This window comes from Pseudonocardia sp. NPDC049635 (assembly GCF_040659795.1).
GTDB lineage: Bacteria > Actinomycetota > Actinomycetes > Mycobacteriales > Pseudonocardiaceae > Pseudonocardia.
The window spans coordinates 1-111,413 of sequence record NZ_JBFAON010000017.1; the positions used below are offsets into that span (position 1 = coordinate 1).

General features: G+C 72.9%; 119 protein-coding genes and 2 pseudogenes (1 of these 121 running past the window's edge). 33 read left to right on the forward strand and 88 right to left on the reverse strand.

Translation table 11 applies throughout. From position 1 onward, the window contains the following. On the forward strand, window positions 1-1,827 hold a 1,827-nt coding region (locus AB0J24_RS19530; RefSeq protein ID WP_358683254.1), incomplete at its 5' end, for an LCP family protein. A 37-nt stretch (window positions 1,828-1,864) separates the two neighbouring features. On the opposite strand, the gene AB0J24_RS19535 is transcribed toward AB0J24_RS19530, so the two are convergent. Further along, window positions 1,865-3,478 (reverse strand): asparagine synthase-related protein, encoded by a 1,614-nt coding sequence (locus tag AB0J24_RS19535; protein WP_358683256.1) that lies wholly within the window; start codon window positions 3,476-3,478, stop codon window positions 1,865-1,867. Window positions 3,479-3,753: 275 nt separating this feature from the next. Between AB0J24_RS19535 and AB0J24_RS19540 the strand changes: the two genes are divergently transcribed. From AB0J24_RS19540 to AB0J24_RS19555, 4 genes are all read left to right on the forward strand, one after another. After that, the gene (locus AB0J24_RS19540) at window positions 3,754-5,190 is read left to right on the forward strand and encodes an NAD(P)/FAD-dependent oxidoreductase (RefSeq protein WP_358683258.1); all 1,437 of its coding nucleotides are present in this window, start codon (window positions 3,754-3,756) and stop codon (window positions 5,188-5,190) included. Between the two features lie 72 nt (window positions 5,191-5,262). Continuing rightward, window positions 5,263-5,733: a hypothetical protein gene (locus AB0J24_RS19545; RefSeq protein WP_358683260.1), complete on the forward strand. Its 471-nt coding sequence runs from the start codon at window positions 5,263-5,265 to the stop codon at window positions 5,731-5,733. A gap of 197 nt (window positions 5,734-5,930) precedes the next feature. After that, window positions 5,931-6,242: an integration host factor, actinobacterial type gene (gene mihF, locus AB0J24_RS19550; RefSeq protein ID WP_085916071.1), complete on the forward strand. Its 312-nt coding sequence runs from the start codon at window positions 5,931-5,933 to the stop codon at window positions 6,240-6,242. A 120-nt stretch (window positions 6,243-6,362) separates the two neighbouring features. Further along, entirely contained in the window at window positions 6,363-7,274 is a 912-nt protein-coding gene (locus tag AB0J24_RS19555; RefSeq protein ID WP_358683262.1) for an alpha/beta hydrolase, read from the forward strand. Here the strand turns inward: AB0J24_RS19555 and AB0J24_RS19560 are convergent. After that, window positions 7,256-7,930 (reverse strand): response regulator, encoded by a 675-nt coding sequence (locus AB0J24_RS19560; RefSeq protein WP_358683264.1) that lies wholly within the window; start codon window positions 7,928-7,930, stop codon window positions 7,256-7,258. The genes AB0J24_RS19555 and AB0J24_RS19560 overlap by 19 nt on opposite strands. Then, on the reverse strand, window positions 7,927-9,540 hold the full coding sequence (locus AB0J24_RS19565; protein WP_358683266.1) for a sensor histidine kinase: 1,614 nt from the start codon (window positions 9,538-9,540) through the stop codon (window positions 7,927-7,929). Before AB0J24_RS19565 ends, AB0J24_RS19560 begins: the two co-directional genes overlap by 4 nt. A gap of 195 nt (window positions 9,541-9,735) precedes the next feature. On the opposite strand from AB0J24_RS19565, the gene AB0J24_RS19570 reads away from it, so the two are divergent. Further along, window positions 9,736-10,707, forward strand: a complete 972-nt coding sequence (locus tag AB0J24_RS19570) for a tripartite tricarboxylate transporter substrate-binding protein (RefSeq protein WP_358683509.1) — start codon at window positions 9,736-9,738, stop codon at window positions 10,705-10,707. 55 nt (window positions 10,708-10,762) lie between these two features. Here the strand turns inward: AB0J24_RS19570 and AB0J24_RS19575 are convergent, their stop codons facing one another. Beyond that, on the reverse strand, window positions 10,763-11,758 hold the full coding sequence (locus tag AB0J24_RS19575; RefSeq protein WP_358683268.1) for a TAXI family TRAP transporter solute-binding subunit: 996 nt from the start codon (window positions 11,756-11,758) through the stop codon (window positions 10,763-10,765). Then, window positions 11,755-13,836 (reverse strand): TRAP transporter fused permease subunit, encoded by a 2,082-nt coding sequence (locus AB0J24_RS19580; RefSeq protein ID WP_358683270.1) that lies wholly within the window; start codon window positions 13,834-13,836, stop codon window positions 11,755-11,757. Before AB0J24_RS19580 ends, AB0J24_RS19575 begins: the two co-directional genes overlap by 4 nt. A 105-nt stretch (window positions 13,837-13,941) precedes the next feature. On the opposite strand from AB0J24_RS19580, the gene AB0J24_RS19585 reads away from it, so the two are divergent. Beyond that, entirely contained in the window at window positions 13,942-14,664 is a 723-nt protein-coding gene (locus AB0J24_RS19585) for a response regulator transcription factor (RefSeq protein WP_358683272.1), read from the forward strand. 38 nt (window positions 14,665-14,702) lie between these two features. Here the strand turns inward: AB0J24_RS19585 and AB0J24_RS19590 are convergent, their stop codons facing one another. The 7 genes from AB0J24_RS19590 to AB0J24_RS19620 form a co-directional block, all read right to left on the reverse strand. Continuing rightward, a complete protein-coding gene (locus AB0J24_RS19590; RefSeq protein WP_358683274.1) occupies window positions 14,703-16,535 on the reverse strand; it encodes an acyclic terpene utilization AtuA family protein in 1,833 nt (610 codons plus the stop codon). Continuing rightward, a complete protein-coding gene (locus tag AB0J24_RS19595) occupies window positions 16,532-17,326 on the reverse strand; it encodes a TIGR03084 family metal-binding protein (protein WP_358683276.1) in 795 nt (264 codons plus the stop codon). The genes AB0J24_RS19590 and AB0J24_RS19595 overlap by 4 nt, the downstream gene beginning before the upstream one ends. Further along, on the reverse strand, window positions 17,326-18,087 hold the full coding sequence (locus AB0J24_RS19600) for an enoyl-CoA hydratase-related protein (protein ID WP_358683511.1): 762 nt from the start codon (window positions 18,085-18,087) through the stop codon (window positions 17,326-17,328). The genes AB0J24_RS19595 and AB0J24_RS19600 overlap by 1 nt, the downstream gene beginning before the upstream one ends. A 2-nt stretch (window positions 18,088-18,089) precedes the next feature. Next, window positions 18,090-19,580 (reverse strand): class I adenylate-forming enzyme family protein, encoded by a 1,491-nt coding sequence (locus AB0J24_RS19605; protein WP_358683278.1) that lies wholly within the window; start codon window positions 19,578-19,580, stop codon window positions 18,090-18,092. A gap of 64 nt (window positions 19,581-19,644) precedes the next feature. After that, window positions 19,645-21,606 (reverse strand): biotin carboxylase N-terminal domain-containing protein, encoded by a 1,962-nt coding sequence (locus AB0J24_RS19610; RefSeq protein ID WP_358683513.1) that lies wholly within the window; start codon window positions 21,604-21,606, stop codon window positions 19,645-19,647. 8 nt (window positions 21,607-21,614) lie between these two features. Next, window positions 21,615-23,213: a carboxyl transferase domain-containing protein gene (locus AB0J24_RS19615; protein WP_358683280.1), complete on the reverse strand. Its 1,599-nt coding sequence runs from the start codon at window positions 23,211-23,213 to the stop codon at window positions 21,615-21,617. Window positions 23,214-23,249: 36 nt separating this feature from the next. Next, the gene (locus AB0J24_RS19620; RefSeq protein ID WP_358683282.1) at window positions 23,250-24,401 is read right to left on the reverse strand and encodes an acyl-CoA dehydrogenase family protein; all 1,152 of its coding nucleotides are present in this window, start codon (window positions 24,399-24,401) and stop codon (window positions 23,250-23,252) included. Between the two features lie 90 nt (window positions 24,402-24,491). On the opposite strand from AB0J24_RS19620, the gene AB0J24_RS19625 reads away from it, so the two are divergent. The 5 genes and pseudogenes from AB0J24_RS19625 to AB0J24_RS19645 all read left to right on the forward strand — a co-directional run. Beyond that, on the forward strand, window positions 24,492-25,136 hold the full coding sequence (locus AB0J24_RS19625; RefSeq protein ID WP_358683284.1) for a helix-turn-helix domain-containing protein: 645 nt from the start codon (window positions 24,492-24,494) through the stop codon (window positions 25,134-25,136). 70 nt (window positions 25,137-25,206) lie between these two features. Next, complete coding sequence (locus AB0J24_RS19630; RefSeq protein ID WP_358683286.1) at window positions 25,207-26,871, forward strand: AMP-binding protein; 1,665 nt, start codon at window positions 25,207-25,209, stop codon at window positions 26,869-26,871. Window positions 26,872-27,208: 337 nt separating this feature from the next. Next, entirely contained in the window at window positions 27,209-28,378 is a 1,170-nt protein-coding gene (gene sfnG, locus AB0J24_RS19635) for a dimethylsulfone monooxygenase SfnG (RefSeq protein WP_358683288.1), read from the forward strand. A 182-nt stretch (window positions 28,379-28,560) separates the two neighbouring features. Then, complete coding sequence (locus AB0J24_RS19640) at window positions 28,561-28,632, forward strand: putative leader peptide (RefSeq protein WP_358683515.1); 72 nt, start codon at window positions 28,561-28,563, stop codon at window positions 28,630-28,632. 359 nt (window positions 28,633-28,991) lie between these two features. Then, window positions 28,992-29,534: pseudogene (locus tag AB0J24_RS19645) on the forward strand (acyl-CoA dehydrogenase family protein); the annotation flags it as partial. A 192-nt stretch (window positions 29,535-29,726) separates the two neighbouring features. On the opposite strand, the gene AB0J24_RS19650 reads toward AB0J24_RS19645, so the two are convergent. The 28 genes from AB0J24_RS19650 to AB0J24_RS19785 all read right to left on the reverse strand — a co-directional run bounded on the left by AB0J24_RS19650 (window position 29,727) and on the right by AB0J24_RS19785 (window position 56,697). Continuing rightward, complete coding sequence (locus AB0J24_RS19650; protein WP_358683290.1) at window positions 29,727-31,112, reverse strand: hypothetical protein; 1,386 nt, start codon at window positions 31,110-31,112, stop codon at window positions 29,727-29,729. A gap of 4 nt (window positions 31,113-31,116) precedes the next feature. After that, a complete protein-coding gene (locus AB0J24_RS19655) occupies window positions 31,117-32,679 on the reverse strand; it encodes a glycosyl hydrolase family 28-related protein (RefSeq protein ID WP_358683292.1) in 1,563 nt (520 codons plus the stop codon). Window position 32,680: 1 nt separating this feature from the next. Then, window positions 32,681-33,277: a hypothetical protein gene (locus AB0J24_RS19660; RefSeq protein WP_358683294.1), complete on the reverse strand. Its 597-nt coding sequence runs from the start codon at window positions 33,275-33,277 to the stop codon at window positions 32,681-32,683. Continuing rightward, window positions 33,277-33,831, reverse strand: coding sequence for a hypothetical protein (locus AB0J24_RS19665; protein ID WP_358683296.1), 555 nt, complete (start codon window positions 33,829-33,831; stop codon window positions 33,277-33,279). The genes AB0J24_RS19660 and AB0J24_RS19665 overlap by 1 nt, the downstream gene beginning before the upstream one ends. 18 nt (window positions 33,832-33,849) lie before the next feature. Then, on the reverse strand, window positions 33,850-34,107 hold the full coding sequence (locus tag AB0J24_RS19670; RefSeq protein WP_358683298.1) for a holin: 258 nt from the start codon (window positions 34,105-34,107) through the stop codon (window positions 33,850-33,852). A gap of 16 nt (window positions 34,108-34,123) precedes the next feature. After that, window positions 34,124-34,273: a hypothetical protein gene (locus AB0J24_RS19675; protein ID WP_358683300.1), complete on the reverse strand. Its 150-nt coding sequence runs from the start codon at window positions 34,271-34,273 to the stop codon at window positions 34,124-34,126. After that, on the reverse strand, window positions 34,270-34,902 hold the full coding sequence (locus AB0J24_RS19680; protein ID WP_358683302.1) for a CHAP domain-containing protein: 633 nt from the start codon (window positions 34,900-34,902) through the stop codon (window positions 34,270-34,272). The genes AB0J24_RS19675 and AB0J24_RS19680 overlap by 4 nt, the downstream gene beginning before the upstream one ends. A gap of 47 nt (window positions 34,903-34,949) precedes the next feature. After that, complete coding sequence (locus AB0J24_RS19685) at window positions 34,950-35,339, reverse strand: hypothetical protein (RefSeq protein ID WP_358683304.1); 390 nt, start codon at window positions 35,337-35,339, stop codon at window positions 34,950-34,952. Window positions 35,340-35,389: 50 nt separating this feature from the next. Beyond that, on the reverse strand, window positions 35,390-36,007 hold the full coding sequence (locus tag AB0J24_RS19690) for a hypothetical protein (protein WP_358683306.1): 618 nt from the start codon (window positions 36,005-36,007) through the stop codon (window positions 35,390-35,392). Between the two features lie 92 nt (window positions 36,008-36,099). After that, on the reverse strand, window positions 36,100-36,555 hold the full coding sequence (locus tag AB0J24_RS19695; RefSeq protein ID WP_358683308.1) for a hypothetical protein: 456 nt from the start codon (window positions 36,553-36,555) through the stop codon (window positions 36,100-36,102). 99 nt (window positions 36,556-36,654) lie between these two features. Further along, window positions 36,655-39,978, reverse strand: coding sequence for a hypothetical protein (locus AB0J24_RS19700; protein ID WP_358683310.1), 3,324 nt, complete (start codon window positions 39,976-39,978; stop codon window positions 36,655-36,657). Window positions 39,979-39,981: 3 nt separating this feature from the next. Continuing rightward, the gene (locus tag AB0J24_RS19705; RefSeq protein ID WP_358683312.1) at window positions 39,982-40,455 is read right to left on the reverse strand and encodes a hypothetical protein; all 474 of its coding nucleotides are present in this window, start codon (window positions 40,453-40,455) and stop codon (window positions 39,982-39,984) included. Between the two features lie 15 nt (window positions 40,456-40,470). Then, window positions 40,471-41,412, reverse strand: coding sequence for a hypothetical protein (locus AB0J24_RS19710; RefSeq protein WP_358683314.1), 942 nt, complete (start codon window positions 41,410-41,412; stop codon window positions 40,471-40,473). Between the two features lie 3 nt (window positions 41,413-41,415). Beyond that, window positions 41,416-44,790 carry a hypothetical protein gene (locus AB0J24_RS19715; protein ID WP_358683316.1) on the reverse strand — a complete coding sequence of 1,125 codons (3,375 nt, stop codon included), beginning with the start codon at window positions 44,788-44,790 and terminating at the stop codon, window positions 41,416-41,418. A 4-nt stretch (window positions 44,791-44,794) separates the two neighbouring features. Then, on the reverse strand, window positions 44,795-45,070 hold the full coding sequence (locus tag AB0J24_RS19720) for a hypothetical protein (RefSeq protein WP_358683318.1): 276 nt from the start codon (window positions 45,068-45,070) through the stop codon (window positions 44,795-44,797). A gap of 8 nt (window positions 45,071-45,078) precedes the next feature. Beyond that, on the reverse strand, window positions 45,079-45,672 hold the full coding sequence (locus tag AB0J24_RS19725; RefSeq protein ID WP_358683320.1) for a hypothetical protein: 594 nt from the start codon (window positions 45,670-45,672) through the stop codon (window positions 45,079-45,081). Between the two features lie 76 nt (window positions 45,673-45,748). Beyond that, window positions 45,749-46,183 carry a hypothetical protein gene (locus AB0J24_RS19730; protein WP_358683322.1) on the reverse strand — a complete coding sequence of 145 codons (435 nt, stop codon included), beginning with the start codon at window positions 46,181-46,183 and terminating at the stop codon, window positions 45,749-45,751. Between the two features lie 11 nt (window positions 46,184-46,194). Beyond that, window positions 46,195-46,683, reverse strand: a complete 489-nt coding sequence (locus AB0J24_RS19735; RefSeq protein WP_358683324.1) for a hypothetical protein — start codon at window positions 46,681-46,683, stop codon at window positions 46,195-46,197. Then, a complete protein-coding gene (locus AB0J24_RS19740) occupies window positions 46,684-47,007 on the reverse strand; it encodes a hypothetical protein (protein ID WP_358683326.1) in 324 nt (107 codons plus the stop codon). Next, window positions 47,004-47,750, reverse strand: a complete 747-nt coding sequence (locus AB0J24_RS19745; protein WP_358683328.1) for a hypothetical protein — start codon at window positions 47,748-47,750, stop codon at window positions 47,004-47,006. The genes AB0J24_RS19740 and AB0J24_RS19745 overlap by 4 nt, the downstream gene beginning before the upstream one ends. Further along, entirely contained in the window at window positions 47,750-48,430 is a 681-nt protein-coding gene (locus AB0J24_RS19750; protein WP_358683330.1) for a hypothetical protein, read from the reverse strand. The genes AB0J24_RS19745 and AB0J24_RS19750 overlap by 1 nt, the downstream gene beginning before the upstream one ends. Before the next feature lie 8 nt (window positions 48,431-48,438). After that, a complete protein-coding gene (locus AB0J24_RS19755) occupies window positions 48,439-49,161 on the reverse strand; it encodes a hypothetical protein (protein ID WP_358683332.1) in 723 nt (240 codons plus the stop codon). Between the two features lie 142 nt (window positions 49,162-49,303). Beyond that, window positions 49,304-51,076 carry a major capsid protein gene (locus AB0J24_RS19760; RefSeq protein WP_358683334.1) on the reverse strand — a complete coding sequence of 591 codons (1,773 nt, stop codon included), beginning with the start codon at window positions 51,074-51,076 and terminating at the stop codon, window positions 49,304-49,306. A 187-nt stretch (window positions 51,077-51,263) separates the two neighbouring features. Beyond that, window positions 51,264-53,045 (reverse strand): hypothetical protein, encoded by a 1,782-nt coding sequence (locus AB0J24_RS19765; protein ID WP_358683336.1) that lies wholly within the window; start codon window positions 53,043-53,045, stop codon window positions 51,264-51,266. Further along, a complete protein-coding gene (locus tag AB0J24_RS19770; protein WP_358683338.1) occupies window positions 53,042-53,332 on the reverse strand; it encodes a hypothetical protein in 291 nt (96 codons plus the stop codon). Before AB0J24_RS19770 ends, AB0J24_RS19765 begins: the two co-directional genes overlap by 4 nt. Next, complete coding sequence (locus AB0J24_RS19775; RefSeq protein WP_358683340.1) at window positions 53,329-56,073, reverse strand: hypothetical protein; 2,745 nt, start codon at window positions 56,071-56,073, stop codon at window positions 53,329-53,331. Before AB0J24_RS19775 ends, AB0J24_RS19770 begins: the two co-directional genes overlap by 4 nt. 3 nt (window positions 56,074-56,076) lie before the next feature. Continuing rightward, window positions 56,077-56,436, reverse strand: a complete 360-nt coding sequence (locus AB0J24_RS19780; protein WP_358683342.1) for a DUF1360 domain-containing protein — start codon at window positions 56,434-56,436, stop codon at window positions 56,077-56,079. A gap of 51 nt (window positions 56,437-56,487) precedes the next feature. Further along, window positions 56,488-56,697: a helix-turn-helix domain-containing protein gene (locus AB0J24_RS19785; protein ID WP_358683344.1), complete on the reverse strand. Its 210-nt coding sequence runs from the start codon at window positions 56,695-56,697 to the stop codon at window positions 56,488-56,490. A 139-nt stretch (window positions 56,698-56,836) separates the two neighbouring features. On the opposite strand from AB0J24_RS19785, the gene AB0J24_RS19790 reads away from it, so the two are divergent. From AB0J24_RS19790 to AB0J24_RS19820, 7 genes are all read left to right on the forward strand, one after another. Continuing rightward, window positions 56,837-57,493, forward strand: coding sequence for a hypothetical protein (locus AB0J24_RS19790; RefSeq protein ID WP_358683346.1), 657 nt, complete (start codon window positions 56,837-56,839; stop codon window positions 57,491-57,493). Continuing rightward, window positions 57,493-58,662, forward strand: coding sequence for a hypothetical protein (locus AB0J24_RS19795; protein ID WP_358683348.1), 1,170 nt, complete (start codon window positions 57,493-57,495; stop codon window positions 58,660-58,662). Before AB0J24_RS19790 ends, AB0J24_RS19795 begins: the two co-directional genes overlap by 1 nt. 28 nt (window positions 58,663-58,690) lie before the next feature. Beyond that, window positions 58,691-60,631, forward strand: coding sequence for a hypothetical protein (locus tag AB0J24_RS19800; RefSeq protein ID WP_358683350.1), 1,941 nt, complete (start codon window positions 58,691-58,693; stop codon window positions 60,629-60,631). 305 nt (window positions 60,632-60,936) lie between these two features. Further along, entirely contained in the window at window positions 60,937-61,926 is a 990-nt protein-coding gene (locus AB0J24_RS19805) for a DUF932 domain-containing protein (protein ID WP_358683352.1), read from the forward strand. A 98-nt stretch (window positions 61,927-62,024) separates the two neighbouring features. Next, a complete protein-coding gene (locus tag AB0J24_RS19810; protein WP_358683354.1) occupies window positions 62,025-62,258 on the forward strand; it encodes a hypothetical protein in 234 nt (77 codons plus the stop codon). Then, window positions 62,255-62,455 carry a hypothetical protein gene (locus AB0J24_RS19815; RefSeq protein ID WP_358683356.1) on the forward strand — a complete coding sequence of 67 codons (201 nt, stop codon included), beginning with the start codon at window positions 62,255-62,257 and terminating at the stop codon, window positions 62,453-62,455. Before AB0J24_RS19810 ends, AB0J24_RS19815 begins: the two co-directional genes overlap by 4 nt. A gap of 26 nt (window positions 62,456-62,481) precedes the next feature. Continuing rightward, window positions 62,482-62,769, forward strand: coding sequence for a hypothetical protein (locus tag AB0J24_RS19820; RefSeq protein WP_358683358.1), 288 nt, complete (start codon window positions 62,482-62,484; stop codon window positions 62,767-62,769). 186 nt (window positions 62,770-62,955) lie between these two features. On the opposite strand, the gene AB0J24_RS19825 is transcribed toward AB0J24_RS19820, so the two are convergent. Beyond that, window positions 62,956-63,558 (reverse strand): hypothetical protein, encoded by a 603-nt coding sequence (locus tag AB0J24_RS19825; RefSeq protein WP_358683360.1) that lies wholly within the window; start codon window positions 63,556-63,558, stop codon window positions 62,956-62,958. Between the two features lie 244 nt (window positions 63,559-63,802). On the opposite strand from AB0J24_RS19825, the gene AB0J24_RS19830 reads away from it, so the two are divergent. From AB0J24_RS19830 to AB0J24_RS19840, 3 genes are all read left to right on the forward strand, one after another. Next, on the forward strand, window positions 63,803-64,117 hold the full coding sequence (locus AB0J24_RS19830) for a hypothetical protein (RefSeq protein ID WP_358683362.1): 315 nt from the start codon (window positions 63,803-63,805) through the stop codon (window positions 64,115-64,117). 163 nt (window positions 64,118-64,280) lie between these two features. Continuing rightward, window positions 64,281-64,475, forward strand: coding sequence for a hypothetical protein (locus AB0J24_RS19835; protein WP_358683364.1), 195 nt, complete (start codon window positions 64,281-64,283; stop codon window positions 64,473-64,475). A 94-nt stretch (window positions 64,476-64,569) separates the two neighbouring features. Continuing rightward, window positions 64,570-64,707: a hypothetical protein gene (locus tag AB0J24_RS19840; protein ID WP_358683366.1), complete on the forward strand. Its 138-nt coding sequence runs from the start codon at window positions 64,570-64,572 to the stop codon at window positions 64,705-64,707. A gap of 202 nt (window positions 64,708-64,909) precedes the next feature. Here AB0J24_RS19840 and AB0J24_RS19845 read toward each other — a convergent pair whose 3' ends face one another. The 39 genes from AB0J24_RS19845 to AB0J24_RS20035 all read right to left on the reverse strand — a co-directional run bounded on the left by AB0J24_RS19845 (window position 64,910) and on the right by AB0J24_RS20035 (window position 86,818). Next, window positions 64,910-65,644, reverse strand: coding sequence for a DUF3800 domain-containing protein (locus AB0J24_RS19845; RefSeq protein WP_358683368.1), 735 nt, complete (start codon window positions 65,642-65,644; stop codon window positions 64,910-64,912). A 261-nt stretch (window positions 65,645-65,905) separates the two neighbouring features. Beyond that, the gene (locus AB0J24_RS19850) at window positions 65,906-66,076 is read right to left on the reverse strand and encodes a hypothetical protein (protein ID WP_358683370.1); all 171 of its coding nucleotides are present in this window, start codon (window positions 66,074-66,076) and stop codon (window positions 65,906-65,908) included. Next, window positions 66,073-66,294, reverse strand: a complete 222-nt coding sequence (locus tag AB0J24_RS19855) for a hypothetical protein (RefSeq protein WP_358683372.1) — start codon at window positions 66,292-66,294, stop codon at window positions 66,073-66,075. Before AB0J24_RS19855 ends, AB0J24_RS19850 begins: the two co-directional genes overlap by 4 nt. Beyond that, entirely contained in the window at window positions 66,294-66,611 is a 318-nt protein-coding gene (locus AB0J24_RS19860) for a hypothetical protein (RefSeq protein ID WP_358683374.1), read from the reverse strand. The genes AB0J24_RS19855 and AB0J24_RS19860 overlap by 1 nt, the downstream gene beginning before the upstream one ends. After that, entirely contained in the window at window positions 66,608-66,790 is a 183-nt protein-coding gene (locus AB0J24_RS19865) for a hypothetical protein (protein WP_358683376.1), read from the reverse strand. The genes AB0J24_RS19860 and AB0J24_RS19865 overlap by 4 nt, the downstream gene beginning before the upstream one ends. Then, on the reverse strand, window positions 66,787-67,134 hold the full coding sequence (locus tag AB0J24_RS19870) for a hypothetical protein (protein ID WP_358683378.1): 348 nt from the start codon (window positions 67,132-67,134) through the stop codon (window positions 66,787-66,789). Before AB0J24_RS19870 ends, AB0J24_RS19865 begins: the two co-directional genes overlap by 4 nt. Then, window positions 67,131-67,679 carry a hypothetical protein gene (locus AB0J24_RS19875; protein WP_358683380.1) on the reverse strand — a complete coding sequence of 183 codons (549 nt, stop codon included), beginning with the start codon at window positions 67,677-67,679 and terminating at the stop codon, window positions 67,131-67,133. Before AB0J24_RS19875 ends, AB0J24_RS19870 begins: the two co-directional genes overlap by 4 nt. 101 nt (window positions 67,680-67,780) lie before the next feature. Beyond that, window positions 67,781-69,433 (reverse strand): terminase family protein, encoded by a 1,653-nt coding sequence (locus AB0J24_RS19880; RefSeq protein ID WP_358683382.1) that lies wholly within the window; start codon window positions 69,431-69,433, stop codon window positions 67,781-67,783. Beyond that, window positions 69,430-69,972, reverse strand: a complete 543-nt coding sequence (locus tag AB0J24_RS19885; RefSeq protein WP_358683384.1) for a hypothetical protein — start codon at window positions 69,970-69,972, stop codon at window positions 69,430-69,432. The genes AB0J24_RS19880 and AB0J24_RS19885 overlap by 4 nt, the downstream gene beginning before the upstream one ends. Further along, entirely contained in the window at window positions 69,969-70,937 is a 969-nt protein-coding gene (locus AB0J24_RS19890; RefSeq protein ID WP_358683386.1) for a hypothetical protein, read from the reverse strand. Before AB0J24_RS19890 ends, AB0J24_RS19885 begins: the two co-directional genes overlap by 4 nt. A 16-nt stretch (window positions 70,938-70,953) precedes the next feature. Further along, complete coding sequence (locus AB0J24_RS19895; RefSeq protein WP_358683388.1) at window positions 70,954-71,562, reverse strand: ParB N-terminal domain-containing protein; 609 nt, start codon at window positions 71,560-71,562, stop codon at window positions 70,954-70,956. Between the two features lie 105 nt (window positions 71,563-71,667). Then, window positions 71,668-72,522: a hypothetical protein gene (locus tag AB0J24_RS19900; protein WP_358683390.1), complete on the reverse strand. Its 855-nt coding sequence runs from the start codon at window positions 72,520-72,522 to the stop codon at window positions 71,668-71,670. Next, complete coding sequence (locus AB0J24_RS19905) at window positions 72,519-72,974, reverse strand: hypothetical protein (RefSeq protein WP_358683392.1); 456 nt, start codon at window positions 72,972-72,974, stop codon at window positions 72,519-72,521. The genes AB0J24_RS19900 and AB0J24_RS19905 overlap by 4 nt, the downstream gene beginning before the upstream one ends. After that, on the reverse strand, window positions 72,971-73,105 hold the full coding sequence (locus tag AB0J24_RS19910) for a hypothetical protein (protein ID WP_358683394.1): 135 nt from the start codon (window positions 73,103-73,105) through the stop codon (window positions 72,971-72,973). Before AB0J24_RS19910 ends, AB0J24_RS19905 begins: the two co-directional genes overlap by 4 nt. Continuing rightward, a complete protein-coding gene (locus tag AB0J24_RS19915; RefSeq protein WP_358683396.1) occupies window positions 73,102-73,779 on the reverse strand; it encodes a hypothetical protein in 678 nt (225 codons plus the stop codon). Before AB0J24_RS19915 ends, AB0J24_RS19910 begins: the two co-directional genes overlap by 4 nt. Beyond that, window positions 73,776-74,312 carry a thermonuclease family protein gene (locus AB0J24_RS19920; protein WP_358683398.1) on the reverse strand — a complete coding sequence of 179 codons (537 nt, stop codon included), beginning with the start codon at window positions 74,310-74,312 and terminating at the stop codon, window positions 73,776-73,778. The genes AB0J24_RS19915 and AB0J24_RS19920 overlap by 4 nt, the downstream gene beginning before the upstream one ends. Further along, complete coding sequence (locus AB0J24_RS19925) at window positions 74,309-74,497, reverse strand: hypothetical protein (RefSeq protein ID WP_358683400.1); 189 nt, start codon at window positions 74,495-74,497, stop codon at window positions 74,309-74,311. Before AB0J24_RS19925 ends, AB0J24_RS19920 begins: the two co-directional genes overlap by 4 nt. Next, on the reverse strand, window positions 74,494-75,081 hold the full coding sequence (locus AB0J24_RS19930) for a hypothetical protein (RefSeq protein WP_358683402.1): 588 nt from the start codon (window positions 75,079-75,081) through the stop codon (window positions 74,494-74,496). Before AB0J24_RS19930 ends, AB0J24_RS19925 begins: the two co-directional genes overlap by 4 nt. Then, on the reverse strand, window positions 75,078-75,482 hold the full coding sequence (locus AB0J24_RS19935) for a hypothetical protein (RefSeq protein WP_358683404.1): 405 nt from the start codon (window positions 75,480-75,482) through the stop codon (window positions 75,078-75,080). The genes AB0J24_RS19930 and AB0J24_RS19935 overlap by 4 nt, the downstream gene beginning before the upstream one ends. Continuing rightward, a complete protein-coding gene (locus tag AB0J24_RS19940; RefSeq protein WP_358683406.1) occupies window positions 75,479-75,754 on the reverse strand; it encodes a hypothetical protein in 276 nt (91 codons plus the stop codon). Before AB0J24_RS19940 ends, AB0J24_RS19935 begins: the two co-directional genes overlap by 4 nt. A 43-nt stretch (window positions 75,755-75,797) precedes the next feature. Beyond that, entirely contained in the window at window positions 75,798-75,998 is a 201-nt protein-coding gene (locus AB0J24_RS19945) for a hypothetical protein (RefSeq protein WP_358683408.1), read from the reverse strand. Further along, window positions 75,991-76,623, reverse strand: a complete 633-nt coding sequence (locus tag AB0J24_RS19950) for a hypothetical protein (RefSeq protein WP_358683410.1) — start codon at window positions 76,621-76,623, stop codon at window positions 75,991-75,993. The genes AB0J24_RS19945 and AB0J24_RS19950 overlap by 8 nt, the downstream gene beginning before the upstream one ends. Next, entirely contained in the window at window positions 76,620-77,912 is a 1,293-nt protein-coding gene (locus tag AB0J24_RS19955) for an AAA family ATPase (protein ID WP_358683412.1), read from the reverse strand. Before AB0J24_RS19955 ends, AB0J24_RS19950 begins: the two co-directional genes overlap by 4 nt. 10 nt (window positions 77,913-77,922) lie before the next feature. After that, complete coding sequence (locus AB0J24_RS19960) at window positions 77,923-78,942, reverse strand: hypothetical protein (protein WP_358683414.1); 1,020 nt, start codon at window positions 78,940-78,942, stop codon at window positions 77,923-77,925. 301 nt (window positions 78,943-79,243) lie between these two features. After that, window positions 79,244-79,771 (reverse strand): single-stranded DNA-binding protein, encoded by a 528-nt coding sequence (locus tag AB0J24_RS19965; protein ID WP_358683416.1) that lies wholly within the window; start codon window positions 79,769-79,771, stop codon window positions 79,244-79,246. Further along, a complete protein-coding gene (locus AB0J24_RS19970; protein ID WP_358683418.1) occupies window positions 79,771-80,118 on the reverse strand; it encodes an HNH endonuclease signature motif containing protein in 348 nt (115 codons plus the stop codon). The genes AB0J24_RS19965 and AB0J24_RS19970 overlap by 1 nt, the downstream gene beginning before the upstream one ends. After that, the gene (locus AB0J24_RS19975) at window positions 80,115-81,080 is read right to left on the reverse strand and encodes a DNA cytosine methyltransferase (RefSeq protein ID WP_358683420.1); all 966 of its coding nucleotides are present in this window, start codon (window positions 81,078-81,080) and stop codon (window positions 80,115-80,117) included. The genes AB0J24_RS19970 and AB0J24_RS19975 overlap by 4 nt, the downstream gene beginning before the upstream one ends. After that, window positions 81,077-81,766 (reverse strand): hypothetical protein, encoded by a 690-nt coding sequence (locus tag AB0J24_RS19980; protein WP_358683422.1) that lies wholly within the window; start codon window positions 81,764-81,766, stop codon window positions 81,077-81,079. The genes AB0J24_RS19975 and AB0J24_RS19980 overlap by 4 nt, the downstream gene beginning before the upstream one ends. Continuing rightward, window positions 81,763-82,665 carry an AAA family ATPase gene (locus AB0J24_RS19985; RefSeq protein WP_358683424.1) on the reverse strand — a complete coding sequence of 301 codons (903 nt, stop codon included), beginning with the start codon at window positions 82,663-82,665 and terminating at the stop codon, window positions 81,763-81,765. Before AB0J24_RS19985 ends, AB0J24_RS19980 begins: the two co-directional genes overlap by 4 nt. Beyond that, the gene (locus tag AB0J24_RS19990) at window positions 82,662-82,883 is read right to left on the reverse strand and encodes a hypothetical protein (protein WP_358683426.1); all 222 of its coding nucleotides are present in this window, start codon (window positions 82,881-82,883) and stop codon (window positions 82,662-82,664) included. Before AB0J24_RS19990 ends, AB0J24_RS19985 begins: the two co-directional genes overlap by 4 nt. Further along, entirely contained in the window at window positions 82,880-83,446 is a 567-nt protein-coding gene (locus AB0J24_RS19995; protein ID WP_358683428.1) for a hypothetical protein, read from the reverse strand. Before AB0J24_RS19995 ends, AB0J24_RS19990 begins: the two co-directional genes overlap by 4 nt. Further along, a complete protein-coding gene (locus tag AB0J24_RS20000; RefSeq protein WP_358683430.1) occupies window positions 83,443-84,054 on the reverse strand; it encodes a hypothetical protein in 612 nt (203 codons plus the stop codon). The genes AB0J24_RS19995 and AB0J24_RS20000 overlap by 4 nt, the downstream gene beginning before the upstream one ends. 97 nt (window positions 84,055-84,151) lie before the next feature. Continuing rightward, entirely contained in the window at window positions 84,152-84,397 is a 246-nt protein-coding gene (locus AB0J24_RS20005) for a hypothetical protein (RefSeq protein WP_358683432.1), read from the reverse strand. Between the two features lie 169 nt (window positions 84,398-84,566). Next, window positions 84,567-85,463 (reverse strand): DUF2303 family protein, encoded by an 897-nt coding sequence (locus tag AB0J24_RS20010; protein WP_358683434.1) that lies wholly within the window; start codon window positions 85,461-85,463, stop codon window positions 84,567-84,569. Continuing rightward, window positions 85,460-85,819: a hypothetical protein gene (locus AB0J24_RS20015; protein WP_358683436.1), complete on the reverse strand. Its 360-nt coding sequence runs from the start codon at window positions 85,817-85,819 to the stop codon at window positions 85,460-85,462. The genes AB0J24_RS20010 and AB0J24_RS20015 overlap by 4 nt, the downstream gene beginning before the upstream one ends. Window positions 85,820-85,834: 15 nt before the next feature. Continuing rightward, a complete protein-coding gene (locus AB0J24_RS20020; protein WP_358683438.1) occupies window positions 85,835-86,005 on the reverse strand; it encodes a hypothetical protein in 171 nt (56 codons plus the stop codon). Beyond that, a complete protein-coding gene (locus AB0J24_RS20025; protein ID WP_358683440.1) occupies window positions 86,002-86,157 on the reverse strand; it encodes a hypothetical protein in 156 nt (51 codons plus the stop codon). Before AB0J24_RS20025 ends, AB0J24_RS20020 begins: the two co-directional genes overlap by 4 nt. Continuing rightward, complete coding sequence (locus tag AB0J24_RS20030; protein ID WP_358683442.1) at window positions 86,154-86,582, reverse strand: hypothetical protein; 429 nt, start codon at window positions 86,580-86,582, stop codon at window positions 86,154-86,156. The genes AB0J24_RS20025 and AB0J24_RS20030 overlap by 4 nt, the downstream gene beginning before the upstream one ends. Continuing rightward, window positions 86,579-86,818 (reverse strand): helix-turn-helix transcriptional regulator, encoded by a 240-nt coding sequence (locus AB0J24_RS20035; protein WP_358683444.1) that lies wholly within the window; start codon window positions 86,816-86,818, stop codon window positions 86,579-86,581. The genes AB0J24_RS20030 and AB0J24_RS20035 overlap by 4 nt, the downstream gene beginning before the upstream one ends. 118 nt (window positions 86,819-86,936) lie before the next feature. On the opposite strand from AB0J24_RS20035, the gene AB0J24_RS20040 reads away from it, so the two are divergent. From AB0J24_RS20040 to AB0J24_RS20055, 4 genes and pseudogenes are all read left to right on the forward strand, one after another. Further along, the gene (locus tag AB0J24_RS20040) at window positions 86,937-87,335 is read left to right on the forward strand and encodes a helix-turn-helix transcriptional regulator (protein ID WP_358683446.1); all 399 of its coding nucleotides are present in this window, start codon (window positions 86,937-86,939) and stop codon (window positions 87,333-87,335) included. Window positions 87,336-87,366: 31 nt separating this feature from the next. After that, entirely contained in the window at window positions 87,367-87,624 is a 258-nt protein-coding gene (locus tag AB0J24_RS20045) for a hypothetical protein (protein WP_358683448.1), read from the forward strand. Window positions 87,625-87,652: 28 nt separating this feature from the next. Continuing rightward, window positions 87,653-88,903 carry a site-specific integrase gene (locus AB0J24_RS20050; protein WP_358683450.1) on the forward strand — a complete coding sequence of 417 codons (1,251 nt, stop codon included), beginning with the start codon at window positions 87,653-87,655 and terminating at the stop codon, window positions 88,901-88,903. Window positions 88,904-88,940: 37 nt separating this feature from the next. Then, window positions 88,941-89,582, forward strand: a pseudogene (locus AB0J24_RS20055) (acyl-CoA dehydrogenase family protein); the annotation flags it as partial. A 46-nt stretch (window positions 89,583-89,628) separates the two neighbouring features. Here AB0J24_RS20055 and AB0J24_RS20060 read toward each other — a convergent pair. Together AB0J24_RS20060 and AB0J24_RS20065 are read right to left on the reverse strand one after the other, a co-directional pair. After that, complete coding sequence (locus tag AB0J24_RS20060; RefSeq protein WP_358683452.1) at window positions 89,629-90,459, reverse strand: NAD(P)H-binding protein; 831 nt, start codon at window positions 90,457-90,459, stop codon at window positions 89,629-89,631. 76 nt (window positions 90,460-90,535) lie between these two features. Then, the gene (locus AB0J24_RS20065) at window positions 90,536-91,891 is read right to left on the reverse strand and encodes a TMEM165/GDT1 family protein (protein ID WP_358683454.1); all 1,356 of its coding nucleotides are present in this window, start codon (window positions 91,889-91,891) and stop codon (window positions 90,536-90,538) included. Between the two features lie 312 nt (window positions 91,892-92,203). Here AB0J24_RS20065 and AB0J24_RS20070 point away from each other — a divergent pair, with 312 nt between their 5' ends. Together AB0J24_RS20070 and AB0J24_RS20075 are read left to right on the forward strand one after the other, a co-directional pair. After that, complete coding sequence (locus tag AB0J24_RS20070; protein ID WP_358683456.1) at window positions 92,204-93,370, forward strand: thiolase family protein; 1,167 nt, start codon at window positions 92,204-92,206, stop codon at window positions 93,368-93,370. A 234-nt stretch (window positions 93,371-93,604) separates the two neighbouring features. Next, window positions 93,605-94,912 (forward strand): trypsin-like peptidase domain-containing protein, encoded by a 1,308-nt coding sequence (locus AB0J24_RS20075; RefSeq protein ID WP_358683458.1) that lies wholly within the window; start codon window positions 93,605-93,607, stop codon window positions 94,910-94,912. 124 nt (window positions 94,913-95,036) lie between these two features. Here the strand turns inward: AB0J24_RS20075 and AB0J24_RS20080 are convergent, their stop codons facing one another. From AB0J24_RS20080 to AB0J24_RS20095, 4 genes are read right to left on the reverse strand one after another with little or no spacing between them, the layout of a single operon-like run. Then, window positions 95,037-95,744, reverse strand: a complete 708-nt coding sequence (locus tag AB0J24_RS20080; RefSeq protein ID WP_358683460.1) for a VTT domain-containing protein — start codon at window positions 95,742-95,744, stop codon at window positions 95,037-95,039. Then, entirely contained in the window at window positions 95,741-96,541 is an 801-nt protein-coding gene (locus tag AB0J24_RS20085) for an MBL fold metallo-hydrolase (RefSeq protein ID WP_358683462.1), read from the reverse strand. Before AB0J24_RS20085 ends, AB0J24_RS20080 begins: the two co-directional genes overlap by 4 nt. A 35-nt stretch (window positions 96,542-96,576) precedes the next feature. After that, entirely contained in the window at window positions 96,577-96,987 is a 411-nt protein-coding gene (locus AB0J24_RS20090; RefSeq protein WP_358683464.1) for a TIGR03618 family F420-dependent PPOX class oxidoreductase, read from the reverse strand. Between the two features lie 55 nt (window positions 96,988-97,042). Next, window positions 97,043-97,480 (reverse strand): VOC family protein, encoded by a 438-nt coding sequence (locus AB0J24_RS20095; RefSeq protein WP_358683466.1) that lies wholly within the window; start codon window positions 97,478-97,480, stop codon window positions 97,043-97,045. A gap of 152 nt (window positions 97,481-97,632) precedes the next feature. Between AB0J24_RS20095 and AB0J24_RS20100 the strand changes: the two genes are divergently transcribed. The 4 genes from AB0J24_RS20100 (at window position 97,633) to AB0J24_RS20115 (ending at window position 108,097) form a co-directional block, all read left to right on the forward strand. After that, complete coding sequence (locus AB0J24_RS20100; protein ID WP_358683468.1) at window positions 97,633-99,138, forward strand: MFS transporter; 1,506 nt, start codon at window positions 97,633-97,635, stop codon at window positions 99,136-99,138. 416 nt (window positions 99,139-99,554) lie between these two features. After that, window positions 99,555-101,510: a 3-oxoacyl-[acyl-carrier-protein] synthase III C-terminal domain-containing protein gene (locus tag AB0J24_RS20105; protein ID WP_358683470.1), complete on the forward strand. Its 1,956-nt coding sequence runs from the start codon at window positions 99,555-99,557 to the stop codon at window positions 101,508-101,510. 111 nt (window positions 101,511-101,621) lie between these two features. Next, window positions 101,622-107,333: a biotin carboxylase N-terminal domain-containing protein gene (locus tag AB0J24_RS20110; protein WP_358683472.1), complete on the forward strand. Its 5,712-nt coding sequence runs from the start codon at window positions 101,622-101,624 to the stop codon at window positions 107,331-107,333. Then, the gene (locus AB0J24_RS20115; protein WP_358683474.1) at window positions 107,330-108,097 is read left to right on the forward strand and encodes a beta-ketoacyl-ACP reductase; all 768 of its coding nucleotides are present in this window, start codon (window positions 107,330-107,332) and stop codon (window positions 108,095-108,097) included. Before AB0J24_RS20110 ends, AB0J24_RS20115 begins: the two co-directional genes overlap by 4 nt. 135 nt (window positions 108,098-108,232) lie before the next feature. On the opposite strand, the gene AB0J24_RS20120 is transcribed toward AB0J24_RS20115, so the two are convergent. Further along, the gene (locus AB0J24_RS20120) at window positions 108,233-109,444 is read right to left on the reverse strand and encodes a glycoside hydrolase family 3 N-terminal domain-containing protein (protein ID WP_358683476.1); all 1,212 of its coding nucleotides are present in this window, start codon (window positions 109,442-109,444) and stop codon (window positions 108,233-108,235) included. A gap of 76 nt (window positions 109,445-109,520) precedes the next feature. Then, entirely contained in the window at window positions 109,521-110,510 is a 990-nt protein-coding gene (locus tag AB0J24_RS20125; protein WP_358683478.1) for a glutathione S-transferase C-terminal domain-containing protein, read from the reverse strand. A gap of 536 nt (window positions 110,511-111,046) precedes the next feature. On the opposite strand from AB0J24_RS20125, the gene AB0J24_RS20130 reads away from it, so the two are divergent. Next, a protein-coding gene (locus tag AB0J24_RS20130) for a class I SAM-dependent methyltransferase (RefSeq protein WP_358683480.1) crosses the window boundary here: on the forward strand, window positions 111,047-111,413 show its 5' end (the start). 521 nt of this gene lie beyond the right edge of the window; 367 of the gene's 888 nt are visible here — the first part of the coding sequence; its start codon is at window positions 111,047-111,049; its stop codon lies beyond the right edge, outside the window.

Genomic DNA, 111,413 nt, shown 5'->3' on the forward strand with positions numbered 1-111,413 from the left:
CGCGACCGGCGCCCCCCGGCCCGTCCGCCGCGGTCACCGGGCCCCTCCGCCGGCTCCCCGGCAGCCGGGGCGTCCGGCCCGGCCGCCGACGGCACGGCTGCCGCAGCGGGGGCCGCCGCCGGTGGCACCGCGGCCTCCGTCCGCCGCAGGTGGGGTCCGGCCCGGCCCGGAGCCGAACCGCCCGGTGCCACCGGACCGGCCGGTCGCGGTACCGGGGCCCGGCCCGGCGGGGCCCGGCGCCCCGGCGACGCTCCCGCCGACCGCGCGGACGCAGGGGGCCGCAGCCGTCCGCTGGACACCGCACGGGCGACCCTGGGCGCCGCGCTCGGCCTCACCGCGGCCTCCGCGGTGCTGCCCGGATCCGGCCACCTCGCACTGCACCGCCGGCGCACCGGCGGCCTGATCCTCGGCACCCTCGTCGCGGTGGTCGTCGGGCTCGCCCTGCTGGTGCTGCTCGCGCGCCGCTCCACGCTCCTGCAGAACCTGCTGTCCACCACCACGCTCACCGTCATCGCCGGGGTGCTGGTCCTCGGCGGGGTCGGTTGGATCGCGCAGGTCGCCCGCACCTATGCCCTGGCCCGTCCGCGGGAGATGCCGCCGGGCCAGAAGGTGCTCGGTACGGCGACCGCCGCGCTGATGTGTCTCACCGTCGCCGTCCCCTTCGGGTACGGCGTCGAACTGCTCAACTCCCAGCGCGGCCTGCTGAACTCGCTGTTCCAGGGGGGCGGCACCTCCGCCGCCGAGGCGCTGGGGAAGCCACGGCTGAACATCCTGCTGCTCGGCAGCGACGCCGGTGACGACCGCGCGGGTACCCGCACCGACACGATGATGCTCGCCAGCATCGACACCCGGTCCGGGCGGACCACCCTGTTCAGCCTGCCCCGCAACATCGAGCGGGCCGAGTTCCCGCCGGGGACCCCGGCCGCCGAACAGTTCCCGGACGGCTTCGACGACCCGTCCGAACCGGCCGGGAACTACCTGCTCAACGCCGTCTACGCCTACGGCGAGCAGAACCCGCAGATCGCGCCACCGGGCCCGACCCGCTTCCCCGGCATCAACCTGCTGCAGTCGACGATCTCGTACATGACCGGCCTGCCGATCGACTACTACCTCGAGGTCAACATGGCCGGGTTCTCCGCCATGATCGACGCGGTCGGCGGGGTCACCGTGAACGTCGGCCCGGAGCCGGTCCCGGTCGGCGGGGTCACCGCGTTCGGCCGCTACACCACCCCGGACCGCTACATCCAGCCCGGCGTGCAGACCCTGAACGGCGAGGACGCGCTGTGGTTCGCCCGTTCCCGCCGGGACGGCACCGACTACCAGCGGATGGGGCGGCAGCGCTGCCTGATCCAGGCGGTGATCGCCGAGACCAGCGCGACCGAGCTGATCGGCCGGTTCCAGAGCATCGCGGCGGTCACCCGGGACAACGTCGCCACCGACATGCCCCAGCAGGTGCTGCCGGCGCTCGCCGTGCTCGCCGACGAGGGGTTCCGGCTGGAGAGCGTCGCGTTCGACCCGTCACTGCCGGACCCGAACTCCTCGACCGGCTTCTTCGTCACCGCCGACCCGGACATCGACTACATGCGCGAGGTCGTCCGCAACGCGATTGCGGACCCGCCGCTCGCCCCGGACCCGGCGCTCGCCGCCCCGGCCACGGAGCCGAGCACCGAACCGAGCCCCACCGAGAGCCCGACCTCCGGGTCGACGCCGGCCGCGGGCCCCGACGCTGAGGAGCCGCCGTCGGCGGCACCCCAGTCGGTCGAGGACGCGTGTGCCGCGGTCGGCGCCGCGGACGTCCCGGCCGGCGAGGAGGAGTACCCGGGCTGACCGGTGCCCGCCGGGCCGGCGGGCACCTCGCCCGCGATCAGGCGGTGGCGAAGGCCCCCAGGACCCGGTCCGGGCGGATCCCGGCGAAGTGCGACTGCCAGATCTCGTAGTAGAGGAACTCCTCCTCGCTGCGCAGCGGCCAGGAGTGCTCGGGGTGCTCGGGCACGCTGCGGATCTCTCCCGACAACCGGGCCGCCTCGGCCTTGCGGGCGGCCAGCTCGGCGAGCACGGTGCCCGCGCCGGAGCCGTCGCCGAACTGCTCCTTGCCCCGCCACAGCAGGTCCTCGGGGAGCCAGCCCTCGAACGCCTCGCGCAGGATCGCCTTCTCGGGGCGCCCGTCCGGGCACTGCTTCCACTCCGGCGGCAGCGCCAGCGCCGTGCGCACCAGGCCGGAGTCGAGGAACGGCTCGCGGGCCTCCAGACCGAAGTACATCGTGGTGCGGTCGCAGCGCTGCAGGTTCAGATGGTGCAGCTGCTCCAGGGAGCGCACGAGCTCGGCCTGCAGGGTGTCCGGGTCGGCGTACTCCGGGCCGTGGGTGTAGGCGTACCCGGCGAACAGCTCGTCGGCGCCCTCCCCGGTCAGCACGACCTTGACCTTCTTCGCCGCCTCGCGGGCCAGGATCAGGTTCGGCACCGCGCTGCGCACCAGCGCCGGGTCGTAGTGCTCGATGACCTCGACCGCGTGGTCGAGCGCCTCGCCGATGTCCTGCGGGGTCACCACGATCTCGTGGTGGTCCGACCCGATGTGCGCGGCGACCTTGCGGGCCGCGATGAGGTCGCCGGAGTCCTCGGTGCCGACGGCGAACGTCGGCAGCTGCTCGCCGCGGGCCCGGGACTCCTGCGCGGCGATCGCCGCGACCAGCGCCGAGTCCAGGCCGCCGGAGAGGAACACGCCCACCCCGACGTCGGACATCATCCGGCGGCGCACCGCGGAGATGACGGCCTCGCGGACCTGGGAGAGGTCGGCGTCGTCCCAGCCGGGCCGGATGGCACGCCGGGCCGGGCGGACCTCGACCGGCACCGCGTCGGCGAACCGGACGAGCCCGGACGACGGGCTCCACAGGCAGCCGGGCGGGAACGACTCGACGTAGGGCCGGTCGGACTCGTCGAAGGCCCGCAGCTCACTGGCGAACAGCACGGTCGCGTGCGGGTCCGGGCCGGTGTAGGGAATCGTGTCGCCCGCGCCCGCGGCGAGCTGGGCCGGCGGCACCCAGTAGAGCGGCTTCACCCCGAACGGGTCCCTGGCGACGAGCGCCGAGCCGTCGTTGCGGCCCATCGCCACGGCGAACATGCCGTTCAGCGAGGCCACGGCGACCTGCCCGTCCCACATCACCGCGTGCAGCGCCGCCTCGGTGTCGGACTTGGTGCGCACCGTCCCGTCCGGGAAGGCCTTGCTGATCCGCTCGTGGTTGTAGATCTCGCCGTTGCCGACGATCCAGGCCGTCTCGGCGGCATCGGACATCGGCTGGTGTCCGCCGCTGACGTCCATGATCGACAGTCGCTGGTGGCCGAGCCAGGAGTTCCCCACCACCTGGATCCCGGTGTCGTCGGGGCCGCGGTGCGCCACCCTGGCGAGCATCCGCTCGTACTTCTCGGTGTCCTTCGGTCGTCCCACTGCTGTGCCGCCGAACGCGGCGACGATCCCGCACATGCACTTCATGGTCCCACGCCCGGTTGATACCGCATGTCGCTTGCGCGTGATCGATGTGTGAGTTCGGACTCTGGGGTGCGTTTCCGGGTCGTTTCGAATTGCTCAGTCGCGCGGGTGTTCGTACGGTCGGGGACTGGCCGGACGGCCCCTCGTCGTTGTCGACCGTCGTCGACTCACCAGGACCGCCCACGCTCGGGACGGGAGGAGCCACACCCGGCCGTGGAGCACGGCGCGGACACCCCGCGCACCGGAGCGACCTACGAGGGGCGGACCCAGTGAGCAGGCCAGTGCACGACGGACGACAGGACCGGCACAAGGTCGTGATCGTCGGCGGCGGGTTCGGCGGTGTGCAGGCCGCCAAGGCACTCAAGGGCGCCGACGTCGACATCACCATCGTCGACCGCACCAACCACCATCTCTTCCAGCCGCTGCTCTACCAGGTCGCGACCGGGATCCTGTCCCCCGGCCTGATCGCCCCGGCGCTGCGCCGGGTGCTGAAGAAGCAGCCCAACGTCCGGACGCTGCTCGCCGAGGTCGGTGACATCGACCTGGACGCCAAGATCGTGCGCGCGGCCGCCCCCGACGGCAGGCACATCGACCTGCCCTACGACACCCTGGTGGTTGCCGCCGGCGCCACGCACGCCTACTTCGGGCACCCGGAGTGGGCCGAGTACGCCCCCGGCATGAAGACCATCGAGGACGCCCGGCTGCTGCGTTCGCGCATCCTCGGCGCCTACGAGCTCGCCGAGGTGGCCGACGACCCGGCCGAGCAGCAGGCCTGGATGACCTTCGTGGTCGTCGGTGCCGGCCCGACCGGTGTCGAGCTGGCCGGCCAGCTGTCCGAGCTGGCGCGGTACGTGCTGCCCCGCGAGTACCGGGCCATCGACACCCGTCGGGCGCGGATCATCCTGCTCGACGCGGCCCCGGCCGTGCTGCCGCCGTTCGCGAAGAAGCTGCAGCGCTACACGAAGAAGACCCTCGAGGCGAAGGGCATCGAGGTCCGCCTGAACACGATGGCGACCGACATGGACGCCGACTCCATCACCGTGAAGGGCCCGAACGGCGAGGAGCGCATCACCGCGCGGACCAAGGTGTGGGCGGCCGGTGTGCAGGCGTCCCCGCTGGCCGAGCTGCTCGCCAAGGCCTCCGGCACCGAGGTGGACCGGGCCGGGCGGCTGCCGGTCGACCCGGACTGCAGCCTGCCCGGGCGCAACGACGTCTTCGCCGTCGGCGACATGGTCTCGACCATCGACCGGCTGCCCGGCGTCGCCCAGGTCGCGATGCAGCAGGGCACCTACGTCGGCAAGCTCATCGCCGCCCGGGCCAAGGGCGACGACACCACCCCGGCCCCGTTCCGCTACTTCGACAAGGGATCGATGGCCACCATCGGTGCCCGGGAGGCCGTCGCCGACGTCCGCGGCGTCAAGATCACCGGCTGGCTCGGTTACCTGATGTGGTGCTACGTGCACGTCGCGTTCCTCATCGGCTGGGGGAACCGGCTCGGCACCCTGTTCAACTGGGTCCGGTCGCTGCGCTACGCACGCCACCGCGGGCACCGGCTGATCAGCGTCACCGCGTCCTACGAGCGGTCGCTGGACTCCCGGGCGGGCGCGGTCGACTCCGCCCACCCGCACGAGAACGTCGAGCACCGGCCCGAGATCGACCCGAACACCACGTCCGGGTCCGTGCCGCGACCGGCGGCCTCCGCCTGACCCGGCCGGGCGCCCGGACGACCTGCGCGTCCGGGCGTTCCCGGCCGCGGCGCGCCGTGGCACCGTGGCCGGGTGACCCCGGCCATGCAGACACTGATGCGTGACGTCGCCCGGACCTGGGACGAGGTCGTCACCGCGCTCCACGAGCGGCGCGACACCGGTCCCGCTGCCGCGGCGCTCGCCGACGCCGTCGTCTGGACCGAGCTCCCGACCGGGGCGGGCGGGACGGGCCGCGACGCCGCCCTCGCCCATCTCGACGCGATGGCGGCCGGCCTCCCGCACCGGTGGGCGTGGACCCGGCTGTCCCGCACGCTGGACGTGCGCCGGATCGCCGACGAGACACGGTTCTCCTTCGTGCACGACCGGGAGCTGCCCTGGCTGCTGCCCGGCGTCGCCCCCACCCACCGGCCCGCCGAGGTGACCGCGGTGGCGCTGGTACGGGTGCGGCAGGGCCGGATCGACGAGGTGCGGACGCTCTGGGACGTCGCCGGGCTGTGCCGCGCACTCGGGCTCCCGGGGCCGGGCCCGCCTTCATGCCGCTGACCTGCGACAACAGAGTTCACCGTTCCGGGGCGGCGGGCGGTCGGCCGGCTGCGGCGAGCAGCCCCCGACCAGGCCCGACACGCCCCGCGGAGGGGGTTCTGGCAGGTCGTGAGGGTGTCTCTGCCAGTCTGTACCGCGATCCGCGATACCAATCCGCCCCGGAACGGGGCGCGTGGAACCGAGAGGAGGCGTCAGCGATGGCCCTGCCCACACTGACCCCGGAACAGCGCGCCGAAGCCCTCAAGAAGGCGGCCGCCGCGCGCACCGCCCGCAAGGAGCTCCGCGACAAGATCGCCAGCGGTGAGGAGACGATCCCCGCGGTGCTGGGTCGCGCGAAGACCGACCAGATCGTCGGCAAGACCAAGGTCGCCGACCTGCTCAAGAGCGTCCCGGGCTGGGGCCCGGCGAAGGTCTCGAAGGTGATGGAGGAGGCCGGCATCGACGCCTCGCGCCGGGCCGCCGGTCTCGGCGAGCGTCAGCGCGCCGCACTGATCGAGAAGGTCGGCTGAGCCGCCTGACCCGTTCGCCCACGACGGCCCGGACCTGCAACAGGTGGTCCGGGCCGTCGCACGTCCGGGGCCGGTGACCCGCCCGCACGGGGCATCGACGACGTTTGGCAGGCTTCGGCCGTGCAGCGCGAGGTCGAGGTCGAGCCCGGCGTGACCGTGTGGGTGGAGGATCTCCCGGCGGTTCAGGGGGCTCCGGCCGCAGCGCCGGTGCTGCTCGTGGCGGGCGGTGACGAGACCGGTCCGGGCCGGTGGCCGGATCCGCTGGTCGACCGGCTGCGCACCCGGCACCGGGTGATCCGCTACGACCACCGCGACACCGGGCGCTCGGCGCGCCTGTTCGACGAGCACCCGTACCGGCTCGCCGATCTCGCCGGTGACGCGCTGCGGGTGCTCGACGCCTGCGGGATCGACCGGGCGCACGCCGTCGGCGCGGCACTGGGCGGGCAGCTGGTGCAGCTGCTCGCGCTCGACGCCCCGGACCGGCTGGCGAGCGCCGCGCTGCTGTGCACGGCCCCCCTCGGTACGCCCGGCGCGCCCGCCTCCGGCGACGACGAGCTGCCCGGGCCGTCGCGCGACGTGCTGCGGATGCGGCAGGAGGTGCACGACCCGCGCGACGAGCGCGGTGAGCTGGCCTGGCGGGTCGAGTTCCGGCGCCGGCTGTGCGGCACCGTCCTGCCGTTCGACCGGGCCGAGCACGCCGCCCTGGAACGGGAGGTGATCGCGCACTCCGGCCGGATCGAGCCGTCGACCGCCCACGCCACCGAGGCCGATCCGGCCGGTCTCGACCGCGGCGACGAGCTGAGCCGGATCGCGGTGCCGACCCTGGTCGTCGAGGGCCCCGAGGACCCGGTCCATCCGCCGCCGCACGCACGGCTGCTGGCCGCGCGGATCGGCGCGGCCGCGCGGCTGGCCACGGTCGAGGGGATGGGGCACCTGCTGCCCGCCGTCGTGCACGAGCCGGTGGCCGCGCTGCTGCTGGACCACGCGGCCCGGGCCGGTGCCCCGGAGCGTCCTCAGCCCACCCAGCGGTAGCGGCGCTCCGGGCGGCCGGTGCCGCCGTAGCGCAGCCGCACCGTCACCACACCGGTCGAGACGAAGTGCTCCAGGTAGCGTCGGGCGCTGACCCGGGACAGCTGGGCGGCCTCCGCGCACTCCGACGCCGACTGGTCGGCGCCGTGTTCACGCAGGGTGCGCGCCACCAGCTCGGCGGTCGGTGTGGTGAGCCCCTTCGGCATGCGCTCCCGGCCACCGGTCTGGGCCGTCCCGCCGCCGCCGAAGATCCGGTCGATGTCGGCCTGGTCGCGGACCCGGTCCAGGTCCCGCCGGATCTGCGACGCCCGGTGCACCTGGGCGGCCAGCGCCGCCGAGTCGAAGGGCTTCACCAGGTAGTGCAGCGCCCCGCCGTGCAACGCGGCCGCGACCGTGGCCGGATCGTCCGACGCCGTCACGACCAGTACGAACGGGTCGTCCGGCATCCCGGTGCGGAGCCGCGACAGCACCCCGAGTCCGGACATGTCGGGCAGGTGGACGTCCAGCAGCACCAGATCCGGCCGCAGCTGCGTCGCCAGCTCCACGGCTTCCTCGCCGCGGTGGGCGACCGCGACCACCGTGCAGCCCTCGATGCGCTCCACGTACCCCGAGTGGACCTTGGCGACCATGAAGTCGTCGTCGACGACCAGGACCCTCACGTCCGTACCTCCATCGGCATCAGCGGCAACGTCGCCTCGAACACCGCACCCGACCAGCCCGGTGCCGCGTCCCGGACCGCGATCGTGCCACCCCTGCGCAAGCAGGCCTGGCGGGCCAGCGCAAGGCCGAGGCCGCGACCACCGATCTCCGCGGCCTTGGTGCTGAACCCGGCCCGGAACACCTCCTCGGCCAGCTCGGAGGCCACTCCCGGGCCGGAGTCACGGACCACGACCCGTATCCCGTTCTCACCGCCCCCGTCCAGCCCGACCTCCACCCGGCTCCGCCCGCCGGCACCGGCGGTCGCGTCGATCGCGTTGTCGATCAGGTTCCCCAGCACCGTGACCAGGTCCCCGGACAGGCCCGGGTCCCGCTCCGCGGTGGTCGGGGCCAGCCGGCAGCCCGGCGACAGCACGAGTTCCACCCCGCGTTCGGTGGCCTGGCTGTTCTTCGCGACCAGCAGCGCCGCCGCCGCCGGGTCGCCGACCCGGGCCGACACCTCCCGGCGCCAGCCCTCGGTGGCGGCGACGATCCCGGAGACGAACCGGCGCACCTCCTCGTGCTCGCCCAGTTCGGTCAGCCCGGCGATGGTGTGCAGCCGGTTCGAGAACTCGTGGGCCTGTGCCCGCAGCGTGTCGGTGACGGTGTGCGAGGTGTCGAGGCGCTGCTGCAGCGTGGTCAGCTCGGTCCGGTCCCGCAGCGTGACGACGGCGCCGACCTTCCTGCCGTCGAGGCGGACCGGCATCCGGTTGAGCACCAGCGCCCGGGTGCCGCGCAGCACGAGCTGGTCCTCACCGTCCGCGGTCCCGGTCAGGACCTCGCGCAGCCGCTCGTCGAGCCCGAGATCGGCGACGTGGTCACCGGGCCGGGCGGTCGGCAGCTCCAGCAGCTCGCGCGCGACCGGGTTGAGCAGCGTGATGCGGTCCCCGTTGTCCAGTCCGACCACGCCCTCCTTGATCCCGAGCAGCATCGCCTCGCGGCGCTGCACGAGCTCCACGATCTCGGCCGGCTCCAATCCGAGGGTCTGGCGCCGCACCCGCCGGGCGAGCAGCAGCGATCCGGCGACCCCGACCCCGAGCGCCAGACCGAGCAGTGCCACCGACTCGGCGCGCGACCCGGCCAGGTACGACCACAGCGCCGGCGCCCGGATGCCGGCCGAGACCAGCCCGACGACGGTGCCCTCGTCACCGATCACCGGCACCTGGGCGACGACGGTGCGACCGTCCGGGTTACCCACCCACGCCCGCCCGGCCCGGGCCGTGCCCTCCCCCGGGTCGAACCGGTGGCGGACCCGTGCCGGATCCGGGGAGGTGCGCACGATCAGGCCGGCATCGACGATCTCGATCCCGTCGGCACCGGACAGGTTCTCCGCGCTGCGGGCGAATGCCGGGAGCAGGTCGTAGCGGGCGTCCTGCAGGGCGGCCCGCACGGTCGGCACGGACGCGACGTCCTCGGCGACCGAGAGCATCCGCCGGCCCTGGGTCTCCCGGAACGACTCGGCGGACTGCACCGCAGCCAGCACGGCGACCGCGCCGAGCAGCACCACGACCACCACCAGCTGCCACACCAGGAACTGGCGCGCCAACGGCCCCTGGCTCCCGCGTCGTTGCACCCGCCCAGACTAGTGCGACACGCCCGGCCCGGACCCACCGTCGCGCCGGGCTGGCGCGGGTCGGCCGGGGCGCACAGACTGCGGCCACCGGCAGTGACGACGGGGGTACCGATGGACCGGACGGCGACGGTCGAGCGTCCCGTCGCCGACCGCGCGACGCGGCAGCGGCGGCTGCGCCCGCTGCTGGTGACGGTGCTGTTGGCTGCCGCCGCGCTGGTCGCCGTCCCGGCGGTCCCCACTCTCACCACGGCGTTCGACCCGGCGGGCGCCCCGCTGCACGGGTTGCGGATCCTGGTGCCGAACACGCCCGGCGGTGGATTCGACGTCACCGCCCGCAGCACGGCGAAGGCGCTGGAGGACAGCGGGATCGCCGGGCCGGTGGAGGTGTTCAACCTGCCCGGCAACGGCGGGGTCGCCGGACTGGGGCGGACGATCAGCGAGGCCGGCAACGAGCGGCTGGTGATGAGCGCCGGCCTGGGTGTGGTCGGAGCGGCCGCCTCCCGGGGCGCCCCGGTCACGCTCGGCGACACCACGCCGATCGCCCGGCTCGTCGAGGAGAGCGAGATCGTCGTCGTGCCGGGGGACTCGCCCATCGGTGACGTGCACGCCCTGCTCGACGCCTGGCGGGCCGATCCGTCCGCGGTCCGGTTCGGCGGTGGCTCCACCCCGGGTGGCCCGGACCACCTGGCGACGATGGCGCTCGCACGCGGCGCCGGGGTCGATCCGGCACGGGTCGACTACCTGACCCACGACGGCGGAGGGGACCTGCTCGCCGCCCTGCTCGGCGGTGAGGTCGAGGTCGCCGTGTCCGGCCTCGGCGAGTTCGCCGACCAGATCGACGCCGGTGACCTGCGGGTGCTCGCGGTCACCGACGGCGACCGCGTCCCCGGGGTCGACGCCCCCACGCTGCGCGAGGCAGGGGTGGACGTCGAGTTCGCGAACTGGCGCGGGGTGGTCGCCCCACCCGGGTTGTCCGCCGAGGCACGGAGCCGCCTGGAGCAGGTCTTCGCCCGGCTGCGCGACACCCCCGAGTGGCGGGCCACGCTGCGGACCAACGGGTGGCGGGACGCGTGGCTGCCCGGCGCGGAGTTCGACCGGTTCCTGGCCGCCGAGGGGCAGCGGGTCGCGGGACTGCTCCACGAACTCGGGCCGGTCCCGCCGAGCTGACTGGCCGGTGCGCCCGGGAGCGTGGTGCGCGTCGTCCGACGCGGCGCGGGCCCGGTCAGCGCAGGCTCTCCACCGCACGCCGGGAACCGGGGGCGAGCGGCACCTCACCGGTGTCGGCGATCGTCTCGATCGTGATCTCGGCGGCCGCCCGGTTCACCGCGGCCAGCTCGTCGAGGTTCTCCAGCAGCGTCCTCGTGACGACGCAGGAGAGCGCCGGGTCGATGTCGGACCGGGCCAGCAACACGTTCCCCACCGCGATGCTCGGTGTGGACGACCCCGTGCCGTACACCTCCGCCGGGACACCGCCCGGTTCGTAGGCACCGTTGAGGCGTCGCATCGCCGGCAGCGTCGCGGAGATGTCGAGCATCGACACCTGGTCGCCGGCCGAGGAGAACAGGTCGATCAGCGCCGGTGTCGGCAGGCCGCCGACCCAGATCAGCGCGTCCAGCGAACCGTCCCGGAGGCCGTCGACGCTGGTGCCCAGATCGAGCCGCTGGGCGTGCGCGGTCACGTTCGCCGTCTCCAACAGGCGGTTGGCCACCACCTCGGTGCCCGACCGGGGGGAACCGGTGGAGACTCGCTTGCCGGCCAGGTCGGCGAGCGATCCGATGGCCCGGTCGTTGCGGACCACGACCTGGACGGTGCTGGTGTAGAGCCGGGCGAGCGCGACGACGTCGCGCCGGTCCGGTGCGAAGCTGCCGGTGCCGGTGACCGCGTCGACGGCGGTGTCGGCGGTGGAGAAGGCGACCTGGTAGTCACCGGTGCCGAGCTGTTCGATGTTCTGCACCGAGGCACCGGTCTCGGCGGCGTTCGCCCGGACCGTGCCGCCGGTGGACCGGCCGAGCGCCTCGGCCATCCCGCCGCCGAGTGCGTAGAACACGCCGCTGGCGTTGCCGGTGGCGATGGAGATGCGGGTCGGCCGGGTGACCTCGCAGGAACCCGGGTCCGCGGCGAGTTCGGTGGACACGGTGTTCTGCTGACCACCGCACGCGGCGATCAGCACGAGCACCGACACAGTGGCGGCGAGGCCCCACACGCGGTTGGGCTTCATACGGTCGGCTCCTTCGGGGTTCGGGTACGTCGGACGAGATGGACCCCGACGGCGAGGACGGCGAAACCGGCCCCGATCGCCGCGGTCAGCGGGTGCAGGTAGAGCGGGAGAAGTGCGGCGGGGGTGAGCAGCAGTCGTTCCGGGCCGGTGGCGGGCCCGACGATCCAGCCGCCGGTGACCCCGGCGAGTGCCGCCACCGCGCACGCGCACGCCGCGAACGCGCCGAGGATCGTGAGCAGGTCGCCCTGCAGCAGGACGCCCTGCCCGGCCGGGGTGGCGACGATCGCGATCGGCACCAGGAAGGCGGGCAGGGTCACGCGCAACGTCTGCCACATGGTGCCGATGGCGTTGCCGCCGGTGATCGCGGCGGCGGCGACGGCGGCGAGCGCGGTCGGCGGGGTCACCTCGGACAGCACGGCGAAGTAGAAGATGAACATCGCCGCCTGCGGTGCGCCGACCCCGAGCTCGATCAGTGCCGGGCCGATGACGACCCAGCTGATGATGAACGAGGCGGTGACGGGGACCGCCAGACCGAGCAGCGACACGGCCAGCGCCGCGAACAGCACGGTCAGCAGCAGCACCGCGACCGGGTTGCCGGCGCCGAGCTGCTCCGCCCCGCGGACGAGCAGCGACGCGGTCTGCAGACCGAGACCGGTCCTGGTGACGGTCGCGGTGATGATCCCGGCCGCTGCGCACACCGCGACGACCGGGAGCACCGCCCGGGCACCGCCGGCGAGGGCCCGGTAGATCCCGGACGGACTCATCGCCCTGCTGCGGTCCAGGAAGGAGAGCAGGAAGGCGGTGAGCGTCGCCAGCAGGACCGCGCGGGGCGCGGACACGTGCATCACCAGCGCGCCCACCATGACCGCCGGCGACACCAGGTGGTAGCCGTAGCGGAGCAGGGTGCGGCCGGCCGGGGGCACACCGGCGTCGACGGCCCGGGTGCGCAGCCGGCGCGCCCCGATCTCCACGGCGAGCACGATGCCGAGGTAGTACAGCACGCTGGGGATCACCGCCCAGACCAGGACCTGCAGGTAGGGCACCGCCAGGTACTCGGCGATGATGAACGCCGCCGCGCCGAGCGTCGGCGGGGACAGGATCGCGCCGATCCCGGCGGCGGCCAGCAGCCCGCCGCCCACCTCGCGCGGGTACCCGGCACGGCGCAGCACCGGCCAGGCGACCGAGCCCAGGGTCACGGTGGTGGCCGCACCGGAGCCGGAGACCGTGCCCAGCAGGAAGCCCGACATCGTCACCGCCCGGCCGGGCCCACCGCTCGACCGGCCGGTCAGGCCCAGCGACAGGTCCACGAAGAACCGGCCGGCGCCGGAGAACTCCAGGACCACCCCGTAGAGGGTGAACAGCACGATGTACGACGCGGCGACCGCCAGCGGTGTGCCGTAGAACCCGGAGGCGTCGTTGTAGAGGGCGTTGACGATCTGGGAGAAGTCGAGGCCGCGGTGGGCGATCTCCCAGCCCTGCGGTAGCAGCCCGCCGTAGTAGCCGTATCCGAGGAACACCAGGCAGATCGCCGGGAGGATCCAGCCCGTAGTGCGTCGGCACGCCTCCAGCACCAGCAGGGTCAGCAGGCCACCGGCGATCACGTCCACGGGCAGGAGCAGGCCCTGGCGGTCCAGGAAGGCGTCGAAACCGCCGCCGCCGCCGAGGACCGGGAACGGCAGCATCGGGTAGGTCGCGACCAGCAGCGCCACGACGGCGAGCGTCCGGTCGAGCGCACCGGGCGACTCGCCGTCGAGCCACGCCCCGAGCCTGCGGTGGCCGCGCAGCCGGGCGGGCAGACCGGCGCGGTAGGTCAGGAACACCAGCGGTAGCGTCGCCGCCAGGAAGATCATCAGATAGAACTGGATGCCGCGGGTGAGCGGATCGAGGACCTGCACGATCGCGAACACCGACACCGCGGCACAGACGAGACCGACCAGCAGGCTCACCGGGCCGCGCAGGACCCTGCCCGGCCGCTCGTCGTCGAGCTCGGCGGTCGGCACCTCGTCCCGGGCCCCACGGGCGTCGCCGGCGTCACCGTGGTCGTCCTCGCCGGTGTGCCGCGCCCCTGCCTGCACCATGGCGGCGGACGCTAGGGCCTGCGTCACACTGGGCAGGGCACTGCACGGCAAGAACTTGCGTTGGCCTAACACTCGCCGGGGGGCGAAGGGATGAGACCCAGCCGGGTGCTCCTCGTCGAGGACGACGAGGGGGTCGCGGCGGCGATGGCCGACGCCCTGCGGCTCAACGGGTTCCGGGTCGACCGGGCGCGGACGGTGGCCGACGCCTACGACGCGTTCCGCCGGGAGCCGCCCGATCTGGTCCTGCTGGACCGGACGCTGCCCGACGGTGACGGCGCCGCCCTCATCCGCTCGATCCGCAGGCACTCCGACACCCCGGTCATCCTGGTCACCGCCCGGGCCGATGCCGCGTTGCGGGTGCAGGGCCTGGAGGCGGGCGCCGACGACTACGTCGTCAAACCGTTCGGCATGCGCGAACTACTGGCTCGGGTGCGGGCCGTGCTGCGCCGCACCGGCCACCGGGACGGGCCGCCGGGGGCCGTCTACCTGTATCCCGAGGACGGGACCGACCCGCCGCGCACCGCGGCGGTGCTGCACCTGCAGCTGCGCCGGGTCGTCCCCTCGGTCCCGCACGGACAGGCCGATCCCGCGCCCGAGCAGTTGTCGGGCAAGGAGTTCGACCTGCTGGTGCTGCTGGTGCGGGCCACCGGGCGGGTGGTGTCCCGGGAGGTCATCGCCGAGCAGGTGTGGGGCAGCAGCTGGGTCGCCGACTCACGCACCCTCGACGTCCACGTCTCCGCGGTGCGCGGCAAGCTGGGGCACCGCTCGATGGTCCGCAGCGTCCGCGGCGTCGGATACCGGCTCGCCGCCCGGGTGGAGGGCAGGTGAGGACGCGGCTCGTCCGGTGACCGCGCCGCCGAGCCGCCTCACTCCGCCAACAGGTGCTCCGGCACGTCCACCACCCGGCTGCGCAGGTACTCGCCGAGCCCCTTGGCCTGCGGGTCCGGACGGGTGGACGAGGCCACACCGTCCCCGAGCAGGCCGTGCACGACGACGTTGACCGCGTGCAGGTTGGGCAGGTCGAACACCGTGACGTCGAGGTCGGCGGCCTCCGGGCCGAGCAGCTCGCGGACCCGCCGTGGGGTGAGCAGCGCCGCCAGCCACTCGTGGCCGGGGCGGTCGCGGGCCCAGACCCCGATGTTCGCGTCACCGCCCTTGTCCCCCGAGCGCGCCCCCGCGACCGCGCCGAGCGGCACCCGCCGCGTGCGCCCCCCGCCCGGCTCGCCCGCGCGCTGCGCGGCCGGGGCGGCTCCCGCACCGCTCTGCTCGTCCCCGCGCGGCGCCGCCGGGGCATCTCCCGCACCGCGCGGCGGGACCGGGACAGCTCCCGCACCGCTCGGCGCACCACCGCGCAGCGGGGCGACGGGCGGAGCAGGTCGCCGTACCGGTGGGTCGGCGACCCTCCGGCGGGTCCCGTCGGGCAGCACGACGGTGTGCGCCACCGCGTCGCGGGACACCGCGGCGGGCCGGTAGATCCCGAACGCGGTCGCGTCGGTCGGTGGGGTGGTGGTGTGGAAACCGGCGTAGCCACCGAGCGCGAGCTGCATGGTCGCGTTCGAGAAGGTGCGTCCGACCAGTCGCCGGTCGGCGCCCTTCACGGTAATCCGCAGGTGTGCGGTCGCCTCCGGGTTGGACCCGGCGTCGGGGTGGTCGAAGCGCAGCAGACGGACGTCGACGTCGTCGAAGGCGTCCCGGTCCAGGATCCCGAACAGCAGTTCCTTCGCCCACGCCGCCTTGGCCTCCACCTCCAGCCCGGTCAGCACCAGGGTCATCGTGTTGCGGTAGCCGCCGACGTCGTTGAGCGCGACCTTCAGGGTCTCCGGCGGTGGGCTGCCGCGCACCCCGTCGATCGCGACCCGGTGCTCCCCGGCCTGCTCCAGCCGGATCGTGTCGAAGTGCGCGGTGACGTCCGGCCCGAGGTAGGCGGGCGGGCCGATCTCGTAGAGCAGCTGGGCGGTGACGGTGCCGACGGACACCAGACCACCGGTGCCCTCCGGCTTGGTGATCACCGAGCTGCCGTCGGCCGCGACCTCGGCGATCGGGAAGCCCGGGTAACGGCGGTCGGTGATCTCGTCCAGGAACGGGTAGTTGCCGCCGGTCGCCTGCGGGCCGCACTCGATCACGTGCCCGGCGACGACGGCGCCGGCCAGCGCGTCCCAGTCCTCGCGCGCCCAGCCGTGCCACCAGGCCGCGGGCCCGACGACCAGCGAGGCGTCGGTGACCCGCCCGGTGACCACCACGTCGGCACCTGCCGCGAGCGCCTCGGCGATTCCCCACGCACCGAGGTAGGCGTTCGCCGAGACCGGTGTCCCCTCGACCGCCGGGACGATCGCGGACAGGTCCCCGCGCAGGTCGTCGCCCTCGACGTGGGCGACCCGCACCGTGACGCCCTGCGCCGCGGCGACCGCCCGGACCGCTCCGGCCAGCCCGGCCGGGTCGAGCCCGCCGGCGTTGGCGACGATCCGGATGCCGCGCTCGGCGCATCCGGCGAGGATCTGCTCGACCTGGGTGAGGAACGTCCGCGCGTAGCCGACGCCGCCGTCGCGGGCCTGCGCCTTCGCCAGGATCAGCATGGTCAGCTCGGCGAGGTAGTCGCCGCAGACGACGTCGACGTCGCCCGCATCGACCATCTCCCGCGCGGCGTCGATCCGGTCGCCGTAGAACCCGGACACGTTGCCGATCCGCACTGCTCTGCTCACCTGTACGCACCCCGCTCGCGTCCGGTGCCGGGCGCCCCGGCGAAGGCCTGCGCGATCTCCATCCAGGCCGTCGCGGCCGGGCCGGTGACCGTGAGATCGACGTCGTCGCGGTGCCGGCGCTGGGTGACGACCAGGCAGAAGTCGAGCGCCGGGCCGGTGACGCGGTCGGCGGCCTCGTCCGGGCCCCAGGTCCAGACCTCGCCTGCCGGGCCGGTGAGCTCCACCCGGACCGGCTCCTCGGGGACCGGGCGGCCGTGCACCGCGAAGCTGAACACCCGCGCGCCGACGCCGATGTGCGCGACGTGCCGCAACCGGCCGGTGGGCTCGCGGACGACGCCGAGCGTGTCGGCGACGTCCTGGCCGTGCGCCCAGGTCTCCATGATCCGAGCGGTCAGCGAGGACGCCGCGCTCATCGGCGGCCCGAACCACGGCACCCGCAGGCCCGGGTCGAACCCGCGGAACACCACCAGCAGGCGTCCGCGGGCGTCGTCGAACCAGGCCAGCAGGGCCGCACCGGACAGCTCCCGGTACGACGCGGCGATCGCGTCCGGGTCGATCCCGCCGCCGGCGACGATCCGGTCCCGCTCCGCGGTGAACCCGTCCGGGTCGACGGCCGAGCGGACCGCGACGTCGTCGAAGTGTGCGAGGTGCGAGACCTGGTCGGCGATCGTCCAGCCGGCGGCCGGGGTGTCCCGGCGCCAGTCCGGATCGGGCAGTGGCGCGAGCAGCTCCCGCAGCACCGCGGACTCGGCCGCGAGATCGTCGGCGAGTGCCTCCATCGAGATCGGCATCAGGCTCCCTTCCAGACCGGGGTGCGGCGGTCGCGGAACGCGGCGGGCCCTTCCTGAGCGTCGGACGACGCGTACACCGGCGCCCAGATCTCCTCGGCCCGCGCGTACGCCTCGTCCCGCGGGTGCGACGCCGACAGGTACGCGGTGCGTTTCGCCGCCCGCACCGACAGCGGCGCGTTGGCCGCGATCCGGCTCGCCAGCTCCTGGACCCGTGCCCGCAGCCCCGCGGCCGGGACGACGTCGTTGACCAGGCCGACCTGCAGCGCCCGGGGCGCGTCGACCGGGTCACCGGTCAGCAGGATCTCCATCGCCACACGGGGCGGGACCAGCCAGGACAGCGGAGCCGCCCACGGTGCACCGCGGCCGACCTTCACCTCGGTCACGGCGAACCGGGCGTGCTCGGCGGCGACGACGAGATCGCACTGCTGGGCGAGCAGGAACCCGCCGGCGTAGGCGACGCCGTTGACCGCAGCGATCGTCGGCTTCGGCACGTCGATGTTGCGCCCGAACTGGGGCAGGAAGTCCGGCGGTGGCACCTCGAGCCGCTCCGCGGCCATCTCCTTGAGGTCGCCGCCCGCGCAGAACGCCCGCTCCCCCGCACCGGTCAGCACCAGCACCGCCGCCGACCCGTCGTCGACGAACCGGCGCACCCCGGCCCACAACCCGGCGCGGACCGCGGCGGACAGCGCGTTGCGGGCATCCGGGTGGTCGATGGTCAGCCAGGCGACGCGGTCGACGACCTCGTAACGCACACCGGGCACGCTCACCGGAACCGCTCCCGCAGCGTCGGCCGGTCGAGCTTGCCGCTGCCGGTGCGCGGCAGCTCCTCGACCACCTCGATCCGCCGGGGCCGGGCGATGCCGCGCAGGTCCGGGTGGGTGGCGCACCAGGCTGCGATCTCCTCGGCGGTGACCCCGGGCCGGTTGGCGACGACGACGGCGGTGACCTGCTCGACCCACCGCTCGTGGGCGGTGCCGATCACCGCGACCTCGGCGAGATCGGGATGCGCGGCCAGGTGCTCCTCGACCATCTGCGGGAACACGTTCTCCCCGCCGGAGACGATCATGTCGTCGATCCGGTCGACGTAGTACAGGTAACCGTCGTCGTCGTGCGACATCAGGTCACCGGTGCGGAACCAGCCGTCGTTCCAGCGCTGCGCGGTCAGCTCCGGCAGGTTGCGGTAACCGGGGGTGACGGCGTCGCCGCGCACCCAGAGCTCGCCGACCTCACCCGGACCGGTGACGTCGCCACCGGTGGCCGGGGACACCAGCCGGGTCCGCACGACCTGCTCGAGCGGGCGGCCCATGGACCCGGGCCGGCGCGGTTCACCGGGCGCGTAGGAGACGACCAGCCCGCTCTGCTCGGTCTGCCCGTAGATCTCGGTGCCCTCGATGCCGGTGCCCTCGCGCAACCGGTCGATCGCCGCGGTCGGGGTGCGCGAGCCGCCGAACATGCAGATCCGGAACGAGTCGAGCACGACCGGTGCGTCGACCGTCCGGTTCCCGACGTCGATCATCATCGTCGAGATCAGCCCGCCGTAGGTGGGTCGCAGTCGCTGCGCGAGGTCCAGCCAGACCGTGGCGTCCCAGCGCGGCATGAAGGTGATCCGGCCGCCGCGGGCCAGCACCGGCAGGCTCGCCAGCTGCAGACCACCGACGTGGAACAGCGGCATGCAGTTCAGCACGTGGTCCTCGGCGGTGATCCCGTAGAGGTCGATGACACCCTCGACCTGCGCGAGCGTGTTGCGGTGGGTCTGCCGGACGCCCTTGGGGACGCCCGTCGACCCCGAGGTGTACATGACCAGGGCGTCGTCGCCGTCGAGGCGGGGCGTCACACCGGGCGCGGGCCCTGCGGCGCCGACCGCGGCGTCGAACGCCGGTCCCAGGGTGAGCAGGTCGACGCCGGGTACGAGGCCGCGGACCCGCTCGACCTCGGACTCGGGCAGCACCAGCAGGTCGGGCCCCGAGTCGGTGATCGCGTGCCGTAGCGCGGAGTCCGGGAACAGCGCGTTCAGCGGGACCGCGACCGCCCCGGCCTGCCAGGCGCCGAGCAGCCCGGCCAGGTAGTCGGGATGGTTGGGCAGGAAGAACCCGATCCGGTCACCGGGCGAGGTGCCGCGCCCGTGCAGGTGGCCCGCGAACCGGGCGGCCCGCTCGACGAGGGCGGCGTAGCTGAGCTCGGTGTCGTCCAGCGCCACCGCCGTCGAGGACGGGTGGTCGAGCGCGGAACGGCGCAGCAGGGTCGCGATGTTCATTCCATGATCCCCGTCTCGGGAGTGTGGCGGCGCGGTACGGGCACGAGGACTCCCAGGACGCGGATCATGATCCGGGCTCCTCGACGACGGCCAGTAGCTGCCCGGAGTCGACCTGGTCGCCGGACCCGACCCGGAGCTCGCCGAGGACGCCGTCGGCGGGCGCGACGATCGTGTGCTCCATCTTCATCGCCTCCAGCACGACGAGCGGCTGCCCGGCGGTGACGCCGTGCCCCACCTCGGCCAGTACCCGTACCACCGACCCGGGCATCGGGGCGAGCAGCGAGCCGGCACGGGTGATCGCGTGCGGGTCGGCGAACCGGGGCAGCTCCTGCAGCGCCACGGAGCCGTCCGGTCCGTCCACGTAGGACATCCCGGCGGCGCGGTGCACGCGGTGGGTCCGCCGGACACCGTCGATCTCGGTGACCACCACGTCCGGGGTGACCGACACCGGCGTCAGATCCAGCGGCTCGTCGTCGACCCGCAGGTCCAGCCCGTCCCGGCGGAACCGGTAGGCGACCGGCAGCTCGCGGTCCCCCAACCGGTAGGCGATCCGCTGGAACGCCCCGCCGACGTTGCGCCAGCCCGAGGGCATCCCGCCCAGCACCCGCGCGGCCCGCCGGTGCTGCGCCTGCGCGGCCAGCGCCGCCGCCGCGGCGTGCCGGTGCCCCCCGGCAGCGAGCGTGCCCGCGCCGAGGGCGACCGGGTCGTGCCGGACCAGGAACCCGGTGTCGGTGTCACCGGCCAGGAACTCCGGTGCCCGCAGGATCCCGACGAGCAGGTCCCGGTTGGTGGTGACACCGTGCAGCGCCGCCCCGGACAGCGCCCGGGCGAGCGTGCGGGCCGCGCCGTCGCGGGTGGGGGCGTGCGCGATCACCTTCGCCAGCATCGGGTCGTAGTGCGGCGAGACGACCGAGCCGGTGCCGACGCCGGAGTCGACCCGGACGTCACCGGGCACGTCGAAGCGGTGCAGGGTGCCGGTGGCCGGGAGGTAGCCCTCGGCGGTGACCTCCTCGGCGTAGAGGCGGGCCTCGATCGCGTGCCCGGTGATCGTCGCGTCCCGCACGTCGGGGCCGAGCGGAGCGCCCTCGGCGATCCGCAGCTGCTGCTCGACCAGGTCCAGCCCGGTGACGAGCTCGGTGACCGGGTGCTCGACCTGCAACCGGGTGTTGACCTCGAGGAAGTAGAACTCCTGCCCGGTCAGCACGAACTCGACGGTGCCGGCGCCGGTGTAGCCGATCGCCTTCCCGGCCGCGACGGCGGCCGCGCCCAGCTCGGCGCGCAACGCCTCGGAGACCGCGGGCGACGGGCACTCCTCGACGATCTTCTGGTGCCGCCGCTGGATCGAGCACTCGCGCTCGAACAGGTGCACCACGGTGCCGTGGCCGTCGCCGAGGATCTGCACCTCGACGTGCCGCGGATCGACCAGGTAGCGCTCCAGGAAGACCGACCCGTCACCGAACGCGCCCGTCGCCTCGCGCCGGGCGGACTCGACGGCGCCCGCCAGGTCGGCCGGGTCGCCGACCACCCGCATGCCGCGCCCGCCACCGCCGTAGGCGGCCTTGACCAGCAGCGGGAAGCCGAGTCGCTCCCCGGCGGCCGCCAGGTCGGTGTCCGGGGCGACGGTGACACCGGGCAGCACCGGCACCCCGGCGGCCTCCATCAGCGCCTTCGCCTCCACCTTGGAACCCATCGCCGCGATCGCCTCGGGCGCGGGCCCGACGAACGTCAGCCCGGCCGCGGCGCAGTCCCGGGCGAAGCCGGCGTTCTCGGACAGGAACCCGTACCCGGGGTGGACGGCGTCGGCGCCGGTCGCCAGCGCCGCGGCGATCACCAGGTCGCCGCGCAGGTAGGTGTCCGCGGGGGCGGTGCCGGGCAGCCGCACGGCCTCGTCGGCGTCGCGCACGAACGCGGCGTCGGAGTCGGCGTCGGAGAACACCGCGACGGTGCCGATGCCGAGCCGGTGCGCGGTGCGCTGCACCCGAGTGGCGATCTCGCCACGGTTGGCGACGAGCAGCTTCTCGATCATCTCGGCGCTCACATCCGGAAGACGCCGAAGCCGCGGCGCCCCTCGATCGTCTGGTTGTGCACCGCGGACAGCGACATCCCCAGCACGGTGCGGGTGTCGCGGGGATCGACGACGCCGTCGTCGTAGAGCCGGGCGGTGATGTGGAACGCGTGCGACTCGGCCTCGATCTGGGCCTCGATCGCAGCGGTGCGGGCCGCGTCGGCCTCCTCGTCGTAGGCCTTGCCCTGGGACCGTGCGGACGCCCGTCCGACGATGGACAGCACCCCGGCCAGCTGGGCGGCACCCATCACGGCGAGCTTGGCCGACGGCCAGGCGAAGATCAGCCGCGGGTCGAACGCCCGGCCCGACATCCCGTAGTTCCCGGCCCCGAACGACGACGCCATGTTGATCGTGAGGTGCGGCACCGTCGAGTTGGTCACCGCGTTGATCATCTTGGCGCCGTCCTTGATGATGCCGCCCTGCTCGTAGTCGGCGCCGACCATGTACCCGGTGGTGTTCTGCAGGAACAGCAGCGGGGTGTCGGTCTGGTTCGCGAGCTGGATGAACTCGCTCGCCTTCTTCGCCTCCTCGCTGAACAGCACGCCGCGATGGTTGGCGAGCACACCGACCGGGTAGCCGTGCACGCTCGCCCAGCCGGTGACCAGCGAGGTCCCGTAGAGGGCCTTGTACTCGTCGAACTCGGAGCCGTCGACGACCCTGGCCAGCACCTCCCGCGGGTCGAAGGGCACCTTCGACTCCGGCGGGAGCAGCCCGAGGATCTCCTCCGGGTCGTGCAGCGGGGCCGCCTGCGGGTACGACGGTGCCGGGCCCAGCTTGCGCCAGTTGAACCGGGCGACGATCTCGCGGCCGATCCGGATGGCGTCCGGCTCGTCGACGGCGAAGTGGTCGGAGAGCCCGGACACCCGCGAGTGCATCTCGGCACCGCCGAGCGACTCGTCGTCGGCGTCCTCCCCGGTGGCCATCTTGACCAGCGGCGGCCCGCCGAGGAACACCTTCGCCCCCTTGTCGACGAGCACGGCGTGGTCGCACATCCCCGGCACGTACGCACCGCCTGCGGTGGAGTTGCCGAAGACCAGCGCGACCGTCGGGATGCCCAGCGACGACAGCTCGGTCAGCTCGTGGAAGATCCGGCCGGCGGGCACGAACAGCTCCGCCTGGGTGGGCAGGTCGGCGCCGCCGGACTCGACCAGGTTGATCACCGGCAGCCGGTTGGTCCGGGCGATCTCCAGGGCCCGCAGCGACTTGCGCAGCGAGTACGGGTTCATCGCGCCGCCGCGCACCGTCGGGTCGTGCGCGATCACCATGCACTCCACGCCGGACACGACGCCGATCCCGGTGAGCAGCGACGCCCCGACGGTGAACCCGGTGCCCCAGGCGGCGAGCGCGGACAGCTCCAGGAACGGCGAGTCCGGGTCGAGCAACAGCTCCAGGCGTTCCCGGACCGGGAGCTTCCCGCGCTCGCGGTGCCGGGCCACGTACCGCTCGCCACCGCCGGCGACGACCTTCTCCAGCTCCGCGTCGAGCGCGGCGATCGCTTCGAGCTGGGCGGCCCGGTTGCGCCGGTACTCCTCGCTCCTGGTGTCCAGTGCTGATCTCAGGACGGCCATGCCGGCTCCCTCCCCGGTCGTGGCCGGGATCGTCGGTCAGTACGAGCGGGGCAGACCCAGGCCGTGCTGGGCGACGTGATTGAGGATCATCTCCCGGTTCACCGGGGCGACCTGCATCAACCGGGCCATCCCCCAGTACGGGACGAGGCCGTACTCGCTGGCCAGACCGTTGCCGCCGTGCGTCTGCATGGCCGCCTCGATCGCGTGCATCGCGGCCTCGGCGGCCGCGTACTTGGCCATGTTCGATTCCTCGCCCGCGGGCAGCCCCCGGTCGTGGCGCCAGGCCGCCTTGCGGGTCATCAGGGCGGCGAGCTCGGTCTCGATCCGGGCCTTCGCCAGCGGGTGGGCGACGCCCTGGTGGGCGCCGATGGGCACGTCCCAGACCTGCCGGGTGCTGGCGTACTCGGCGGCCTTGGCGAGTGCGAACCGGGCGATGCCGACACCGAGCGCGGCGCCGGTGATCCGCTCCGGGTTGAGGCCGCGGAACACCTGGCGGAACCCGTCGCCCTCGGTACCGACCAGGTTCCCGGCGGGCACCCGGACCTCGTCGAAGTGCAGGACGTGCTGCTTGTCCGGCGCGATCAGGTCGACCGGCAGCGGGGTACGGACCAGGCCGGGCGAGTCGACCGGGACGACGAACAGGCTCAGCTGCGCGCGGTCCGCCGCGTCCCGGCCGGTGCGGGCGACGACGAGCACGGCCTCGGCGTCGTCGGTGCCGGAGATGTAGTGCTTGGTCCCGGACAGCACCCAGTCGTCACCGTCGCGCTGCGCACGCGTCGCCATCCGGTGGGTGTTGGACCCCGCCTCCGGCTCGGTGATCGCGAAGACGACCTTGGTGGAACCGTCGGCCAGGCCGGGCAGCCAGCGGCTGCGCAGCTCGTCCGAACCGAACTCGCCGATCACCTCCGCCGAGATGGCGGCCGAGACGAGCACGAGCAGCAGCGGCGCGCCCTGGGCCGCCGCCTCCTCGCAGACCACGGACAGCTCGACCAGTCCACCGCCCCCGCCGCCGTAGGCCTCGGCGATGTTCACCCCGAGGAAGCCGGCCTCTCCCATCGCCGACCACAGCTCCTGGGTGTGCCTGCCCTCCCGGGCGCACCGCAGGTAGTAATCGCTGCCGAACGAAGCCGCGATCGCCGACACGGCGGCGCGCAGGTCCCGTTCCTCGTCGGTCTCGGTGAAGTCCACGCCGACTCCTGCCTGTCCGTAGTGGTGCTCAGGTAGTGATTTTCAGTTCACTCATAGCGGACGATACCGCCCGGCTGGCATGCTGGCCAGATGGTCGCGGAAACTCAGCACGCCGGCCGGGTCGTCCGCCGTCGGCGGGACCCGGACCGCGCCGAGCGGATCCTCGCCGCGGCGGCGCGACTGGCCGCGAGCCGCGGCTTCCACACCGTCGGGATGACCGAGATCGGCGCCGAGGCAGGCATCGTGGGCTCCGGGATCTACCGGCACTTCGCCTCCAAGGAGGCGATCCTGGTCGCCCTGCTCGATCGCGGGATGGCCCGCCTCGAGGCCGGTGCCGCCGATGCCCTCGATCGCGCCCGGTCCGATGCCGAAGCGTTGTTATTGCTGGTGAAGGACCACATCGCGGTGGCACTGACGCACCGCTCCGAGCTGGCGGTCTACCACCGGGAGTCGCACACGCTGCCCGAGGACGAGCGACGTTCGCTGCGCAGGCGCCAGCGCCACTACGTCGAGGACTGGGTGCACGTGCTCGGCCCGCTCCGCCCCGACCTGGCCGACGCCGAACTACGCCTCGCCGTGCACGCGGCGACCGGCGCGATCCAGTCGACGCTGTTCTTCCGCAGCGGCCTCGAGCCGGAGCGGATGACCGTCCGGCTCGCCGAGTTGGCGCACGGCTGTCTCGGTGTCCCGCTGAGCGAACCACCCGACACGGCCATCGAAGTGAACTCGAAATAACTTGCCTCTTGTTCGAGTGGCCCCGGTCACGTCATAGTCGGCGGCACGCGGACGAGGGAGAGCGACCGGCATGGACACCATCGACGTGACGACGCTGCGCGGACGGCGCGCCGCGCACCGCTGGGAACGCACCTGCGCCGGCGACGTCCTGGAGCGGCTCACCTGGAGCCGCCCCGACCAGGTGGTGCTCACCGGCGAGCCCGGTGCCTACGGCGACGAGCGGTTCGCCGCCGTCACCGCGCTCGACGGCGACCGGTGGGCCGACCGGTTCGCGCACGCGCTGCTCGACGCCGGGCTGGAACCGGGTGACCCGGTCCTGCTGGTCTGCGAGAACTCGGTCGAGGCGTACCTGGCGAAGATCGGCATCGCGAAGGCGGGGATGGTCGCGGCCCCGGTCAACCCCGGCCTGGCTCCCGAGGTCGTCGCCGAGCTGATCGCCCGGGTGCGACCGCGGTTCGCCCTCGTCGACGCCGAGCTGTGGCCGCGGGTCGAGCCGGCGTTCGAGGCGAGCGGGCTCACCGTCGGCGCCACGGTCACGATCGGCGGCGGACCGGTCGCCGGTTCACCGGCGTTCGGCGAGCTCCTCGAGGGCCGGCCGGAGACCGAACCGGACGTCGCGATGCACGGTGACGACATCGCCGAGCTGCTGTTCACCTCCGGCACGACCGCGCTGCCCAAGGCGGTGATGCTGTCGCACCAGTACATCCAGACCGGCGGTCTGAACTTCGCGCTGTCGCTGACGCGCGGGCTGCGACACGAGTCCGATCTGGTCGTCGGCACGTCGCTGCCGGTGATCTACCACGTCGGCGGCGTCATCTTCCCGAACGCGGCACTGCTCGCCGGTGGCTCGGTGGTCCTGGGCAGGCGCCCGGTTCCCGGGGCCGTCGCCGCCTCGGTCGCCCGGCACCGGGTGACCGCACTCTGGGCCGGGTCCCCGCAGCTCGTCGGGATGCTGGCCGGTGAGCTGGACCGCGATCCCGCGCTCGACTGGTCGTCGGTGACGACACTGGTCTACGGCTGGGGTGCGCTCGCACCGTCCCTGCTGGAGAGCCTGGAACGCCGGTGCGCACCCGGGATGACCGCGGTCGGCATCTTCGGGCAGACCGAGGCGATCGCCTGCCACCGGTTCTGGCCCAGCCGCTGGCCCGACACGCACGCGGCGACCGCCCCGTCGGTGAACTACGTCGGCGTGCCGAGCGGGCTGCTCGCCTCCGACGTCGTCGACGCCACCGGCGCCCCGGTGCGCGGCGAGCCGGGCGAGGCCGTCTACCGGTCCCCGGTCATGGCCGCCGGCTACTACCGCGACCCGGACGCGACCCGCGAGGCGTTCCGCGACGGTTGGTTCCACTCCGGCGACTCGGTGCTCGTCGACGACGACGGTCTGCGGATCATGGTGGACCGCTACAAGGACATCGTGAAGTCCGGTGGTGAGAACGTCTCGTCGATGCGGGTGGAGGCGGTGCTGCACCAGCACCCCGCCGTGGCGAGGGCCGCGGTGATCGGACTCGCGCACGAGCGCTGGGGAGAGGCGGTGACCGCGGTCGTCGTCCCGGCCGACGGCGCGCCGATCGACGAGGCGGAGGTCCTCGCGTTCTGCCGGGAGCGGCTCGCCGGGTTCGAGACCCCCAAGGCGGTGATCGTCGCGGACGGCCTGCCGGAGACGGTGGGCGGCAAGGTACTGAAGTACCGGCTGCGGGCCGAGCACGCCGATCTGTACCGGGGCGACCGGGGGTGAGCGGCCGGCGGGTCGGCGCCCCGGCGCGATCGGGTCTCCGGCCTTCCTCGCACCCGACAGCCCGGTGGCCGATGGTCTCCGACATCGACACCGTGCTGACCCGCTGGGCCGGGTGACCGTGAGTTCCACGGCCAACCGTTGACAACCGCGTCCGCCTTGGGTTCGGTAGGGATGTGATCGCCTTTCTGCTGACGCGTCGCCGTCACGTCGATCACCTGGTCGTCACGAGCCAGGCCTGTCGCTGACCCTCTGGTCACCAGGTCCGTTCGTTCCCCCTCTCATCGGGCGCCCGCGCGCCCGCCCGCGCCGTCGCGGTTGATCACCAGGAGATCCATCCATGTCCGAGAGCGCCATCGAGTCCCTCGACACCACGCTGAACGCCCAGGTCAGCGAGCCGTTGAAGTTCGCCTACTGGGTCCCGAACGTCTCCGGCGGTCTCGTCACGAGCACCATCGAGCAGCGCACCGACTGGGGCTACGACTACAACGTGAAGCTCGCGCGGACCGCCGAGAACAACGGCTTCGAGTACGCGCTCTCCCAGATCCGCTACCTGGCCAGCTACGGCGCCGACCACCAGCACGAGGCGACCGCGTTCTCGCTGGCGCTGGGCCTGGCGACCGAGCGGCTGAAGGTGATCGCCGCCGTGCATCCCGGCCTGTGGGAGCCGGCCGTGCTCGCGAAGTGGGTGGCGACCGCGGACCACCTGACCAAGGGCCGGATCGCGATCAACGTCGTCTCGGGCTGGCTCAAGGCCGAGTTCACCGCACTCGGCCAGCCGTGGCTGGAGCACGACGAGCGCTACCGGCGGGCGAACGAGTTCATCCGGGTGCTGCGCGAGATCTGGACGGCCGGCGAGGGCGGCGCCGAGTTCGCCGGTGACTTCTACCGCGTGCACGGCTACGACCTGAAGCCCAAGCCGGTCGACGTGCCCGGACGGCCGCACCCGGAGATCTTCCAGGGCGGCAACTCGACGGCCGCCCGCCGCAACGGCGGCACCGTCTCCGACTGGTACTTCTCCAACGGCAAGGACTACGACGGCTTCACCGAGCAGGTCGAGGAGGTCCTCGGACACGCCAAGACCGCCGACCGCCGCACACCGGTCCGGTTCGGCCTCAACGCCTTCCTGATCGCCCGCGACAGCGAGGCCGAGGCCCGCGACACACTGCGCGAGATCATCGCCAAGGCCAACAAGCCGGCCGTCGAGGGCTTCCGGGACGCCGTCCAGCAGGCCGGGAACGCCACCGGTGACAAGCGCGGGATGTGGGCCGACTCCTCGTTCGAGGACCTGGTGCAGTACAACGACGGTTTCCGGTCCCAGCTCATCGGCACCCCCGAGCAGATCGCCGACCGCGCGATCGAGTACAAGCGGCGCGGCGCGAACCTGCTGCTGCTCGGTTTCCTGCACTTCCAGGAGGAGGTCGAGTACTTCGGCGCGAAGGTGCTTCCGATCATCCGGGAGAAGGAGGCCGAGCTCGCTGCCCGCGAGCTGCAGCCCACGTCGGTCTGACCGCGGGCGCGACCTTCACCCGCACATTTCTGCGCACGCACGGGCCGTTCCGGGAGCACTCCCGGGAACGGCCCGTCGGTGTATTCCGGCCGGGTCGTAGAAGGTGACCGGACAGGTATCCGGATTCCCAATCCGAGAAACCCGGAGTTGACATTGCGCGGCGTTATCGTGAGTATTCAGGTGTGCTGTTCAGCGAGCTCACCCGTCGGCGCCACGTCGACCTGTCCCGCGTGACCTCCTCGATCTGTCGCTGACTCCTGCCCGGCGACCGGCGCATCACGCCCGCGTCGAGACTCGCACGTCGAACTCGGCGAACGGCCACCGGCGTCGCCGCCACCGGCCGCACGACCCCCTGCACCGCCCGCCGGGCGGCCCGCGGTGCAGCCGGTCACGGCCGTGGCGCACAGCGTCACGCCACACCCCGGCCCATTTCTGCGCCGGTTCCGCACCCGTTCTGCGCCCGCGTCGACGCGCCCGCGAAACGGGCACCCGCATTTTCGACGAATGCTGCCGAAGCGCAGTTTCCGAACGAGATCCGGGTCCGCAAGAACGCCGGACCCGCCACGTAGGGAGACACCCCATGACGACGACCGAGAACCGTCCCGGATCCGACATGATCGACTGGTCCGCGGCGCCCGCACCCACCGACGAGGCAGGTTGGCTGCAGCGGGCCCGCGAGGTCCGCCGCATCCTGGAGCGCGACGCCGCCGCCCGCGACCGGGCCGGCGCCACCCCCTACGACGAGGTCGCCCTGCTCAAGGAGTCCGGCCTGGTCACCCTGCTCGGCCCGGTCGAGCACGGCGGCGGCGGTCAGGAGTGGCCGACCGCGTACCGGGTGATCCGCGAGGTCGCCGCCGGTGACGGTTCGATCGGTCAGCTGCTCGGCTACCACCTGCTGTGGTTCTGGGCGGCCCGCCTGGTCGGTACGCCGGAACAGATCGAGGCGGTCGAGGCCGACGCCACCCGCAACCGCTGGTTCTTCGGCGGTGCGGTCAACCCGCGCGACGCGGACCTCACCATCCGGGAGGACGGTGACGACATCGTCTACTCCGGACGCAAGAGCTTCTCCACCGGCAGCAAGGTCTCCGACGTGACCGTGCTGGAGGGCGTCCTGGAGGGGACGGACACGCACATCTTCGCGATCGTGCCGAGCCAGCACCTTCCACGACGACTGGAACATGGCGGTCAGCACGCACTAGTTCGGGGCCGTTCTCAAACCAGCATCTACGCAGGTCATACCGCGTGTCGGTGATCATGAAACGCGCCGCTCGCGTTCACGCTCGACCCGCAACATGCCCCACGCAGTGCCCCACGCCGCGACACGCAGGGCCCCTACCCGCTGTGACGGTCAGGCGTAGGCCAGGAACAGGCGTCCCGGCTCGACCGCTGGCTCCGGCTCCTGCGGGCGCTCCCCCGCGCTGATCACGACCAACTTGCCGGCGAACCCGGACGTCGGGACGGGCACACCGGAGGCGGTCGCCGACCGCGACACCGGTCCGGTCTCCACGACCTCGGTAGTGATCAGATAGCCGGTGAATCCGTCGCCACCCATGTTGCCCTGCCCGCGGACCGTGACCCCGGGATCGTCGGGGGTCCAGACGATGCCGCCGGTGAACTGCACCCCCGCCCACACGCCGAGCACGAGTCCGCCCTCGGCGGGGACGTCGACCGGACCGATGGTCTGCTCGGGCCCCGGGCCGGCGTTGCGTGGCACGAGGTGGTCCGAGACGTCCTCGACGACCGGTGGGGCGTCAAGGTGGAGCACGGTCAACGACGATTCGTTCGTCAGGGTCGCGGTCACCGTCCGGGCCCCGGTCGTACCGGTCGGGGTAGCGACGAACATCGCGACCCGCTGGTTCGCTTCCCCTCCGCTGTCGCCGAGCTGACCGCCGACCGGTGTCCACGCCTCGCCGCCACCCGGTGTCATGTCGTCGCCGTTGTAGATGGAGGTGACGACCGCGAGGAGGCCGTGCCCTTCGGCGACCGCCGGCACCTCGACGCTCAGGGTCCCGACGCCGCCGCTGGCGCGGATGTCGTCCTCGACGTTGAGGACGGCCGGGGCGCCGTCACCACCCGGCCCCGGCCCCGGTTCGTCCTCGGCGGCCGGCACGAACAGCGCCAGAGCGGACCACGCCCCGGCCGAGGCCGCCTGAGCTGTCCGGGTCCCGGACGCTCCACCGGTCCGCTGCTCTCCGGCCAGCAGGACGTTGTAACCCATCGGGCCGTCGGACAGCGCCGCGGCGAGCGTCACCATCTCGGGCGGTTCCGTCCACGCGCCCTGGTTCGCGGTCTGATCGAGCCGCGTGACCATGTGACCGGTCACCAGCATCCCGTCGCCGGTCGGCACGCCCGGAGCCGTCACAGCCGCCGAGTTAGCGTTCGATCCGGTCACGGACGGGGTGGATGCCAGGACGGCGGCGTTGTCCGCGCCGCGGAGCGTCACCAGCGCCCCCGCCACGTTCCCGGTCTGCGTCGTGGCCGCCGTGTCCGCGTCGCCGCCCTGCAGCTCCCGCGCGATCACCACCAGCCGGCGGGACACCGGCTGCCCGGCTTCGGCACCCGCCGAGTCGAACAGCACGACCCAGCCCGGTGGTGGGGTGATCGTGCGGTTCGTCGACGTCGAGAGGACCGCCAGCCGCAGGTCCCCGGGGAGCCAGTTCTCACCGAGCGGCAGCGGGAGGGACCCGGTGCCGGTGATGACGTAGGCGGTGCCGTCCAGCGGTGTGAGCGGCATCGGGTCACCCCACCGTCGCGGCCGTCAGCAGCCACGCCGAGCGTGGGCCGACGTACTCCAGCGCACAGACCAGCGTTTGGCCCTGCGGAATCTCGTACGACTGGTCAAGGCCCGTGGTGGGCAGGATCGCGGGCGCGAACGTCAGCGTCCGGGTGGCGCCGACAGCCGTGAAGCGGTAGCGGAGCACCTGCCCGTCGCTGGGATTGGTCGGGGCCCCGAGGGTCGGGTTCCCGGTCACCGCGATGTTGGAGATGAGACCACCGGCGGAGCGGGCCGCGTTCGGGGTGAGCGCGACAGACACTGTGCCGGTGCGGATCTCCGAGAGCACCGCGGGTAGCTGCGACGGGTCGATCATGCCGGCCGCGCCGCCCGGCTCGGTGATGGTCACCGCGTCCAGGATCAGGCGGGTGCCCTGCCACCACGGCACGTTCTGGATCTGGTTCCCGGCCCACTCCACCGCGAGCAGACGGCCGGTGTCGTCGCCCTCCCCGAAGCGGTACGCCCACGCCCGGGAGGTCGTCGGACCGGTGGGGTTGGCGAACACCGCGGTGTTCCCTGCGAACACGACGTTCGCGAGGAGCTGGCCGGCCCCGGCGCGGGCGTAGAACGCCGTCCACCGGTAGCCCTCCGGTTCGTCTGGGTGCAGGACCGACACGGTGTTGAGTGCGACGATGCTCGCCCGGGTGTCGAGCACCGACTCCAGCGCGATGCCGGAGAAGTAGCCGTAGGTAGGTGCGACGTCGTTGTTGGCGCCGTTCACGCCGCCGAAGTCCTCGACGTAGTTGCGCATCACCTTCGTCGCGTAGCAGAGCTGCAGCGCGATGGCGTTGAAGCCGATGCCGTAGAAGTGGTTGTTCTCGATCGACCAGCCGGCCGCCCGGGTGATCCGCACTCCGTCGCCGGCGATGGCGGCGAAGAACCCGTCGAGCAGGTGCCCGTCCTGGTTGCTTTGCCCGTTGTTCGACTCGGCCCGGAACGCCGTCGCGCCGTCGGTGTGGTCGAGGAACCGGCACCGCACGAAGGTGTTCTCGCTGTGCGAGTTGGTGGTGACCGTGACGCCGTCGCGGCCCAGGTCGGTGGCGAGGATGCCGCACGCAGCCGGACCTGCGACGTTCCCGACCTGCACGTCCTCGAAGTGCGACCAGAAGTGGAACACCACCAGGCCGTGTGTGCCGGGGACGGAGGCGGCGTCGAGCATCAGCCCTTCCATCCGGATCGGGTTGTCGCACGCCGTCGCCGAGCCCCACCAGCCCTGCGCCGCCAGCACGGCGCCGCCGGTGAGGCCGCTCGCGGCCCGGATGACGCTCAGCTGTGCCCGGCCGCCCGCGCCCAGGTAGGCGCGGTACGGGGCGAGCCGGATGGTCTCCGACACCAGGTAGGTACCGGGTGGGAACCAGATGACCGAGCCGACCGGGCTGGTGTCGATCGCAGCCTGGATCGCCGCCGTGTCGTCGGTGACGCCGTCGCCGGTCGCCCCGTGCTCGGTGACGGAGACGGTCCCGGGCACCACCCCGGGCGGCCCCTCCGGGCCGCGCAGAGTACCGGGGAGCGGGTACCAGTCGGCCACGTCAGGGGGCCGTCTCGGCGTAGATCGACACCTGCCCCGTCTCCGGGTTCAGGTTCAGATCGCCCTCCGCCGCGCCGGTGCTCGGCGGGTTCACACCCACCGTCCAGCGGGTGCCACGCGGCCCCTGCTCGCCCTGGATGCCCTGCGGACCACGGACCTCGATGCCGTTGCCCTGCGCCGGGAACGCCGTCCCGGACCAGGGGTACAGCTCGCCGTCCTCCTCCACGTAGTAGCCGGCCCCGGCGTCGGCCTCGGTGAGGTCCGTCGGGAGGTCCGCATACGTTGGGACGGTCGCGGTGAACTCGATCGACTTGCCGTCCTCACCCTTCACCGGCCACGGCCCGGCCGTCGTCGAGTCCGTGTAGGTGAGGAGGAGCGTCCCGGCCACGGGGTCGTAGGTGGCGGAGGCGACGCCGCGGCCGGGCTGCCCCGGTTGCCCCGTCGACCCCGGATCGCCCTTCACCGGGAACGGGCCCAGGGTCGTCGCGTCGGTCAGGGTGAACGTCAGGTTCCCGTTGCCGTCGACGCTCGCCGAGGAGACGCCCACGCCGTCAGCGCCCTTGAGCGTCGCCCCCGGGATCGCGTACCAGCTCGCCATCAGGGTGCCTTCCTGTAGATGCGTAGTTCCGGCCCGAGCTCCACCCACACCGCCGATGCGGGTGCGGTGTCCGGGTCCGGTTCGGTGGCGGAGAACGCCACGGCGTCGCCCCACTGGGCGCCACCCGTCGGGGGGTTCTCCGGGTACCAGACGCCGTCCGCACCGCGGACGAGCACCTGCCCCGGCTGTGCTCCGTCGGTGCGGACGTCGGCCAGGTCCCCGAGCGCGAACTCCTCATCGGGTGGCTCGGGGGTGTCCGGGCGGAGCACGCCCGGCTCGGAGATGTCGACCAGCCGGTCATCGTCCGGGCGGGGTGGGACGTTCAGCCCGAACGTGGCCCGTTGCCAGACCCGCACCCGCCAGTAGGCGCCGACGGCGAGGCGGTCGCTCCCGAGCAGGTCAAGCGTCCAGCGGCCGTCGACCCCGGTGTAGGTGTCCTGCCGGCCGTCGATCTGCCCGGTCTGGTCGGCCAGCCACCGGGACCCGACCAGCTCGGCGGCGACGTACACCCCGGCGAGCGGGGTGCCGTCGTCGTCGCTCACGAGGCCGGTCACGCGGGTCATGGCAGCCGCCTACTGACCGCCGGGCAGCGCCGAGCTGGTGCCCCGGTCACCGGTAGCACCGGACGCCACACTCGTCAGCAGGGACAGCACGGCGGCGCCGGCGGCGACCCCGAACGCCTCCGGCACATCCACGGTGAGGATGTTCAGGCCGGCGTCGGCGCCCCACAGCAGGATCAACATCTGCGCGCTCGACTTGATCGCGCGGTCCGCGGCCCCGGTCCAGAAGCGGCGGGTGAACAGCCGCGACGAGGACTGGTCGTTGGTCATGGGAGGTCCCTTCGGGTCAGCGTTCGGTGTGCTGTTCGTGGGTGCGAAGCACCTCGGCGTGCTCGGCCGCGTGCTCACCCAGCGCCCGCCACGAGCGGCGAAGCCCGAGGAACGCGGCCACGGCTCCGGCGGCAGCTCCGGCGAGGCAGATACAGGCCCAGTTCACTGGCCCATCTCCCGCCACGTCTTCGGGCCGACGATCCCGTCCACGACCAGGCCACGCATGGCCTGATAGCGGCGGACGGCCGCCTCGGTCTGCGGGCCGAAAATGCCGTCGTCGGGGATGCCGAGCCACCGCTGCACGAACGCGACGTCCCGGCCGCGGGAACCCAGCCGCACGGTGGGGCGGCCCACGCGGTCGGGCGCTGCCTGTGCCGGTGCGCCGCTCGGGTAAGCAGGGCGCCCGTAGCCGACGATGCCGGCGCGCCGGACTCGGCGATACACACCACCGCCGTTGCGCTGGCTACCGCCGGTGCCGGGGCTGGTGTTGCCCTCGATCGTGGTGATCGTCCCGTCGGCGTTGATCTTCTCCACCAGGCCGACGTGGCTGATGCGGTTCACGCCGTCGCCGGGGAAGTCGAAGAACACGAGGTCCCCGACGGCCGGGGTGGTGTGCCAGGCGTCTCGGCGGCGGAACCAGTCCGCGATCGTTGGGGTGTACGCACTCTTCGGGACGAGCGTCGCGAGCCCGGCCTGCCGGAAACACCACCACGTGAACATGGCGCACCAGGCATAGCCGTCCATGCCATACGCCATGCCATACGGGGTGCGGTTCGAGCCCGGTGGCGACTCCACCGTCCCGAGCTGGGAGCGAGCGACGTCGAGGACCGCCTGTGCGCCGCTCACCACGGGCCACCCGTCCAGGTCTGCGCGGGCTGCACGAGCCCGGAGTCCGTGCCGTACGGGGTGTCCTTCACCGTGTCCGCAACCAGGTGGTCGGTCTCAGTGAGATCGTCCTGCCCGTCGTCCGGCGGTGGCGGAGCCGGCCGGGGCGGGCCCGACAGCAGCACGGAGAGCGCCGCGACGGTCTCTGCCGCAGCGGTCAGCTCGTCACCGAGCCGATCGAGAAGGTCCGCCAGCTGCTCCGCCCGGGACCCGAGCGGGCCCGGTCGGGTGTAGGCCGCGAACGCCTGCGTCCGCACCGGCGGTGCGGTGAAGGAGTCCGGCCAGGTCACTCCCGGGCCGTCCCCGTACAGCGGCGTGTCGTCGCTGCGCTGGTGGTGGTCCGACATGCCCTGATCGTGTGTGAGCACCCGCAGCGCGGGACCCGAGGTTCTCGGGGCTACAAGCAGATGCCGGTGTCGCTCCCGAGGAGGCGGGGCAGGGGCAGCTCCAGCGGCGGGAGCAGCGGCAGGTCCACCCGGACACCGCCCCGGCCGGGGGGCGGATCGGACGCTGGGGGCGGAGGTTCCACCGCGTCCGGCGGGGACAGGTCGAGATCACCGGCCGGAGGCGCCGGAGAGGGCCCACCGCCGGAGCCGTCCGGGGCACGGAACGCGGTCGGTTCCACACCCTGGTTGGACACGCCGGGACGGCTCGACGGTGAGCGCAGCGTCCCGTCCGGCACTGGCAGGACCAACACGTCCTGCCCTCCGTCCCGGAGCTGCTGACGGAGCGGAGGCGGTAGCAGCCCCATCACCTGCGCTGTGGACGCCGCCACCACCAGCTGATCCGCCGACGCCTCCGGCCCAGGGTCCGCCACCACCGGCAGCCCCTGCCGCCGCAGCTCCTCGTTCGCCGCGGCGAGGAGGCGACGCCCCTCCTGCCGGCGCTCCTCCCGGGCGGTCCGGACCTGTTGCTCGGCCACGACCGGGGACACCCGCTCCGCCACGTCCTGCGCGGAGGTCTCGGCCCGGAACGCCGCGATCACGACCGCCCCGACGGCGAGAATCAGCGCCACCGCGGTACCGGCCAAGTAGAAGCGGCGAGCCCGACGTTCCCGGGACAGCGACTGCCGGTCGACCGCCGAGACACCCTCGCGTGCGGCGTCGATCAGCGAGCGGGCCCCGTCGGAGGCGGAGGGGGCCAGCGCGGCGGCGGCTGGTACTGAGCCAGGAGCCGGTGCAGGTGCTCGATCGTCCGGTCCCGGCTCGCTACCTCGGCTTCCAGACGGGCCACGCGGGCGGCGAGCTTCCGGTTCTCCTCCCGGAGGACGGACGCCGCCTCCCGGTCCCGTTCCTGCTCTCGTTCCACGTTGTCGAGCATCTTCTCGATCAACGCCATCTGTGCGTCGACCCGCTCGATCGGGCGCTGTGGGCCGGGCTCCGGCGTCGCGGAAGTGGTGGCGCCCTCGCCGCCGCTCGGTTGCCCCTTCGCCTTCCGGGCGAGCGCCGGGCCCCACCACGCGGCCGTCGTGGTGAGCACTCCGGCCAGGATCGCCAGGGCCACCAGCCACGGCGGACCGTCGGGCAGCGTCGCCTCCTGCGGCACCTCTCCCGAGCCCAGCACCCTGCACCTCACGCCTCCCGCTGTCCGTTCCCGTACGGACGGGCTGAGGTTTACCCGCCCGCTCGCGGGTCGGGTCACGATCTGCTCGGGGCGCCACGGCTACGCCTGGTCGTTCATCATCGCCGCGAGGCCGGCCGGGGGCCCCGGGAAGGCGTCGACGTCCATCGCCATCCCCGGGTAGACCAGCCCGTACTGCGTGAACTGGAACGCCTCCGGGGTGCCGCCGGCGAACGGGGCGAGCCCGAACCCGTGCGGGTCCGGGATGTCGTCGAACAGGACCCGCGGATGGTCGGTCTCGTTCGTCCAGTAGCGGGCCCGGATCAGGTGCAGCCCGGCACCGTCAATATTGGTGGCGGGCCCGCTCTGCGGGTTCGTCGCGTACCCGGAGCCGCAGTAGAGCATCGTGACCCGCAGCTCGGCGTCCCGGAACGCCTGCAGGACGTCGAGCAGGTTCTGCCAAGTCCCGCCGCCGTCCTCCCAGTCCAGCATGATCGGGATGCGGGTGTCGCCGAGCGCGGCCTTGCACCGGGCAGCCTGCGAGGCCGGGGACTCGACGTTGCCGACGTACCAGTAGCCGGCGAACGTGTCCGGCCATAGCTGGCGGCTGGTGTCCCGGTTGATCTGCCAGTACGGGTCCAGCGTCTCGCCGTACTGGGTGCCTCCGATGGTGAGCCCGGCGCCCTGCCCGATCTTCGCGATGTTCCCTGAGTAGCCAAGGCTCTTCAACCGCGCCAGGTCGAGCGGGTCCGGCCGGTCGAACTGGTAGCGGCTCGTGTCGACGAAGAACGTCCAGCCGGGAGGAGCCAGCGTCTGCTGAGCGGTCGGGAGCGGCCGCAGGCTGACACGGTCGAACAGACCGTCGGGTCCCAGCTCGCGGCTGGTCTTGACGATCGTCCCGATGACCGGCTGCGTCGCCTGCCCGCGGAACCGGGCGCGGGCGACCATCCCGACCTGCACCCGGGGGTCCCCACGCACGGGCAGGTCCTCCAGCACCGGAATCTCGTCGGCCATCGCGGACAGCAGCTGCTGCGCGACGGGGTCCAGCACACCCGGGGTTTGCCGCCACTCCGACGATCCGAGGGACAGCGCGCGAGGGCCGCCGTACCGCTGGATCGACTCCTCGTCGCGGAACTCCGCGACGTGCGCCGGCCGGGACAGGATCGGCCACCCCGCGATGCGGAGCGCCGGCTCCCCGGCCGCGTTCGGGGTGTCCGCCGTCGCGATCCGGATTTCCCGGGACCCTGCCCGGTTGTCGATCCACACACGGACCCGGCGGGCGTCGGTCTGCACCCACTTCACGATCACGGACTGCACGTTGTCCAGGATCGTCCAGCCTCCGGAGGCGCCGCGGGTGCTGTAGGTCCACCCGTGCTGGACCTCGCTGCCCCACGGATCGGCCCAGCCCGGGTAGACCTCCGCGTCCGGCTGGTAGTGGTACGGCAGCACGCCGCCCTGATAGCCAGCGGCGCCCCACGGCCAGTCGAACTCGTAGATGTAGAGCCGCCGGGCCGGGATGACGAACTGGAACACGTCCTCAGCCTTGACCACGGTCTGGTACTCGGAGTCGTGGTACTTCGCCGTCGACTGGTAGCCGATCACGTTCCGGACCGAGTCGGAGCTGACCGTGTAGCTGACGTCGGTCAGGTTTGTCTCGACGTCGAGGTCCACCTCCGGTTCCGCGGAGGTGACGTCCGCGCGCGGACGGAAGAACGGGCGCCCAGCCTCCGTGAACCCGAGGACCCCGAACTCGGCTGCGGTGACGGCCTTCAAGACGTCCCAGGAGTCGGCGGCGGCGATGTCGGGTAGGTACAGCAGCTCGTTGTGACCGCGCGCGATGTCAGCCTCAGGGGTGTGGGACTCCAGCGCCTGCCACTCCGCGAGGGTCGGGGTCTCGGCCGCGGTCCACCACGCGCTCATGTTCGACCAGGCTCGCCAGAGCATCATCCGGACCTGCACGTTCGCGCGGTACCCCTGCCGCTCCCACGTGTCGGGGACCTGCACGGCGGAGTGGTTGAGCGTCCAGGCGCGGGTCACCCCGTCGACCCGGACGGTGACGATCATCGTGGTGGGGGTGGTCCACCGCCAGTGGACGCCGATGTGCCGCCAGCGGGCCGGCCCGGTTGTGTAAACGCGCGGGGTGCCGGTGATCGCGCCGTTGGTGTGGACGAGCCCGGCGTAGAACGAGCCGTCGCCGAACCAGTTGACGAACAGCCGCGGTGTTGCGCCTTCGGTGGGGCGGACCTGCATGAGCCGGCGCTCGTAGCTCGCGCCGAGCCCGATCCACGGTCCGATGTGCACCCAGGCGGACCAGCCGAACCCGTTCCCGGAGTTGATTTTGAACGGCGGCGTTTCCTGGTCGTCGCGGGTCCCGTAGAACTCCTGGTAGGCGTCCGCTGGGGAGGTTTCGGTGTCGGCCAGCTCCGGGGTGCCGAGCATCCCGAACGGGTGATCGTCCTCGGTCCACATGCGGCTGTTCGGCGCGTACGTGGTCTGCAGCGCGATCGGCGCACCGTTGAACCCGATCTCGGAGGCGAGGCCCCCGTGACCTGTGCAGGAGATGATCGCCCGCGGGTGCGGGCGCGGCGACGAATAGTAGCCGTTCCGCCGAAGTACGTAATCGACAACCCACTGCGTATTGATTGTGAGCGCAAAGGGCCGCCGTTGTACGTGATTAATGAATTCGCCGTAAGTGGGCAGCGTGATGATTTCTCGGATTCGTTCAGAGGGGTCCAGGGCGGTGATACTCACCGTCTGGTCGCCCTGGTTGATCCGCACCTTCCGCAGTGGCCCCGTCAGCTGCCGGTACAGCTTCGCGCCGTCCTCGGTGAGCAGGCCCATGTCGGCGCGCAGCCACGGTGTCGTCCGCCGCACCCCGTACAGCGGGGAGTCCGACCGGTAGACGTCCAGCTCCTCAGCCAACGACAGTGCCGACCCGGGCCGGTGCCCGCCCAGCTCGGCGGTCAGCTCACCGGAGGCGAACCCGTCGACCATGCCGGCGGCGTCCGGCAGCTCACCGGTGATCGAACGCTCCACGACCATCGACCGCAGGCACCAGGACAGGTCCGCCACCGGGCCCGTGTAGTCCTGGTTCGTCCAGTCGACGCGCAGCACCCCGATCGGCCACCGCTCGGCCGCCGACTCCGCTCGGGAGAACTCCGAGTCCGTGATGACCGGGCTCGTGTACACGCCGAGCCCAGCCTCCCGGGCGGAGGCCAGCAGGCCGGGCCACACCTTCACCCGCTGCCCGGGCCGGGACGCGCTGCCCTCCCCCGGTTCCCCTGCCGCGGCCACGGTCTTGGTGACGGCGCCGCGGACCCCGGCCTCCGCAGCCGTCGGCAACCCGGCCGGCCACACGCTGCTCCGGGCGCCCGCCGGGGCCGTGTGCGTCGCCGTGGGCACCCCCTCGGCCTGGAACAGCGGCACGGGTCAGCCCTGCGACCGGTAGAACCCGGCGGCGTCGAACGCGAACACCAGGTTGGAGCCGTCCACCGTGGAGGGGAAGTCGAGCCATGCCAGCGGCACGATCGCGCTGTTCGCCGCGCCGGCGGACGGCGCGAAGCACACCCCGATCTTCGACAGCTTGTACGGGTCGTTGGGGTCCCCGGCGGTCGACCAGGTGGGGTTGGTGATCGCGAGGTCCACGCGGTCGTTCGCCGTGCTCACGTTCACCGCCACCGAGCTGTACGACTTCCGCTCGTACCCGGTGCCCCCGGGCCACGCGGCCTCCTTGTTCGCGGTTACACCGAGCACCGCGGCGAGGGTGGCGCGGTCCACCAGGGTGCCGTCCGCCTCAGCGCCGTCCGCGAGGAGCACGACGAGCAGCACCCCGCGGCCGGCGTTCACCTCCTCCGCGTACCAGCGCGCCTTACCCAGCGACGCCAGCGTTACCCGATCAGCCATCAGTCCGTACCTCTCTCACGTCTCGACAAGAACCAGGCCGGCATCGTGGAAGCCATAGCGGACGTACGTGCTCGCGATCGGGTCGGCGACCACGAACGGGGCGCCACCCCCGATCCGCCAGCCCGCCGCCTGCTCCACCGGCACACGACCCGACCAGAGGCCCACGGGCGGCTCCTCGGCGTCGAGGGCCGCGACCTGCCAGGCCGTCGTCAGCACCACCCCGGACGGGGCACCGGGAGGTGTCATCAGCATCGGCACCAACCCTGCCGACAGGTCGCTGGGGAGCACGTTCACCACGAGCTGCTGCCACGCCCCGGACTGGAGCTCGACCTCGTCCCCGTCCGCGTCGGAGGAGTGCGACGAGGCGTTGCCGTCCTCGTCGTACTCGTCCCACACGATCCCGACCGTCAGGCCGGCCTTCCCCGCTACCCAGCAGGACAGCTCCAACGGCTGCTCCGGTAGCACCGGCACCTGCCACGGCTCCCCGTCCGGGGTCACCGGGTACAGCAGCCCGTCCCCGCCCGCGGAGCGGCCCCACTCGATGCAGCCGCGGAGCAGCGCCCGCGGCCCGAGCGTCGCGGGGTCGGGCTCGACGGAGCGCAGGTTCCGGTACGTCAACCCGCCGGATGTGACCGCGAACCCGTCCGGGGACCGGGACCGGGACCCGCCGGACGCGACCTGCTCCGGTAACCGGTTCGCGCGGCGAGGGTCGATCAGCCGCAGCGGGCCCGGGACCATGCCCGTCGACAGCGCCTCCACGTAGGGCAGCTGCGACGGCAGGAGGTCCAGCCACTTCCACGTCCACGTGCGCTGGTACCCCAGCGTGTCCCGCCACTGGCGGCCCATCAGCGACCGGCTCGACGACCCGATCCGGTCGGTCGCGACCTCGACGGCCGACGACACGTCCGGTAGCGGCAGGAGCAGCCCGAGAGGCCCCACGTAGAACCCGGTGTCCACCGGCTACCTCCGATCGTTCTCGCGCTGCCCGCGCGACACCAGGCGCGCCAGGCCCGTCCCCGACACCTCCATGCGGGCGCCGTTGAGCGCCCGGTACACGCCGTCCGCGACGGCGCCAGCCATCTGGTCCGGAGCCTGCGGCGCCGCGTCGCGGCCCGGCCGGGTCGTGCTGCCCGGATCGAACGGGGCCGTCGTGATCCCCACCCGGCGCAGGTCGTCCCATGGGTCCCGCTGCCGCTCCGGGCGGCGGTCCCGCTCCCCGAGGAGCCGCGCGAGGACGTCGCGGGGCACGTAGAGCGCCTCCCGGGAGTCCCCGGCCCGGCCGCGGTATCCGCGCTGCAGGAGCTGGTCCCACACCGCGCCGGACACCGAGCCCAGCTCGACGGCGATCTCTTCCGACGCCGCCGCCGACACTCCCGCGGCCAGCTCCCGCGCTGAGTCGATGACCCGCGGCCCGATCCGGTCCAGACCGCGGATGAGTCCGCGGCCCAGGTCCTCGCCGATGCCGGCGAACACCCGCGACGGCGACGCGATCCCGAAGAACGACTTCACAGCGTTGAGCGCGTTCCGCGCCATCGACATGAGGAAGTCGGTGACCGCCCCGGCGGCGCTGCGGAGCCCGCGCACGATGCCGTTGATGACGTCCCGGCCGACGCCGACCATGCGGCCCACCCAGCCGGAGAGCGCACCGAGCGCGGAGGAGATCATCCCCCGGATCGCGCCCAGCACGCCGCCGACCAGCGACGACATGGCGCCGATGACACCGCCGAGCATGCTCCCGAACGCGCCGAGGACCCCGCCGACCAGGGACCCGACCAGACCGATCGCGCCGCCGAGCAGGGAGGCGAAGAACCCCAGCACGCCACCGACGATCGAGCCGACGATCCCGATCACGCCGCCGAGCAGGGAGGCGAAGAACCCGACGACGCCGGCAACGAGCGACGCGACGATGGACAGCACACCGCCCACCAGCTGGGCGAACGCGCCGACGACCTGGGCGACGAACGAGATGATCGGCCCGAGGACGGCGAGGACCGCGGTCGCGATCGACGCGATGGCCTGCACCAGCGGCCCGATCGCGGGTGCGAGCGCGGTGATCACCGGGAGCAGCGCGCTGATCAGCGTCGTCGCCAGCTGCAGGATGACCGGGACCAGCGGCATGACGGCGCCGAGGATCTGCGCGAGCGCGTCCGCCACGACCGGGAAGATCGGTGCCAGCGCGGTGAGCGCCTGCAGGAGCAGCCCCGCGAACGTCTGCGCGAACTGCGCGATGATCGGGACGAGCGCGGTGATCACCGGCGTGAGCGCCTGGAACGCCGTGACTAGCACCGTCGACAGGATCGACGCGACCGGCCCGAGGACCGGGAGGAGCGCCGCGACGAGGGTGCCGGCGAGCTGCGCGACGACGGCGAGGAGCGGCCCGGCCGCGGTCACCACCGCCGCCAGCGCCTGACCGATCACGGGCAGCACGGGTGCCAGAGCGCCGAACGCCTGCACCAGGACACCGGCCAGCACCTGCGCCAGCTGACCGAGGACCGGGGCCAGCGCGGTCAGCACCGGGGCGAGGGCGGACCCGAGCGCGGCGATGACGGGCCCGACGGCGGCGGCGAGCTGCCCGAAGGCTGCTGCGATGACGGGGAGGACGGGTGCCAGCGCTGCGGTGAGGGTGGACACCAGCTGCGCGATCATCCCGGCGAGCTGCCCGAGGACGGGGCCCATCGCGCCGATGATCTGAGCCAGAGCCGGCCCGAGCGCCGTGACCATCCCACCGAGCGCGGTACCGAGCTGCTGCAGCGCCGGGGACGCGGTCTGCAACGCCTGCCCGAGCGCGCCACCGATGGTGACGGCGAGCTGCCCGACGGCCGCGATGATCGGGGCCAGGGCCGGGAGGATCGCGGACAGGATCGCGGAGAACGCCGCCGCGCCCGCGGAGATCACGTCGAAGATGCCGCCGAGGAGCTGCATGCCCTCCGCGGAGTTCGCGAACGCGTCCATCTGCGCGGTCACGTTGACCATGCCGGTGAGGAACCCGGCGCCGCCCGCCCCGGCCGCGGTCCACATGGCGGAGAAGACCCCGCCGATGTTCGACGCCACCGCCCCCAGGTCGGAGAGGGTCTGCTTCGCCCCGTCGATCATCCCCTGCAGCTGGCCGGAGTCCCGCGCCGTCACGGCCCAGTCCCGGAACCGCTCTGCCACGTTCTCGATGGCGACACCGAGCTGCGGCAGCTGCGCCGAGCCGACGTTCGCCATCGCGAGCAGGCCCTCGACGGCGGGCTGGAACGCCCCGCCCAGGCTCCTCGCCATCACCGCGGTGTTGCCGAGGACGACCCCGACCTGCGCGGTCGCGATCCCGGACTGCAGGAAGTCCATCGACTGGATCGCGCCCATGCCGAACGCCGCCGAAACGCGCCGCAGGTTGTCCCGGAGCATCGGCATGTAGGTGGTGCCGAGCGCCGATATCCGCTGCCCCAGCCCCTCGAACAGCTGCTGCTGCACGTCCAGCCGCATGGCGGTGAACGCCGGACCGAGGCCGCGGATCGCGTTGACCGTCTCCCGCGCCGATGGCGCGAGGTTCGCCATCGCCTCGCTGAACTCCTCGGCCTTGCTCGGGTCGAACGCGTTCTCCAGGGCGTCACCGATGCCCATGAACCCGATCCGGACCGCGGCCGTGACACCGGCGATACCGGCGAGGAGACCGGGGAGGACGACCAGGCCGCCGGCGAGGTTCGCGACGATCGAGACGAGTCCGGCGAGTACCGATCCGAGGACAGCGAGCCCGGACGCGGCCGCCGGGCCAGCCACGCCGAGAGCGAGGACCCCGCGGGTCAGCGACGCGAGCGGGGCAAGCGTGGCCGCGAGGAACGAGCCGAGCCGGCCGCGGTCCAAGTCCAGGTCGATATTGACGGTCGCGCCGATCCCGGCGGCGATCGCACGGACCCGGGCGGCAAGGGAGCCGGCCGATCCGCTGTCGACGTCCATCTCCACCGGGACGCGGGCGCGGACGACCCGCTCGATATCACGGACCTGCCCCCGGACCTGGGCGGCGAACGCGGCCAGGTCCCCGGGCTCGACCGGGATATCCGCGGACACCGCGTCCTCGACCTGCTGGACGGCGCGCGCCACCTGCTCGCGGAACACCACACCGTCCGCGTCGAGCGGGACCTCCAGCTCGATGGTGTTCTGAATGGCCCTGATCTGCGCGTGGACGTCGCGGCGCAGCTCGTCGGCCATCGCCTCTAGGCCGACCTCGATGGGCGGCACGTTGACACCGCGGGCGGCGCGGGCCACATCGTCCTGCAGTTCACGCCCGAGGTCGGTGGCGAACGTGCCTTCCTCGGGCGTGATCTCGATGCCGGCTTCGCCGATGATCCGGGCCATTGCGCTACCGGTCCCCGCCCTGGGCGTTGCCCATCATCTGCATGAGCCGTTCCTGGCCGGCGACGTGTTCCGGGAGCAGCCCCCACGACTCGCGGTCCGGTTCGCCGTCCACGTCGTCGCCGTCGGTGGAGTGGAACGCCCGGTCCCACAACTTCTGGACGTCCTCGACCTTCGCGCCGGTCGAGAGGAGGTCCACGACGGCCGACCACGCCGCGGAGCACCAGGTGCGCAGCGGTGTGGTCGTGGGGTCGAGGCCGTCGCGGGCCAGGCGTCCGTCCACGTACGCGCCTAGCGGGCCCTCTTGCGGGTCCGCGGCTTGGGCGAGCGCGTGGACGGTGCGGTAGGGCGGCCTCCGCTCTCCTTGGCCAGGTAGTTCACGATGTCCCGCAGCGCGGTGAGCTTCACGCGCTCGCGGGGGTCGTCCATCAGGTCCGCGAACCGGCGCAGCGACGACCCGTTCTCCCGGGCGTGCTGCATCGCGAGGTCGTGGGAGGCGAACCGCTCGCCGTCGACCTCCCACTCGGTCGGCGAGAGCTGCCCGCCATGCACGATCAGCTCGCCGTCGGAGTCCTCGTCCGGCTCGATCGTGTCGCTGTCGGCGGTCACGGCGCGGGGGGCGGCGTCGGCCGGCACCCCGTCGTCGTCGAGCAGGGTCCGCTGCAGGAACCGGACGAACACCCCGGCCTGCGCCGACTGCCCGCCCCGCATCGCGCCGAGCGCGGTGGCGGCGTCCACCTCCGCGCGGGCGGTGAACGAGTGGTCGGTCTCGCGTGGGAGACCTGTCTCCGGGTCGCGGGGACCGTACGAGCGGAGCTGGAACGGGACCAGCCGCTCCGGGGAGGTGTCGACACCGAACAGCGGTGTCTTGGTGGTGGCGGTCATACCAGCCACGCTGGTCCGGAGACCCGTTCTCGGGTCCCGGTGCGGCCCCACGAACCGGGGGCCGCACCGGGAACCGCTACCTCAGCGCCACGTGCAGGTTCCGGTCGATGAACGGGTTACCGCGGAACCCGGGGTGCCGCACGCGCTTCGAGAACACGACCCGGCCGTTCTTCACGAACCGCAGGTGCGGGTTCCGCCGGTTCTGCTTGGGCAGGATGACGTGCGGCCGGGTCCCGTCGTGGTAGAAGCCGAGGTAGTTGGTTCGACCCTGCACGCCGGCGATGCAGGTGACACCCGGCCCGGTCCGCGTGCCCGGTTGCTGGCGCAGCGTCTGCTGCAGCTGCCCGCCGGTCGGGACGTCCCGGCGCCACGCCTGGATCGTGTTCGTGCCGCGGCGCTCCATGTCCCGTTGGACCGGGCCGCCGCCGGCACGGAGGTAGGCGTGGAGCTTCGCCCGGTCCGGGCGTACCCGGCCGACGTGCGTGCCGACCTTCACCCGGTACGTCGCCACGGTCCTCTCCCCTACACCAGTGAGGCGGTGCAGTGCACCGCGTAGCCGGCGAGCGCGCCCTCCGGCCCGAGCGGCGTCGCCTGCCCGACCGTCACCACGATCCCAGGCGGCTGCTTGGCAGCCCACCGGTATGAGGCGTCCAGGAGCACGCCGAGATCAGCCAGCAGCAGCTCCGTGCACGCCGTCAGCTCCTCCACCGAGGGCGGGTCCCCGGAGCTGTCCAGGGTCGGGACACAGCGCAGCACGCGGGCGTCGTACGTGGCCCGTGGCAGCGCCACCGATCCGACGCCCCGGCCCGGGTAGGCGCCCGGCCGGTTCGTGTTGTCCGCGGTCCCCGGCAGCGTCTGCGCCAGGGTCACCGCCACGTGCTCCCCGTCCCAGGCCGCGAGCGGGCCCGGCGCCAGGTACTGGCGCTGCGGGATCGGGACCCCGGCGTCGGCGTAGGCCGCGACGACGGCCGCCATCAGCGCCGCCGCGGGCCGGGCCGGGTTGATGCCCATCTACTCGCCCCCGGGAGGGACGACTCCGGTCAGCCCACCGGTCGGGGCCGGGGAGCCCGGTTCGATCCCCCGCTCGGCGAGCTGAGCGGCCAGCACCGTGGAACGGACGCGGAACGCCTCGATACCGTGGCGCTCGGCGAGTTCGACCAGGTCATCCCGATCGAGCGCAGCGAGACGGTCCACCAGCGGTGGCTCCGCCGGGCGCTGCGCCGACCGCTCCGGCTCCGGGGGGCGGGGCCCACCGGGGGCGGTCCGGACCGTTACCGGTGCCTGCCGTACCGCCTCACGCTGACGCTGACGGTACGGGTCATGTGCAGTGCTCACAGGGTCCTCCTCAGTCTCGGCCGGTCCGGGCTCCACACCCGCGCCCGTCGTTGCAGGCCGAGTGGGTTCACCGTCCGGAGCCAGACGTCGATCTCCCAGATGCCGGTCCGCCCGCGTTCCAGGGAGTCGAACGAGTCCTGGAATCCGACCGTCACCCCCTCGCGGGTGATCGTCTGCACCCGCTTCGGGAGCTTGCAGCTGCTGTCCCCGGTGAACGCCTTCCCCAGCTCGACGGCAAGTAGAACCGCGGACTGGCGGCCCCCGACCGGCGGCGGGATACCGTGCCGGTAGACGACCTGCAGGTCCGCCGACGCCGGCCAGCGCTTCCGGTCGCGCCGCCACAGCTGCCCGGTCGCCCACTCGCATTCGGTCTCGACCGGCTCGCCGTCCAGCTCCACCGAGACCAGCTCAGTGATGGGCGGGTCCGGGAGCGCCACCACCGGCCACCCCCGGGACCCGCCCACCATCGCGCCGTACCTGGTCCCCACAAGACCGGCCGGCACGTCACTGGCAAGCACGGCGTCGTACGGCCAGGACCAGCAGGCCCGACCGTCCGGGCGCCGTACCAGCCCGACCTGCGACTCGCAGTTGCCGCTGTACTGGCGCCCGGACAGGGCGTACAGCAGCTCCGACGCCTGCCAGAGCACCGCGTCCCACACCTCATGGGGCAGATCGGGGCGCTTGACTGGCAGCTCGGAGACCTGCGCCCAGGGGCGGCAGATCGTCCGCGAGTCCCTGACCATCAGCCCGAGCCCGAGTCCAGCTCGACGGTCTCGTACCCGGGCGTGTACTCGGGCAGCGACTCCTCCAGGACCCACTGGTACACGCGGTCGGACACCCAGGTCCAGGTGCCGTCCGCGCCCGCACCGAAGTTGATGTTCTCCGCGCCGGAGCCGTTGAACGTCGGGGTCAGCGGGTTCTCCGCACCCAGCTCGAACCCGTCGCTCGACTGCACCAGCGACAGCCGCGGCAGGAGCCAGTGCATGTAGCCGATCTGGCTGCCGCCGGCCACCGCGCGCGACCAGAGCTCAACGGCGACACCGTTCGGCTTCGGTGCCGCACCGACCTTCGGGGCGGCGTACCCGATCGCCTGCTGCGCCTGGTCGCCGGTGCCGAGGATGATCTCGCCGCCGGCCAGGAACTCGGTGTTCCGCGGGTCCGGGGTGCAGAACGAGAACTCCGAGACCTCCATCGAGTCGATCGTCTTGGGTGCCTGGAACACCATGCAGGTCACGCCCGAGCCGTTGGTCTGCTTGACCGCCTCCGGCTCGTTGAGGGTCAGCCCGAGCCCCACCTTGATGAGGCTGTCGGTCCAGAACACGTTGTCGTCGCCGCCCAGCGGGGCGCCGGTGGCGTCCAGGGCGGTGAACTTCGCCAGGAGCGCGTGGATGCTCCCGGCGCCGCTGTAGCCTGCTCCGGCCACGGCTCCTCCTACGGGGTCACCTGGCACGAGACCAGGGTTGCGGGATCGAACATGACGAGGGCGGGCCGCTCGGCCCACACCTCGATCTGGTTGTTGGCGACGTTCGTGACCTCGCCCGGCTGGTCCAGCACGTCGATCGCACCGAACCAGGCGGTGACCGGGCCGGACCCGTAGATCACCGCCGGGGTCGCGTCGGCCGGATAGCCGTAGTCGGCCACCACCACCGAGCCCGCCGTGGTCATGAGCAGGTCGCCCATCGGCATCAGGTGGTCGACCAGCGCGGGGAGCGCCGCCACCGGCACGTGGACGTGCGGGGAGCCGAGCAGGAGTCGTTCACCGACGGCCTGCTCAACCGCGGCCACGGCCGCGAGCACGTCCCCCTCGGCGTCGAGGACGGTCCCCCCAGTCGCCGCCAGGTGCGGGTTCACGTACCCACCGCCCAGCTCCGGGTTCGCCCAGTCATAGCGGTCCGGCAACTCGTACGGCGCGTCCCGGGTCAGCTCTCCGCCCCACAGCTCCCGCGCCATCGCGCGGCTGGTGACCGCCTCGCAGCGGTGCCGCGCCCGGTCCGCCATCTGACTGGCCTCCGGGCGCGGACCGGTCACGCTGGTCTGGACCAGGAACGGGCGAGCAGCGGTCGGGCGCAGCTCCCCACCGTCACCGTGCTCCACCTGAGCCGGGTCGCAGTCCGCGACGAGCCGCCACGCGGGCGCAGGCTCGTGCCAGGTCACCACCCCGCTGGTCCAGCGAGCGTTCGTGTCGCCAGGCTGGGCAGCCGCCAGCAGTCCCCCAACGCGGTGAGGGACTGCCGGCGGCGCCATCGCCGGGCTCAGCATCGGCGTTGCCATTGCTGCTCTCTCAGCCCGGCCCGGATCAGCCGCCGACGGAGGTCACGGCCGGCTCGACCGTCCCGGCGCTGGCGCCGTTCGGAGTCAGGTCGGCCACGATCCGCAGCGACTCGATGCCCTTGAACGCGACCCCGACCCACTCCTCGGTGAAGGTGCGGTAGCGGTTCTGCTCGATCAGCCGGGAGTCGCGCACGACGCCCAGGTCCAGCTCGCCGCCGTCGAGGTGCAGCCACTCACCCTCCAGGTAGAGCAGAGCCTCGACCTGCGTCGGGAACGGCGGCACCGGGTCACCGTTGGAGACGCGCAGGCCGTAGCGCTGCGCCACCGCGGCCGGGGTGCCGGCGGCGGTCGCCTCCCCGTCCAGGTGCCAGGTGATGTTGACGTTCCGGTCGGAGAACCAGCGGGCGATCAGCGAGTCCGGCGCGGAGAAGTACTGATCGTTGCTGGTGTGCAGCGCCCGCAGGACGTCGACCCGCAGCATGTTCTGCACCCACAGCGGCAGGATCATCCGCATCGGCACGGTGGAGTCGAGCCGGTGCACCGACCGCTTGTAGGCGATGACCTGGTCGAGCATCGCCAGCACGTCACGGGTCGCGCCGAGCACGCTGTCCCACGTGATCGTGGTCGAGGCGGTCATCAGCTTCCGGAGGAGCCGGTTCTCCGACCACCGGGCGTGCGCGACCATCGCGGCCTTGATGTTCGCGGCCGTCGACTCCGGGTCGAACCGCGTGGTGACGTTGGAGAACTCCAGCTGGAAGGTCTCCGCCTCGACCTCGGCCTCGATCATGTCGGGGCAGTCGACGACGGCGTACGGCTTCGGGTCCGGGTCGAGCGGCTCGCCCTCCCCGTCGACCGTGCCGACCGCCGCGTCCATGTCGTTGGTCCACACCCCGGACGCGCCGGGTGCCGTGGCAGCACCGTCGAGGTTCGGGCGGAACCAGATACCGCCGCGGTCCGCGGTGAACCCGACCAGGGCGTCCCGGACCGGGCGGGCGATGGAACCCACCACGTCGATGCTGTAGTCCGGAGTGAACGGCGCGCAGAGACCACCCGCGGCGACGAGCGCACCGGTGTCGGTCAGTGCCTCGATCTTCCGGGTGTTCTCGTCGAGCTGACCCTTGACGAGGTGCCGCTCCTTCGGGCCGTCCTGCTTGAACGTGGCCACGTGCACCAGCTCGTTGCGGCCGGACGTCGCGCGCGACACCGCGCGGAGCCGATTCGCCATCGCAGAGGCCAGCTCGTCGCGGGTCAGCTGGTGGCCGGCGCTGTAGCCGGTGTCCGCGGCAGCGTAGATGGCCGGCGCGTTCCGCTGGTTCACCGCGGCGGACGGGGTCCGCCTCCGGGTGCGGGCACCGATCCGCCCGAGCGCGGGCCGGTTCGCGGACGCGGCGACGGGCTCCCGCTCCCGGTCGCCCTCCGCGTCGGCGTCGGCGGTCTCCTCGGACTCCTCACCGTCACCGGCGCCCTCGGTCTCCGCGGTCTCCCCGCCGCCGTCCTCGCCGTCCGCGTCGGCGTCGGCGTCGGTCTCGGCGGTGGCGGCCACCTCGTCGAGAACCCCGCGGGCAGCCTCGGACCGCTCGGCAGCAGCCTGGGCCCGGCCGTCCTGCTCCGCCTTGATCTGCCGGAACGCGTCGCCCAGCGCCTCGATCTCCGCGTGCTGCTCCTCGGTGACCTCCCCGGCCTCGATGGCCGGGGCCAGCTCCTGCATCCGCGCGGCGATGGCCTCGCGCGCCTCCGTGAGCTGGTCACCGGTGGCGTCGCCCAGCGCGGCCAGCAGCTCCTTGATCGTCTCGTCCATGACCCTCGTCCCTGCTCGGTCTGTCCTGGTGTGGCCTGCGCTGGGCGCGTGGCCGCTCGTGCTGCCGCTAGGCGGCGTGCTCACCAGGGACGCTAGGAACGGGCCGCGAGCGCGGGCCGTGTTGTTCTCGGGCCGAGACACAGAACGGCCCCCACCCGGGCAGAGTGGGGGCCGTTCCGAGGACGACCTAGCCGCGCGACACGGTGTCCAGCACGTGCCGGGCCCGCACCGAGCGCAGCATCCGGAGCTGATCCGGGGGCAGCCCCGCGCCGGCGGACACGGCGTCCTCCGGCTCCGTCACCGTGATCAGGGAGGCGTCGCAGACCACCTCCACCGTGACGTTGTCACCGTCCGCGCCGACCACGGTCCCGACAAGCTCACCGCCCGCGGCGATCGTGACCATGTCACCGGGCGACACCGCAGAGGTCTCCTCCGCGTCCTCCGCCGGCTCCTCCTCACCCGGGACACCCTTCGGGGTCGGTGCCATCTGCGTCTCCTTCGTCATGCTCGTCGCAGCCGGACCGGCCGCGATCAGTGCGGTAGTGCGCCCCGACGCCACCCGCGCCTGGACACGAGGGATCGGGAACCCGGGGGTGTTGACGTTCAACACGGCCACCAGCTCGTGGCTGCCGTTGATCGGACGCCAGTCCCCGGACGGCGGGGAGGCCCGAAGGACCCGCACTTGCTCCTCGGTGACACCGGGCCGGAGCGCGCCGGCACACCAGATGCCGTGCTCGTCCTCGCCCACGGCGATGTCCGCGACGGCGGCTCCGGTGTTGTCGTAGTGCGCCACCGCGGCCTGCGCCCCCTGCGAGAGGTCGGCGTGCCCGGTGCCCAACGTCAACTGCCCCACGGGCACCTGCTCCCCGTCGCTGGTGAGCACGTACCCGGTGAGGAAGTAGGCGTACCCGCTCCGGGACCGCGGTGTCCGCGTGCACCCCGGCAGCCCGATGTGGCAGGTCGTCCAGTCCGCGATGTGCCCGAACACCCGGCCGTCCTCGGTCACCTGCAGCGGGGTCGGCTCCGTCAGCCCAGGATCGGTGAACCACTCCGACGGCGGGGTCACACAGGACGCACACAGCGCCGACTCCGTCTCCAACCGGAACGCTCGGCCGCGACCCGACTCCACCGCGGACGCCGCGAGCGGGGCCGCCGACTGGCCGGGTGCCGGCGCGTCGTCGGGCAGCACGATGTGAGCGCCCGGGAACGCCGGGATCGTGCACACCGTCGCCGCCGCCATCCGCCCGGACCGCAGCACGAGGACTCCCTCGTCGTCCGGGTCGTCCTCGTCGAACTCGAAGTCGGCGACGGTCTCGGCCAGGTCCACCGACAGCCCGGTGAGCGCGCCCGCGTACATCAGCGCGTAGTCGGGGTGCTCCGGGTTGACGTACAGCTCCGGGGCCCGCCACACGTAGGTGCCCTCCGGGAACGGCTCCCCGGTGTCGATGTTCGTGACCTCCGGGCCCGGGACCCGTTCGAGCTTGTCGATGCGCCCGGCCACGGTGGCATCGAGGTGCCCGCCCTCGCTGGTGCGGGACAGCGACATGAGCGCGTGCGGCAGCGCCCGGTGGGTCAGGCCGCCGACGTCGATGCGACGGCCGTCGCCGGTCTGCATGCCCTCCACGACGACGACCGGGGCGGAGGCCCGGACCCAGCCGTCGGGGTCCGGCAGGTCCCGGTCCTGCCCGAGCACCGGCACCAGGTCCGGGGCGTCGTCGGTGCCGGCCTGTGCGCAGGTCACGCAGATGACCTCCACCAGGTCGTCCCCGGCGTCGGTGCGCCCGACGGGCCGCTCGGTGTAGTAGCTGCCCTGCTCGAACGGGGCGTGACAGCTGACGCAGCCCAGCTCGGCGGCCACGTCCGCGGAGGTCACCAGGAAGCAGGGGCGGCCGTCCGCGCTCGCGGTCACTGCCCGCCCGGCCGGGAGCGGCCGCAGCGTGCCGGCCCCGAATCGCTGCTGCACGGTCATGCGTCCTCCTCCACGCGGCCCGGCCAGTGCCAGGTACCGCCGTCGTGGTGCCGGCCGTCGCACAGCGCGTGCTGGTCGGTCACCCGGTCCGTGCCCGGGTCGAACTCCACGCCGCCATCCGCGAGCGAGTGGAAGAACATCCCGGTGGGGTTCAGCACCGCCAGACCGACGTGCTCGTGGTCCCGGGCGACTTCCGTCACCGTCGCGGCGCGGCAGGCCGGTGGGAACCGGCCGTCCGCCGAGCCGCGGCTGACGTAGTGAACGACCCGGCCGGTGCTCGGCTTCACGGTGTCTCCCTCGCGTTGATGTGTCTCTCCCGCAGCTCGACCAGCTCCTCGTGCAGATCCCGCTGCGCCTGCGCGTGCGTCCGGCCGTCGGGCAACGTGCCCCGGCCCGGATACAGGTCGTCGATCTCGGCCATGAGGATTCGGGACTCCACCTGGCTGTCCCGCTCCGTCAACGCGGACGCGTCGGCCTGCGCCCGCGGCTCGTCCGGGTCCATCGGGACCGCCCAGATCGGGAAGAACCCGCACAGGCAGCCGTCGTGGTCCCCCGGGCTGTAGTGGGACCCGATCCAGCCGCGGTCCTGCGGCTCCGTGGCGAGTACGTCATCCGTCCACGACGCGAACCGCTTCCCGGACAGCTCACGGTGCGGCAGGAACGGCACCCGGTGGATGCCGTAGTACTGCCACTCGTAACCCAGCTCCGCGCCGCCGTTGCTGCGCACCACCTCCGCCACGACCTCCCCGGTGGCGAGACCGCGGAGCGCGTTCCCGGCCCCGGAGAGATGCCGCTGCCCCCGGGCCGCGACGCCGGCGCTCTCCGGTGGCATCCCACCGGCGCGGGCGAGCGCGGTCCGCAGCATCCGGGCGGGCACCGGGCCGGCCGGAGCCTCACCGCGGTCCAGGCGCGGAGCGACCCGGCCCGCCAGGACGTCCCGGATCAGGGTGCGCAGCTCCTGGTCCAGCTGCGGCCACGCCGCCCTGGCCTCCGCCTCCAACCGGGACACCAGCTGCTCGTCCCGGGCCCCGACACCGAGCATCGCGGCGACCACCTCCGCGATGGCCTCCGCCGCGGCCTGGATCGCGCCCAGCCACAGCTCCCGCAGCTGGTCGGTCGACCCGGTCAGGTCCGTCTCCTCGGAGTACGGGCCGAGCCGGTCCCCCAGCTCGGCGCACACCTCGACGGCCGGTCGGTCCCGGAACGCGGCCACCATCTCCGGGTCCCGCTGCGCGCGGGCACGGGCACGGTTCGCGGCCCGCTCGACCGCCCTCCCCACCGTGGCGTCGGCGTGCGCCAGCAGCTCGGTGATCAGCTGCGCGTCGATCCGCCCCAGGTCGGCGCAGGCACGCTCGACGACGCGGTACGTGTTCCGCCGCCGCGGCGGCCCCGCCGCGTTGATCGGTGCCGGCGCCGGTGGGGGCCCCGGTTCGGCCGGCGGCTCCCCCGACGGCGGGTCCCCGCCGCCACCGTCCACGGTCGGGGCGCCGTTCACGATCTGCGGGGCCCGCTGCGCCCTCCCCGCCTTCGCCGCAGCCACCGCCGCCCGCATGATCGGGTGGTCCTCCTCCATCCCAGCGAGCGCCAGCATCAGCGGCACCTGCTGGTCAGAGATCGCGCGGGACTCCAACGCGCGGAACAACCGCTCGTTGAGCTTCGGCCGTTCGTCGTCGGCGAACCCGAGATGCCGGACCAGAGCCTCATCTGAGAGCGTCCCCGCCGCGTGCGCGTCCCGCGCGTCCTGCCCCCGGTTCGGGTTCTGCACCAGCTCGGCCGGGTCGAACCAGAGCACGACCCGCTCCACCTCGTCAGGTGGGCAGCCCATCTCCCGCAGCATCGGCCGCAGGTACGCCGACGTGAGGGAGTCACACAGCACCTCGGCGCGCGGCTCGATGTGGTTCCGCACGGTGTCCGCGGAGATTAACCAGCTCGACCAGTGGTTCCCCACCGAGAGACCGGTCATCACTTCCGGTGGGATGTTCAGGGCCCGCGCGAGCACGGCGACTTTCCGGTCCCGGCGGTCGTTGAGCTCGGCCGGGTCCTCCCGAGGGATCGGGACCGCCCCGAGGAGGTCCTTTGCCGCCTTGTCCTGGATCAGGCCGGGGCCGCGCATCAGCAGAGGGACGACGGCCTCCGGCGCGTCCTCGTTCTGAATCGGCTCGATCATGGAGTTGACCAGCTCGTCCATGAACGGGTCGTCGTCCTCCGCCGCGCCCGGGACGCTCGCCTGCACCGGGGCGCCCCCGGGGCGGGACAGGGAGAACTCGTCCGGGACGTAGAGGATCTGCCCGGAGGAGATTCGCGAGCGGGTCGAGGCCCGCATCAGCCGGTCGATGAGCCGCAGCTCCTCCGCGGTGTCGAGAGCCGACGCCAGCTCGGAGTCCGGCCAGTCGTAGTACTGAGGGTGCGGCCGCCAGACGCGCAGCAGCTCCACCTGGTCGGGGTCCAGTTCCCGGCCGCCGCCACCGGTGGTGGACCGGGCACCCGGCTCGATGAGCCGTATGCGGCCGTCGTTGGTCACGCTGATCTCGGTCACCGACCGCACGGACCAGGACTCCCCGGTCGGAGAGTCGGGGTCCGGTTCACCGAGGAGATACCCCTCGGCGGCCACCTCCAGGTTCTCCCCGAGCCGGGCGAGGAGGCTGGACCCGCGCACGTCGAGATTGATCCGGGCGATCGCGGCACGGGCAGCGGCGGCGGTCGCTGCGGACACACCGTCGGTGCCGCCCTCTTGCAGCGGGATCGGCTCGCGTCCCTCGCGCTGGTTGACGGCCGGGAACACGCGGAGGCGGCCGAGCGCGTAGGCGATGAACCCAGTCACGAACCGCAGCTCCGGGACGGTGTCGCGGTAGCCCCACGCCGCGGCCTGCCAGTCCTTGCGGCGCAGCAGGGTCGGGGACGGGTTGCTCAGGTCGACCCGGCGGCCGGCCGCAGTGAGGGGACGCGGCCGGTGCGGCAGCTCCGCGGCAGCGGGTACGTCGTCGTCGGCTGCCTGCCAGCGGCGCAGCCAGTCCCCGGTGATCCCCACCGCTTACAGCCCCCAGCTGTCAGGGGTACCACCGCGTGCCACCAGGTCGTGCCCGGTCGCGGCATCGGCGGCATCCTCGGCAGCGGCGAGGAGACCAACGGCGGCGCTGCCTGCCAGGACGGTCGCGAGCGGCCCCCACACCCGGGGGGCGGTGTGTCGGGCGATAGCGACGAGCGCGGCGACGTGGAACCCGGCGCACCAGGCGCAGTGCAGCAGCTCCCCCCAGGCCCGGTCCCCGGCGGCCCGCGCAAGTCGGTCACGCAGGTCGGGCAGCGGGGGCAGGGTGTCACGCTGCAGGAGACGCACCAGCCGGTAGGCGGCCAGCGCGTCGGTCACTGCGGCGGCAGGGCTCGGGGTGCGCACGTCCCCGATCGTCGGTAGCCCCGACGTGTCCGGGGCGGGGTGTTCTCGGGGCTACTCGGTGCTGCCGCGGCGGGCGTCCCGGAGCGCCGCGAGCTGACGGCGCAGGTCGTCGAGGTCGTACCGGTGGTGACCACCCGCCGTCGTGAGGGTCGGTTCGATCTTCCCGGCCGCGACCCAGCGGGCCAACGTCGTGCGATCCACCCCCACGGCTTTCGCCGCTTCCACGGAGCCCATCAGGCGGGCCGCCTCCTCCTCGGTCACGGGGCACACCTTGTCACGCCCCCGCCCCGGGGGCCGCAGACGCCACGGGATGCGACAGACGCGGCAGATTCGCTGCGCTACGGTTGCCACAGATCGCCACCTATGCAACGTATGCCATCGGATTGACCAGGAGGGCCACGTGGGACAGCAGGGGACGCGGTGGACACCGGAACAGGTGGCCATCGCCCTGGGCGTCGCCGGTTCGATGGCCGGCAACGTCACCTACGCCGTACAGAAGGGCTCCCCGATCCTCATCGGGGTCGGCGTCGGCATGTCCCTCGTGCTGCCCGTCGCCGTCCGGCTCTGGCGCTCCACCCCGACACCGGCGAGCGGCTTGCGCCGGATGGAACGCGCGCTCGTCATGGGCGGCATCTGCCTGGGTGCCGCCATCTACTCACTGGTCCACATCGCGGACGTCCTCCACGCGGCCGGGCTCCCCCTCGGGATCGCGTGGATGCCCGGCGCGGTGATGGAGCTGCTGGTGGTTCAGGCGGCCCGCGCCACCGACCCGGCGGAGCCCGCACCGCCGGCTCGCGCTGCGACGCCGCGGAAGCAGCCAGCGGCGGGCCGCGCGGTGGCCCCCCGTCCCCCGTCCCCGCCGGTGAAGCGTCCCGGTGGGGACGGGACCCGCCCGGTGGCCGGGGAGCCGCAGCGCCCGCAGCTGGTGCCGACCCCGGGCGTCGAGGACGAGACACCGGAGGAGCGCAGGCGTCGGCAGGAGCGGGAGAAGAAGCGCCGCCAGCGCGCACGGAAGGCCGAGCAGCAGTCCACCACCACTGAGGAGGGCACGGGCTGATGGGGATCAAGTACAAGAAGAACAAGAAGTGGGGCAGCCGGTACTTCCACGTCGCGCTCAACTTGACGCAGAACGGGTTCTCCTCGGTGGGGTTCAAGGTCGGCCCGCTCTCGTGGAACACCCGCACGAAGGCGTTCCGGTTCGACGGGCCGGGCGGCATCTACTGGCAGCAGAGCAAGGGCAAGCAGTCCGGGAACCGGGAGCAGCGCCGCGCGAGCGGCGACACCGCTTCCCGCGGGCGGGGCCGCAAGCGCCGCGGCGCGGTAGGCGCCCTGGGCGAGTGGAGCGTCACGTGGGTGTCCCGTGGCGCGCGCTGGACCGCCGTCACGGCGGGACAGGCCGTCCAGGGGCACGTGGACACCATCACTGCCCCGGGCCGGCTCGCGGCAGAGCGGCGCCGCATCCACGGGCGGGCCCCCGTCGTCGTGGACATGACCACCGGGACGGAGGAGCGCGCGGACCGGGTGGACCTGCCAGACCCGAGCTACACCCACCCCGGTCTGGACGCCGCCGCTCTCGCCGTCTGGCGGGACCAGCTGTCCCGGGACCGGTCACGGAGCGTCGAGCACCTGTCCCGGTACCGGCCGTTGTCCCCCTGGGAGCGGCTGGTCATGCGGTTACGCGGGGACGACCCGACTGAGTGGGAGCGCAAGGACGCCGCGATCGACGTCGCGCTCGCGCTCCACCGATCGCAGCGGGCGCTGGCTGCCGCCGGTGTCCCCGCTGTCCGGCCGTCCCCGGTCCCGGGGCTCGGCGTCGTTACCAACGAGGAGGAGGACACCGTGGCGAACCCGGTGCGCACGCTCACCGACCTGACCGACCCGCAGATCGACCCGCACAACTACGCCGAGGAGCTGCCGGAGCACATCACTGCCGCGGCCGGTGCGGCACGGGAACGCGCCGAGCAGCACGCCGAGCACGCGGCCGGCCTCCGGAAGGAGGCTGAGGCGGTGCAGGCGTACGCGGAGTACATGGAGCGCGCCCGGGTCGACGCCAGCGTGCTGTCCGAGCTGCACGAGGCCGCGGAAGCGCTGGACACGGCGGCCACGGCGGCCGCGACGATCGCCGAGCAGTACGAGGCGTGCGCGGACGCGCTCGCCGCCGGCGGCCGTACCGCGCAGTCGATCTACGGGGAGCACCAGCCGCCCCGGTTCGACCAGGCCAGCTGAGGGCCGTGGACAGACGCGGGATGACGACATGAGCAACCAGGACACGGAGCTGGGCGCGACACAACGAGCGCTGGACCGGCTGGACCACGCGCTGATCTACCGGTGGCCGCACATCGCCGGGCCAGCGGTCCTCGCCGTCTTGTCCCTCGCAGTGACGTGGGGGACCTATGAGGCGTCCCACCGGTGGCCGCTCGTCGGGTGGCTCCCGTGGGCGCTGACCGGGTTGTCCCTCGTCGTGCTGGTCCTCGGGATGGACTCGGTGTCCCGCCTGCCCGGTCCCCGGGAACGCCGCTGGGCGGGACTCCTCTGGGTGGGGGGGACGGCGTGGACGACGGCCGCGGGGTGGCTGTCCCCCTTCACCGGCCCCACCTGGCTGGGGCTCGGTCCCCTGCTGTGGGCGTGGCTGGCGCTCCTCGTGATCGGGTGGCCGCCGTATTTCAAGCACCGGCGGGTCCGCCGCGCGGTCGAGGTGTCCCACGAAATCGCCGCGTGGTCCGGGGACGCGGTGGGGCTCCCCCGGGTGGACCTGGTGTCCCAGGGCGGGGGCGCGGACAGCCACTCGTGGTGGGCACGGCTGCAGCCCCGGGTGAAGGGCGAGTACACGCTCGCGAAGCTGCGGCAGGCAGTCCCCCGGATCGCCGCACGCTACGACGTGGCGCAGGGGGACGTGTCGATCGAACCGGTGCGGGACGGCCGGGAGGGCGAGTACCTCCTTCGTGTCCAGACGTCCCCGCGTGAGGAACGCGGCGCCGCGTGGGACGTCCCGGAGAAGGCCCCGGACGCGCGGGACCCGTTCCCGATCGGGGTGCAGCCGTCCGGGGCCCCGATCTACGGGGAGCTGGCCCGCCGTGAGCACGGCGGCGTGGACGGGCTCGCCGCGGGACAGAAGGGCTACGGCAAGACCGAGTACGCGAAGCGGACGGCGCTGCACGCGCTCGCCTGCCGGAACGCGCTCCCGCTGATCTGCGACCTGAAACCGGGCTCCCCGGACTACGGGGACGGCATCGGTCCCGCCGCCTACGTGTACGCCACGGCCCCGGCGCAGGTGGACCTGGTGGTGCGGGCGCTGCTGGTGATCTGTGAGCAGCGCGGGAAGGTGAAGCGCCCGGACCGCAAGGTGCTGGTGTTCCAGCTCGACGAGACGGCGCTCTACTTCACCCCGACCGTGCCGGAGCCGGCCCCGAAGGACATGACCGACCCGGACCAGCGGCGGCGGTGGGCGCAGCAGGCGAAGCGGGCCGCTGAGCAGACCGACGCGGACCGGGTCGGGAACATGGAGCGGCTGGCCGCAATCTCGCGGGCGTTCGATGTGGCGTTGCGGATGCAGGTGCAGCGTGGGAAGGCCGCGACGCTCGGTGGCCCCGCGGTGCGGTCGGCGTTGCTGGCCGGGGAGATCGTGGGGTTCCACTCCCCGCGGGAGGCGGACGGCGCGCTCCTCTCCGACGACGGGGAGTTCCAGCTGTCGAAGCTCCCTCGTGGTGTCCCCGGTGAGTGCCTGGTGCAGAACGGGGCGCACCCGGCGGTGACCCGGGGCCGGCTCCACCGGGTGACCCGGGAGCAGGAGCGGGCGGTGTTGGAGCGGTTCGGCAGCGAGCAGGGCGATCTGCACGACGACGAGCTGCGGGCGCTTGACCGGGCGCTCGGCCAGGACTGGCACGACCTGCGCGCCGCGAACCGGGTGCGGGCGGTCCCCCCGATGGTCGAGCCCGAGCCCGAGCCCGAGCCGGTGGCGCGTGTGGTGGCGGCCCGGATGACACCGGAGCAGTCCCGCCAGCATGTCTTCGACGCGCTGGTGTCGGTGGGGCGCCCGGCGTCCCTGGCGGAGGTGGTCGCCGCCGCGGGTAAGGGCGACACGCTCGTGCGTGGACGACTGGCGGAGCTGGTGGCGGAAGGTCGCGTGGAGCGCACCGGGCGGAACGTGCGGACGCGGTACGCACCCACCGGTAGCACCCCGGGAACCCCTCAGTAGACCCCTCACCAGCCCCTCGGTAGACCCCTCGGTAGCCCCGCACCGGGGGGTCTACGCGCGCGTGCGCGCGCCTGCAGGGCACCCGGTGACGCTGCGCGTGGGCGCGCCCGGAGGCCCCGGCCCGGCGCCTTCGGCCGTAGGAGGTCGACGACCTCCGCTCAGCAGCCCCCACGTTCGACCCTAGGCGTCTACCAGGCAACGAGCCTGACCTGCAGAGAAGGCTAGACACTATACTGGCTGAACCCGTATGGTTGCGGTCAGTGAGGCGGTCACTCCGGCCGCCCCGACCGGAAGGACCACCCCCGATGGCCCACGAACTCGACATCACCAACGGCGTCACCTCGTTCGCATCCGCCCGCGTCCACGCCTGGCACCGGCTCGGGCAGGTCACGCCCGGCCTCATGTCCGTCGACGAGGCCCTGGACGCCGCGCACCTCCGCGGCTGGGACGTCCGCCTCTCCCCCAACCAGACGACCGTGCTCGGTGAGGACGGCGTCACCACCCTGGACACCGGCGGTTACTCCACCGTCCGCACGAACCCGCAGACCGGCGCCCCGGAGGTCCTGGGCGGCCATGTCTCCGACGGTTACGTGCCGGTCCAGAACGAGGAGCAGGTCGAGTTCCTGCAGGCCCTCCTGGATCAGTCCGGCGCGTTCATCGAGACCGCCGGCGCGCTCCGCGGTGGCCGGCAGGTGTTCCTGTCCGCTCGCCTCCCGGAGGAGATGACCATCGGTGGGGTCGACCCGATGCAGCTCTACGTGTCCGTCCTCAACGGGCACGACGGCAGCATGGCGCTCCGCGCGATCGCGTCCCCGGTCCGGATCGTCTGTGCGAACACGCAGTCGGCCGCGCTCCGCTCCTCGCAGCAGCGGTGGAGCATCCGGCACACGAAGGGCGCCGTGAACGCGGTGGCGCAGGCCCGGCAGACCCTCGGGCTGGCGTGGAAGTTCAACACCGCGTTCGAGGCGGAGGCCGAGCGGATGATCCAGGAGCAGCTGACCGACGGCGAGTTCGACCGGCTCGCCGCGCAGCTCCTCGGGGCCCCCGAGTCGAAGGACTCCCCGCGGACGCGGCGGAGCAAGGCCCGCCGGTTGGACACGGCGCGGTGGCTGTTCCGGGAGGCCCCGACCCAGCAGGCGGTCCGCGGTACCCGGTGGGCCGGCTACCAGGCGTTCACCGAGTTCGTCGACCACTACCAGGGCGGCAGCGAGGACAACCGGGCTCTGTCCGCGGTGTCCGGGCCGGGCGCCAAGACGAAGGAGCTGGCGTTCGACCTGCTCCGCGTCCCGGCCTGATCGACCGTCCGCTACCGGCCGCCCCGGACGTGGGGCGGCCGGTCCCCAACGATCCGGACGTCCCCGCGCGGGGCCCCGGGATTACTCGAGGAGGAGCAATGACCGACTTCGCTGACCTGATGCTGGTGGTCGTGTGGCTCGTGATGGGAGCCGTGGCGATGGCTGGCTATCACCGCGGGACCCGCGCGATGGCCGCTGCCGGCCACGCCCACCTGGTGGCCGACTACCTGATGGACCGGTGCGGGGTGACGTTGGAGCAGGTCGACGAGTGGCACCGGGAGCAGCACCCCGAGTGTTTCGACGACAAGCCGGGGCGGGAGCCGGGCCGGTGAGCACCGCCCGCCCGGCGCCGCTGATCGCTGGCGAGGAGGCGTACCGGCACGAGGGTTCCGCTGGCGCGACCGAGGCCGAGGCCTTGGACGTCGCCCTGCACGAGGCATTGCGGGCCGCGGGCCGGCCGGTGCCGGGCACGCCGCGCAAGACACGAGCCGACAAGCGAAAGACCAGAAGGTCCTCTAGAGTGATCTGAAATGAAAAGCACCCGAGGAGGGGAACATGGCGCGTATCAATTTCACCAAAGCTGAGATGGATTATTTCGCCACAATGGCCGGTACGGACCACCCGGGTGCAGTTGCCGACCGCCGGATTCGGGCGTACGCAGAGGAAAAGGGCGGAACAGTTCTTGCGTTCTGGAAGCTAACCCAAGGCCGAATTTGGGGCGATCCAGTAACTATGACAACTGACGAAGCCGCAAGCATTCTTAAGCTTCCGCTAGAGGAAGCTCAGAAGATCGAGCACGCCACGCTAGTCGCCTGCGGATACAGAAGCGAGCCAAAAGCGTAGGTGTCGCCTCAAGCCCGCCGGAGGAGAACCAGCGTGTGACACCGAGCCCACGGCGCCGACCACGGGCCGCCGGTGGGCGGGCATGCGCCACGGTGTGCGCCGCGGGGCTACTGACGAGCTGAACCGGCGAACGCCCCGCACGATATGCAGATGGTCGCGGTGTGGAGGATCGCCAGTTCAGCCCGGTCAGGGCTGCGCGTTGGCCGGGCCGGTGCAGGTCGCCATCGCGTAGTCACCGGTGGCGGTGGACTCAGCGATCACAGCGCCGGTCTCGACGTTCGTGATCCGGCACGTCAGTGACCCTCCACCATCGTTTGAGGCGATGAGCGAGGGGATCGTCATCAGGCCGGAGTCGAACGTAACTTCCTTCGTCCACGGCAGCTGCACCTTCGACTCCTGGTCGGAGGAGACCCCGTCGCCGCCGTTGGAGTAGGTCACCGCGGATGCGGTGGAGCCGTCTCCGGTGAGTTCGAGACGGACGGTGACCGGGCCGTCTGCGGCGACGACGGCAGCGGTTCCACCGCCGATGAGGGCGACGCAGCCGCCGAACATCAGGATCGGGGCGGCGACGAGCCCAAGGAGGACCCACGGCCAGACGCGGCGCCGCTTGGCGGGGGCCGGCGCGGGTGGTGGGGCGGCGTAGTGCTGCTGGTTGTAGCCGGGCGGCGGGGGTGGCTGCTGGTGGTGCCACTGCTGCGGGGGCGGGCCCTGGTTCCCGTGGGGGCGCGGCGGTTGTCCGTAGGGCTGGGCCCCACGGCGGGGGTCGTGCGGGGGAGGCGCGCTCGTCATTGGGGACCTTCCAGGGTGAGGGCGACCGGCTGTACCGGTGTCGCTGCATGGACGCGGGACGTCACCCGAGGGGGCACCCACTGTGATCAACGCCATACCGACAAGATCACCCCGAGCGTGTAAAGACCGCAGCTAGGGAACCGTCACGCCCCAACCCGGGACACCGCAGCAACCAGGAGGAACAGACAAGGAGCATCCCGTGAGCAGCACCGATGTGTGTCAGCCCGGCCCGTATGGTTGCCGCATGGCGCGCATGACTTACCGGGGCCGCGAGGTGGGCACAGCGGACGAGGCCGCCGCCGTGTGCGGCGTCAAGAAGGACACCTACTACTACTACGTGAAGCGGCTCGGCGCGCCCGACGGCATCAGGTACCGCCACCCGGACACCGGGGAGAAGCTGTACGACCTGGCGAAGGTGCAGGAGTGGCAGGACGCCCGCCCCGGGAAGGGCGCCCGTACGGACGTCGCCCGGAAGCGGCGTGAGGCGGAGCTGCGGCAGCGGGCCCGCGGTGCGGACGGCCGGTTCGCTCCCTCGGGTTCTGAGCCGGCCGACGCCTGATGGCGCACCTGTCGTGCCGGTGGTGCGGTCAGGTGATCCACCATCCGCCCGAGAAGCTGGTCGCGGTCGATCTACCGGCGGACGGGTGGGTACACGCACGGTCGCTGCGCCCGCACTGCCAGGACGCGCAGCACCGGGCGGAACCTGAGGAACAGGAGGAGCGGTGACGGAGCAGGAGGGCCGGACGGTGCGGGACCGCCTCGTCGGGTTCGGCATGGACCCGGAGCGGCTGGCCGCGCACATCGAGCGCGGGGCGCTGCTGCTGGACGGGGAGCCGGTGCGGGACGCGGACCAGGTGACGGCCCCGGGGTCCCGGCTGGTCGTGACCGGCCAGAAGCGGTCTGTGAGCGCTGCGTAACAGCCGCGGTGCGTTCGTCGTTTCATCTGGCGTGTCTGGATGCCGTGACTGCCGTACCTGTACCGCCCCCGGAGCTGCGCGGGCGAACCGCGCGATGCTGGCCGGGTTGATGCACCTGTGCACGGTCGGGATCACGTGGGTGGCGTCGCGGTCGTTCATGTCGCACTGCCCGAGCTGCACCCACCTGCTGGGGCGCCACGGCCGGCGGGCGGACGGCAGCTTCCTCGACTGACCAGAGATGGATCAGCGCCCCGGGAGGCGGACCTCACCGGGGCGCTGACACTTGGATCTGGGGGCCCTCTCGCCTACCCATTTACCGTGGCTACGAGTCCGAGACTCACACCAGGGATGCAGCTATGAGCCCGAGGCTTCCGCCGCATCGGAAGCGACACTACTCCGTCGCCGGCCCGGTACAACAGGGGTGCGGTGAGCGGTTACACAGCCCGGAGTTGGGAGCGAGCCGGTCCGCCGCGTGTGCGTGCGCGCATCTCGACGGTAGTGATCCGAACCCGGCCTTCGTGCCCGTCCAGTAGACCCGGCGCCTCGAACGCGGTGGCCAGCTTCTTCGCGACTCGCCCCTTGGGGCTCCGCGGGCTCTCCCCCTGGTCTGCCGCACGCCGCCGCTCGTGCATGATCGCGCCAGCGACCAGGTCTGCGACCTGGAGCAGGTCAGTCGACTTCGAGTCGAGGCAGACAGCGGACACCACCGCGTTGCTGCGGAGCCGCCCGTTGGTAATCGAGCGGACTCGCTCCTCAAGGGACTCACCCACGGGTGTGCTGATGGCGTCCATGAGCACGCCGACACGCTCACCTCGGTTGATGCAACCCCACAGCAGTTGGGCGATGACACGGGCGTGCTGCTCCCACCCCAGTCGGCCTGTGCCCTTCACGACGCAGGCTCCGATGTGGGCGTCGGATTCCTCAAGCGCGGTGATGATCTCGCTGAAGACGATGACGTTGCCGCTGTTGACCCGCGAGAACTTCAGCTCGTGCGGGTGGCTGTGGCGCTCTCGCACGTGCTTGATCGCCCGAGCGAGCTCACCGGGCTTCCGGACCTTGATTCCTGCGACCACGAAGAACTTGCTGCCGGTGGTGGCAGCACCGCTCTCGTCGACGAAGATCGTACTGCTGGGGCAGTCACCTGCTGAGGTTTCACGGGTTCGCGGCATGGGCTACCCCTGTAGCGGGTCGGAGCTTGAACGAGTGATCCCACGCTACTCGCGGGCTCCGACAGTCCCGATACTTTGCACGTATCAACCGAACTGCTACTCAGCCGGTCGTCCGGGGCAACCTCTCGGTCCTGTACACGTCCATTCTCGGAAGAGGTCGGTGGCCAGGCCGTGGTGGGGCACGGGGAGCGGGGGCACCCCGACGGCCTGGCCACCTGGTACCCGCCCGACCCTGGCGGGGGTCGGTCAGGCGGGGAGCCGTCAGCGGGGCGGGTTCCAGCCCTCGGCGCGGAGGCGACGCAGCTCAGCCCGGCGGAACCGGTGCCGCTCCCACAGCTCCCGCATCTTCTCGGTGGCGCAGTCGCAGACGGCCGCGACCACGGCGGCGGCACCGACGATCGCGGCGGCCCACGCCGCCCAGGCCGGGATCACTTCCGGCTCCGGGAGCCGGGCCACCGGCCGGTGACCTCTCGGATGCGGTTCGCGCAGTAGCCGCGGGCCACGGGCCCCTTCATCGGGGTGTGGCGTTCCACGGCGGCGACACAGGGCCGGAACTTCCCGCCCATCGCGGCGACGCGTTTCCTCCAGTACGCCTTGCCCTGGCGGACGAGGCGGCGGCTCCCGCCGCGGCGCCCCTTCGTGCGAGCCATCAGCGGACCAGCCCGTAGTCACGGCGGCGGCGGCCGGCCGGGACCTGCCACGGCGGGACCTGCCCGGTGTGGGCGCGGCCGAGCGCGGCACCGAACGCGCGAGCTACCTCGGCCGCCGCCTGCGCGGCGGCCACGAACGCCTTCCCCACAGCGCGCCCCAGCTCCTCGATGGCCGGGGCGGCGGTCCGGTGCAGGGCGTAGCCCAGCTCCTCCTGGATGGCGGCCTCCGCTTCCGCGCGGGTCGCGCCGCAGGCCATGAGGTCCCGCACGGCGGCGCGGCGCTGCAGGGTGACTTCGGCGATGGCGTGGGTGGTCACGTGTCCTCCCGGGTGTCGTCGGTGGCGATCCCGGCACGCCAGATGCTGGCGCGGAGCTCCACCGGTGCCGGGGCCGGTGGGCCGGCGAGCCGGTCCGCGAGCGCGGCGGTCAGGTAGGCGACGGCGCCGACGAGCGCGGCGACCATGAGCCGGGGCAGGCCGGGGGTTCGGTCCTTCACCGCTGCACCTCCGCGGGCATTCCGGCGAGCCGGTAGTTCGGCCACGGCTTCCAGCGGCGGAGCACCGAGCCGCAGCCGCAGCCACGGCCCCGCGCGATCTGGAACCGGCCGGTGTCGGTGGTGACCGTCCACGGGCTGCGGCCGTGCGGGACCCGGGTCTCGGTGAGCACCACCGTCGGGGCCCCGTAGAGGTCGGGGTCCGGGCGGCGGTCGGTGTACAGCCACAAACGGGCCGGCTCCCCCACCTCGCCGCGGGTGAGGATCGCGCGGGCGTTCCGCAGCACGGTCCCGTCCGGGCAGGTCACGTCCGCCGGGTAGCGGTCGGCGATCACCGCGGTGGTCATGCTGCGCCTCGGTCCTGGCGCTGCTGCGCCTGCTCGTAGGTGGTGGGGAGCCCGAGCTGCGCGCGGCGCCGCAGGAGGGGGCCGAGGATCTTCGGGGACCGGTACGTCTTGCCGCCCGGGGACCGCCAGCGGCCGTCCGGCAGCGGTGACCAGTCCGCCGGATTCGACTGGTCCGGGCGCACCACGCGGCCACGGCCGTAGCTGGTGCCCTGCACCCCGGCCGGCCGGCGGTAGGAGATCGGGCGCCGCGGCGGTTCGGTCGGGTCGTCCCGTTCGGTGAGCTGGTCGAGGTCATAGCGTTGGGTGCGCCACCGGGCGTAGGCGGCGACGGCTTCCTCGGTGAACGCTCGCCCGATGACGGTGGCGAGCTGGTGGGGGCCGCGGGCTACGGCGGCCCAGCCGCGGGCGCCGTCGGTGGAGACGCGGAGCCGGCCGTCGGGGAGCGCGTCCACGGTGAGGCGGATACGTCGCGGCTGGTGCCGCACACCGGGTGGCGGCCCGACGTTGGCGGGATAGGCGGTGTTCGTCGGGACGCGGTGCCGCACGCTCAGCTCCCCGGAGGTCGGCGGTGGTGACCAGGGCGCCTTTTACATCAGGGCCCCGAGAAACACCGCACGCGGCGGCGTGCCGAACAGCTCCGAACAGGTCAGCGGGCGCGGGGGCCGGTCGGGGCGTGGAACCCGCCGCCGTGAGTACGGGTCGGGAGCCGCCGGGTCGGGCGCCGCACCGTGGACTCCTGGCGTTGCTCGGCGAGCTGCGGGAGGAGGTGCGCGAGGGTGTCGAGCCGGTTCGGGGACGGCTGCCCCGGCTGCCACGTGCACGCTTCGTGTTCCAGCGGGCCGAGCCGGCCGACGTGGTGCGCCTTCCCAGTCTCGTAGTAGACGGTGACCGCCTCCGCGCGGGTCTGCTTCGACTGGCGCGGGGTGACCACCACCGTGCGGCACGGCGCACCGGGTGGCCGTGCGAGGACGTCGGCGACGTACGGGACCAGCTCGGTGAGCTGCGCCCGGTCCGCTGCTGCCTCGTCGCCTGCGGCGTTGAGCCCGACCACAGCGAGGTCCACCACGCCGTCGGCGGCACGGAGCTTCGTCGCCTGCCGTCGGATCACGGCCCACGCCTCCGCGACGGCGGTCTGCATCCCGAGGGTCCGTTCGGACACGATCGCGGCGGCGTCGTAGCGGACCGCGGCCAGGCAGACCCGGCGGGCCCAGGCGCCGCGGGACAGCGCGTCGGAGAGGTCCGCGAGGACGTAGAGGTGCCCGTCCGCGGCTCGGCCACCCACGAGGATGCCGGCGGCGTCACCGGTGCCGGTGTCGGCGGGGTCGACGGCGATGACGGTGCGGTCCAGGTCGGGTGCGGTGTCGACGCGGTGCTGGTCGAACCATGCCTGCCGGAAGATGCCGCCCTCCGGTGGGGCTGGCCGGCCCTGATAGAGCGCGGCCCAGGTGCGTTCCCCCACGTCGCCGCGGATGGCCTGCCACTGCTCGGCGGTGCGGCCGCGGGCGGACAGCAGCCAGGTCCCGGGTTCCCGGTTCAGGGCGTCGGGGGTCTGCCCGTCCGCGAGCGCGGGAATGTTCACGACGGGCCAGCCTTCGGTGGCGCGGCGGCCGGCGAGGTCGTCCTCGTGCCATCGGGTCTGGACGACGATGACCGGGGCGCCGGGCGCGAGGCGGGTCCGGGCGACGGAGGACCACCACTCGTGGAGCGCGTTCCGCTGGACCTCGCTGTCCGCTTCGATCTGCCCCTTGATCGGGTCGTCCACGATCAGGACGTCAGCGGGCCGGCCGGTGAGTCCGCCCCCGACGCCGGTGGTGAACATGCCGCCGGTGAACCCGCGGAGGCTCCAGTCGGAGGCGTCGGCGTGGTCCTGCGCGAGCGCGAGCCCGATCCGGTCGCCGTAGGTGCGGACGTGGTTGCGGACGTTCCGGCCGGCGCGGCGGGCGAGCCCGTCGGCGTAGGAGGCGTACACGATCCGCCAGCGGGGCCGCCAGCACAGGAGCCACAGGCACAGCCATTCGAGGAGCGTCGACTTCCCCTCCTGCGGTGGGATCGACACCACCAGGCGGCCGTCGTCGGTGGTGACGGTGTCCCGGAGCGCGTCCGCGACGACCTGCAGGGCTGGGGTGCGGACCACGGACGGTGTGAACGCGGCGGCCAGGTCCAGCGCGGTCGGGTAGTCGCGGGCGGTGCGGAGCCGTGCCGCCATCGCCGCCATCGCGGCCTGCTGCGCCCGTGCCCCGTCGTGCCCCAGCAGCTCGACGGCTTCCCGCCCGGACGAGGGCAGCTCCACCGTGGTCACGGCTGGGCGGGCAGCTGCTCCCGCACCTCGGCCGGGTCGAGGCCGGCCAGCTGCTCGGACAGCTCCCGGAACGACGCGTCCCAGGCGCCTTCCACCCGGACGTCGACCTGCCCGGACACGTCGAGACGGCGGAGCCCCAGCATCGAGATGTGCTCGGAGAACAGCCGCGTGTACCGGTCGATGGCCAGCAGCTCACCGCGGAGGCAGCGCGGGTACAGGGCGCGGAACACCTTCTCGTTCCGGGCGATCCACTCCTGCCGCATGTCCTCGGTCTCCTGCGTGCCCGCGTGCCGGTCCCGGGCGGCGAGGTAGCCGCGGCGGGCCGCTGACTCGCACGAGTACAGCGTCCGGGACGGGTCCTCCGGGTGCGGCGAGTCCGCGATCTCCTGGAAGGTCATCAGCCCCAGCCGCAGCTGGTAGGCGCGTTCCTGCCTGATCCGCTCGTCGGCGACGGTTGCCGGGCTGGCGGACCGCTTCCCCTTCCGGCCGCGGCCCCTGCCGCTGGTAGTGGCCTGGCTGGTACTGGCGTTGTTGGTCATGGGTTACTCCCTGCGGCGGCGCGGGCGCGGCGGTTGACTTTGTCGCGGTTGGCGGCGAGTTCTCCGGCGTGCCATTGGTCGGCGAGTTCGGTGAGGCGGGCGCCGATTTTCTGGAAGCGGTCGCGGTCGTGGACGGCGAGGGGGTTCCGGATGGCGCCGGGGAGCATGGTGTGGAAGACGCGGGGGTCGCCTCGGCCGTTGGAGCGGGTGGCTCGGACGTTGATCTTCGCGGATTCGGGGAAGATCCGTTGGAGCTGGACGGCGCGGGTGTGGTTGTAGTGGGCGCGCATCCCGGTCTTGCTCTTGGATTCCTTCTTGTAGTGGAGGAGCGGCATGACGGCGGCGGTGGCTCCGTCGGCTCGGGTGCCGTACTGGAAGGAGTGGGTGATGTCGTCCTCGAAGGGGCCGTACCACTCTTCGCGGCCGGGGCCGACGCGTTCGAGGAACAGGCTGTAGGGGAACCCGGGGCGGGCGATCTTGTGGTTCTTCCGGCCGGGGTTCACGGCGTCGAGTTGGGCGCCGACGGTGCGGGCGTTGGTGGAGAGCGCGACGCCGGCGAGGAGGTCGAGGAACAGGCCCAGGCCGCCGTGGTCGTTCACGAAGTGCTTGGAGTAGCCGGTGCCGCGGAGGAAGCAGAGCCAGTCGATGTTGTCGTCGAGCTGGAGGACGGCCCAGCAGCCGCGGCGTTCCGCCTCGCGGCAGGCCCATTCGCGGCCGGGGAACGCGCCGAGGAACGCGCCTGGTTCGGGTGGCTGCGGGAGCATCCAGTGGGTGGCGGCGTACTCCTCCGCCCAGGCGCGGGGGTAGACGGCGAGCGGGTGATCGTCGTCCTCGTAGGAGGGGGCGTCGGTGTCGGACACGACCCAGCAGGTGGAGTGCACCCCGATCGCGTCGACGTCGGGGAGGTAGCGGCGGACCGGGCGCTGCCGCAGCTCGGGGCGGCCACCGGAGATGACGGCGACCATGATGCCGCCGCGCTCCTCAGAACTTGTGACGTACATCGAAGACGCCCGGCATGTCCATCAGCTGTGGTCCCGCGGTGAGCGCTTCCTCCTTGGAGGAGAAGCAGACGACGACCTCGAACCCGTCGAGGGTGTTCTTCACCTGCTCGGGGAGGTCGACGTCGGTGTTGGCGGGTTCGGCGTTCTCGAGTTCGGCGATGACGGCTTCCCAGTCGGTGAGCGCGAGGACGTCGGAGAAGTCCTCGGCGAGCCCGTCGAGCTGGTCCACGAGGGATGGGAAGTCCCACGTCGTGAAGTCGTGGGTGCGGTTGTCCGCGATCCGGTAGGCGCGGGCCTCGTCCTCGGTGAGGCCGCGGGCGACGACGACGGGGACCTGGGTGAGGCCGAGGTGTTTCGCGGCCTGCAGGCGGGTGTGGCCGGCGAGGATCGTGTTCGTCTCGTCAACCACGAGCGGTTGCTGCCACCCGAAGCGTTGGAGGGACAGGGCGACGATCTCGACGGCGCGGGGCGGGATGCGGCGCGGGTTGTCCTCCGCGACGCGGAGGTCCTTCACGGCGGCGACGGTGATGGTTCCCAGGTCGGCGACGCCGTGCTTGCCGCCGCTGGCCTTATCGGTGGTGGAGGCCATGTATCCAGCCTGGTCGGGCGGGGTGTGCTCGGGTCGTGGTGGTGGCCCGAGAACGGGCCGGCCCCCGACCCGCTGGCGTACGGGTCGGGGGCCGGTGGGGTGGGGTCAGCTGGCGGCCTGCTCGGGTTCGCGGGCCAGCTCGTAGTGGGCGTGCCGGCCGCCGCGTTCCCCGACGCCGCCGTTCGCGGTGATGAGCACCCTGTCGGCGACGAGCTGGCGCAGGGTCTCGCCGTAGGCGCGGCGTTCCTCCTCCGGGACCCCCAGGTTCTCGTTGACCATGCCGGCGGTGACGCGGAATCCGGGCGGGAGCTGTTGGAACCAGGTGATGATCCGTTCGCGGCGTTCCCGCGCCTGGACCTCCTTCGCGGTCGGACCGATGTGCGGGAGCTGGTCGCGGGTCTCCTGCAGCTCGGCGCGGGTGTCGGCGAGCAGCTGTTCGAGCTGTTCCACGCGGTCGAGGAGCGCGAGGAAGTCCTCGGCGGACACCTCGGCGGGCGGTGGGGTCGGCTGCTCCTCGGGCATGGTGTCCTCCTGGGCGGTCTTGGAGTAGGCGAGTACGGGGCGGGGCCGGTCGTTCACGACGAGCTTCGCGATGTCGGCGGGGGTTGGGGTGCGGTCGGTGTCGTCGTCGCGGTGCTGGGCTTCGTCGGCGTCGAGTGGGGACAGGTCCAGCCCGGCCGCGCGGAGGTTGGACATGACGTTCTTCCGTCCCCGGCCGTGGCCCCATCGGGACGGGATGACGGCGGTGTCGACGGGGCCGTAGACGAGCCAGCCGCCGCCGCTGGTCTGCCGGGTGCGGTACCCGGCGTCCTGGCACCAGTCAGCGAGCTGGGCGGCGGTGTCGATACGTCGTGCTGCGCGCACGGGGTCCTCCTCGGGGTAGGGGGTAGGGCGCTCACGCACGACGGCGCGGGCGCTGGTGAAGTGCCGGGCCCGGCCGGTCCGGGCGCGGATCGTCATGACCCGCTCCCGCCGCCGGCGTACCCGGAGACGCCCAGGCCGCCGCGGGAGATCGTCGACCCGGCCGGGGCGCCGACGGACGGAACGCGCTGGACACGGCCGACGCCGGCGACGCGGCCGGGGTTCTTCGGGTCCGGGACGGAGCGGACGAACCCGGACGCCGGGGCGGCCCCGACCGGCAGTGGCTGCCCGACGTTCGGGACGACGAGCGGGGCGTACATGGCGTAGCCGTCGTCGTCGTAGCGGGTGGCGGGGAGCTGCTGCACGAAACGCCCGACCCCGGGCCGGTTCTGGTCGCACTGGCGGTCGTCCACGCGGGTGTGCGGCGGCCGGTCGGTGGCGCAGACCTCCACACCGTCGGCGACCCCGTCGGTGCAGCCACCGGCGAGGAACGCGACGAACGCGACCCCACCGAGGGTGGAGCAGGTGCGGCCGCGGAGCCGGCGGGTCACCGGAGGTCGTCCCGGTCGTACAGCTCCGCGTCCGCGGAGGTGGTGACGGCCCACACGCAGAGCGCGGCCCACCCGGTGGTGACCGCGGCTGCTGCGGCGGTCACCAGTAGGGCGAAACGGGTCGGGGTCATCCGCGCACCTCCTGCGGGGACAGGTACGCGCTGGCCGGGCTGCCCTGGTCGACGTTGGACCAGCGCGCGGTGCTCTCCGGTGGCGGGCCACCGCGGGTCCGCAGGCGCCGGTACAGGCTCAGCTCGTCGAGCACCAGACCGCACGACTCGGCCAGGTCGTGCCTGCCCTCGTCGGCGATCCGCCGTAGCTGCGCCTCCGCGCGGGCGGTGCGCTCATTCCGGGACCGGGCTTCCGCCGGTGTGGAGAACCAGCCGGGGAGGACCCGTTCCACGCACTGCACGAGCGTCGCGACCGCGGCCGGGAGACCCGCCCGGTCGGAGTCGGCGGCGCGGCGGACCTCCTCGGGCATCGCCTCCCAGGCGGCGAACACCTCGTCCTCCAGGTCCGACAGTTCCCGTCCCGTGGCTCGGTGGAGGTGCCGACGACCGGAGGCGCGGCGGGCCATCCCGCGGAGCGCCGCCCGGGACTCGGTGAGCTGTTCGGTCAGGGAGTCGGCGTCGCGGCGCGCGGCCTCCGCCTCCGCCTCCGCGGTTTCGGCGCGGGCGCGGAGCTGTTCCACCTCCTCGCGGAGCGCGCCGTTCTCGGTGGCCAGCGTGAGCCGGTCCTGGCGTGCTGCTTCCAGCTCGTCGCGGTCGACGGACCGGACCAGTGGGGAGTGGTCGACGGTGCTCATCGCGGGCAGCTCCCCCACATGCCGTGGCCGCGTGCCTGCGCGACCAGCTCGGCGGCCTTCACCTCCGGGTAGACCCGGGGCGGGGTGTCGTAGATGTAGGCGCGGGCCGTGCCGGCACCGGCGGCGGCCACGGAGTAGTTCGTGCCGTCCGGGAGCAGCAGCTCGGCCAGGGTGCGGTCGTAGCGGTCCGTGGTGTCCTGCGAGGAGTCAGTCGCGACCCGGACCTGTTTCCCGAGCAGCAGCGCCTCGGCGAACGCGGTCGCCTCCGGGCCCCAGCACTCGACGGGCTTGGAGGGGTGGACAGTCTCCGGGGTGTCGATCCCGAGGACGCGGACGGTGCGGCCGTCGTCGAGTTTCACGGTGTCGCCGTCCACGACGCGGGTCACGGTGGCGGTGGTCGTCATATCGACGCCGGTGGTCGGGACCGGGGTGAACGGGGCGGGCAGCTGCGGGGCGGCGTCGGCGAGGCCGCAGCCACCGATCATCAGCAGCGCGAGGAGCGCCGCGGCGGGCCAGATCATGGCGCGGGTCATCGCGTGGACTCCGTGTGGACGGCGGTGACGCGCACCAGGTAGGCGCCGTTCGGGTTCCACGCGGCCTTTGTGCGGGCGTGGACGGTGGTGTCCCCGGGGATTCCGAGCGAGTCGCAGCGCTCCACGAACTCGCGGAGCTGGTCGAGGGTTCGTGCCTCGTGAACGATCTTCTTCTCGACGCTCACCGGGTCTCTCCCTTCACGGCGTCGCCGATCAGCTGGGCGGCGTTGTCGCGCACGACCTGGGCGACCTGCTCGCGGGCGGCCTGGATGGACTCGCGTAGCTCCTTCCGGAGCGCGTCGTGGACCTCCTCGCGCAGCAGCTCCCGGAACCCGCCCTTCCGCTCCTGGTCCCGGGGGAACCGGTCCCGGCTGTGGTCCGGCTCGGACAGGAACGCCTTGACGTCGTCCTGGATGAGGTCGCGGAGCGTGCGGGTCTCCCCGCCGTCGACCGGCTCGCCCCAGTGGTTCGTCCGCCGGACCTCCCCGGTCAGCGCCTCTCGGACCATCGCCTGTGCCTGCTCCCGAGCGGCGGTACGCACCTCGTCCCGGATGTCGCGCAGGACATCGGTGAGGTCTGAGCGCATCGACCGCTCCATCTCGTCGCGGAGCTGCCGGGCCAACGCCTCGGTGACCGCGTCGCCGAGCGCGAACGGCTCGACCTCCGGGCCGGTGTCCGGGTCGTGCCCGACGTGGCGGGCACCGATGATGGTGTCCCAGGTGACGGTCAGTACCGGTGCGGCGGTCGGGGTGTCGTTGGTGGTGGTCACTGGCGGTTCTCCTTCGGTGCGGGGGGCAGATCGCGGATGCCGAATGCGGCGGCCACGGCCCCGGTGATCAGTGCGGTGTTGTGGGTGTCGCAGCTGCCGGCGGCGTCGTAGAGCGCTCCGGTGGCCAGGTCGATGGCGACGCCGAGAACGGCCCACTCCGATCCGGAGCAGGGCGCGGCACGGTCGGTGTAGAGCTGGCGGGCGGCGTCCCAGCAGACCGCGGCCAGCTCCGGGGTTCCGTCCTCGTAGGAGCGGAGGATCTTCACCTCGCGCTGCAGCTCCGGGGCGCGGAGCCAGCGGCGGTGTGCGACGAGTAGCGCCACTGCCGCCTCCCGGGCCCGGTCCCCTTGGGCGCAGCGCCGGAGCGCCGCGGCGAGGAGGTCCGGGTCGAGGAGGGTCACGGGTGGATTCCGTAGGCGTCGGCGATCTTCGCGATGTCCTGCGCGACGAGCTGCATGGGGTGAACGCCGTGGAACACGTGCGCCTCCCAGGCGGGGCCGCCGACCTCGTAGGCGCCGCGGCAGGGCGCCTCCGGGGGGTCGATCAGCAGGCCGTCGTCGTCGAGTAGGACGGCGTCGAGGTGGGCGATGACCTGCTCCTCGGAGCCGGTGATCGGGCACCCGTCGCAGGCCCAGAGGGAGGAGGTGGAGGAGAGGGAGGGGGCGGCGCTCATGGGAAGAACTATAAGGGTTCAACTGGTATGGTGCCAGCCCCGGTTACGCGGTATCCGCGTCCGGGTCGAGACCGAGCATCGACAGCAGCTCCCGCAGCTCCCCGGCGTCCCGCGCATCCGACGCGATCCGGTACACGGCGCACGCCCGGTCTGCCTGTTCGTCCACCGGGTGCCGGGAGGACGCCGGCCGGACCCCGTCGATGGCGGCGCCCAGGTGCGACAGCTGTCGGGACTCCTCAGCCACGGGCCACCGCCACGTCGAGCCACAGCCCCGCCGGCTCCGGCGGGCGCGCGATCCGGACGCGCTGGCTCATCCACTCGTCGGTGTCGTCCGGGACGAGCCGGAGGCCGGGCAGGTCCCGGCGCGGCTGCGCGAGCGCGTCACCGCACGCCTTCACCAGCGGGGTCAGATTGAGGGAGTCCGCGCGGCGCCGGTCCCCGGGGGACCAGACCAGGAGCACGTCGACGTAGACGGCATCGGTGATCCGGTGCAGCTGCGCGGCACGCGCGAGCGTGACCACGGTCTCGGCGACCTCGCGGGTGGCGCGGTGCCGGGCCCGCCAGTGAGGGCGAGCGTTCAGGTGGAGGACGTCCCAGACGGCGCGGTGCCGGACCGTCTTGCCCGTCTTCCGCTTCCGCTTCTGCTCCCAGGCGGTGTCCCAGCGGGGCAGCGGCAGCCGGTAGGACTCGACACGACCCGCGACAGCCTCAGAGCCGTTCTCCCGCACCGCCAGCCCCTCACACTCGGTAGGCCCCGCTGCGGCGCTCACGGCTGCGCTGGCCGTGCGGGCGAGGCCGGGGAGCGTGTCTGCGATGGCCTGATCCAGCCGGACCGGTTCCCGGTCGGGGCCCCACCAACCGGCGTTCACGCCGCTTCCTCGTAGTACGACTCGTCAGCCGGCATCCACGGCAGGTACAGCGAGTGCTGCAGCTGAGCCGGCCACTGCCGCTCCTCCCGCGACCCGCGCCAGGCCACGACGTCCACGAGCTTCGGGTGCTCCTCCCCCGGGTCGCCCTTCGCGCGGGCCATGCCGAACCCGAACTCCGGCCAGCGCAGGAACAGCGAGGACCCGGCGGGGCGCAGCTTCCTGTCCCCTGTGATCGGGTCCTTCTCGTGCCCGGCGTGCGCCTCGGTCACCAACGCGCAGCCGTAGCGGACCCGGATGCCGTCGAGCGTCGCGATCAGCTGCCGGGCGGTGTCCTCGTCGGCGACCGACCGGCTCGTCAGCCGGTACAGCGGCCCGCACACCAGCAGGTCCGGCGAGTTCGCAGCCACCTTGCGTTCCAGCCACGCGGCGTCGTCACCGAGGAGGTCCAGGCCCTCCGGGCGGGTCTCGAACCGGACCCGCTCGCGCCACGCCGCCGGGTGGACCTGGGCGCCGCGCAGAACCTCGTCCACCCGCTCGGCGATCCGCCGGAACGCGCGCCGGGACTGGCGAGCGTTGTTCTCGCAGTCGACGATCAGCACCCGGACGCCCTGGTCACCGCGGCCGAGGATCGCGCCCGTGAACGGGTGCACCCCGGCGGCCATGCACGCGGCGAGCTGCCGGATCAGCCACGACTTCCCGCCGCCCTCCCCGCCGGTGAGCAGCAACCGCTCCCCACGCTCGAACAGGCCGGGGACCAGCCAGTCGTACTCGTCGGTGCCGGCCAGCAGGTCGTCCAGGCTCGGGCTCGGCTGGTCGAGCTCCACGCCGGCGTCGAGCCGGTCCGCGGTGTCCAGGCGGGCGCGCAGCTCGGCGGTGACGCGGGCGATCGACTCGTCGCCACCACCGTTGAGCCATGACTCGTTGAGCTGCTGGCGGGTGTACAGCAGGGAGGCGGAGAGGTTCCGGCGGGCCGCGCAGCGCGCGATCCGGTGCGCGTAGTTGTCCGCCAGCGTCGGGGTCCACGCGCTCTGCATCAGCGTGTGCAGGTGCACGCCCGGGTTCCCGTCGAAACCGCGGCGCCCGATCAGGGCGGCCAGGACGACCTGCGGGTCGACCGGCTCGCCGGCGCGCAGCCGCTCGGTCAGGACGGCGGCGAGGGTGGCGTGCCGCGGGTGCCACCAGACGTCGGCGGGCAGCCCGAGCAGCGCGGGCCCGGCGGTCTCGGGCGCCAGGAGCACGCTCCCCAGTAGCGCCTGCTCGGCGCCCAGGTCGTAGGCGTCGTCACTCATGATCGTCTCCTCAGCACTGGACCCGACGACGACCGGTGGTCGCGGGGTCGTGGGCGGCAGCCGCGGCGGCGGCACGGGCGGAGGGCAGGCGCTCGGAGGCGGAGAGCATCCAGTTCCGCCAGGTCGCGGACCAGTCGCGTTTCACGCCCTTCGCGCCGCTCGCGGCGTGCCAGTAGTTGCGGAACTTCTCGGTCTCATGCCGGGTGTCCACGGCGGGGACGCGCTCGCGGGCCCAGTCGACCAGCTCGCGGGTCGGGAGCCAGTCCTCGGGGAGGCGCGTGCCTCGCTCGGCCGGAGCGCGCTTCGGCTTCTTCGGCTCATCCGTGGCCGGGGCGTCCGGCGCGTCAGCGACGGCGCCTACGGACGTAACCCCGTTACCAACAGAACCTCTCTCCTCTACCTCTACCTCTACCTCTATGGCATTCGGCATGGCATGAGTCATGGCATGTGACGACGGTTCGGACATGGCATGCCCGGGGGGTTCCGACATGGCATTGCGGGAGGTGTCCGGCATGGCACCGGACCCGGTGTCCGGGACCGCGCTACCGGGGTCCCCACCGAGGTCGGTAACCGCCCGCTGCCATGCGACGTACGGGACCTCCCCGTATCGAGCCGGCTTCTTCGCCGCCAGCTGCTCGCGGTCCAGGCGCAGCAGCTCGGACAGCAGGACGGCGCGTAGCTTCGGCGACGCGGTGGCCGTGGCGGCAGCGAGGGCGGCCACGAACGGGCCCGGGGCGCCCTGCGCCACGTCGTTCCGGATGTAGGAGCGGATCAACAGCTCGTCGGTCTCGTCGTCCGAGATGACGTACCGCCGGTCCTCCAGGACCTTCCAGGCGTGCGCGATGCGGTCCGGGCCGTCGTCGTCCCCGGCCAGGTTCGCCCACATGCGCCGCGGGATGGTCAGCACGCCGGCCTGGTTCAGCCCCGGCTGTGAGAGCAGCACTACGTACAGCCACTGAGCGTCCATCGGCAGGCCGATGAAGTCGCGGTCCGACCAGATGGCGGTCTTGATGCGCGCTTCGCGTGGCATCAGCGCCCGGCCCTGTGGTCGCCGGCCTGTGAGACCATCTCTGTAGTCCTTCCTGGTAGTTGCGTATCAGGAAGGTCAGGCCCCGCTCGGAGGGAGCAACTCCGTAGCGGGGCCGACCTCTATTCAAGCCTGACCCTATCTCCCGTCTCTGCAGGTCAGACCGGTTACCGGACCTGTGGACAAGTGCCGTGCCCGCCCGCGTTCACTGGGAACACCGGGGAACGAACGGGAACACTTCCGTCGACGTTCCGGGGCAGGGACGGCGTGTTGTCCACAACCCCGGACAGTCCGCGCGAGACGGTCAGAACGGCGGTTCGTCGTCCTCGTTCGCGGCGCCGACCGGGGGCGCCGAACCCCACGGGTCGTCGTAGTCCGCGGACCGGCCGGCGTCCTTCGTGCCGGCCCCGGAGCGCCGGAACTCGCTGTCCCCGCCCTGCCGGCCGCCGCCACCCTGGCCACCGCCCCGGCTGACCCTGTGGACCTTCGCGGTGGCGTAGCGCAACGACGGCCCGATCTCGTCGACGTCCATCTCGACCACGGTGCGCTTGTCGCCCTCGCGAGTCTCGAACGAGCGCTGACGCAGCCGCCCCTGCACGACGACGCGGGTCCCGCGGGTCAGTGACTCGGCGACGTTCTCCGCCGGCTGCCGCCAGAGCGTGCACCGCATGAACAGCGCGTCCCCGTCACGCCACTCACCGGCCTCGCGGTCGAACGTCCGCGGCGTGCTCGCCACGGTGAAGTTGGAGACCGCGGCCCCGGACGGCGTGAACCGCAGCTCCGGGTCCGCCGTCAGGTTGCCCACGATCGTGATCACGGTCTCGCCTGCCATCAGGCTGTCCTCCTGGTCGTCTCGGTAGTGGTCGCGCTCTCGATCAGCCCGCCCTGGCTGGTGAGCAGGACGTAGCCCCAGCGCGCCATGAACACCGGCTTGATCCCCGGCACAGAGCCCCGCGGGAGCGCCCAGCCCTTCAGCTCCGCGCCGCGGGGGTTCGTGGTGATCCACCGGTGGTGCCGGTGGCAGAGATGCAGCAGGTTCGCCGGGTCCCACGTGCCGCCCTGTGAGCGGTTCACGCGGTGGTGGACCTCCGTGGCCTCCGCGTCGAACCCGGCCTCGCACATGCCGCCGGAGCGGCGGGCCACCAGCACCCGCGCCGTGCGCTCGCTGATCGGCGTCATGCCGCCGCCTGCCCCGCGCCGAGCGCCGCGGTGGCCCGCTCACCCAGCCAGCGCGCGATCCCAACCGGGACAGCGTTGCCGATCTGCCGCTTCACCTCGGCGTGGTTTCCCTGGAACCGGTAGGAGTCCGGGAATCCCTGCGCGCGGGCGCACTCACGGTTCGTGAGCATCCGGTGGTGTGGGTGGCCGTCGACCAGGGTGGCGACGGCGTGGTGGTTCCCTCCGGCCGTCACCGTGGCCAGCGCGTGCCGGTCCGCCCGCCGGGCGCGGGCGTGCTTCCGGTAGGTGACCAGGTACGGCACACCGTCCTCGGTGATGCTGTCGATCTGGTCGGAGACGTACAGCCGCCGGGTCACCGGCCGGCCCGGGGACGGGTCCAGGATCTCGGCGGCCATCACCCGCTGCGGGTGGGGCAGCGTCAAGTCCATGGTGATCCCGGGCTGGGTGGCGACCACGAACATCCGCTTCCGGTGCTGGGCGTGCCCGAAGTCCAGCGCGTCGAGCACCAGCTCCTCAACCCGGTACCCGAGGCGGTCCAACCCGTCCCGCCACCAGCCGTAGAGCGTCCAGTCCCGGAACTCCGGCACGTTCTCCACGAAGATCACCGGCTGGCGGTGGACCTCCGCCGCGGCGATGACCGCGAACGCCGTCGCCCGGTCCACCGCCCCGTCGTCGGCCCGCAGCATCTCCACCTCGGCCGGCGGCCGGGACCGCCCGCCGCACCGGGCGTGCCACACACACGACGGTGACCACCACGCGATGTCGGTCGACGGGAAGGTCCGCCAGTCGGTCTCGGACAGGTTCGCCAACCGGTGTTCGGTGTCCGGGTGGTTCGCCTGATGGGTCGCCACGGCCAGCGGCCAGTGGTTCGCTGCCGCCAGGACCCGCACACCAGCCTGGGTCAGGCCCTCGGTGGACCCACCGGCGCCGGAGAACCCGTCGATGGCCGTCGGGGCGCTCACCGGCCGACCCCCGAGTCCGCTCGGTACATCTCCCGCACGCTGGTGTTCACCGAGCGCACGGCGTCGAGGGAGACGAGCTTCGCCTTCTGCAGGTTCCGGGCGTGGTTGAACGCGCGCTCCGCGACGTCCCGTTCCCACCGCTCCTGCTCGGTCGCGAGGGTCGCGGCGTACTTCTTCGCGTGCGCCGGGCCCCGGTACTCCATGTAGGCCCGCGCGAACGCCCGCTCGTAGGCGGCTTCCTTCTCCTGGAACTTCTCCTCGGCGTCAGTCACGACCCGGACACCGGTCCAGATCATGCGGGCCACCTTCCGGATCGCGGCCTCCGACTCCACGGGGTTCAGCGGCCGGTCCCCGCCCTCCGTGTCGACGTCGTCCAGCGGTGCGGGGCCGTCCATCGGGGGCCCGTCCGGACCGGCGTCCCGGCGCGGCCCGCCCCGGGTCGGGACGATGCCGTTCCCGGCGAACTCCTGCGCGTCCCCCGTCCAGAGCGCGCGGCAGGCGGGGGCGTGGCAGCGGTCCGGGACCGGGACGTCGTCCACGCTCTCGATGGGGTCACCGTCGCCGGTGAGCTGGTTGCAGGCGGTCGTGACCCCGTCGCTCGACGGGGCGTGCCACTTCCCGTTCCCCGCGGCCTGGATCAGCTGGTCCACCCGCACGCCGCGCGACGGTGACTCGGGGGCGGTCACGCGACGCCCCTGACCGGCTGCAGCTCACGGCCGCGGGCGGCAATCAGGTTCCCCAACAGGGTGGGGTTCCCGTCCCCGTCCGTGACGGGGGCGCCCATCAACCCGGCCGCGGTGACGCGGTCCCGCAGCTCCCGCAGCCCCTCGAACGTGGCGTCGGGGTCCAGCGCCTCCGCGCGGTAGGCCAGCGGGCCGGGGACGTCCTCCCCGTCGGCCATCCAGTCCGCGATGGTCGCGGCCAGCTCCTCGCCCGGCTGGTGGATGGACTGCCCCGTCAGCATCGGGAGCCGGGTCTTGGAGATCGTCATGGTGTTCGACAGGTCGAGGTCGCCCACCACGTCGAATTCGTAGTCCATGCCCTCCCGCTGCTCCGGCTTCAACCCGATCTTCTTCGGGACCTGCTTGCCCTTGTCGTTGGCTTCCACGACGTAGGCGGTGGCGACCCGCAGGGTGACGATCACGTGGCCGGGGTAGGACACGAGCGCGTCGATCATCCGGCGCTCGTCCGGGCGCGCTTCCTTCCAGCCGGCGAACTTGTTCCCGGACCCGGCGCGCTTGTCGACCTGCTCCAACATGCCGTCCACACCGGACCAGTAGTGCGACCAGGAGTCGACCGCCACGACAGGGAACCCGTGCCCCGCGCACACCGCCAGATGCTCGGTCAGCGAGGCGGGGGAGAACGCCTGCGGCCGAGTGACCTTGAACTGCCACCCGTTCAGACCGGCGTACATCGATGACTTCCCGCGCTCCGTGTCGATGACGGCCAGCTCGCCGCCCTCCCTCCGTGCGAGGTGGGTGCCGAGCGCGAGCATCGTGTAGGTCTTGCCGGCCCCGGACGGGCCGGTCAGCGCGATCCGCGCCTTGCTGATGCTGCGCGTGGCGTCGGTGAACTCGATGGTCATGTGGTGCTCCTCGGGGCGTCCTGCCGCCAGGGCAGGCTGACTATCGGGGTGTTCGGGCGACCGGGGCCGGGGGTGCAGTGCGGGCACGGCAGCGGGAGCCCGATGCCGGCCGGGCCGACCAGCTCGACGCGTCGGCGGCCTCGGCAGGCGGTGCAGTACTCCGGCGCGCTGGCCGCGATGACGACCAGGCCCGGCAGCTGGGCGAGGTCGCCGGTCACTGGCCGGCCTGCAGCTCGGGTCGCTTCGACCAGTCCACGAGACCCTGCCGGGCCATGTCGGCGGCGGCCTGGATGCCGGTGGTGCGGTCCACGGTCACGACGAGGGAGCCCTCCTGCTGCACCAGCTCGATGCCGGGTGCCACGGGCTCCCCGGTCCTCTCGGACTCACTGAGCGCCGCAGCGACCGCCTGCTCCGGCACGCACTCGCGCTCGGCCAGCAGGTGGGGAGCGTGCTCGGCCAGTACCGCCAGCAGCTCCGGGTGGTTCTCGGGGACGGCCAGCTCCCTCACCGTCTGCACGTGACCGCGGGCCCGCAGCCACTCGTCCAGCGTCTGGCGGTCGGTGATCTTCCAGACCGGGTCCGGGTCGTTGCGTCGGACCTGCCCGAGCTTCCGGCCGTCGGGGGCCCGGAACGTCTTGGACTCGCCGTTGCTGTAGTCCTGCGCGAACATCGCCCGGATCACCGGGTCCACGGCCTTGATCTGCTTCGCGAGCGCGGCAATGGCCAGCGCCTGCACCTCCGGACGCTGGTGCTCGGGGAACGGGTCGGCCTGCTCCGTCATGCCGCCACCGCCAGACCGGTGCGCGCCTGCGACCGCTCGATCACCGCGTGCTCCGTGAGGAGCGCCGGCAACTCGTCTGTGTGCCCGCACGGGTTGGTCCACACCTGGTGGCTGTAGACGCCGTGCTCAGCCGTGTAGCTACGCCGGCTCTCCGGACGGCCCCGGAGTTGCCAGCACGTGGAGCACCGCACAGAGACGGTGACCTGACGGTAGCCGCGCTCGCTGGCCGGGTCCTCCACGAACACCGTCATCAGCTGCTGCAGGACACCGACGTGGACCTGCGGAGTACCGCGGACGGGGCTGCGGAGCACATCGGCCACGGCGTCGGGGAGGCAGCCGCGGCACACGTGCATGTGGTGGCCGTCGAACCCGGCGTTCGTGTCACGGGAGTCGGTCAGCCACACCAGTTCGTCGGTGGACTCGGCGTGGCCGGACTCGAACTCGCACTCCCCGGTGGGGGCAACGATCACCAGCCCGGTCACGTTGACCGTGCCTGGCTCGCCGACGCGGTCAGCGATGGCGGCGCGGGCGGCGCCGACCTCCTCGGTGTAGCGCTCGGTCTCCGATCGGCTGAGCAGGTTTCCGTAGGCGGTTAGAGTCGAGGGCACGGGCCCCCTCCTTCTCTCTCAGGTGGTGGGTGTGTTCGTCCCCCGGGGCGGTGGCCGTCTCGCTGGCCGGCTTTCGGGCCGCCGTCCTGGGGGCTGCTCAGGCCGCGGTGAGCTGAGCCGGGTCCTCGCCGGTCGTGGTGACCGCGGCGCGCACCACGTGGGGCTTGACCCGCAGCGCGCGGGCCGTGGTCTCGATCCACTTCTCGTGCTTCCGGCGGGCGACCTCCTGCCGCTCGGCGAGGGTCAGCGACCGGCCGGGGTTCTTCCCGTCGAGGTACAGCTCGACGGCGACCTCATCCATCCAGTCGCGGTCCTTCCTGGCGCTCAGCGGGGTGTTCTTCATGGCGGGTTACCTCCCAGCTCGACGTGTGTTGCTGACGGACGCAACCATACGGGTTCGACTTTTATTGTGCTAGAGGGGGCGTTCCCGTAGTGCTCCCTGAGTGCTACCCGTACGTACCGACAGGAACGGCCCCCGGGGCGGTCAAGCCCCGGGGGCCGTCCTCATGCCGCTACCGCACCGCCGATGGCGGCCTTCCCCACAGCAGCGGCACGTCCTCCGGCGTGGCCTGTGCGATCTCACGGGCGATGGCCTCGAAGGCGTCACGCTCCGCCTGGTTCGGGCGCATCAGCCGGTACCCGATCCGCAGGCCCTGGTCCGATGCCCGGTACCGCAGCCGCGCGAGCACGTTCACCGGCGGGTGCCCGACGAACGGCGACACGCTCAGCGCGAACCGCTCCGGGACCTCCACCTGCCCTGCGCCCGCCGTGGCCTGCGTCGTCTGCTCGAACGTGAACGCGACGTCGCCGTTGTCCAGCCGGGTCGACGACTTGAACGCGCCCTGCCGGCGGGCGGTCAGCTGCAGCGCGGCCTGCAGAACCTCCGCCGCGGTCGGGTACTTCACGTACTCCGCGCCGTTCGGGCGAACGATGCAGTGGAGGTGCTCCTCCAAGAACTCGCCGAGCTCAACCTGACTCAGGAGCTTCCCGTCGAAGTTCCGCCACGCCTGCCAGTCCTCGTCCACGAGCGCGCCATAGGTGGCGGTGTGGTCGCGCCACCCGGGCGTGGTGGCGGTGCGGTGGTCGTTGAACACCGCGGTGATCTGGCGGTCCTCCGCGACGGCGTACATGCGGGTCGGGGTGGAGTCGCTGTCCTCGTGCAGCTCGGTGACGAGCAGCGCGAACGACTCCGGGTCGTCCAGGCTGGTGCCGCCACGGGCGCGGTTCGGGGTGTACTGGTACCGCTCGAAGTCCACCGTGTGCAGGGACTCGTCGTCCATCGTGCGGTAGATGCGCACGTGGTCAGCGGCGTCGCCGGCGCCCTCGTACGGCGCGGCGGTGGCCTCGACGTAGCGTCGGCCCAGCGCGGCGGCGGCGTCGACGGCGGACCCGTCCGTCAGCTCGGTCACCGGGCACCCCCGAACTCCAGCGCGGTCTGGTCCTTCGGAGAGTCGGCCAGGCCGCCGTCCCCGTCGAGCCAGTAGTGCCCGGCCGGTCGCGGCAGCTGCGGCTTCTTCACCGCGACCGCGTTGGAGACCTCCACGATGCCGTCGTTCGACTTCGGGTCGACGGTGATGGTCAGCGAGATGCTGCCCTTCTTCCCGGTCTCCTCCACAGCCAGGAGGAGGTCGGCCATCTTGTCCGACAGCTCCGCGGCCAGGGAGCCCCGCCGGTACTGCGCGAGCCATGCCGCGAAGTCCAGCGGCTTGTCCTTGCCCCCCTGCCGGGTGGCGGCGCCCTGCTGGGCGCCCTGCTGCTCGGTCACGCTCTACTCCTCATCTCAGGTGGTCGGGTACTGCGCCGCGACGGCGACCAGCACGGTGAGCACGAGGGCCACGATCAGCAGCGCGGCGAGCACGCGGCGTCGTCGGGGGCGTCGGCTCGGGAGCCACCAGCCGGGACGGTGGTGACCGTCACCGTTGGCTCTGTGCAGGCCCCGCCGCGGAGTCATCGGGGTTCCCTGTCGGGTTCCTCGCCGGCCGGCGGCGGCGGTGTGGCAGCGAGTGCGTCCGCCCACGCGATGGAGAGCCACTCCGGGATCGGCTGCTCGGTGACGAGCAGGTCGTCGGTGAGGTCAACCAAGGACCGGGCGTCGAGCTTCACGCGGTGGCCTTCCATCGGGCGAGCTGTGCGCAGCCGCAGACCTGCGCCTGCTGCTCCGGGGTGGCGCCCTGCATCCAGGCGTCGACCACCGACCGCTTCGTGTAGCGGCGCCCCTGCCGGCCACGCTGGTGGGAGTGCAGGCGCCCGTCGGCCTGGTCGGTGGCGACGAGCGTCCGGCCGTGCCCGGTGTAGGCCATGACCTGGCTGGTCTCCCACCAGCAGTCGCTCTCCGCGCCGCCGAGCTGCGCCGTGACCAGGGCCGCGACCCGTTCGGCCACGGTGTCGGTAGCCAGCTGCCCGGCTACACGCTGAGCCAGGTCTCCGGTGTTGAGCTGCCCGGAGATCAGTGCGGCGACGCGCTCGGCGACGGCGTCCACGGCGTCCGCGTCGTAGGTGGGAACGCGCAGTTCGTCGGCAGCTGTCATGCCGCCCCTCGCATGCCCTGGTCGTGCGGCACGGGCGCGAGCAAGGTGTCGAGCGACACCCGCAGCCGGGCGGCGTAGCGGGCCGCCAGTTCCTCGCTGGGCTGGGCCTGCCCGGACTCGATACGCGAGACCCACCGCGGGGTGCACTGCAGCGCGTCGGCCATCGCCGACCGAGTGATCCCTGTTCGTTTCCGAATCGCTCTGGCCGCCGGGCCGAGGAACCTCTTGGACTCCATAGAGGGAACTATAGGGAACATTGAGCCGCACGAACACCGCGAACGGGAGCGAACGGGAGCGAACACGCCGCTGTCTCGTTGTGTTGTACAGGCACAACCGGTAAGCCAAGCTGTCCGCGTGCAGCTAGGTGATGCGATCCGACGTGCCCGTGAGCAGCGTGGGATGACCCAGGCCCAGGTAGCAGCTGCCCTCCCGAACCCCGTACACGCCAAGACCGTCGGTCGCTGGGAGCGCGGAGACGCCCATCCGCGGGGCCAGCTCACCGCACTGGAGCGAGTCCTCGGCGTGCGCCTCACCAACGGAGCACAGCCCGCTACCAGCGAGAACGACCCCCTACTGCTCTCCGATGACGAGCTGGTCGCGCTCCTCTACCGGCTGGTCGGCGAACTCGCGCGCCGGCTCCCGAGTGGAGGCGACCCACTGTCCGCAACCGGCGTCCTGGAACGCGGCCTGACCGCCACTCGTAGGGGTGATATCCACCCATCTGGCCGAGCACGAGGAGCCACCGGAGAGTAACGGAGCGTTTCGTGGTGCCGATCATGACTTCGTGAACGACCCTGAACTCAACGGAACAGCGGAGGGGACACTCAGCGGTGTCTTCGTTGTCCAGCTTGTTCCCACCACGGGGGACCTGGTCAGCGCCCACGACCCTCGCACCGGCCTGATCTACGTCCGCAACGACGCGACCCCCCTGGAAATCGGCCACGCCATACTGGCCGCTGCCAGACACCGCGAGCAGCGCGTGATGCCGGCACCCGTCATCGAGCTGCCGCGTCCGCGGAGGGAGAGCGATGGGTTGGGCTGAGCAGCTGCCGTCTAAGCGGTGGCGCGCCATGATCCGGGTCGCAGGCGACAAGCGGAACGCCACCCCGGGCAAGACCTACCGCACGGAGGCTGAGGCCCGGCGGATCGCGGGCAAGGAGGAGGACAAGCAGCGGCAGCCGGGCGCGCACGATCCGCGTGCGGGACGCACGACGTGGGGCCAGTGGGCCCCGGCCTGGTGGGAGGACCGTGACGTCGCGCCCCGCACCCGCCGCTCCGACGCGTCGCACATCAACGTGCACGTCTCCCCGCGCTGGTCGAACGTCGCGCTGGCAGAGATCAGCCGCGAGAGCGTGCAGCGATGGGTGCGGGACATGGAGCGCAGCGGGATGGCCCCCGCGCACGTGATCCGGGTGTTCCACACCTTCTCCGCGTCGCTGCACGCCGCAGTGGACGCCGGGAAGCTGGCCGCGAACCCGTGCCGATCGGTGCGCCTCCCGCGCATCCCGCAGGCAGACGAGCGGTACCTCACCCGCGAGGAGGTGGAGGCCATCACCTTCTACCTCGACGAGCCGTGGCGTTCCATCGTGCTGGTCCTCTGTGGCACCGGACTGCGATGGGGCGAGCTGGCCGCGCTGCACTGGCACCGCGTCGACCACGACCGCTTGCACGTCGGGCTGGCGTGGGACACCGCGAACCTGCTGTACAAGGCGCCGAAGGACTACGAGCGCCGGGACGTGCCCCTGCTCGACTACGTTGACGACGCGCTCACCGGTCTCCTGAAGGGCGGGGAGCGCCCCCGCGGCCGGTGCGGCGCCGAGCACCCGCGCGGACTCGGACAGCGCTGCCGCTCTCCCCTGGTGTTCCCGGGCCGGGAGGGCGCCCCGATCCCGCACCAGACCTTCAAGCACCACTGGCAGCGGGTCGTCGGCTCCTGGGTGTGGCACGACCGGAAGGGGACCGCGTACCCGACGAAGATGGCCGCGCTCGCGAACGATCCGCGCGCGGAGCGGTTGTGGGTCCCCGGCCTGGCCGGCATCACGGACCCGGTGCGCATCCACGACATGCGGCACACGTTCGCGAGCTGGTACCTGCACGAGGGAGGGACCCTCCCGGAGCTGGCGTCCGTCATGGGTCACCACTCCGTCACCGTCACGGAGCGTTACGCACACCTGCAGCCGAACCGCTTCGCGACGGCCCGCGAGCGGATGGCCGGGACAGGTCCACGGAAGCAACTTGCCCCACGTTTGCCCCACGTTCTGCCCCCAGCAGAGACGAACGTCGCGGACCTCGCCAGTCGTCGCAGGTCAGAGGGCGCATAACCGCGGGGCGGACGGTTCACATCCAGTTTTCGTGTCGCACGACGACTGGGACAACATCGGCCAGCGGCTCACCGAGAGCGGCAGCGTCACCATCGACGGCGTCCGCGTGCCGTGGGCGTCGGCGGCCGGCTTCGTCGACCGGGTCTTCCAGCCGCGGGTCTACAACACGCTCAACGTGCCGACGATCCAGCTGGTGTTCGTCAGCTTCTACCTGGGCATCGCCCGCGGCGCGCTGGAGACCGGCGCCGAGTACACCCGCACGACCACCCGGCCGTGGCTGCACGGCGGGCAGGAGCGTGCCGTCGACGAGCCCTACCAGCTCGATCTCTACGGCGACTACCAGTCGAAGCTGTGGGCGGTCGAGGCGCTCGCCGACGCCGTCGCGCAGGAGGCGCTGGAGATCCACCGGAACGCCTGGAACGTCACCGCGGAGCAGCGTGGTGAGCACGAGGTGCGGGTCGCCGCGGTGAAGGCACGCGCCACCGACGTCGCCCTGGAGATCACCTCGGGGATCTTCGAGGGACTGGGCTCCCGGGCCACGGCGTCGCACCTGGCGTTCGACCGGTTCTGGCGCAACGTGCGCACGCACACGCTGCACGATCCGGTCGCCTACAAGCGCCGCGAGGTCGGTGCGCACCTGCTGCGCGACGAGCTGCCGGAGCCGACCTGGTACTCGTGAGCACCGGTTGTGGAGCGCGGCGTCCGCCGCGCTCCACAGCGCGCGATCAGCCACGTGGCCGGATGGCGGCCCGGATCTCCTCGGCGTGCGCCCCGGCCCAGTCCGCGACCGTGGTGCCGGGGCGGCCGGTGGCCTCCTCGACGACACCGCTCGGAGCCGGCACCACGTCGCGGAGCATCCCGAGGACGGTGTGCACCAAGAACTCCGCGGTCTCCCGGCCGGCCGAGGGCTCCAGCGCCGCGACCGCCTCCGTCTCCGTCACCTGTTCGAACGCGATCGGGATCCCGGTGGCGGCGGCGAGCGCGGCGACCGATTCCGCCCGGCTCACCGGCTCCGGCCCGGTGAGCGTGAGCGCGCGGCCCGCGTAGCCGTCCTCGGTCAGCGCGACGGCCGCCACCTCGGCGATGTCGGTCATCGCGGTGGGTGTGCTCGCCAGCTCGGGCCACGGTTCCCGCACGACGCCGGTCTCGCGGATCTGCGGATACCAGATCTGCACGTTCTCCACGAAGTCGGCGGGCCACAGGTGCGTCCACACCGGGGCGCCCGCCTCGACGGCCGCGGTGACCGACCCCCACCAGCTCTCCGGTTCGCCGGACAGGTCGACGACGTGCTCGACGCCCGCCGCCGCGGCCCGGCCGACGACCTCGGCCGCCGTCTCCTCCACCGGGGCGAGGTACATGGCGCGGACGCCGTCGAACACGCCGTCCAGCGTCGACGGTCTGCGGACCGAACCGCGGACGATCTCCACCCCGTCCGGCAGCGCGGCCCGCGCCGGGTCCACGGTCAGAGCCCGGACCGGCCCGGCGCCGCGCGCCAGCAGATGGTCCACCACCAGACGCCCGATGTTGCCGGTCGCCCCGGTCACCAGAATGGTCATGCCAGCCCCCTCGATCGACCCGGTACACCGTACCAACTTTCTCGTACGGCGTACCGAGTAAGGGGGTCGAGGCTGCTCAGTGGGTCCGGCTGGGATCAGGGTCGCGCTCCGTGCCCGACTCCGTGCCCGGCCCACGGCCCACGTCCGCGTCCGGCCCAGGGCCCGGCCCGGGACTCACGCGCAGCCTCGGCAGGAAACGGCCGGTGCGGTTGCGGTAGGCCTCGTACTCGGCGCCCAGCGCACCGGCCAGCCCCGGCTCGTACACCGCGCGGGCCTGGATCTGCACGGCCACCAGGATCAGCACCCCGGCCAGCACGCCGAGCAGGGTCGGCGAGATGAGCAGCATCCCGGCGCAGCCCACGATCAGGCCGGTCAGAGCGGGATTGCGCACCCGCCTGTGCAGGCCCCCGGTCGCGAGCACCGGCCGCCGGGCGGTCTCCACGTCACCGGCCACGACCGCCCCCGCCTCCGGCGCGGACCGTTGCCACACCGTCCCGAGCTGCAGCATGGCGGTCGCGACCACCGCGAACCCGAACAGCAGGAGCCCGGCCCCGATTACCGCGACCCCCGGTCGCGCCAGCACCGCGATCGGCTCCAGCACGCCGAGCGCGACCAGCAGCGGGGCACCGAAACCGAGCAGCGCGGCGAGGACCGCGAGCACGCGGACCCACCAGGCCGGACTGCCCGGGGCGCGGACGATGTCGAGCCGCCGCTCGCCACGGGCCCGGTGCGCGCGGCGGCGCAGCCAGACCGTGACACCGGCCGCGAGCACGCCGAGCACCACCGCCGCCCACCCGGCGACCCGGTCGTCGATCGACCCGAAGGCCGACACCCAGGCGCCCGGGCCCCAGACCTGGGGGACCGCCTCGACGAACAGCCAGGCACCGAACACGAAGAACATCACCGCGGCGCCGATGGAGATGACCCGCTCCGGCAACCGCCTGCCGAGCGCGCGCCCGACGACGATGGCCATCGCGTCCGCGGCGACCATCCCCAGCGTGGACCCGAGCCAGACACCGAACCAGCCGTACTGGGTGGCGAGCGTGATCGTCGCCAGCATCGTCTTGTCGCCCAGCTCGGCCAGGAAGAACGCGACCGTCACCGCCATCACGGCCGACCCGCCGACCCGCGCGGCCTTGCGTTCCTCGTCGTCGGTCAGGCTGTCCCCGCGCAGGGTCCACAGGCCGAAGCCGACGAACGCGACCGCCGCCACCAGCGCGATCCAGCCGGTCGGGAGGGACGCGCCCAGGCCGACGCCCACCGCCACCGAGACCAGGTGGGTCACCGACGTGGCGATGGTGATCCCGAGGAGCACCGGGACCGCCTTGAAGCGCGTTGCGAACGTCAGGGCCATGAGCTGCGACTTGTCGCCGAGCTCGGCCACGAAGATGACACCGAAGCTGACCGCGAACGCGACCAGGAAACCGTCCATGTCCATCCCTCGATCTCGCTCCGGACCGAGAGAATGGGAACCCCCGATCCGGCGCTGCCGGATCGAAGGTCTCGCTCGCCTGGTGGTGGTCAGGCCGCCGCGCCCGGGGCCCACCGTCGAGGGCATGCCCAGTATGTCGAGCGCAGCGTTGGGAGCTACTCCCCTTCGCGTACGCAGCGGACGTTACCGCACCGATCCAGATCCGTTCGACCCCGACCCGTTGTGACCGCCCTCTCACGGCGGCGCGACGGTCGGCTCCGGAATGGCTTAGCGTCGCGAACGAACCGCGTCACCGGTGACCGAGGAGGACCCATGCCCGAGGCCGTCGTCTGCGAGGCCGTCCGCACGCCGATCGGGAAACGGAAGGGCGCGCTGGCCGAGGTCCATCCGGTCGACCTGTCCGCCGCGGTGCTCTCCGCACTGGCCGAGCGGACCGGGATCGACCCCGGCGTCGTGGACGACGTGGTGTGGGGGTGCGTGAACCAGGTCGGCGACCAGTCGGCGCAGATCGGCCGCTACGCGCTGCTCGCCGCGGGCTGGCCGGAGACGGTGCCCGGCGTCACGATCAACCGCGCCTGCGGGTCGAGCCAGTCGGCGTTCGACTTCGCGGCCGGGATGGTGCTGGCCGGGCAGTACGACGTCGTCGTCGCCGGGGGTGTCGAGTCGATGACCCGGGTGCCACTGGGCTCCGGACGGGAGCTGGGACGCCCGTACGGCCCGCTGGTGCGGGAGCGCTACCGGGCCGACCTGACCTCCGGCGAGTTCCCGAACGCCGACTTCAACCAGGGAGTCGGTGCGGAGCGCATCGCCCGGGACTGGTCGCTGTCGCGCACCCGGCTCGACGAGTACGCCGCCCGCTCGCACGAGCTCGCCGCCGCCGCGACCGACTCCGGGGCGTTCGACGCCCAGCTGGTCCCGGTCCCCGGGGCGCCCGGGTTCGACGCCGACGAGGGTCTCCGCCGCGGCACGACCGTGGACACCCTCGCCGGGCTGACCCCCTCGTTCGCGGCGGACGGCGTGATCCACGCCGGGAACAGCTCGCAGATCTCCGACGGTGCGTCGGCCGTCCTGGTCACCACCCCGCAGCGTGCCCGCGAGCTGGGGTTCACCCCGATCGTGCGGTACCACTCCGGCGCGGTGTCCGGCGCCGACCCGCTGCGGATGCTCACCGGGCCCCTCCCGGCGACCCACAAGGTGCTGGGCCGGGCCGGGCTCTCGATCGCCGACATCGGCGCGTTCGAGGTGAACGAGGCCTTCGCCCCGGTCCCGCTGGCCTGGCAGGCCGAGTTCGGCGCCGATCCCGACCGGCTCAACCCGTTGGGCGGGGCGATCGCCGTCGGGCACCCGCTGGGGGCTTCCGGGACGGTCCTGCTCACCCGGCTCGTGCACCACATGCGCGACCGCGGGATCCGGTACGGGCTGCAGACGATGTGCGAGGGCGGCGGGACGGCGAACGCCACGATCGTCGAACTCGTGTAGCGCCCCAGGGCACCCGCACCCCGAACCCCGCAGCGATTCCCAGCACGATCACAGGATCGTCTCAGGGTCGACCCGCACAGTACTGGCATGACCGAGCACGGGCCGGGTCCGGGAGGCGTCCCCGGCGCAAGCAGCTCCGTGGGCGGAGCACCGGGGCCCACCGGGCCCGAGGGACGTTCCGGCGACGCGCGAACCGGCCACGCCGACGACACCCGCGCAGAGGAGGCACCCGAGATGAGCGACACCGAGCAGCGGCGTCCGTCCCCCGGGTGGGCGGCGGCCGGGCCCCGGCCGGGCGTTCCCACGCACGGCGCGGGAGGCCCGCCCACCTCGGTGTACCCGCCGTTCCCGCCGCAGAGCACCCCCCGGGCCCAGCCACCCACGAAGCGGTTCGGCGCGAGCGTCGTCGCACTCGCCCTCGCGGCGGGCCTGGTCGGTGGCGGCGTCGGTTTCGGTGGCGCCTACGCCGTGTTCGGGTCGTCCGGCTCCGGACCGGAGACCCTGGCCAGCGCCCCCGCCCCGGGCACCCCGGCCCAGCCGGCGGACGGCTCGATCGCCGGCGCCGCCGCCGCGATCCGGCCGAGCACCGTCGACATCCAGGTCCGCACCCCGCAGGGCGTCTCCGAGGGCTCCGGCGTGATCCTCACCGCCGACGGCGAGGTGCTCACCAACAACCACGTCGTGTCCGGCGCCGCCCGGGGCGGCCAGATCACGGTGACCCTCGCCGACGGCGCCCGCCACGAGGCGACGGTCGTCGGGACCTCCCCCAGCTACGATCTCGCGGTCATCCGGCTGCAGGGAGCCTCCGGGCTGACCGCCGCCACCCTCGGCGAGTCCGCGGGCGTCCAGGTCGGGGAACAGGTCGTCGCGACCGGCTCGCCGCAGGGCCTGTCCGGCACGGTCACCGCGGGCATCATCAGTGCCCTGAACCGGACCGTCGCCGCGGGCGGCGACGGTGCGGCCCCGGTCGTCTACAACGGCCTGCAGACCGACGCCCCGATCAACCAGGGCAATTCCGGCGGCCCGCTGGTGAACCTCGCCGGGCAGGTCGTCGGGATCAACTCGGCGATCGCCACCACCGGGCAGGGCCAGGGCTCGATCGGGCTGGGCTTCGCCATCCCGGTGGACACCGCGAAGCGGGTCGCCCAGGAGCTCATGTCCGACGGCGTCGCCACCAAGCCGCAGCTCGGCGTGCGCGGATCGGTGACGGCGGTGCGGGGCGCCGCGACCGGCGGGGCCGAGATCGCGGGCGTCGAACCCGGATCGGCCGCCGAGCAGGCCGGCCTGCGCCCGGGTGACGTCGTCACCGAGGTCGACGAGTACCGGGTGTCGAGCTTCGCCGACCTCATCGCCCGGATCGGCAACTTCACCCCAGGCCAGCAGGTGACGCTGACCGTCGGCGCCGGCGACGACGCCCGGCAGGTTCCCGTCACCCTCGGCAGCGTCGAGGACACCGCCGCGGCGAACGCGCGGAACGGGTCCAGCAATGCCCCGGGCGGCGAGCTGCCCTTCGGGTTCAACCCCTTCGGCGACGGCAACTGACACCACCCGCTCCGGCCGGGCGCGGCATCCCTCCCGTCGCGTCCGGCCGGTCCTCCTACGGCCCGGCCCCCCGCGTCGGGCCGGCCGCCGGCACGCGCCCCGCCCCGTGCCCCGGCCGGGTGGCTCACCCCGGTGCGGCCGCCGGCTCCCCCGACTCACGGGCGCGCCGCTCGCGGCGCCGGGCCCGCAACCGCCCCACGAGCGCCGAGACGGCCCCGACCACGACCACCAGTCCCACCGCCATCCCCGCGGCCACCACCGGTGAATCGGTGAGGTTGCCGCTCAGCACGCCCAGTACGCCGTAGAGCAGGGTCCACAGCACGGCGCCGCCGGCGACCGCGGGCAGCAGCCTCGCCCAGGCCATCCCGGAGGCAGCGGCCGCGATCAGGGTCGGCACGCGCCCGGCGGGGGCGACCCGGCCGACCAGCACCAGCAGCCAGCCGCGTTCGGCGAACGCGTACCGCATCCGCGCCACCCGCGCCCCGGTGCGCTCCCCGCCGAACCGGCCACCCGCGACCGCACCGAGCACCGACGCACTGCCCCGGCGGGCGACCGCGAAGGTCACCACGTCCCCGGCCAGCGCGGCGACGAACGCCAGACCGAGCACCAGCGGCAGGGACAGCGTGTCGGTGGTCATCGCCGTCGCCGCGGCCGCGCCGACGATCGCGCCGGTCGGCACGATCGGCAGGATCGAACCGACGAGCACCCCGCCGCCGACGACGAGATAGGCGACCCGGCCGGCGTCCGGCGTCAGCTCGGCGTCGATCCACTCCTCGGCCGGGAGCGGGGCGGCGGCGAGCACGGCCGTCAGCCCGGCCGACAGCGCGCTCACACCGTGGCCCCGATGCGAGCGCCGGGTTCGATCACCAGTGGGCGGGTCGGCAGCCCGGCCTCGGTGACGGCGGCGGCGAACTCGTGCGGCGGGTGCACCAGCAGCTCCCGCATCCGGGCACCGGCCCGGCCGGGGACCGAGCAGAGGCCGGCGACGGCGAGCGTGCCCCAGTGCACCGGCAGGGTCACCTTCGGTGCGAGCCTGCGGACCGCCTCGGCGGCGCCCACCGGGTCGAGGTGCCCGGGCCCGAGGCTCGGCCCCCAGCCCCACACCGGCAGCGCCGCGAGATCGATCGGCCCCTGCGCGGCGACGTCGTCCAGACCGGGGAACAGCCCCGTGTCACCGGCCGCGTAGACGCGCAGCCCGTCGGCCTCCAGCAGGTGGCCCATCGCCTCGGCCTGCGGGCCGTGCGTGAGCCGCGGCCCCCAGCGGTGCCCGGAGTGCTCGGCCGGGGTGCCGGTGACGCGCAACCCGCCGAACGTCCTGGTCCCGCCGACGGCGAGCTCGGAGACCCGCGGCACGCCGCGCCGGCGTACCCACCCGGCCGCGCCGGCCGGAACGACGACCTCGGTGTCGCGGGGCAGCAGCCGCAGCGACCGCAGGTGCAGGTGGTCGGCGTGCAGGTGCGAGATGAGGACCAGGTCGACCTCGGCGAGCGCCCCGGGGGGCACGGCAGGCACCATCCGGCGCAACGGCCCGACCGCCCGGGTCAGCAACGGATCGGTCAGGACCGTGCGCCCGCCCATCCGCAGAAGCAGCGTGCTGTGGCCGAGGAAGGTCGTCTCCGGCAGGTCCACGACTCCGAGTATCCCCCGTCCGCGGGCGCGCGGGGTCAGGCGTTGCCGAGAACCCGGTCGACGACGATCTCCAGCACGACCCGTTCCGGGTTCGGCCGGGGCTGCTTGTACTGGGCCGCGTAGCGGCGCTCGGCGTCCCGCACGATCTCCGGTTCGTCCCGGACGACGGCGACCCCCTCCAGCGTCGACCAGGTGCGGCCCTCGACGAGGCAGACGGCGACCCTGGCACCACCGGGCCCGGCGGCGGCCACATTGCGCGCCTTCTGCGACCCGCCGCGGCAGATCACCCTGGCGATCCGCTCGTCGAGGTCGACGGTCACACCGACCGGCGCCGCGTGCGGGGTGCCGTCGCGGCGCGTGGTCACGAGGACGCACGGGCGGCGCTCCGACCACAGCTGCACGAACTCCTCGGAGACTCCGTCGGCGAGGGAGCGCCGTCGGTTCACGGTCGCCGTCCTCGTCGAGCGGGCGTCGCTCCGCCCACCGGGTCGCGCCGGGGACTCACCGGGGGTCTGCCGCGCGGTCCGTGGCCCCTGCCCGGTCGCCGCGGACGTCGCGGCGGATCGGGTGCTCCGGTGGCACCTGCACGAACACGAGCCGGGTGCCGTCCGGGTCGGCGACCCACATCTCGTGCAGGCCCCACGGCTCCAGCTCCGGTCCGCGCAGCACCCGGGCGCCTGCGGCGACCAGCTCGGCGTGCGTGGCGTCGAGGTCGCGGACCTGCAACCACAGCCGCAGCCCACCGGTGTCGGTCCCCGGCGCGGCGTCCGGCGCCTCCGAGGGCGACGCCGACACCTCCAGGAACCCGCTGCCGAGGAAGAAGACCGTGCCCCCGGGGAACTCCCGGGAGATCGCCAGCCCGAGGGTGTCGCGGTAGAAGGCGACCGCGGTCGCGGGATCGGCGGGACGCAGGATGGCGCGGCTGGCGAGGATCTCCACGAGGCCGCACCGTAGCGGCCCGGTACACGACCGTGACACCGGTGAGACGCTCGTGAGATCGGTGGCATTGCAAAGTTCCCGGTTGCCGCGGGACGTGACGGCGTGCTCATCTGATCGGGCACCACCACTTCTCTCTCGCCCACGGAGGTCGCGTGTTCCGGGCCCGAACCCGCCCAGCGCAGGACCCGGCCACGTCGGGCAGCCCACCGGGCGCCCGCCCGACGGTCGCGATCGTCGTACTCGCCGCCGGTGGCGTACTGGTGTCGCTGCTGCAGACGGTGGTCGTCCCGCTGCTCCCCCGGTTCCCGGAGCTGCTGTCAGTCAGCCCGTCGACGGCGTCCTGGCTGATCACCGCGAACCTGGTGGCGGGCGCGGTGTCGGCGCCCGTGCTCGGGCGCCTCGGTGACATGTTCGGCAAACGCCGGATGCTGCTGGTCGCGCTCGGCCTGGTCGGGGTCGGGTCGCTGCTCGGTGCGCTCGCCCCGGGCATCGGGCTGCTGCTCGTCGGCCGGGTGTTGCAGGGCGCGGCGTTCGGCGTGATCGCGCTGGGGATGAGCCTGATGCGCGACATCCTGCCCCCGGAACGGGTCGGCTTCGGCGTCGGCCTGATGTCGTCCTCGCTCGGTTTCGGCGGCGCGATCGGACTGCCGATCACCGGTGTGGTCGCCCAGTTCACCGACTGGCGGTGGCTGTTCGCCGGGGCGGCGGCCCTCGCGCTCCTGCAGATCGTGCTGGTCCTGCGCCTGGTCGCCGAGTCCGGGCAGCGGCCCGGGGGGCGGTTCGACGCCGTCGGCGCGATCGGGATCGGCGCGGTGCTGGTCGCCGTTCTGCTCGCCGTCTCGAAGGGCAACGAGTGGGGTTGGACGTCGCCGCAGGTGATCGGCCTGACGCTCGCGGCGCTGCTGCTGGCACCCGTCATCGGCTGGTACGAGCTGCGATCACCCGCGCCGCTGATCGATCTGCGGGTGTCCGCGCGGCCCGCGGTGCTGCTGACCAACACCGCGACGGTGCTGGTCGGCTTCTCCATGTTCGCCGGTTTCGTGCTGATCACGCAGTTGCTGCAGGCACCGCTGGACACCGGTTACGGCTTCGGCCAGTCACTGGTCGTCGCCGGCCTGGTGCTGCTGCCGATGGGCGGTTCGATGGTGCTGTTCTCCTCGGCGTCGGCCCGGCTGTCGCGCCGCCGCGGACCGCGCACCACGCTGGTGCTCGGCACGCTCCTGCTCGGTGCCGGGAACCTGGCCTTCGCGACCCTGCCCGGCACGGTCTGGCTGCTCGTACTGGTCTCGATCGTCACCGCGATCGGCGCCTCGCTCGCCTACTCCAGCATCCCGTTGTTGATCATGCGTGCGGTGCCGGAGTCGGAGACGGCCGCGGCGAACAGCCTCAACACGCTGGCCCGGCAGCTGGGGACCAGCGCATGCACCGCGTTCGTGACCGCGGTGACGACGGCGTTCGTGCTCGACGACGGGATCCTGCCCGCCGGCATCGCCTACACGATCGCGTTCGCCGGCGCGGGAGCCGCCGGGCTGGTGGCGACGCTGCTGGTCGCACTGACCCCGGCACCCGCCCCGCAACCCGCGCAGGGCACCGGGGACGGCACCGCCGGGGGTCCCGCCCGGCCGACGACCGGGGAACCGGCGGCCTGCCGACACTGACCCCGGGAAGACCGCCGACGGGCGAACGACCACGCCGGAGGCCTTCTCGTCAGGGTCCCGCACCGTGGCGATGCACACTTCCGCCCACCCGGGCGCATAGCGCGGATGCATGTGCGGCGCGGGCCCGGCGCCCCCGCATCGCCGTCCACTCTGGACACCGACCCGTCGTCGACCTGCCGTTTCACCGGAAATGCATACAGAACTTGCCGGTAGAACTACTCGGTAACATTCTCTCCGGTAACCGTCGGAGTTGACCGATTTTCCGTGAGCGCGCACACTCCAGGGCTTGGATCACATTCCGATCGTGACCGTCCGCCGATACCGTTGCACGCACCGCATCCGAACTCCTCGCCCGGCTCGAGCACGCGTCCGGCCTGGCGATTCCCGTCAGGCCTGCGATGCCCTGGAGGTCGCCCATGAAGCCGTTCGTGGTCAACAACCACGACCGTCTGGTCTTTCCCGCCAATTTCCTCGCCGAGCTCGATTTCTCGGTCATCGATGATCTCGACCAATTCACGGCAATCGTCGGCCGTGATTTCGAGGCCAAGGCCCCCACCGGGACCGAGATCCTCGAGCGCATCACCTCCGGCGCGTACGAGAGCCGCTTCGGCCTGCTGCGGGACATGAGCCAGAACCTCTTCTGGGTCAACCGGTTCTCGATGACGATGTTCGAGAAGCGGCCGACCCGGTGGCGGGACCTGCCGCGGCACCGTCCCGACGTGTTCCTGCCGGTGCTCACCCCGTGGGAGGACGGCGACAAGAAGGTGCGCGCCGTCCGCGAGGCGTTCGACGTCCTGCCTCCGACCTGGGACGACGCGACCGAGCGGAAGATCTTCGACCTGCTGTTCGACGTCTTCGGGCACCGGCGCCACCACGCGACCGAACTGCCCGCGGTGAAGCCCACGGTCGAGCAGTTCCTCGCCACCCCGGGTGCGATGACCTTCGTCGTCCCGCGGCACGACCCGGACTACCCGGTCTTCTCGTTCAACCGGATCCTCAACGCGCACGCCGAGGTCCCCGAGCTCGAGGCGCTGACCCGCTGGGCGATGGTGCTGCACAACCAGTACCCCTGGGACCGGGCCGCCACCGAGCTGCGCACGGCCGAGGAGATCGGCGACGACGACCACGTCGTCGCGTTCCACCCGCGCAACCGCGACGTCGAGGCGTTCCTGGACCGCGCGACCGGTGCCCGCCCGCCCCGCCGCGGCCGGCTCGCCACCCGGTCCGAGCCGGTGGCCCCGGAGTCCCCGCTGCCCCCGGTCCGGGTCCGCGAGGCGTTCGCCGTGCAGCCCAAGCTCGAGGCGCTCGCCGTCGTCCGTGGTGAGCACGTGTGCTCCAACTCCGACGTCGTGCGGAACACCGCGTTCTCCTGGTCCCCGATGAGTGCCGAGGAGATCTCCGCCAAGACCGGCATCGACCAGCGCCGCTACACCGAGCTGGACATCGAGGACCTGGCCTGGTCGGCCGCCGTCCGGGCGCTGGAGCACTCCGGGCGCCGCCGGGAGGAGATCGGCGCGGTCCTCGTCGCGACCTGCACCAGCGGACGGCTGATCCCGTCGCTGTCGACCTGGCTGTCCGGCGAGCTGGGCCTGTTCCAGACGCACTGCTCGGCCGACATCATCGCCGCCTGTGCCGGTCTGCCCTACGGCCTGGCCGAGGCCGTACGACAGCTGCAGGAGGTCCGGCGCCCGGTGCTGCTGGTCTGCGTGGAGAAGTTCTCCGACAAGATCGGCAACGTCCGGACCTCCCGGATGATCTTCGGTGACGGTGCGGCGGCGATGGTCGTCGCACCGGCCCCCGACGGGGAGCCGGGCGACGTCGACCTGCTGCAGACCTACGCATCCGGCCCGGCCTCCGAGGTCAACTCGATCATCTGGCCGAACCCGGAGTTCGACAACGACATCACCGTCTACGGCCCCGAGGTCAAGGCGCTGGTCTCCCGCTACCTGGCCCAGATGATCTCCGAGCTGACCGAACAGCCCGGGCCGGACGGTGCCGCGGGCGGCTCGATGCTCGACGCGATCGACCTGATCGTCCCGCACCAGGCCAACAAGACGATGATCCTGCAGCTCGCGGCCAAGGCAGGCCTGTCGGCCGAGCAGCTGTACTTCAACATCGAGTCGATGGGCAACGTGTCGGCGGCGTCCATCCCGATCGCGATGTTCGACGCCGTCGCCGACGGCGCCGTGACCGGCCGTACCCGGATCTTCGCTCCGGGGTTCGGGGCCGGGGCGGTCGGCGGCTACGCGGTGCTGGAGGTCGACCCGGCCGTGATGGCGCCCGAGGTGTTCCTCGACCCGGCCGGTGCAGCGGGGCAGGCTTCCGCGACGGCTCCGACGTCCGACGACGTTCGCATCGCGTTCGGCGAGTGACGAGGATAGGTCCCGACCGGTAGGACGGTGCGGGCGATCCTCGCCCCGTCCCACCGACCCGCCGTCACCGCCGCCGCAGCAGCGCCCACGTCAGGAGCAGTGAAAACCGCCATGTTCTCGCGCATCGCCATCGTCAACCGCGGCGAGCCCGCCATGCGACTGATCAACGCCGTCCGGGAGTGGAACGCCCAGAACGCGCCCGACCGGCGCCTGCGCACCATCGCCCTGTACACCGCGGTCGATCGCCGCGCGATGTACGTACGGGAGGCCGACGAAGCCGTCCTGATCGGACCGGACGATCCCGATCACATGGGCCCGAGCCCCTACCTCGACCACGACGAGCTGGAGCGCGCGCTGCGCACGACCCGGGCCGACGCGGTCTGGCCCGGCTGGGGTTTCGTGTCGGAGAAGGCCGACTTCACCGAGCTGTGCGAGCGGCTGGGGATCACCTTCGTCGGCCCGTCGGCCGAGGTCATGCGCCGGCTCGGCGACAAGATCGCGTCGAAGCAGCTGGCCGAGTCGGTCGGCGTGCCGATGGCCCCGTGGTCCGGCGGCCCGGTGGTCGACATCGAGGCGGCACGCAAGGCCGGGGAGTCCATCGGCTACCCGCTGATGGTGAAGGCGACCGCGGGTGGCGGCGGTCGCGGCATCCGGTTCGTGGCGGGGCCGGAGCAGCTGGACGAGGCGTTCGAGCGCGCGGCGTCGGAGGCGGCGCGGACCGCGGGCGACGCGACGGTGTTCATGGAACGGGCGGTCGCCGGTGGCCGGCACGTGGAGGTGCAGGTCGTCGCGGACGCCACCGGTGACGTGTGGACGCTCGGGGTGCGCGACTGCTCGGTGCAGCGGCGCAACCAGAAGGTGATCGAGGAGTCCGCCTCCACCGCACTGGACGCCGAGCAGGACCGGCTGCTCCGCGACGCCGCCGCCGATCTGGCGCGGGCCGCAGGTTACGTCAACGCGGGCACGGTCGAGTTCCTCTACCAGCCCGAGGAGAAGCTGCTCTCCTTCCTGGAGGTGAACACCCGGCTGCAGGTCGAGCACCCGGTCACCGAGGCGTGCACGGGTGTGGACATCGTGAAGCTCCAGCTGTTCATCGCGGCGGGCGGCACGCTGGCGGAGGCCGCGGGCGGCACATGGGCGCTGGCCGCGGGCGGCACATCGACAACAGCCGCGGGCGGCACGTCGACAGCAGCCGCGGGCGGCACGTCGGCAGGCGTCGTGCCGTCCGCGCAGGGCTGGGCGATGGAGGCCCGGCTCACCGCGGAGGACCCGGAGCGCGAGTTCGCCCCGGCGCCCGGCCGGATCGAGCATCTCGCCCTGCCGAGCGGCCCGGGCATCCGGGTGGACACCGGCGTCGCCGCCGGTGACGTCATCCCCCCTCAGTTCGACTCCATGATCGCCAAGGTGATCGCCTGGGGCCGCGACCGCGACGAGGCCAGGGCCCGGCTGTCCCGGGCGCTACGCCAGACCGCGGCGGTGATCGACGGCGGTTCCACCAACAAGGCGTTCCTGCTCGACCTGCTCGACCGCGACGAGCTGCGCTCCGGCCAGGTCGAGACGACGTGGCTGGACACCATGATGGCGGCCGGCTACACGCCTCCGCGCCGGCTCGACGTGGCGCTGCTGGCCACCGCCGTCCAGTCGCACGACGGGCACGTCGCCCGCCAGCAGGACCGGCTGTTCCGCTCCGCCGAGGCCGGTCGGCCGGAGGTCGGGTACGAGACCTGGCACCAGACCGACGTCACGGCCGCCGGGCAGTCCTACAAGCTGCGGGTGGCCCGCACCCGGGCGGGCCGCTACCGGGTCGAGCTCGACGGTGCTGCCCAGGTCGTCGACGTCGACGTCGAGCGCAACGGCGCCTACGAGCGCCGGCTCACCGTCGGTGAACAGAGCTGGACGGTGCTGTCGGTCGCCCAGGGGCCGGACTACCTGGTCGAGGTCGACGGTGCCGTGCACCGCATCTCCGGCGGGGAGGCGGGCATCGTGCGCGCCCCGGCCCCGGCCATGGTGGTGGCGTTGCCGGTCTCGGCCGGTGACACCGTCGCCGAGGGCGACACGCTCGCCGTCGTCGAGTCGATGAAGCTGGAGACCTCGCTGCGGGCGCCGTTCGACGGCACCGTCGCCGAGGTGCTCGTGCCGGCGAACACCCAGGTCGACGGCGGCACGAAGCTGCTCAGGCTGGAGCCGCTGGCCGACCCGGACGCCGGTGCCGTCGCCGCCTCCGGTGAGCGGGTCGGGTTCTCCGCGTTCGGCACCGCGGACGGTTCCGGTGACCCGGCCGCGGCCGCCGCGGACGCGCTGTCCGCGCTGCGCTTCCAGGTGCTCGGCTTCGACGTCGACGAGGGCCAGGCCCGGCCCCAGCTGCGGCGCCTCGCCGCCGCGCGGGACGCCCTGCCGATGGACGACCCGGCCGTCCTCGCCGGCGAGACGACCGTGCTGCGGATCTTCGCCGACCTGTGCGCGCTCTCGCGCAACCGCTCCGAGACCGACGACGAGACCGGTGAGACCGAGCGGAACCCGCAGGAGTACCTGTACGCCTACCTGCGCAGCCGGGACGCCGAGCACGAGGGCCTGCCCGAGTCGTTCCAGGCGAAGCTGCGCCGGGCGCTGGCGCACTACGGCGTCACCGACATCTCCGCCGACCCGGAGCTCGGCCCGGCGCTCTACCGGATGTTCCTGGCCCACCGCCGCGCCCCGCACCAGGTGCCGGTCGTGCTGGACCTGCTGAACTGGCGGCTGCGGCACCCGGAGTCGGTCGCGGGGCTGTCCGCGTCGGCCCGCGAGGAGTACCTCCGCACGCTCGACGAACTCGTCGTCGCCACCCAGCTGCGGCATCCGGTGGTCGGCGACACCGCCCGCCTGGTCCGCTACCGCGCGTTCGACGCGCCGGTCGTGGCCGCCGAGCGGACCCGCGCGCTGCGCGAGGTCCGGGACACCCTGGATGCGCTCGCCGCCGCCCCGGACGGCGCCGACCGCGCCCGGCGGATCGACGCGCTGGTCGGTTCCTCGGAGCCCATCCTCGGTGCCTTCGGAGCCCGGCACGACGCGGTGCTGCTGGAGGTGATGACCCGCCGCTACTACCGGGTCCGCCCGCTGCGCGACCTGGAGCTCACCGAGCACGCCGGCCGTCCGCTGCTCACCGCGCGCTACCAGCACCTGGGCAACGACCGCACACTGTTCGCCACGGTCATCGACAACAACGACCCGCGCGGCGCGCTGGCCACGGCCGAGGAGCTGCGGCGCCGGGTCGGGGAGCTGGAGGGCGGGCGCACCGCGCTGGTCGACCTCTACGTCACCTCCACGAAGGCCGACGACGGGGGTGACCCGGACGCCCGCGCCGAGCGGGTCCGGGCGGCGCTCGGCCGGGTGCCCGCGGCGCTGCACCGGGTGGCGGTCGCGGTGCGGCCGAACCCGGGTGCCGACACCGGGGAGGCCGCCGAGCCGCCCACCTGGTTCACCTTCCGGCCGGACGACGACGGCGACCTCGTCGAGGACCGCAGGCTGCGCGGCATGCACCCGCTGGTCGCCGACCGGCTGCGGCTGTGGCGCTTCCGTGACTTCGAGCTGACCCGCCTGCCCGCGGCCACCGATGTGCACCTGTTCCGTGCGGTCGGCCGCAACGTCACCGCCGACGACCGCTTGGTCGCGATGGCCGACGTCCGCGAGCTCACCGTGCTGCGCGACGACGAGACCGGCCGGATCCGCTCGTTGCCGCAGTTCGAGCGGGCGCTCGACGCCTGCATCAACTCGCTGCGCAGCGCGCGCGCCGGGGACCGGACGCTCGCCCGCACGTCGTGGAACCGGATCCAGCTCTACGTCTGGCCGGAGGTCGACGTGCCGCTGGCCGAGCTGGACTCGGTGGTGCGCAAGCTCGCGCCGCGCACCGCGAACCTGGGGCTGGAGCAGGTGCTGGTGGAGTTCCGCTCGGCCGACGCGAGCGTCGGAACCGGTGGCCAGGACGGGCCGCGGTCGATGCTGCTGCGGATGTCCCGTCCGCCCGGCGCCGGGCTCACCGTCCGGCTGGACCAGCCGCCGACCGAGCCGATGCGCGAGCTCGACTCCTACGACCAGAAGGTGCTCAAGGCGCGGCGCCGCGGCGCGGTCTACCCGTACGAGATCGTCCCGCTGCTGACCGCCCCGATCGACGCCGGGCCGGGCAGCTGGCAGGAGTACGACCTGGACGCCGACGGGGTGCCGCACCCGGTCGACCGGGCACCCGGCGGCAACACCGCGAACATCGTGCTCGGCGTCGTCACGGTGCCGACCCGGCGTTACCCGGAGGGCATGCGCCGGATCGTGCTGCTGGGCGACCCGACCCGCGCGCTCGGTGCGATCGCCGAGCCGGAGTGCCGCCGGGTGCTGGCCGCGATCCGCCTGGCCCGCGAGCTGGACGTGCCGATCGAGTGGTTCGCCGTCTCGGCCGGCGCGAAGATCGCCATGGACTCCGGTACGGAGAACATGGACTGGATCTCCCGGGTGCTGCGCGGGATCATCGAGTTCACCCAGGACGGCGGCGAGATGAACGTCGTCGTCACCGGCATCAACGTCGGCGCCCAGCCCTACTGGAACGCCGAGGCCACGATGCTCATGCACACCAAGGGCATCCTGGTGATGACGCCGGACTCGGCCATGGTGCTGACCGGCAAGCACTCGCTGGACTTCTCCGGCGGTGTCTCCGCCGAGGACAACTTCGGCATCGGTGGCTACGACCGGATCATGGGCCCGAACGGGCAGGCGCAGTACTGGGCGCCGGACCTCTCCGGTGCCGTGCAGGTGCTGCTCACGCACTACGCACACACCTGGACGCTGCCCGGCGAGCGGTTCCCGCGGCCGGCGCCGACCACCGACCCGGTCTCCCGGGACGTCACGACCGCCCCGCACTCCGGGCCGGGCTGCGAGTTCGCCACGCTCGGCGAGATCTGGGCGCCGGAGACCAACCGGGAGCGCAAGAAGCCGTTCGACATCCGGTCGGTGCTGCGCGGCGTCGCCGACGCCGACCACCCGACGTCCGAACGGTGGGCCGACATGCACGACGCCGAGTCGGTCGTCGCGCTCGACGCGCATCTCGGCGGGCAGCCCGTCGCGATGATCGGCATCGAGTCGCGACCGCTGCCGCGGCGCGGCCCGAGCCCGGTGGACGGCCCGTCGCAGTTCACGGCGGGCACGCTGTTCCCGCGTTCCTCGCGCAAGTGCGCGCGGGCGATCAACGCGGCGTCCGGCAACCGGCCGCTGGTGGTGCTGGCGAACCTGTCCGGGTTCGACGGTTCGCCGGAGTCGTTGCGCGGGTTGCAGCTGGAGTTCGGCGCCGAGATCGGCCGGGCCATCGTCAACTTCGACGGGCCGATCGTGTTCTGCGTCGTGTCCCGCTACCACGGCGGCGCGTTCGTCGTGTTCTCCGGGACGTTGAACGACAACATGGAGGTCGCCGCGATCACCGGGTCGTACGCCTCCGTGCTGGGCGGCGCGCCGGCCGCCGCGGTCGTCTTTGCGAGCGAGGTCAACGACCGGACCGCGAAGGACGAGCGGATCACCGGCCTCGAGGCCCGGATCGCCGAGGCGACCGAGGCCGGTGACGAGGCGGGCGCCGCCCGGTTGCGTGGCGAGCTCGCCGCGCTCCGGCCGGACGTCCGTTCGGAGAAGCTCGGTGAGGTCGCCGAGGAGTTCGACACCAAGCACTCCATCGAGCGGGCGCAGAGCGTCGGCTCGGTGCACCGGATCGTCACCCCGGACCAGCTGCGGCCCTACCTGGCCGACGCCGTGGCACGGGGCATGAAGCGCACTCTCGACACCGCCACGAGCGGGACCACAGGAGGAACGGAATGACCGCAATTTCCGACACCCACCCGGACCAGCGCGTCGCCATCGTCACCGGAGGTGCCCGCGGCATCGGCGCCGCCATCACCACCGCCCTGGCCCGCCAGGGCGTGCACGTCGCCGCCGGATACTCCTCGAACTCCAAGGCCGCGGAGGAGCTGCAGGAGAAGCTGGGCGCCGAGGGCGCCTCGGTCTCGGTGCACCAGGGCAACGTCGGCGAGCCCGCCGACTGCTCGCGCGTCGTGTCCGAGGTGCTGGAGCAGAAGGGCCGGGTCGACTACCTGGTCAACAACGCCGGCATCACGGTTGACAAGACCGTCCGCAAGCTGACCGTCGACGACTGGCACGCCGTGCTGCGGATCAACCTCTCCGGCGCCTTCTACATGACCAAGGCCGTGCTGGAGCACATGACCGGCAACGGGTTCGGCCGGATCGTCAACATCTCCTCGGTGATCGGCCAGACCGGTTCGGTCGGCCAGGCGAACTACGCGTCGTCGAAGGCCGGGCTGATCGGCTTCTCGAAGTCGCTGGCCCAGGAGGTCGCCCGCAAGGGCATCACGGTCAACTGCGTCGCTCCCGGCTTCATCGAGACCGAGATGGTCGCCGCGGTGCCGGAGAAGGCCCTCGAGAAGATCATCTCGAAGATCCCGGTCGGTCGGCTCGGCCAGGCCGACGAGATCGCCCGCGCCGTGCAGTTCCTGGTCGACGACCGCGCCGGGTACGTCACGGGCTCGGTGATCAGCGTCAACGGCGGCCTGGACATGGCCTCCTGAGCCCCGGCCCCGTCCCACTGTCGGGGGGTGGGACGGGGCCGGTCGTCCGCGCGCGGCGGGGGGCACCGAGGCGGCACCGCGCCACCACCGTCCGGGCGCGCCCCGGCGGCCGGGTGGCCCGGTGCCACGCGGCGCTCAGCCCCGGGTGCAGAGCCCCTTCGACTCCAGCACCCGGGCGACGGCCGCGTCGTTCGCCCCGGCCGTGATCCGGCCGTCGCCGAGCGCCCGCTCGGCGGCGTCGAGCAACGGGCCGACCGGGGTGACGTTGGAGAACAGCGCGATGTCCGCGCCGGCGGCCAGCGCCAGCGACGTCGACTCGGCCAGCCCGAACCGGTCGGTGATCGCCTTCATCGCACCCAGGTCGTCGGTCATCACGACGCCGTCGAACCGGTACTGCTCGCGCAGCAGCCGGTAGGCGGCCGGCTCCACGCTGGTGGGGACGTCGGTGGTCAGCCCGGGGACGTCGAGGTGCCCGAGCATCACCCCCACCCGGCCCTCGAGCGGTGCGCCGGGACCCACCAGCGCCTCGTAGGGCAGCAGGTCGCTGCGCTGCAGCTGCTCCAGCGGCGGGGTGCTCACCGAGCCCTCGTGCGAGTCACCGGAGCTGCTGCCGTGCCCGGGGAAGTGCTTGAGGACGCCGAACACGCCGCCCGCCTGCTGGCCCTCGGCCCAGGCGCGGGCGTAGCGGATCACGGTCTGCGGGTCGTCGGAGAAGGCGCGGTCGCCGATCACCGACGTCCGCGGCTGGTCGGACACGTCCACCGTGGGGGCCAGGTTCCAGGTGACCCCGCGGGCCTTCAGCTGCTCGGCGCGCTCGCGGGCGATCCCGGTGACCTCGTCCGGGGTGTTCGACCGGGCCATCTCCCGGGCGCTGGGGATGTCACCGTCGAGTTCGTCGATCCGCTGGACCCGGCCGCCCTCCTCGTCGACGGCGACCGCCAGCGGGAGCGCCGACGCGTCCTGCAGGGCCTGCATCCGGCCCGGCTGCAGCAGCGCGGTGCCGTTCCCGCCGAGGAACACCCCGCCGACCTTCGAGTCCCGCACGATCGACGCGGCCCCCTCGGGGTCGGACGCGTCCACACCGACCATGAGCCGCTGCGCCAGCCGATCGCGCGGGGAGAGCTTCGCGACCTCGGGTGCGCAGGTGTCGACGACCTGCCGGACCTGCCCGGCGCCCGCGGGCGGGGCCGCCGGCGGCGGGGGCCTGCCGTCGGTACCGGCGGTCAGGGCCGGTGCGCCCACGACCAGGGTCACCGCCCCGGCCACGAGCGCACCGACGACGGCGGCGCTGAGCAGCCCGGCGCCACGCCGGCGGGCCCCGGTGACCGGGTGGGGGTGTACGCGCATCGTGGTCCATCGTGACAGCCCCGCGTGGGCGGGGCCGCGGTGCCCGTGGCGGCGCGGACGGGTGGTCGGGGCGGGCTCAGCCGATCTCCGGGACCCGTTCTCCCGCCGGTGGTGGCCCGGGCGGCGTGCCGTCGCCGAACGGGCGGCCGCCGAGCTCCTCCCGGCCGTGCGGGGTCAGCCAGCCCGCGGTGTCCGGCCCGAGCGGCACCACACCGGTCGGGTTGATCGTGGTGTGCACGCCGTAGTAGTGCTGCTTGATCTGGTCGAAGTCGATCGTGTCGCCGAAACCGGGCGTCTGGAAGAGGTCCCGGGCGTAGGCCCACAGCACGGGCAGCTCGGTCAGCTTGTGCCGGTTGCACTTGAAGTGACCGTGATAGGCCGCGTCGAACCGGACCAGCGTCACCCACAACCGGATGTCGGCCTGGGTGATGGTGTCCCCCACCAGGTAGCGGCGGGTCGCAAGGTACTCGGAGAGCTCGTCCAGCCGGGCCCACAGTGCCCGGAAGGCGCGCTCGTAGGCGGCCTGGGTGGAGGCGAAGCCGCACTTGTAGACGCCGTTGTTGACGTCGTGGAAGACGCCCTCGCCGATCCGTTCGATCGCCTCCGGGTCCGGCCACAGGTCCGGGGCGCCGTCGCGGTGCAGTGCCCGCCACTGGGTGGACAGGTCGCGTTCCAGTGCGGCGTACTCGTTCGTCACGACCTTGCCCGACGACACCTCGACCATCGCCGGGACGGTGACGCCCTTGTCGTAGCCGGGGATCGCCTTCTCGTAGGCCTCCCGCAGGTACTCGATGCCCAGCACCGGATCGACGTCGCCGGGGTCGAGATGGAAGCGCCAGCTCCGCTCGTCGTGCAGCGGGCCCGCGATGCCGAGCGAGATCGCGTCCTCCAGGCCCAGCAGCCGCCGCGTGATGATCACCCGGTTCGCCCAGGGACAGGCCCGGGCGCCGACGAGCCGGTAGCGCCCGGCCTCGACCGGCCATGGTGACGACCCGTCGGCGGTGATCCGCTCGGCCACACCGAGGGGGTCGCGTACGAACTCGCCGGTCCCGTCGTCGCTCGCCATGGAGCCGACGGTAGTGCGCCGGTGACCTCGTCGCAGGCCCGGCTCGCGGACACCCGGCGGTGGTCGCGGGCCGCGGGCCACCGGTCCGTGGGCCGGCCCGGGCCGGACCGCACCTTCATCGAACCGGGCGGCATGTTCGACCACCCGTGGAGTGGCGCCGTTGCCGCGAACGGGTGAACTTCGAATCCATACAGTGGTGGAGGTCACAGAATCTGTTTGCGTTGCACCGGGCGAAACGTGTGCGGCGTGTCGCGGTGCGCGTCGTCACGGCGCTCGGGGCGAGCGGCACGGAGGCGGGCGGTGCGACCACACCCGATCCCGCCACTGGTCGGACCGCCCGCGCAGCGGACACGTGACCACGCCCGCAACGGCTCCGAAATGTGACGGAAACCACCGTCGGTTCCAGGTTAGTTGCGTATAACACAACGGCAGGGTCCGATCCAGGCCGCTCGCACCGATCCGGACGGGGGGCCACTGTCCGTTTTACCGTCGGTCCGACCCGCAGCACCCGAAGACTTGTCGAGGAGACGCGGTACATGACGGCCGACCACCGCACCGACAGCGAGCTGCCCGAGCTCGGAAGGACCGTCCAGGAGTTCGGGGACTCCCCGACCGAGGTCCGGGAGTCCACCCACTACAAGCACGAGTACGTGCAGACCTTCGTCGACAAGTGGGACGAGCTGATCGACTGGCGGGCCCGCTACCAGAGCGAGGGCCGGTTCTTCGTCGAGCAGCTGCGTCAGCGCGGCGTGCGCAGTGTGCTCGACGTCGCGACGGGGACCGGGTTCCACTCGGTGCGCCTGTTGGAGGAGGGCTTCGAGACCGTGGTCTCCGCCGACGGCAGCGCCGAGATGCTGGCCAAGGCGTTCGACAACGGCATGAAGTTCGGCGGGCACATCCTGC

Excerpts from the sequence above, each read along its gene's own strand:
- AB0J24_RS19735 (WP_358683324.1), bottom strand. The coding sequence starts at position 46,683 with ATGGGCATCAACCCGGCCCGGCCCGCGGCGGCGCTGATGGCGGCCGTC.
- AB0J24_RS19810 (WP_358683354.1), top strand. The coding sequence starts at position 62,025 with ATGACCGACTTCGCTGACCTGATGCTGGTGGTCGTGTGGCTCGTGATG.
- AB0J24_RS19580 (WP_358683270.1), bottom strand. The coding sequence starts at position 13,836 with ATGGTGCAGGCAGGGGCGCGGCACACCGGCGAGGACGACCACGGTGAC.
- AB0J24_RS20125 (WP_358683478.1), bottom strand. The coding sequence starts at position 110,510 with ATGGCGAGCGACGACGGGACCGGCGAGTTCGTACGCGACCCCCTCGGT.
- AB0J24_RS19610 (WP_358683513.1), bottom strand. The coding sequence starts at position 21,606 with ATGATCGAGAAGCTGCTCGTCGCCAACCGTGGCGAGATCGCCACTCGG.
- mihF (WP_085916071.1), top strand. The coding sequence starts at position 5,931 with ATGGCCCTGCCCACACTGACCCCGGAACAGCGCGCCGAAGCCCTCAAG.
- AB0J24_RS19760 (WP_358683334.1), bottom strand. The coding sequence starts at position 51,076 with ATGGACGAGACGATCAAGGAGCTGCTGGCCGCGCTGGGCGACGCCACC.
- AB0J24_RS19595 (WP_358683276.1), bottom strand. The coding sequence starts at position 17,326 with ATGCCGATCTCGATGGAGGCACTCGCCGACGATCTCGCGGCCGAGTCC.
- AB0J24_RS19605 (WP_358683278.1), bottom strand. The coding sequence starts at position 19,580 with ATGAACATCGCGACCCTGCTGCGCCGTTCCGCGCTCGACCACCCGTCC.
- AB0J24_RS20030 (WP_358683442.1), bottom strand. The coding sequence starts at position 86,582 with ATGACAGCTGCCGACGAACTGCGCGTTCCCACCTACGACGCGGACGCC.
- AB0J24_RS19820 (WP_358683358.1), top strand. The coding sequence starts at position 62,482 with ATGGCGCGTATCAATTTCACCAAAGCTGAGATGGATTATTTCGCCACA.
- AB0J24_RS20120 (WP_358683476.1), bottom strand. The coding sequence starts at position 109,444 with ATGCGCGTACACCCCCACCCGGTCACCGGGGCCCGCCGGCGTGGCGCC.
- AB0J24_RS19955 (WP_358683412.1), bottom strand. The coding sequence starts at position 77,912 with ATGAGTGACGACGCCTACGACCTGGGCGCCGAGCAGGCGCTACTGGGG.
- AB0J24_RS19805 (WP_358683352.1), top strand. The coding sequence starts at position 60,937 with ATGGCCCACGAACTCGACATCACCAACGGCGTCACCTCGTTCGCATCC.
- AB0J24_RS19915 (WP_358683396.1), bottom strand. The coding sequence starts at position 73,779 with ATGAGCACCGTCGACCACTCCCCACTGGTCCGGTCCGTCGACCGCGAC.
- AB0J24_RS19745 (WP_358683328.1), bottom strand. The coding sequence starts at position 47,750 with ATGGTCAGGGACTCGCGGACGATCTGCCGCCCCTGGGCGCAGGTCTCC.
- AB0J24_RS19960 (WP_358683414.1), bottom strand. The coding sequence starts at position 78,942 with ATGCCACGCGAAGCGCGCATCAAGACCGCCATCTGGTCGGACCGCGAC.
- AB0J24_RS19575 (WP_358683268.1), bottom strand. The coding sequence starts at position 11,758 with ATGAAGCCCAACCGCGTGTGGGGCCTCGCCGCCACTGTGTCGGTGCTC.
- AB0J24_RS19650 (WP_358683290.1), bottom strand. The coding sequence starts at position 31,112 with ATGCCGCTCACACCGCTGGACGGCACCGCCTACGTCATCACCGGCACC.
- AB0J24_RS19660 (WP_358683294.1), bottom strand. The coding sequence starts at position 33,277 with ATGGCGAGCTGGTACGCGATCCCGGGGGCGACGCTCAAGGGCGCTGAC.
- AB0J24_RS20005 (WP_358683432.1), bottom strand. The coding sequence starts at position 84,397 with ATGAAGAACACCCCGCTGAGCGCCAGGAAGGACCGCGACTGGATGGAT.
- AB0J24_RS19535 (WP_358683256.1), bottom strand. The coding sequence starts at position 3,478 with ATGTGCGGGATCGTCGCCGCGTTCGGCGGCACAGCAGTGGGACGACCG.
- AB0J24_RS19765 (WP_358683336.1), bottom strand. The coding sequence starts at position 53,045 with ATGACCGTGCAGCAGCGATTCGGGGCCGGCACGCTGCGGCCGCTCCCG.
- AB0J24_RS19920 (WP_358683398.1), bottom strand. The coding sequence starts at position 74,312 with ATGACCCGCGCCATGATCTGGCCCGCCGCGGCGCTCCTCGCGCTGCTG.
- AB0J24_RS19855 (WP_358683372.1), bottom strand. The coding sequence starts at position 66,294 with ATGGCTCGCACGAAGGGGCGCCGCGGCGGGAGCCGCCGCCTCGTCCGC.
- AB0J24_RS19800 (WP_358683350.1), top strand. The coding sequence starts at position 58,691 with ATGAGCAACCAGGACACGGAGCTGGGCGCGACACAACGAGCGCTGGAC.
- AB0J24_RS19795 (WP_358683348.1), top strand. The coding sequence starts at position 57,493 with ATGGGGATCAAGTACAAGAAGAACAAGAAGTGGGGCAGCCGGTACTTC.
- AB0J24_RS20105 (WP_358683470.1), top strand. The coding sequence starts at position 99,555 with ATGAAGCCGTTCGTGGTCAACAACCACGACCGTCTGGTCTTTCCCGCC.
- AB0J24_RS19630 (WP_358683286.1), top strand. The coding sequence starts at position 25,207 with ATGGACACCATCGACGTGACGACGCTGCGCGGACGGCGCGCCGCGCAC.
- AB0J24_RS19830 (WP_358683362.1), top strand. The coding sequence starts at position 63,803 with ATGGCGCGCATGACTTACCGGGGCCGCGAGGTGGGCACAGCGGACGAG.
- AB0J24_RS19625 (WP_358683284.1), top strand. The coding sequence starts at position 24,492 with ATGGTCGCGGAAACTCAGCACGCCGGCCGGGTCGTCCGCCGTCGGCGG.
- AB0J24_RS20035 (WP_358683444.1), bottom strand. The coding sequence starts at position 86,818 with ATGGAGTCCAAGAGGTTCCTCGGCCCGGCGGCCAGAGCGATTCGGAAA.
- sfnG (WP_358683288.1), top strand. The coding sequence starts at position 27,209 with ATGTCCGAGAGCGCCATCGAGTCCCTCGACACCACGCTGAACGCCCAG.
- AB0J24_RS19940 (WP_358683406.1), bottom strand. The coding sequence starts at position 75,754 with ATGAGCGCCGCCCCCTCCCTCTCCTCCACCTCCTCCCTCTGGGCCTGC.
- AB0J24_RS19910 (WP_358683394.1), bottom strand. The coding sequence starts at position 73,105 with ATGACCCCGACCCGTTTCGCCCTACTGGTGACCGCCGCAGCAGCCGCG.
- AB0J24_RS19685 (WP_358683304.1), bottom strand. The coding sequence starts at position 35,339 with ATGTCGGACCACCACCAGCGCAGCGACGACACGCCGCTGTACGGGGAC.
- AB0J24_RS20050 (WP_358683450.1), top strand. The coding sequence starts at position 87,653 with ATGATCCGGGTCGCAGGCGACAAGCGGAACGCCACCCCGGGCAAGACC.
- AB0J24_RS19705 (WP_358683312.1), bottom strand. The coding sequence starts at position 40,455 with ATGGCTGATCGGGTAACGCTGGCGTCGCTGGGTAAGGCGCGCTGGTAC.
- AB0J24_RS20020 (WP_358683438.1), bottom strand. The coding sequence starts at position 86,005 with ATGACTCCGCGGCGGGGCCTGCACAGAGCCAACGGTGACGGTCACCAC.
- AB0J24_RS20070 (WP_358683456.1), top strand. The coding sequence starts at position 92,204 with ATGCCCGAGGCCGTCGTCTGCGAGGCCGTCCGCACGCCGATCGGGAAA.
- AB0J24_RS19995 (WP_358683428.1), bottom strand. The coding sequence starts at position 83,446 with ATGACGGAGCAGGCCGACCCGTTCCCCGAGCACCAGCGTCCGGAGGTG.
- AB0J24_RS19715 (WP_358683316.1), bottom strand. The coding sequence starts at position 44,790 with ATGGCCCGGATCATCGGCGAAGCCGGCATCGAGATCACGCCCGAGGAA.
- AB0J24_RS19895 (WP_358683388.1), bottom strand. The coding sequence starts at position 71,562 with ATGGCCTCCACCACCGATAAGGCCAGCGGCGGCAAGCACGGCGTCGCC.
- AB0J24_RS19965 (WP_358683416.1), bottom strand. The coding sequence starts at position 79,771 with ATGGCAGGCGAGACCGTGATCACGATCGTGGGCAACCTGACGGCGGAC.
- AB0J24_RS19885 (WP_358683384.1), bottom strand. The coding sequence starts at position 69,972 with ATGACCAACAACGCCAGTACCAGCCAGGCCACTACCAGCGGCAGGGGC.
- AB0J24_RS19870 (WP_358683378.1), bottom strand. The coding sequence starts at position 67,134 with ATGACCACCGCGGTGATCGCCGACCGCTACCCGGCGGACGTGACCTGC.
- AB0J24_RS19890 (WP_358683386.1), bottom strand. The coding sequence starts at position 70,937 with ATGGTCGCCGTCATCTCCGGTGGCCGCCCCGAGCTGCGGCAGCGCCCG.
- AB0J24_RS20075 (WP_358683458.1), top strand. The coding sequence starts at position 93,605 with ATGAGCGACACCGAGCAGCGGCGTCCGTCCCCCGGGTGGGCGGCGGCC.
- AB0J24_RS20110 (WP_358683472.1), top strand. The coding sequence starts at position 101,622 with ATGTTCTCGCGCATCGCCATCGTCAACCGCGGCGAGCCCGCCATGCGA.
- AB0J24_RS19985 (WP_358683424.1), bottom strand. The coding sequence starts at position 82,665 with ATGACCATCGAGTTCACCGACGCCACGCGCAGCATCAGCAAGGCGCGG.
- AB0J24_RS19900 (WP_358683390.1), bottom strand. The coding sequence starts at position 72,522 with ATGACGATCCGCGCCCGGACCGGCCGGGCCCGGCACTTCACCAGCGCC.
- AB0J24_RS19725 (WP_358683320.1), bottom strand. The coding sequence starts at position 45,672 with ATGACCGCCACCACCAAGACACCGCTGTTCGGTGTCGACACCTCCCCG.
- AB0J24_RS19825 (WP_358683360.1), bottom strand. The coding sequence starts at position 63,558 with ATGACGAGCGCGCCTCCCCCGCACGACCCCCGCCGTGGGGCCCAGCCC.
- AB0J24_RS20065 (WP_358683454.1), bottom strand. The coding sequence starts at position 91,891 with ATGGACGGTTTCCTGGTCGCGTTCGCGGTCAGCTTCGGTGTCATCTTC.
- AB0J24_RS19845 (WP_358683368.1), bottom strand. The coding sequence starts at position 65,644 with ATGCCGCGAACCCGTGAAACCTCAGCAGGTGACTGCCCCAGCAGTACG.
- AB0J24_RS20060 (WP_358683452.1), bottom strand. The coding sequence starts at position 90,459 with ATGACCATTCTGGTGACCGGGGCGACCGGCAACATCGGGCGTCTGGTG.
- AB0J24_RS19615 (WP_358683280.1), bottom strand. The coding sequence starts at position 23,213 with ATGGCCGTCCTGAGATCAGCACTGGACACCAGGAGCGAGGAGTACCGG.
- AB0J24_RS20115 (WP_358683474.1), top strand. The coding sequence starts at position 107,330 with ATGACCGCAATTTCCGACACCCACCCGGACCAGCGCGTCGCCATCGTC.
- AB0J24_RS19970 (WP_358683418.1), bottom strand. The coding sequence starts at position 80,118 with ATGACGCCGATCAGCGAGCGCACGGCGCGGGTGCTGGTGGCCCGCCGC.
- AB0J24_RS19840 (WP_358683366.1), top strand. The coding sequence starts at position 64,570 with ATGCTGGCCGGGTTGATGCACCTGTGCACGGTCGGGATCACGTGGGTG.
- AB0J24_RS19670 (WP_358683298.1), bottom strand. The coding sequence starts at position 34,107 with ATGACCAACGACCAGTCCTCGTCGCGGCTGTTCACCCGCCGCTTCTGG.